Origin of the sequence: Noviherbaspirillum sp. (genome assembly GCF_035944575.1) — a bacterium.
Lineage (GTDB): Bacteria > Pseudomonadota > Gammaproteobacteria > Burkholderiales > Burkholderiaceae_D > Noviherbaspirillum.
The window spans coordinates 1-108,719 of the sequence record NZ_DASZBA010000257.1 but is presented as its reverse complement, the minus strand read 5'-3'; the positions used below and the strand labels follow the sequence as shown (position 1 = coordinate 108,719).

The 108,719-nt window shown below is 57.8% G+C and carries 99 protein-coding genes, 1 tRNA gene and 3 pseudogenes; 30 read left to right on the top strand and 73 right to left on the bottom strand.

Annotated elements, in window-relative coordinates:
• From VGU61_RS21420 to VGU61_RS21385, 8 genes and pseudogenes are all read right to left on the bottom strand, one after another.
• A pseudogene (locus tag VGU61_RS21420) lies at positions 1-152 on the bottom strand (phosphomannomutase/phosphoglucomutase); the annotation flags it as partial.
• A 132-nt stretch (positions 153-284) separates the two neighbouring features.
• Positions 285-2,534 carry a polysaccharide biosynthesis tyrosine autokinase gene (locus tag VGU61_RS21415; protein ID WP_326861336.1) on the bottom strand — a complete coding sequence of 750 codons (2,250 nt, stop codon included), beginning with the start codon at positions 2,532-2,534 and terminating at the stop codon, positions 285-287.
• Between the two features lie 137 nt (positions 2,535-2,671).
• The gene (locus tag VGU61_RS21410) at positions 2,672-3,844 is read right to left on the bottom strand and encodes a polysaccharide biosynthesis/export family protein (protein ID WP_326861335.1); all 1,173 of its coding nucleotides are present in this window, start codon (positions 3,842-3,844) and stop codon (positions 2,672-2,674) included.
• A gap of 571 nt (positions 3,845-4,415) precedes the next feature.
• Positions 4,416-6,926 (bottom strand): ABC transporter permease, encoded by a 2,511-nt coding sequence (locus tag VGU61_RS21405; protein WP_414691678.1) that lies wholly within the window; start codon positions 6,924-6,926, stop codon positions 4,416-4,418.
• 300 nt (positions 6,927-7,226) lie between these two features.
• Positions 7,227-7,808 carry a DUF4126 domain-containing protein gene (locus tag VGU61_RS21400; protein WP_326861333.1) on the bottom strand — a complete coding sequence of 194 codons (582 nt, stop codon included), beginning with the start codon at positions 7,806-7,808 and terminating at the stop codon, positions 7,227-7,229.
• A gap of 4 nt (positions 7,809-7,812) precedes the next feature.
• Entirely contained in the window at positions 7,813-8,883 is a 1,071-nt protein-coding gene (locus VGU61_RS21395; protein ID WP_414691677.1) for an adenosine deaminase, read from the bottom strand.
• 117 nt (positions 8,884-9,000) lie between these two features.
• Positions 9,001-9,408 carry a TraR/DksA family transcriptional regulator gene (locus VGU61_RS21390; protein ID WP_326861332.1) on the bottom strand — a complete coding sequence of 136 codons (408 nt, stop codon included), beginning with the start codon at positions 9,406-9,408 and terminating at the stop codon, positions 9,001-9,003.
• 63 nt (positions 9,409-9,471) lie between these two features.
• Positions 9,472-10,488, bottom strand: a complete 1,017-nt coding sequence (locus VGU61_RS21385) for an SDR family oxidoreductase (RefSeq protein WP_326861331.1) — start codon at positions 10,486-10,488, stop codon at positions 9,472-9,474.
• A 209-nt stretch (positions 10,489-10,697) separates the two neighbouring features.
• On the opposite strand from VGU61_RS21385, the gene VGU61_RS21380 reads away from it, so the two are divergent.
• A complete protein-coding gene (locus tag VGU61_RS21380; RefSeq protein WP_326861330.1) occupies positions 10,698-11,438 on the top strand; it encodes an SOS response-associated peptidase in 741 nt (246 codons plus the stop codon).
• A gap of 246 nt (positions 11,439-11,684) precedes the next feature.
• Here VGU61_RS21380 and VGU61_RS21375 read toward each other — a convergent pair whose 3' ends face one another.
• The 3 genes from VGU61_RS21375 to VGU61_RS21365 all read right to left on the bottom strand — a co-directional run bounded on the left by VGU61_RS21375 (position 11,685) and on the right by VGU61_RS21365 (position 13,842).
• Positions 11,685-12,272 carry an SDR family oxidoreductase gene (locus tag VGU61_RS21375; RefSeq protein WP_326861343.1) on the bottom strand — a complete coding sequence of 196 codons (588 nt, stop codon included), beginning with the start codon at positions 12,270-12,272 and terminating at the stop codon, positions 11,685-11,687.
• 174 nt (positions 12,273-12,446) lie between these two features.
• Entirely contained in the window at positions 12,447-13,034 is a 588-nt protein-coding gene (locus VGU61_RS21370) for a 2-hydroxychromene-2-carboxylate isomerase (protein ID WP_326861329.1), read from the bottom strand.
• A gap of 70 nt (positions 13,035-13,104) precedes the next feature.
• Positions 13,105-13,842 carry an SDR family oxidoreductase gene (locus tag VGU61_RS21365; protein WP_414691676.1) on the bottom strand — a complete coding sequence of 246 codons (738 nt, stop codon included), beginning with the start codon at positions 13,840-13,842 and terminating at the stop codon, positions 13,105-13,107.
• Between the two features lie 95 nt (positions 13,843-13,937).
• Here VGU61_RS21365 and VGU61_RS21360 point away from each other — a divergent pair, with 95 nt between their 5' ends.
• Positions 13,938-14,570, top strand: a complete 633-nt coding sequence (locus VGU61_RS21360; protein WP_326861328.1) for a TetR/AcrR family transcriptional regulator — start codon at positions 13,938-13,940, stop codon at positions 14,568-14,570.
• 198 nt (positions 14,571-14,768) lie between these two features.
• Positions 14,769-15,053: a hypothetical protein gene (locus VGU61_RS21355; RefSeq protein ID WP_326861327.1), complete on the top strand. Its 285-nt coding sequence runs from the start codon at positions 14,769-14,771 to the stop codon at positions 15,051-15,053.
• 39 nt (positions 15,054-15,092) lie between these two features.
• On the opposite strand, the gene VGU61_RS21350 is transcribed toward VGU61_RS21355, so the two are convergent.
• The 4 genes from VGU61_RS21350 to VGU61_RS21335 all read right to left on the bottom strand — a co-directional run bounded on the left by VGU61_RS21350 (position 15,093) and on the right by VGU61_RS21335 (position 20,063).
• Positions 15,093-15,878 carry a polysaccharide deacetylase family protein gene (locus VGU61_RS21350; RefSeq protein ID WP_326861326.1) on the bottom strand — a complete coding sequence of 262 codons (786 nt, stop codon included), beginning with the start codon at positions 15,876-15,878 and terminating at the stop codon, positions 15,093-15,095.
• A gap of 129 nt (positions 15,879-16,007) precedes the next feature.
• Entirely contained in the window at positions 16,008-16,994 is a 987-nt protein-coding gene (locus VGU61_RS21345) for a glycosyltransferase family 4 protein (RefSeq protein ID WP_326861325.1), read from the bottom strand.
• Between the two features lie 541 nt (positions 16,995-17,535).
• Positions 17,536-18,789, bottom strand: a complete 1,254-nt coding sequence (locus VGU61_RS21340) for a branched-chain amino acid ABC transporter substrate-binding protein (RefSeq protein ID WP_414691675.1) — start codon at positions 18,787-18,789, stop codon at positions 17,536-17,538.
• 125 nt (positions 18,790-18,914) lie between these two features.
• Positions 18,915-20,063: an ABC transporter substrate-binding protein gene (locus VGU61_RS21335; protein WP_326861324.1), complete on the bottom strand. Its 1,149-nt coding sequence runs from the start codon at positions 20,061-20,063 to the stop codon at positions 18,915-18,917.
• Positions 20,064-22,600: 2,537 nt separating this feature from the next.
• On the opposite strand from VGU61_RS21335, the gene VGU61_RS21330 reads away from it, so the two are divergent.
• On the top strand, positions 22,601-22,747 hold the full coding sequence (locus VGU61_RS21330) for a hypothetical protein (protein ID WP_326861323.1): 147 nt from the start codon (positions 22,601-22,603) through the stop codon (positions 22,745-22,747).
• 318 nt (positions 22,748-23,065) lie between these two features.
• Here the strand turns inward: VGU61_RS21330 and VGU61_RS21325 are convergent.
• The 6 genes from VGU61_RS21325 to VGU61_RS21300 form a co-directional block, all read right to left on the bottom strand.
• Positions 23,066-23,155: transfer RNA gene (locus VGU61_RS21325), tRNA-Ser, on the bottom strand.
• 60 nt (positions 23,156-23,215) lie between these two features.
• Positions 23,216-24,457: a radical SAM family heme chaperone HemW gene (hemW, locus tag VGU61_RS21320; protein WP_326861321.1), complete on the bottom strand. Its 1,242-nt coding sequence runs from the start codon at positions 24,455-24,457 to the stop codon at positions 23,216-23,218.
• Positions 24,454-25,038, bottom strand: a complete 585-nt coding sequence (gene rdgB / locus VGU61_RS21315; RefSeq protein WP_326861340.1) for an RdgB/HAM1 family non-canonical purine NTP pyrophosphatase — start codon at positions 25,036-25,038, stop codon at positions 24,454-24,456. The genes hemW and rdgB overlap by 4 nt, the downstream gene beginning before the upstream one ends.
• 47 nt (positions 25,039-25,085) lie before the next feature.
• Positions 25,086-25,817, bottom strand: coding sequence for a ribonuclease PH (gene rph / locus VGU61_RS21310; RefSeq protein WP_326861320.1), 732 nt, complete (start codon positions 25,815-25,817; stop codon positions 25,086-25,088).
• Between the two features lie 8 nt (positions 25,818-25,825).
• Entirely contained in the window at positions 25,826-26,758 is a 933-nt protein-coding gene (locus tag VGU61_RS21305; protein ID WP_326861319.1) for a PP2C family serine/threonine-protein phosphatase, read from the bottom strand.
• 12 nt (positions 26,759-26,770) lie between these two features.
• Positions 26,771-27,778 (bottom strand): serine/threonine-protein kinase, encoded by a 1,008-nt coding sequence (locus tag VGU61_RS21300; RefSeq protein WP_326861318.1) that lies wholly within the window; start codon positions 27,776-27,778, stop codon positions 26,771-26,773.
• 120 nt (positions 27,779-27,898) lie between these two features.
• Between VGU61_RS21300 and VGU61_RS21295 the strand changes: the two genes are divergently transcribed.
• The 4 genes from VGU61_RS21295 to VGU61_RS21280 are packed head-to-tail and all read left to right on the top strand — an operon-like array spanning position 27,899 to position 32,008.
• A complete protein-coding gene (locus VGU61_RS21295) occupies positions 27,899-28,798 on the top strand; it encodes a YicC/YloC family endoribonuclease (protein WP_326861317.1) in 900 nt (299 codons plus the stop codon).
• Between the two features lie 44 nt (positions 28,799-28,842).
• Positions 28,843-29,487 carry a guanylate kinase gene (gene gmk / locus VGU61_RS21290; RefSeq protein ID WP_326861316.1) on the top strand — a complete coding sequence of 215 codons (645 nt, stop codon included), beginning with the start codon at positions 28,843-28,845 and terminating at the stop codon, positions 29,485-29,487.
• Positions 29,488-29,503: 16 nt separating this feature from the next.
• Positions 29,504-29,707, top strand: a complete 204-nt coding sequence (gene rpoZ, locus VGU61_RS21285; RefSeq protein ID WP_326861315.1) for a DNA-directed RNA polymerase subunit omega — start codon at positions 29,504-29,506, stop codon at positions 29,705-29,707.
• Between the two features lie 36 nt (positions 29,708-29,743).
• Positions 29,744-32,008 (top strand): bifunctional (p)ppGpp synthetase/guanosine-3',5'-bis(diphosphate) 3'-pyrophosphohydrolase, encoded by a 2,265-nt coding sequence (locus VGU61_RS21280; RefSeq protein WP_326861314.1) that lies wholly within the window; start codon positions 29,744-29,746, stop codon positions 32,006-32,008.
• A gap of 17 nt (positions 32,009-32,025) precedes the next feature.
• Here the strand turns inward: VGU61_RS21280 and VGU61_RS21275 are convergent.
• The 5 genes and pseudogenes from VGU61_RS21275 to cadR form a co-directional block, all read right to left on the bottom strand.
• Positions 32,026-33,379, bottom strand: a pseudogene (locus tag VGU61_RS21275) (DUF3422 family protein).
• Positions 33,380-33,501: 122 nt separating this feature from the next.
• Positions 33,502-34,059: a transcription elongation factor GreB gene (gene greB / locus VGU61_RS21270; protein ID WP_326861313.1), complete on the bottom strand. Its 558-nt coding sequence runs from the start codon at positions 34,057-34,059 to the stop codon at positions 33,502-33,504.
• A 24-nt stretch (positions 34,060-34,083) separates the two neighbouring features.
• Positions 34,084-35,361, bottom strand: coding sequence for an EAL and HDOD domain-containing protein (locus tag VGU61_RS21265; protein WP_326861312.1), 1,278 nt, complete (start codon positions 35,359-35,361; stop codon positions 34,084-34,086).
• 212 nt (positions 35,362-35,573) lie between these two features.
• Positions 35,574-36,491, bottom strand: a complete 918-nt coding sequence (locus VGU61_RS21260) for a 23S rRNA (adenine(2030)-N(6))-methyltransferase RlmJ (protein WP_326861311.1) — start codon at positions 36,489-36,491, stop codon at positions 35,574-35,576.
• A 52-nt stretch (positions 36,492-36,543) separates the two neighbouring features.
• Positions 36,544-36,987 carry a Cd(II)/Pb(II)-responsive transcriptional regulator gene (gene cadR / locus VGU61_RS21255; RefSeq protein WP_326861310.1) on the bottom strand — a complete coding sequence of 148 codons (444 nt, stop codon included), beginning with the start codon at positions 36,985-36,987 and terminating at the stop codon, positions 36,544-36,546.
• 75 nt (positions 36,988-37,062) lie between these two features.
• Between cadR and VGU61_RS21250 the strand changes: the two genes are divergently transcribed.
• Positions 37,063-37,722, top strand: coding sequence for a cation transporter (locus VGU61_RS21250; RefSeq protein WP_326861308.1), 660 nt, complete (start codon positions 37,063-37,065; stop codon positions 37,720-37,722).
• A gap of 26 nt (positions 37,723-37,748) precedes the next feature.
• Positions 37,749-38,342 (top strand): isoprenylcysteine carboxylmethyltransferase family protein, encoded by a 594-nt coding sequence (locus VGU61_RS21245; protein WP_326861307.1) that lies wholly within the window; start codon positions 37,749-37,751, stop codon positions 38,340-38,342.
• Positions 38,343-38,420: 78 nt separating this feature from the next.
• On the opposite strand, the gene aceA is transcribed toward VGU61_RS21245, so the two are convergent.
• The gene (aceA, locus tag VGU61_RS21240; RefSeq protein ID WP_326861306.1) at positions 38,421-39,737 is read right to left on the bottom strand and encodes an isocitrate lyase; all 1,317 of its coding nucleotides are present in this window, start codon (positions 39,735-39,737) and stop codon (positions 38,421-38,423) included.
• A gap of 328 nt (positions 39,738-40,065) precedes the next feature.
• Between aceA and VGU61_RS21235 the strand changes: the two genes are divergently transcribed.
• The gene (locus tag VGU61_RS21235; protein ID WP_326861305.1) at positions 40,066-40,596 is read left to right on the top strand and encodes a PaaI family thioesterase; all 531 of its coding nucleotides are present in this window, start codon (positions 40,066-40,068) and stop codon (positions 40,594-40,596) included.
• Positions 40,597-40,668: 72 nt separating this feature from the next.
• On the opposite strand, the gene rraA is transcribed toward VGU61_RS21235, so the two are convergent.
• On the bottom strand, positions 40,669-41,163 hold the full coding sequence (rraA, locus tag VGU61_RS21230) for a ribonuclease E activity regulator RraA (RefSeq protein ID WP_326861304.1): 495 nt from the start codon (positions 41,161-41,163) through the stop codon (positions 40,669-40,671).
• Positions 41,164-41,240: 77 nt separating this feature from the next.
• The gene (locus VGU61_RS21225) at positions 41,241-42,488 is read right to left on the bottom strand and encodes an MFS transporter (RefSeq protein WP_326861303.1); all 1,248 of its coding nucleotides are present in this window, start codon (positions 42,486-42,488) and stop codon (positions 41,241-41,243) included.
• A gap of 106 nt (positions 42,489-42,594) precedes the next feature.
• On the opposite strand from VGU61_RS21225, the gene VGU61_RS21220 reads away from it, so the two are divergent.
• On the top strand, positions 42,595-43,389 hold the full coding sequence (locus VGU61_RS21220) for a helix-turn-helix transcriptional regulator (protein WP_326861302.1): 795 nt from the start codon (positions 42,595-42,597) through the stop codon (positions 43,387-43,389).
• An 81-nt stretch (positions 43,390-43,470) separates the two neighbouring features.
• Here the strand turns inward: VGU61_RS21220 and clpB are convergent, their stop codons facing one another.
• Positions 43,471-46,059, bottom strand: coding sequence for an ATP-dependent chaperone ClpB (gene clpB / locus VGU61_RS21215; RefSeq protein WP_326861301.1), 2,589 nt, complete (start codon positions 46,057-46,059; stop codon positions 43,471-43,473).
• A gap of 100 nt (positions 46,060-46,159) precedes the next feature.
• Between clpB and VGU61_RS21210 the strand changes: the two genes are divergently transcribed.
• Positions 46,160-46,699 (top strand): hypothetical protein, encoded by a 540-nt coding sequence (locus tag VGU61_RS21210; RefSeq protein ID WP_326861300.1) that lies wholly within the window; start codon positions 46,160-46,162, stop codon positions 46,697-46,699.
• Here VGU61_RS21210 and crcB read toward each other — a convergent pair.
• The 8 genes from crcB to kbl form a co-directional block, all read right to left on the bottom strand.
• The gene (crcB, locus tag VGU61_RS21205) at positions 46,692-47,075 is read right to left on the bottom strand and encodes a fluoride efflux transporter CrcB (protein WP_326861299.1); all 384 of its coding nucleotides are present in this window, start codon (positions 47,073-47,075) and stop codon (positions 46,692-46,694) included. The genes VGU61_RS21210 and crcB overlap by 8 nt on opposite strands.
• A complete protein-coding gene (moaE, locus tag VGU61_RS21200) occupies positions 47,072-47,560 on the bottom strand; it encodes a molybdopterin synthase catalytic subunit MoaE (RefSeq protein WP_326861297.1) in 489 nt (162 codons plus the stop codon). Before moaE ends, crcB begins: the two co-directional genes overlap by 4 nt.
• Before the next feature lie 25 nt (positions 47,561-47,585).
• Positions 47,586-47,843 carry a molybdopterin converting factor subunit 1 gene (moaD, locus tag VGU61_RS21195; RefSeq protein ID WP_326861296.1) on the bottom strand — a complete coding sequence of 86 codons (258 nt, stop codon included), beginning with the start codon at positions 47,841-47,843 and terminating at the stop codon, positions 47,586-47,588.
• Positions 47,844-47,878: 35 nt separating this feature from the next.
• Positions 47,879-49,090, bottom strand: a complete 1,212-nt coding sequence (gene glp / locus VGU61_RS21190; RefSeq protein ID WP_414691680.1) for a gephyrin-like molybdotransferase Glp — start codon at positions 49,088-49,090, stop codon at positions 47,879-47,881.
• Positions 49,091-49,138: 48 nt separating this feature from the next.
• Positions 49,139-50,602, bottom strand: coding sequence for a threonine synthase (gene thrC, locus VGU61_RS21185; protein WP_326861294.1), 1,464 nt, complete (start codon positions 50,600-50,602; stop codon positions 49,139-49,141).
• A 66-nt stretch (positions 50,603-50,668) separates the two neighbouring features.
• On the bottom strand, positions 50,669-52,042 hold the full coding sequence (locus tag VGU61_RS21180) for an L-serine ammonia-lyase (RefSeq protein ID WP_326861293.1): 1,374 nt from the start codon (positions 52,040-52,042) through the stop codon (positions 50,669-50,671).
• Between the two features lie 27 nt (positions 52,043-52,069).
• Positions 52,070-53,041, bottom strand: a complete 972-nt coding sequence (locus tag VGU61_RS21175) for an NAD-dependent epimerase/dehydratase family protein (RefSeq protein WP_326861292.1) — start codon at positions 53,039-53,041, stop codon at positions 52,070-52,072.
• A gap of 9 nt (positions 53,042-53,050) precedes the next feature.
• The gene (kbl, locus tag VGU61_RS21170) at positions 53,051-54,259 is read right to left on the bottom strand and encodes a glycine C-acetyltransferase (RefSeq protein WP_326861291.1); all 1,209 of its coding nucleotides are present in this window, start codon (positions 54,257-54,259) and stop codon (positions 53,051-53,053) included.
• A gap of 174 nt (positions 54,260-54,433) precedes the next feature.
• Between kbl and VGU61_RS21165 the strand changes: the two genes are divergently transcribed.
• On the top strand, positions 54,434-55,006 hold the full coding sequence (locus tag VGU61_RS21165) for an XRE family transcriptional regulator (RefSeq protein WP_326861290.1): 573 nt from the start codon (positions 54,434-54,436) through the stop codon (positions 55,004-55,006).
• A gap of 38 nt (positions 55,007-55,044) precedes the next feature.
• Here the strand turns inward: VGU61_RS21165 and VGU61_RS21160 are convergent, their stop codons facing one another.
• Both VGU61_RS21160 and VGU61_RS21155 read right to left on the bottom strand, forming a co-directional pair.
• A complete protein-coding gene (locus tag VGU61_RS21160; protein ID WP_326861289.1) occupies positions 55,045-56,367 on the bottom strand; it encodes a homoserine dehydrogenase in 1,323 nt (440 codons plus the stop codon).
• Positions 56,368-56,426: 59 nt separating this feature from the next.
• Positions 56,427-57,659, bottom strand: coding sequence for a pyridoxal phosphate-dependent aminotransferase (locus VGU61_RS21155; RefSeq protein WP_326861288.1), 1,233 nt, complete (start codon positions 57,657-57,659; stop codon positions 56,427-56,429).
• A 256-nt stretch (positions 57,660-57,915) separates the two neighbouring features.
• Here VGU61_RS21155 and VGU61_RS21150 point away from each other — a divergent pair, with 256 nt between their 5' ends.
• The 3 genes from VGU61_RS21150 (at position 57,916) to VGU61_RS21140 (ending at position 60,747) form a co-directional block, all read left to right on the top strand.
• Entirely contained in the window at positions 57,916-58,302 is a 387-nt protein-coding gene (locus VGU61_RS21150; protein ID WP_326861339.1) for an Mth938-like domain-containing protein, read from the top strand.
• Between the two features lie 98 nt (positions 58,303-58,400).
• Positions 58,401-58,877 (top strand): peroxiredoxin, encoded by a 477-nt coding sequence (locus tag VGU61_RS21145; protein WP_414691674.1) that lies wholly within the window; start codon positions 58,401-58,403, stop codon positions 58,875-58,877.
• A gap of 214 nt (positions 58,878-59,091) precedes the next feature.
• The gene (locus VGU61_RS21140) at positions 59,092-60,747 is read left to right on the top strand and encodes a PhoH family protein (protein ID WP_326861286.1); all 1,656 of its coding nucleotides are present in this window, start codon (positions 59,092-59,094) and stop codon (positions 60,745-60,747) included.
• Between the two features lie 95 nt (positions 60,748-60,842).
• Here VGU61_RS21140 and VGU61_RS21135 read toward each other — a convergent pair whose 3' ends face one another.
• The 7 genes from VGU61_RS21135 to rpsF all read right to left on the bottom strand — a co-directional run bounded on the left by VGU61_RS21135 (position 60,843) and on the right by rpsF (position 65,710).
• Complete coding sequence (locus VGU61_RS21135) at positions 60,843-61,850, bottom strand: inorganic phosphate transporter (RefSeq protein WP_326861285.1); 1,008 nt, start codon at positions 61,848-61,850, stop codon at positions 60,843-60,845.
• A gap of 127 nt (positions 61,851-61,977) precedes the next feature.
• Positions 61,978-62,604, bottom strand: a complete 627-nt coding sequence (locus VGU61_RS21130; protein WP_326861284.1) for a DUF47 domain-containing protein — start codon at positions 62,602-62,604, stop codon at positions 61,978-61,980.
• A gap of 90 nt (positions 62,605-62,694) precedes the next feature.
• Positions 62,695-64,080 (bottom strand): replicative DNA helicase, encoded by a 1,386-nt coding sequence (locus VGU61_RS21125; protein ID WP_326861283.1) that lies wholly within the window; start codon positions 64,078-64,080, stop codon positions 62,695-62,697.
• 153 nt (positions 64,081-64,233) lie between these two features.
• Entirely contained in the window at positions 64,234-64,686 is a 453-nt protein-coding gene (rplI, locus tag VGU61_RS21120; protein ID WP_326861282.1) for a 50S ribosomal protein L9, read from the bottom strand.
• 26 nt (positions 64,687-64,712) lie between these two features.
• Positions 64,713-64,997, bottom strand: coding sequence for a 30S ribosomal protein S18 (gene rpsR, locus VGU61_RS21115; protein WP_326861281.1), 285 nt, complete (start codon positions 64,995-64,997; stop codon positions 64,713-64,715).
• A gap of 23 nt (positions 64,998-65,020) precedes the next feature.
• A complete protein-coding gene (gene priB, locus VGU61_RS21110; RefSeq protein ID WP_326861279.1) occupies positions 65,021-65,314 on the bottom strand; it encodes a primosomal replication protein N in 294 nt (97 codons plus the stop codon).
• Positions 65,315-65,341: 27 nt separating this feature from the next.
• Entirely contained in the window at positions 65,342-65,710 is a 369-nt protein-coding gene (rpsF, locus tag VGU61_RS21105; protein ID WP_326861278.1) for a 30S ribosomal protein S6, read from the bottom strand.
• Between the two features lie 235 nt (positions 65,711-65,945).
• On the opposite strand from rpsF, the gene lexA reads away from it, so the two are divergent.
• Positions 65,946-66,608, top strand: a complete 663-nt coding sequence (gene lexA, locus VGU61_RS21100) for a transcriptional repressor LexA (protein ID WP_326861277.1) — start codon at positions 65,946-65,948, stop codon at positions 66,606-66,608.
• 19 nt (positions 66,609-66,627) lie between these two features.
• Here the strand turns inward: lexA and VGU61_RS21095 are convergent, their stop codons facing one another.
• Entirely contained in the window at positions 66,628-67,404 is a 777-nt protein-coding gene (locus VGU61_RS21095; protein ID WP_326861276.1) for an RNA methyltransferase, read from the bottom strand.
• A gap of 119 nt (positions 67,405-67,523) precedes the next feature.
• On the opposite strand from VGU61_RS21095, the gene VGU61_RS21090 reads away from it, so the two are divergent.
• The 4 genes from VGU61_RS21090 to VGU61_RS21075 all read left to right on the top strand — a co-directional run bounded on the left by VGU61_RS21090 (position 67,524) and on the right by VGU61_RS21075 (position 73,721).
• Positions 67,524-68,318, top strand: coding sequence for an inositol monophosphatase family protein (locus VGU61_RS21090; protein WP_326861275.1), 795 nt, complete (start codon positions 67,524-67,526; stop codon positions 68,316-68,318).
• A gap of 200 nt (positions 68,319-68,518) precedes the next feature.
• A complete protein-coding gene (locus VGU61_RS21085) occupies positions 68,519-69,856 on the top strand; it encodes a DEAD/DEAH box helicase (RefSeq protein WP_326861274.1) in 1,338 nt (445 codons plus the stop codon).
• Between the two features lie 285 nt (positions 69,857-70,141).
• Positions 70,142-72,784 (top strand): DNA mismatch repair protein MutS, encoded by a 2,643-nt coding sequence (gene mutS, locus VGU61_RS21080; RefSeq protein ID WP_326861338.1) that lies wholly within the window; start codon positions 70,142-70,144, stop codon positions 72,782-72,784.
• A gap of 1 nt (position 72,785) precedes the next feature.
• Complete coding sequence (locus VGU61_RS21075; protein WP_326861273.1) at positions 72,786-73,721, top strand: hypothetical protein; 936 nt, start codon at positions 72,786-72,788, stop codon at positions 73,719-73,721.
• Positions 73,722-73,760: 39 nt separating this feature from the next.
• On the opposite strand, the gene VGU61_RS21070 is transcribed toward VGU61_RS21075, so the two are convergent.
• Entirely contained in the window at positions 73,761-74,300 is a 540-nt protein-coding gene (locus VGU61_RS21070) for a peptidylprolyl isomerase (RefSeq protein WP_326861272.1), read from the bottom strand.
• A 108-nt stretch (positions 74,301-74,408) separates the two neighbouring features.
• Between VGU61_RS21070 and VGU61_RS21065 the strand changes: the two genes are divergently transcribed.
• Positions 74,409-75,530 (top strand): cupin domain-containing protein, encoded by a 1,122-nt coding sequence (locus VGU61_RS21065; RefSeq protein ID WP_326861271.1) that lies wholly within the window; start codon positions 74,409-74,411, stop codon positions 75,528-75,530.
• Between the two features lie 216 nt (positions 75,531-75,746).
• Complete coding sequence (locus VGU61_RS21060; protein WP_326861270.1) at positions 75,747-76,037, top strand: hypothetical protein; 291 nt, start codon at positions 75,747-75,749, stop codon at positions 76,035-76,037.
• Positions 76,038-76,126: 89 nt separating this feature from the next.
• On the opposite strand, the gene VGU61_RS21055 is transcribed toward VGU61_RS21060, so the two are convergent.
• From VGU61_RS21055 to VGU61_RS21010, 10 genes are all read right to left on the bottom strand, one after another.
• Positions 76,127-76,924: an MBL fold metallo-hydrolase gene (locus VGU61_RS21055; RefSeq protein WP_326861269.1), complete on the bottom strand. Its 798-nt coding sequence runs from the start codon at positions 76,922-76,924 to the stop codon at positions 76,127-76,129.
• 8 nt (positions 76,925-76,932) lie between these two features.
• Entirely contained in the window at positions 76,933-78,084 is a 1,152-nt protein-coding gene (gene bamC / locus VGU61_RS21050) for an outer membrane protein assembly factor BamC (RefSeq protein WP_326861268.1), read from the bottom strand.
• Positions 78,085-78,161: 77 nt separating this feature from the next.
• On the bottom strand, positions 78,162-79,040 hold the full coding sequence (gene dapA / locus VGU61_RS21045) for a 4-hydroxy-tetrahydrodipicolinate synthase (protein ID WP_326861267.1): 879 nt from the start codon (positions 79,038-79,040) through the stop codon (positions 78,162-78,164).
• 91 nt (positions 79,041-79,131) lie between these two features.
• Positions 79,132-79,716, bottom strand: coding sequence for a class I SAM-dependent methyltransferase (locus VGU61_RS21040; protein WP_326861266.1), 585 nt, complete (start codon positions 79,714-79,716; stop codon positions 79,132-79,134).
• 2 nt (positions 79,717-79,718) lie between these two features.
• Positions 79,719-80,921 (bottom strand): tryptophan--tRNA ligase, encoded by a 1,203-nt coding sequence (locus tag VGU61_RS21035; RefSeq protein ID WP_326861265.1) that lies wholly within the window; start codon positions 80,919-80,921, stop codon positions 79,719-79,721.
• Between the two features lie 6 nt (positions 80,922-80,927).
• Positions 80,928-81,551, bottom strand: a complete 624-nt coding sequence (locus tag VGU61_RS21030) for a site-2 protease family protein (protein ID WP_414691679.1) — start codon at positions 81,549-81,551, stop codon at positions 80,928-80,930.
• A gap of 133 nt (positions 81,552-81,684) precedes the next feature.
• The gene (locus tag VGU61_RS21025; RefSeq protein WP_326861263.1) at positions 81,685-82,308 is read right to left on the bottom strand and encodes an L-threonylcarbamoyladenylate synthase; all 624 of its coding nucleotides are present in this window, start codon (positions 82,306-82,308) and stop codon (positions 81,685-81,687) included.
• Between the two features lie 52 nt (positions 82,309-82,360).
• Positions 82,361-83,242, bottom strand: a complete 882-nt coding sequence (htpX, locus tag VGU61_RS21020) for a protease HtpX (protein WP_326861262.1) — start codon at positions 83,240-83,242, stop codon at positions 82,361-82,363.
• Between the two features lie 116 nt (positions 83,243-83,358).
• On the bottom strand, positions 83,359-84,195 hold the full coding sequence (locus tag VGU61_RS21015) for a 3',5'-nucleoside bisphosphate phosphatase (protein ID WP_326861261.1): 837 nt from the start codon (positions 84,193-84,195) through the stop codon (positions 83,359-83,361).
• A 74-nt stretch (positions 84,196-84,269) separates the two neighbouring features.
• Positions 84,270-85,145, bottom strand: coding sequence for an alpha/beta hydrolase (locus tag VGU61_RS21010; protein ID WP_326861260.1), 876 nt, complete (start codon positions 85,143-85,145; stop codon positions 84,270-84,272).
• Between the two features lie 116 nt (positions 85,146-85,261).
• On the opposite strand from VGU61_RS21010, the gene VGU61_RS21005 reads away from it, so the two are divergent.
• A complete protein-coding gene (locus tag VGU61_RS21005) occupies positions 85,262-86,944 on the top strand; it encodes an acyl-CoA synthetase (protein ID WP_326861259.1) in 1,683 nt (560 codons plus the stop codon).
• Positions 86,945-86,994: 50 nt separating this feature from the next.
• Here VGU61_RS21005 and VGU61_RS21000 read toward each other — a convergent pair whose 3' ends face one another.
• Together VGU61_RS21000 and VGU61_RS20995 are read right to left on the bottom strand one after the other, a co-directional pair.
• Positions 86,995-87,267 (bottom strand): hypothetical protein, encoded by a 273-nt coding sequence (locus VGU61_RS21000; RefSeq protein ID WP_326861257.1) that lies wholly within the window; start codon positions 87,265-87,267, stop codon positions 86,995-86,997.
• Between the two features lie 102 nt (positions 87,268-87,369).
• Positions 87,370-88,164, bottom strand: coding sequence for a ferritin-like domain-containing protein (locus VGU61_RS20995; RefSeq protein WP_326861256.1), 795 nt, complete (start codon positions 88,162-88,164; stop codon positions 87,370-87,372).
• A gap of 87 nt (positions 88,165-88,251) precedes the next feature.
• Here VGU61_RS20995 and VGU61_RS20990 point away from each other — a divergent pair, with 87 nt between their 5' ends.
• Together VGU61_RS20990 and hslO are read left to right on the top strand one after the other, a co-directional pair.
• A complete protein-coding gene (locus VGU61_RS20990; protein WP_326861255.1) occupies positions 88,252-88,776 on the top strand; it encodes a gamma carbonic anhydrase family protein in 525 nt (174 codons plus the stop codon).
• Complete coding sequence (gene hslO / locus VGU61_RS20985) at positions 88,776-89,699, top strand: Hsp33 family molecular chaperone HslO (RefSeq protein WP_326861254.1); 924 nt, start codon at positions 88,776-88,778, stop codon at positions 89,697-89,699. Before VGU61_RS20990 ends, hslO begins: the two co-directional genes overlap by 1 nt.
• A 68-nt stretch (positions 89,700-89,767) precedes the next feature.
• Here the strand turns inward: hslO and ftsB are convergent, their stop codons facing one another.
• From ftsB to VGU61_RS20925, 12 genes are all read right to left on the bottom strand, one after another.
• The gene (gene ftsB, locus VGU61_RS20980; protein WP_326861337.1) at positions 89,768-90,079 is read right to left on the bottom strand and encodes a cell division protein FtsB; all 312 of its coding nucleotides are present in this window, start codon (positions 90,077-90,079) and stop codon (positions 89,768-89,770) included.
• Between the two features lie 53 nt (positions 90,080-90,132).
• Positions 90,133-91,416 (bottom strand): phosphopyruvate hydratase, encoded by a 1,284-nt coding sequence (eno, locus tag VGU61_RS20975; RefSeq protein ID WP_326861253.1) that lies wholly within the window; start codon positions 91,414-91,416, stop codon positions 90,133-90,135.
• Between the two features lie 101 nt (positions 91,417-91,517).
• Positions 91,518-92,372, bottom strand: a complete 855-nt coding sequence (gene kdsA, locus VGU61_RS20970) for a 3-deoxy-8-phosphooctulonate synthase (protein ID WP_326861252.1) — start codon at positions 92,370-92,372, stop codon at positions 91,518-91,520.
• Entirely contained in the window at positions 92,369-94,027 is a 1,659-nt protein-coding gene (locus VGU61_RS20965) for a CTP synthase (RefSeq protein ID WP_326861250.1), read from the bottom strand. The genes kdsA and VGU61_RS20965 overlap by 4 nt, the downstream gene beginning before the upstream one ends.
• Positions 94,028-94,138: 111 nt before the next feature.
• Complete coding sequence (locus VGU61_RS20960; RefSeq protein ID WP_326861249.1) at positions 94,139-95,089, bottom strand: lipid A deacylase LpxR family protein; 951 nt, start codon at positions 95,087-95,089, stop codon at positions 94,139-94,141.
• Between the two features lie 2 nt (positions 95,090-95,091).
• Positions 95,092-95,895, bottom strand: a complete 804-nt coding sequence (locus VGU61_RS20955; RefSeq protein ID WP_326861248.1) for an alpha/beta hydrolase — start codon at positions 95,893-95,895, stop codon at positions 95,092-95,094.
• A gap of 105 nt (positions 95,896-96,000) precedes the next feature.
• Positions 96,001-98,424: a DNA internalization-related competence protein ComEC/Rec2 gene (locus VGU61_RS20950; RefSeq protein WP_326861247.1), complete on the bottom strand. Its 2,424-nt coding sequence runs from the start codon at positions 98,422-98,424 to the stop codon at positions 96,001-96,003.
• Positions 98,425-99,225, bottom strand: coding sequence for a TatD family hydrolase (locus VGU61_RS20945; RefSeq protein WP_326861246.1), 801 nt, complete (start codon positions 99,223-99,225; stop codon positions 98,425-98,427).
• Positions 99,215-99,901 carry a lipoprotein-releasing ABC transporter ATP-binding protein LolD gene (gene lolD, locus VGU61_RS20940; RefSeq protein ID WP_326861245.1) on the bottom strand — a complete coding sequence of 229 codons (687 nt, stop codon included), beginning with the start codon at positions 99,899-99,901 and terminating at the stop codon, positions 99,215-99,217. The genes VGU61_RS20945 and lolD overlap by 11 nt, the downstream gene beginning before the upstream one ends.
• Positions 99,902-99,914: 13 nt before the next feature.
• Positions 99,915-101,180: a lipoprotein-releasing ABC transporter permease subunit gene (locus VGU61_RS20935; protein ID WP_326861244.1), complete on the bottom strand. Its 1,266-nt coding sequence runs from the start codon at positions 101,178-101,180 to the stop codon at positions 99,915-99,917.
• Positions 101,181-101,471: 291 nt separating this feature from the next.
• The gene (locus tag VGU61_RS20930; protein ID WP_326861243.1) at positions 101,472-102,716 is read right to left on the bottom strand and encodes a hypothetical protein; all 1,245 of its coding nucleotides are present in this window, start codon (positions 102,714-102,716) and stop codon (positions 101,472-101,474) included.
• The gene (locus tag VGU61_RS20925) at positions 102,649-102,897 is read right to left on the bottom strand and encodes a hypothetical protein (protein WP_326861242.1); all 249 of its coding nucleotides are present in this window, start codon (positions 102,895-102,897) and stop codon (positions 102,649-102,651) included. The genes VGU61_RS20930 and VGU61_RS20925 overlap by 68 nt, the downstream gene beginning before the upstream one ends.
• A 459-nt stretch (positions 102,898-103,356) precedes the next feature.
• Between VGU61_RS20925 and VGU61_RS20920 the strand changes: the two genes are divergently transcribed.
• The 3 genes and pseudogenes from VGU61_RS20920 to VGU61_RS20910 all read left to right on the top strand — a co-directional run bounded on the left by VGU61_RS20920 (position 103,357) and on the right by VGU61_RS20910 (position 108,502).
• A complete protein-coding gene (locus VGU61_RS20920; RefSeq protein WP_326861241.1) occupies positions 103,357-104,505 on the top strand; it encodes a hypothetical protein in 1,149 nt (382 codons plus the stop codon).
• Complete coding sequence (recJ, locus tag VGU61_RS20915) at positions 104,502-106,196, top strand: single-stranded-DNA-specific exonuclease RecJ (RefSeq protein ID WP_326861240.1); 1,695 nt, start codon at positions 104,502-104,504, stop codon at positions 106,194-106,196. Before VGU61_RS20920 ends, recJ begins: the two co-directional genes overlap by 4 nt.
• A gap of 1,013 nt (positions 106,197-107,209) precedes the next feature.
• Positions 107,210-108,502, top strand: a pseudogene (locus VGU61_RS20910) (ATP citrate lyase citrate-binding domain-containing protein).
• Positions 108,503-108,719: the final 217 nt, after the last annotated feature.

Sequence of the window (108,719 nt, the reverse complement as noted above, 5' to 3'; positions counted from 1 at the left end):
TCGCGGCCGATGACGACGACCGCTTCGCCCTTGGCGCGCACGGCGCTGCCGAAAGCCTGGCCGATCTGCTGCGCCACCGACGCGTCAAGCGTCTTGCCGATGATGCCGCGGATGTCGTATGCCTTGAAGATGGTGGGAGATAGTGTCAGCACGTTATCAGTGAGAGTAAGGCGAAAAGCGTTCAATAAAACGGGCCGGTTTGTCCGGCCCCGAAATTCTTGAGGTTTGGAACATCCCTGCAGGCTCCCTCCTCCTCGCGGAGAGAAGGAGCCGTCTGAGGATGATCAGGATGCGCCGATCAGCTTGGTGGTCGGTTCGGTGCGGCCCTGGCCATAGGTATAGCCGTAGCCGTAGCGGCCCGGACGCACCTTCAGGTCGTTGAACAGCACGCCCTTGGCGGACAGGCCTGCCTGTGCCAGACGCTTCATCGACTCGTTGATCTCGCCCGGCGTGGTCACGCCTGCGCGGGTCATGATGTAGATGGCGCCGACATGAGCACCGATGATCATGGTGTCGGCCACCGCGAGAATCGGCGGCGCATCGATCAGTACCAAGTCGTAGCTGGACGAAAGTTGCTGCAGATAGCTGCCCAGGCTCGGGCGCAGCAGCAGTTCGGCCGGGCTCTGCGGCAATGTGCCGGTCGAAATGAAGTCCATGTTGTCGATCACGTTGCGATGGATGACCTGGTCGAGACGGCGGGCGCCGGCGATGGCATCCGACAAGCCGTCCTGGCGGCCGAAGCCGAAGTACAGGTGCAGCAGGCCGTTGCGCAGGTCGGCATCGACCAGCAATACCTTCTTGCCGGTGGCCGCCATGATGGCCGCCAGGTTTGCCGACACGAAGGACTTGCCCATGCCGGGTGTTGCACCGGTGATCATCACGATGTTGTTCTTGAACTGCGGCAGCGAATACTGCAGCGCCGTGCGGAAGTTGCGCAGACTTTCCACCGCGGCATCGGCCGACGACACGCTGGCGAGCAGCGGCACCTTCTGATGCTTGGCGTTGACCTGCTGATACAGCTCCTTCTGGCGCTTGCTGTGCGGGATGGTGGCGAACACCGGCAGACCAGTGACTTTCTCGAGCTGCTCAGGCGTATCGATACCACCGTAGAGCGATTTGCGGAAGAACGCGATCAGCACGCCGAGGAACAGGCCGGCCAGCAACGACATGGCGAGAATCATCGGGCGATTCGGCTTGATCGGACGCTCTGGCGTCATTGCCTGATCGATCAGACGCACGTTGCTGACCTTGCCGACCGCGGCGAGGCGCAATTGCTGGGCTGTATTGACCAGCGCGGTGTACAGCTCGGTATTGACCTTCACTTCACGCTGCAAACGCACCAGGTTTTGCTCGATCATCGGCAGCGACTTGATGTGGTCGTTCATTGCGTTGATCTGGCCGTTGGTTTCCTTGATCTGGGTATCGATGCCCTGCACCAGCGGATGATCGTTGGTGTAGCGTGTCAGCAGCTCCAGCTTCTTCTGCTGCAGTTCCATCTTGCGCAGCTTGGCGGCGGACGATTGCTGCAGGCTGAGCTTGGATTCTTCCGACAGGTCGACGGTACCGTTGGTGTTGCGGAACGCGTTGTATTTGGCTTCGGCCTGCTCCACCTGTGCCTTCAATTCAGGCAGCTGCTTGTTCAGGTAGGCGAGCGATTTTTCCGCTTCCTCGGTCTTGCGGGAGGCGTTCTGCTTCACGTACTCCTTGCCCACTTCATTGAGTACGCCGCTTGCCCAGCGCGGATCGGATCCACGCAGCGACACGCCGATCACGCCGGAGAGTTTGCCGCCCTGTTCGACGACGCTCATTGAGCGCTGCACGCCCTCGATCGTCGCCAGGCGCGAAGTACGGGTCAGGTTGAATTGCGCACCCGGACGTCCCTCGAGCTGATCGACGCGCAGTTCGAAGCTTCCCTTCGGTGTTTCGAACAGCAGCATCTCGCCGACCTTGCCGCGCAACTCGATCTGCTCTTCCTTCTGGCTCAGAAGGAACTGGCCATTACCTTGCGCGGTCACAGTGAACGGTTCGTTTTGCAGCGCCTCGGGAACGTTGAACACCCCGACGTTGATCTTTTCTTGGCCCCAGACATAGCCGCCGTAGCCGAACAGGCCCGGTGTCGACAGACCTTTGTTGTAGCCGGCAAGCCAGGAACCGATCATCGGGAAGTGCTTTGGTCCGGCGTTGATGTAAAGCCGCAGGTTATCGACCGCGCGGGATACGACGAGGCGCGACTGCAGAAGCTCCATCTCGGCCATCGCCGATGTCTTGACATCGAACATCGAATTGACGTCGCCGATGATGTTCTTCGCTTCCTTCTGTCCTTCTTCCTCGACGTGGATCAGGAGGTTCGCCTCATACACCGGCTTGGTGCTGAAGGCGTAGATTGCACCGAGCAAAGTGAGAATGAAGGCGATGCCGGCGATCAGCCAGCGACTCTCCCATATCACGTCGAAGTAGGTCGCCAGTTCGACTTCATCACCGGCCTGGCTTGGCTGGCCGGCGGGGCCGGGCAACTGGGGTATGGATTGATTCATCATAGGAATTTTTGGGTGAAGTTAATCTCTGCCTCGAAAGGCATTAGCCTGAGCGAATAGTCGCCATGTCCTTGGTGCATACCGCGCCGGCAACAGGTTGTGCGCCGGCGCGCCTGGTGCATTCCGTCAGCCCGGCATTACCTTGCCGGTCCGATGGTTCCCGCAGCACCGACGGCTGATGACAGTGCGCCTGGCAGGATCAGGCTGATGGTGCGGTGCCAGTTCGCCAGCGGCGTAGCGGCCACATACACGACATCCTTCGGATAAAGTTCGAAGCCTTCCGCCATCGCCAGTGCGCCGGGCGCCTTGCCGTCGAGCTGATAGACGATCTGGTCGGTGCCGGCGCGGCGCACGACATAGATCTGGCTGCCGTCGCCGCTCAGCGGATTGACGCCGCCGGATTCACCCAATGCCTCATTGAGCGAGAGCCGTCCGTTGTACATCGGCAGTGCCCTTGGCTGGACGACTTCGCCTGACACGAATACCTTGCTTTCATCGCGCGACCTTACGCGCACCACGTCGCCGTCGGCGAGCATGATGGACGCCGGGTTGACGCCGCGCTGAACCAGCTGCGGCAGGTTGATGTGATAATTGGTGCCGCCGCGGTTCACCACCACCTGGCTCTGATCACCCGTGGGCAACACGCCGCCCGCGCGGTTGATCGCCTCCAGCAGCGTCATCGGAATGTCGTTGATTGCCTGCAGGCCGGGTGACTTCACCTCGCCATCGACATATACCCGCTTGCTGCGGTAGGACTGGATGCGAAGCGTCACCTTCGGGTCCTTGAGATATTTACCCAGTTTGGTACGCAAGGCATTGCGCGCCTGATCCTGTGTCATGCCCTCGACCTTCAGCTCGCCGGCATACGGGAACTGGATCATGCCGTCCTGGTCGACGATAAAGCCGGCCGGCGGCGCGGTCGTGGCTGCGGTGGAGGCATCGGAACCCAGGCCGATCGGTCCGGCGCCGCCGGAGGTCGAGCTATTGGAAAGTTCGGGATGATCCCAGACGACGATGGAGAGCACGTCGCCTGCGGCGATCGTATAAGGCGCGGGTTTGCCGAGCAGCTTGCTGATATCCTGGGTCACCTGCTTTTCACGAATCTCCCGCTCCGCTTTCACAAGCTGCGGCGTGATCGGTTTCAAGGTCGCGTTGGTCAATGCGCCCTCGCCGCCTTGCGCAGAGCCTGAAGAACTGCTCCCCTGCGTATTCAAATGCATGCCGGGAGACATGGACGAGCATGCAGCGAATAGCGGCACCGCGGCCACCACGCCCCATTTTTTCAGGGATGCTTTGAAATTGAAGCCCATAAGATTACCCCATCTGATATATACACATCTGTCGTGCCGAAGCGCGACATTTGCAATGATTAATAAGCTGTCGGTCGTCACCGAACCGACGGATTTCATCGGTACATGCAACGCCATCCAGTCGGCACAACCTGCATGAGCAGCGCAAAAAAACCGTTCATCCTTGCCACTGCATCACTCGCCGAATTGCCCTTAGTCACAGCATCAAATTATCTTCCGTACAACTCTACGTAAGCGCCTCATGCCTGTTTTGACCGGTATCAACGAGCACCGAGATAGAACCGGGACATGGAACTTGGCGTTGTTCAGCTATGACAAGCATGCAAAAAGACAAGATTTGCCGCTCATGCGTGCATCGTCATCGACGTCTTTTATGCACCGCACGGAAACAAGATAGTGAGAAATGCAACGAAAGACCTTGCGCAAAAGCACGCAGAGGCAGGGTTGGGTTTGTTATTTATTAAATATGTTTCGCTGCGGCAGGCAGCGCGGATGAGGCGGGAAAGTACCGGGACTGCTCGATTATATGCAGTCCCGGTACGTCGTTATTGATGCCGTTGGAGGAGGACGTTCAACCTTCGCGCAAGGTTTGCAGCGGCGGCTTGCTGAGCACGCTGCGCAGTCCGACGGCGCCGCCGATGAAGGCGCACGTCGCGCCCACCAGCAAGCCGGTCAGCCATACCACCGGCGTAAAGCTCCATTCGAAGTTGAATACGAATTTCGCCAGGGCCCAGCCGACCGCCGCGGCACCGGATGCCGCCAGCGCTCCTGCCAACCCGCCCACCAGTGCGAACTCTATCCATTGCGACCGGGACAGCTGGCGACGTGTTGCGCCGAGTGCGCGCAACAGTCCGGCTTCACGCGTGCGTTCATCCTGCGAGCCCGCCAGCGCCGCATACAGCACGAGCACGCCTGATGCGAGCGTGAACAGGAAGAGAAACTCGACAGCGGTGACGACCTGGTCTACTACTGCCTGAACCTGCCGGATCACGCTGCCGACGTCCACGACCGTCAGGTTCGGAAAATCGCGCGCGAGTTCGTTGACGAGGCCGGCCTTTGCTTCCGGAAGGTGGAACGCGGTGATCAGCGTCTGCGGCATGCCGGCCATGGATCGGGGATCGAGGATGACGAAGAAGTTGACCCGCATCGAACCCCAATCCAGCTTGCGCAGGCTGGTAATGGTCGACTCCACCATCTGGCCGCCGATGTTGAATTGCAGCGTATCGCCCAGCTTCAGATTGAGCGTCTTCGCCAGCCCCTCTTCCACCGATGCCTCCGGCTTGCCGCCGGTCCTGGCATCGCCGAACCAGTGTCCGGCGACGATCCGGTTCTGCGTTGGAATGGTGTTCATCGCCGACAGATTGAATTCCCGGTCGACGAGGCGGCGCGCGCGATCCTCGGTGTACGAATCTTCGTTCACCGGCTTGCCATTCACCTGCGTGAGCCGCCCGCGAATCATCGGATACAGTGCCGCGCCGGTCACGCCGTTGCGCGCCAGGCGTGATTCGATTTCCGCTTTCTGATCAGGCTGGATATTGATCACGAAGCGGTTGGGCGCATCGGGCGGGGTCGAGTCGCGCCACGCATTCACCAGATCCCCGCGTATCACGGTCAGCAGCAGCAAGGCCATCAAGCCGAGCGCAAGCGCGACAACCTGGATCACGGTTGCGCCGCTGCGGCGCTGCAAGGCGGTGACCGCGAAGCGCCAGCTTGGATAAGGAAGCGTGCCGCGCAGCGAACGCAGCGCACGGACGCCGAGCCAGGCCACCAGCGCAAACAGCAGCAAGCCGCCAAGGAAGCCGGCGGCCGTCAGGAAGCCAAGCTTCGGATCGCCGGCCTGCCATAGCAGCAAGGACAGGAAGGCAAACAGGCCAAGCGCATACGTCGCCAGGGTAACCGGCTGCGGCGCATCCTGCTCGCGCCGGATGACACGGTTGTGCGGCACGTTGCGCAGTTGCAGGATAGGCGGCAATGCGAAGCCGATTAGTAGCAGCAGGCCGATCGCCACGCCCTGCACTGCCGGCAGCAGGGTCGCCGGTGGCAGGTCGGTCGCCACCAGCTTGCCTATCCATTCGAGCAGCACGAAGTGCGCGGCATAGCCGAGCAATGCCCCCAGCAGGCTGCCGACGATGCCAACGATAAGGAATTCCACCAGATAGATAAGCGTGACCTGGTTTTGCGTCAGGCCGAGGCAGCGCAGCATCGCGCAGGCATCGATATGCCGCAGCATGAACCGGCGCGCGGCCATGGCGACCGCCACCGCCGCGAGCATCGCCGACAGAAGGCCGACCAGGGAAAGGAACTGCTCGGCGCGATCGAGGGTTGCGCGCATTTCCGGTCGTCCCGACTCCAGCGATTCGACCCGCACGCCCCTGGGCTTGTCACGCTCCATCACCTGCTGCAACCAGCTGCGATATGCCGTCACCGTCTCGGGCGCTCCCGCAATCAGCAAGCGATAGGTGACCCGCGAGCCACTTTGGACAAGGCCGGTCCCGGCCAGGTCCGTCATTGACAACATCACCCGCGGCGCAAAGTTGACAAAGGCCGCGCCCCGGTCAGGCTCCACTGAAATAACTTCGGTGATGGCAAACGCCTTGTCACCGAGTTGAAGGTTGTCGCCGACGGCGATGTTGAGTGCGGTCAGGATGTTGCTGTCCACCCAGACCGTTCCGGGCGCGGGAATATCGCGGGTTTCCCTCTGGCCGCCGGACTGGGTTGCCAGTTTTAGCGAACCCCGCAATGGATAATCCGGCGTGACCGCCTTCAGTGCCGCGAGTTGCGACCGTGCCCGGTCACCTTCTCCTGCCAGCGCCATGCTGGGAAAAACGACGGTCTCAGCCAGTTTCAGGCCGCGCCGCTGAGCCTCGGCGCGCCATGCCGCGTTGACGGGCTGATCGGCATTGATGACCAAATCGGCGCCGAGCAACTGGTTCGCGTCACGATTCAGCCCGGCACGCATGCGATCGACGAAGAAGCCGACCGAGGACAATGCCGCGACCGCGATGATCAATGCCACCAGTAGAAAACGCAGCTCGCCCGCGCGCCAGTCGCGGCGGGTCATACGGAACGCCTGAAGAATCATGGTATTGCCTTGTGCCTATCGAGAATGCCTGCATGGGAATGAATGACGGAGCGGATACCGGGCGAAAGTCTGAACCTTGGCCAGCGTCTGCGTACGCACCGCCGCAAAAACAGCAGTATTGCAGACATCGGCCGCTTGTGCCCGGCGTGTCGGGCCCTGATAACCGCGGCACCATGGCAAACCATGCGTCAGGAAAGATTGTCCGGTGGTCTACCGGTGTTTACCGGGTTTCCGGATAACGACCGCCGCAGTCTTACGCCGGATGACAGCCGGCATGATGCGGCGGGCAATGTGCAAAAGTCAGATTCGCAGGCGATTGAACAGCCATTGCAGTCCGCGCCACAGCTTCGGCAACAGCCAGATTGCCATGATGAAGAAAATCGCCAGGAAGACAAACAGCACCCAGGGATAGTAGAACGCTGCCAATAATCCACCGGCGACCGCCGCGTCTTCCGAAAACGAGGCGGCCCAGTTGCTGAACGGTTCAGGTGATGTGTTGATCAAGGCGCGGCTGCCGGCCTTGGTCGCATGGGCACCGGCCGCGAAGGTTCCGCCCAGGATGGCGGCGACCGCTGTCAATGTCGGATCCATTTCCCCCAGCGCCGCCGCCCCGAGCAATGCGCCGGCAGGGATGCGGATGAACGTATGCAGGGCGTCCCATACCGAATCTACGCCGGGCACCTTGTCAGCAAGAAACTCGATCGCCGTCAGTATGCCGGTCGTGGCAACCACCCACGGCGAGGCCAGCACCTGCAGCGACTGCGGCAGTTCTATCCACCCCATCTGGCCGAACCAGCCGGCGATGAAGAGCGTCATGTACAGGCGCAGACCGCTGGCCCACGACATGCCGCCTGCCATTGCCGCTGCGGACAGTGCCTCCATGGCGTCAGGTTTCCTTTGCGAAGAATTCATCCACCTCGTCGAGGTAGCGCTGCTTTGTTGCCTCGTCGAGGAAGGATGCGGCGAAGCTGTTGCGCGTCAGTTGCTGCGCGTGGGCCGGCTGCAGCGCCAGGGCATCGAAGGTCTGGATGAAATTGTCGTTGATATAGCCGCCGAAGTAGGCCGGGTCGTCGGAGTTGACGGTAACGACCAGCCCTGCATCGAGCAGTTCGCGGATGTTGTGATCGTGGATTCGGTCGAATACCCGCAGTTTGATATTGGACAGCGGGCAAACCGTCAGCGCGATCCTGTCGCGTGCCAGCCGCTGGGTCAATGCCGGATCTTCAAGACAACGCACTCCGTGGTCGATCCGCTCCACCTTCAGCAGGTCAAGCGCGGTCTCGATGTACGCCGGCGGCCCCTCCTCGCCCGCGTGCGCCACCAGCCGCATGCCGAGCTCCTTGCAACGGGCGAATATCCGGGCGAATTTTTCAGGCGGATGGCCGCGCTCCGAGGAATCAAGCCCGACGCCGATGAACATGTCGCGATAATGCATCGCTTCTTCCAGCGTCTCGAATGCGGCTTCCTCGGACAAATGGCGCAGGAAGCACATGATCAGTGCGCCGCTCATGCCCCATTGCGCCTGCGCCTGTTCCAGCGCCCGGTGTATGCCGTGGATCACGAACGCGAACGGGACGCCGCGATCGGTATGGGTTTGCGGATCGAAGAAAATTTCCGCATGACGCACGTTATCCGCATGTGCCCGCTCCAGGTAGGCCCATGTCATGTCGAAAAAGTCCTGCTCGGTCAGCAGGACGCTTGCTCCCGCATAGTAGATGTCTAGAAAGGACTGCAGGTCGGTGAATGCGTAGGCGCGCCGCAGTTCATCCACCGATGCGTAGGCGAGTTTCACGTTATTCCGTTCGGCCAGTGCGAAAATAAGCTCCGGCTCGAGCGAACCCTCGATATGGATATGCAGTTCCGCCTTGGGCATCTTGCGCAGCAGATCATGCCGCACCGTGCTCGGGTTACCCGCGCTGCTGCTGGTATTGCTGTTGCTGCCGGTATCGCTCATCATGCTCCCTCTGCTGTCTGGTCATGTAATGCCTGGCCAGGACTGCACGCAATGGAGCAGCCGGTCCCGGGCGTTGCCATGATTGTAGGCCAGAACATCGGCGGGGGCTCCACTGCATCATTACAGGGTAGCGCCCCTGGAAGCTGAACCGCCGGCGGCATTGGCATGGGTTTTCTCATACATTTCCTGGCAGGGCATGCAGCGCTCAGCGGTCGGCTGCGCTTCCAGGCGCTCGTAGGGAATGGCCGTATCGCAATCGATGCAATCGCCGTACGTCTTATCCTCCATGCGCTGCAGGGCCGCCTCGATTGCCCGCATTTCGGTGACGTCGCGTGTCAACGCGGCATTCTGAAGATCGACTGTCAGATCGGCGAAGGAGGCATCGCCCGGATCGGCAAGTTCGCTGGCGACATCGCTGAAGCTGTCCCTGTCGCGGACCTCCTCGTGCATTTCACCCTGCAGCGCCTGGGCGCGGTCATCCAGCATCTGTTTCAGGTTGGAAATTTGCTCTTGCGTCAGCTCAGACATAGTACATCCTTGAAAAAATCGAATTCATAAAAAGTAGAGAAGAACCACGTTCGGCATTGCGCTTCAACGCACGTCGCTTTGCCGGTACCGCCATAACGCGAACAGGGCAAGGCCGGTGCCGACGAACAGGACCATCGCTGGCTTCGGGTTCATCGCGGCCTGCGTGTACAGGCTCGATTCGAAGACATGTCCCGGCTGCCCCTTGCGCTGCATGAGATCGCTGCCAGGTGCATGCAGGCTGTTACGATCGCGATCCTGCGCAGGCACATCGGTTCTTTGCTGCTGGAACATGAACCGCTTCATGATCGTATCCATCAGTCGCGGCGCGTAGTGCGCACTGGATGAAATCAGCTTGGCGGCGCCGCCGACGAAGAGATCGCGCTTCGGATGTTCGGCGGCATAAAGAATCGCATCCGCCGCAAGTTCGGGCGCATAGATCGGCGCCGGCAGGCGCGGTTCGACATCCAGGTAATTCTTCGCATGCTCGACGAACATGGTGTCGATGGCTGCCGGCTTGATCAGTGTTACCGATACCGGCGCGCCCTCGGCCTGCAATTCCATCCTCAATGAATCGGTGAACCCTTTTACTGCATGCTTGGATGCCGAATAGGCGCCTTGCAGCGGCAGTGCGCGGTCCGATACTTCGCTGCCGAGATTGATCAGGGCGCCGCCACGGTTCCGCAAATGCTCAACAGCAACCAGCGAACCATGCACCACGCCCCAGAAATTGGTCTGGAACAGGCGCCGCTGGTCTGCCAGGGATACATCTTCGTTGCGTCCGAAAATCGAGATGCCCGCATTGTTGATCCAGGTATCGAATCTGCCAAAACGTTCGATGGCGACCTGGGCGATCTTGCGCACATCCTGTTCGACGCCCACATCGGCAACCACGTGCGCAACCTGGGTACCCTGCTTGCCCAATTCTTCCACGAGACGCAGCAGGGCATCTTCGTTCCGCGCCGCCAATACCAGGGTCGCACCACGCTTGGCGGCCCGCCGTGCGGTGGTCAGGCCGATACCGCTGGTTGCGCCGGTGATAACAATCACTTGTGTCGAGAGTTTCTTTAATCGAATTTTCATTGGAACCCCTTTCAGCAGGGCTGCAGCGAAATTCGTGCCTGACAAGAAGTTGCGATTTGCTTCGTTTCTTCGCATTAAAAATAGGCCTCTCTCCCGGGCCGCTGCAATTTTTACCGTCGGCATGCGCGAATTTGCAAGCCCTTGGTCATCACGGCTTACGCACTGCACCATGCCGGCAAACCGCCTCATAACGGCCTACAATGACCGGCATGTGCGGACGATTTTCTCTTCATCATCAACCCGATGCCTTGCAGGACTGGTACAAGGCGCCCATGCCGGAGTACGTTCAGCATTTCAACATCGCGCCGACCGCCTCCATCGTGGTCGTGCGCAGCGACGCCGGCAGCCGCGCAGGAACACGCATGCGCTGGGGCTTCATCCCGTCATGGGCCAAGGACCCGGCGGCGCTGCCGATGCTGCATAACGCCCGAGGCGAGACGGTCGCTGAAAAGCCGATGTTCCGGCGGGCATTGCGCAAGCGCCGCTGCCTGATTCCCGCTTCCGGTTTTTATGAATGGAAAGCCGTACTGGGACAGAAGTCGAAACAGCCGTTTTACGTGTCGCTCAAGGATGACTCCCCCATGTCGTTTGCGGGGCTATGGGAATGCGGCAGAACGGTGGAAGGCGAACTGCTGGAAACCTGCACCATCATCACCACATCCGCCAATGACATGCTGGCACCGATCCATCATCGGATGCCTGCTCTGATCGATCCGGCGGATTGGGATCTGTGGCTTGATACCGAGATCGAGGATGTCGCCCTGCCCGCTTCCCTGCTTAGACCGTTCGATGCGGAACGCATGCAGGTATGGGGCGTTTCCCACGCGGTCAACCGCGTGGCGAATGACGAACCGAAACTGCTTCTGCCCATCGCGGAATTCGTCGAGCCGGAATACGTTCCCGGCAAGCCGGCTCCGGCCGCCCCTGTCAAAACAAGCCTCGGCTTATAGCATCCAATACCTGTTATGCCTTGCCTGTTTGCAGGCGGAACACGATTTCGTCTTCCACTTCACGCAGGCAGCCTTTCCCGAAATTTGCGTGCGTCGATCGCCGGAATGATGCGATGACTGAGGTACGCATTGGGGCTGTCGGAACCGAACATGAATTTCACGCGGACATTTGCCACGACGCACCTCCTTAATGCTGCGGCTACTGGCCTTGAGGCGTTGATCGGCAACCGGGCGCGGATCGAATGTTCAGAAACGCTCAGACCAGGGACGCAAATCCATTTCGTGCGTCCACGCGCTGCGTTGTTGCTCATGCAGCTGCCAGTAGGTATCCGCGATGGCTTCGATGGGTAGCAGCCCCTCCGGCCCTTTCTGGTTCTGCCGGCCGGGAAACGCCGACAGCAGGCGACCCCCTTCGATGCCGCAGTCGATGACGATGTGCGCAACATGAATGCCCTTCGGTCCCAGCTCCCGCGCCATGCTTTGCGCAGTCGCGCGGAGACCGGCCTTTTCGGGCGGCGGCAAAAGCCGCAAAGCACGCACTTCCGCGTAGTGAGCCGGTTGCACCGGTGAAAAGGATTGTGCCCCGGCCCCGCGGCACCATGCGCCGCGCGCTTCCCTGCCGGTCAGGAATCCGCCCAGGCAGTGTTCGCGCCACAGCATTTCGAAATCGCCGGCGTCGAGCTCCAGGAATGCATCGCGCCGGTTGCTGCCGGCATTGTGCAGCACCAGTTCGAGAAGCCCTTGCTCCTCGGTGGCGGCGACGAAGCGTGCAGCATCGGATTCATTTGCGCCGTCGCCGGTAACCGCCTGTGCCGAGCCACCCGCGGCGCGGATATCAGCTGCGACTTTCTCGACCTTTTCTGTGTACGACCCGCGACGACGACATGCAGGCCCTCCTGCGCGAATCTCCGTGCAGCGGCGGCAACCAGACCGCGCGAGGCGCCGGCGCCGACAATCAATGCCGTCTTTTTCTGTGTCACTACGATCTCCCCCGAGGATGAATGCCGGTCAGGCGAGTGCCTGTTCAACGAAATGAAGGCGATCCTGCCCCCAGTACATGTCGGATCCGACGAAGAAAGTCGGTGCGCCGAAGACACCGCGGGAAACGGCTTCTTCCGTATTCTTTTTCAACGCCTGCTTTACCTTGTCGTCGGCGATCAGTTCCATGTACAGCGCGGGCGAAATGCCGCCAGCCTCAAGGACTGCCGTCAGCTCTTCCAAGTTGCCGAGGTTGCGCGGATGCTCGAACATCGCGCTGAAGATGGTCGACAGGTAATGATGAAATTCCTCCTCGCTGCGCATCTGCATGCCTGTCGCCCCGCGCATCAATTGAAGCGTATTGATCGGGAAATGCGGATTGTTTTTGAACGGTACGTCGAAGTGTCTTGCCCATCGTTCGAGATCGATAGCCAAATAGGAGGCTTTTACCGGTATGCCTGCGGGACTGCTGTTTCCGGCGGCCTGAAAGACGGCGCCCAGAAGCATCGGGCGCCATACAATTTCCGCCCCTTTGGCACGGGTGATTTTCGGCAGTTGATGATAAGCGAGGTAGCTGTACGGGCTGCCGACATCAAAAAAGAATTCAACCTGCTTCATATGTCCTCCTATCTCAATTATCGATGCCGGAAAATTGCATGCAGGTTCGCGCGCCGGATTGCGCGAATCGTCACCAGCGCTCCATCCAGGGCCGCAGGTCGAGCTCATGCGTCCAGGCGTCACGCGGCTGCGTATGCAAATGCCAGTAATTCTCCGCGATGTGGTCCGGATTCAGGATGCCGTCCTGGTCCTTGAGTGCGTAACGCTCGGGAAATGTATCGCGGATGAATGCGGTATCGATGGCGCCGTCGACCACCACGTGCGCGACATGGATGTTCTTCGGCCCCAGCTCCCGTGCCATGCTTTGCGCCAGGGCTCTCAGGGCGTGCTTGGCGCCGGCGAAGGCGGCAAAGTTCGCCGAACCACGCAGTCCGGCGGTAGCGCCCGTAAAGATGATGGTGCCGCGTCCCCGGCTCACCATGCGCTTGGCGACTTCGCGGCCAACGAGAAAGCCGCTGAAACATGCCATTTCCCAGATCTTGAAATACTTGCGCGCCGTTTCCTCAAGTATGCTGCTCGGGACGTTAGCGCCAATGTTGAAGACCATGACTTCGATGGGCGCGATGTCGCGTTCGATGTCATCCACCAGCTTGATGACCTCGTCCTCCTTGCGGGCATCCGAGCCGAAGCCGTAGGCCTGGCCGCCGGACGCGTGGATTTCATCGATCAGAGGTTGAAGCTTTTCGGCGTCCCGTCTCGTCGCGCAGGCGATCATGCCTCCCCTTGCGAAGCGTTTTGCGATCGCACCGCCGGTCGAGTCGCCGGCGCCAATGATCAATGCAGCCTGTTTGTTAGTGTCGGTCATCATGCCTGTTGGTCTCCGCGCTTAAATAACGATCGTTACGGTAACGAACGTTATGTTAACATCCGCATGGTGTCAAGCATTTTCAAGTGAAGGTACGCATGCGGTACAAACCGGGTCATAAAGAGGAAAAGCGCAAGGAGCTGCTCAAGGCCAGCGGTGCAGTGGTCAAGGCAAACGGCTTCGCGGCGACAGGCGTGGACGCACTGATGCAAGCCGCCGGCGTGACCAGCGGCGCCTTTTACAGTCACTTCTCATCCAAAACGGAGCTGCTGAAAGCGTTGATCGAAAGCGAGCTGCTGACAAGCAGGGAAATGTGGGCCGGTAATCCTCATGAGACCGCGGAAGACTGGCTGTCGTTCGAACTCGACCGCTATCTAAGCCCCGGCCATGCCAAGCATCCCGAAGCAGGTTGCATACTGCCTTCCCTTGCAGCGGAAATCAGCCGGGCGGACGATTCGGTTCGCGAGCTGTTTGAAAAGGAATTGCTCAAAGGCCAGCAAGTGCTGGCACAACGTCTCGGCAGCGATGAACTTGCGTGGTCGTTTCTCTGCCAGCTCGTCGGCGCCATTCTCCTGGCCCGGACGATGCCGGGAGAAGCGATGCAGCGCAGCATCATTGAAGCCAGCAAGCATTTCCTGAAGGATGCGATTGCACGTCTATCCGATAAGTCCGATGAAGCATTGCCTGTGCGGCGCAAGCGAAATTTGCGCCGCACCACTGCGAGCAAATAGCGCCAGCTTGCCTCGGAGCTTAAATTTCCGAGACGCTGCTCCACGGTAGTCGATGAATTCGTTCTCCATGGACGAAACATCCTTATCCGCCTCACCAACGCAACAATGCGCAGTCAGACTTGTCGAAGCCGCACATGCTTTTCCGGCGGCTTCAACAGCCGTCGACGGATGGCGAATCTTCTTTTTCGAGGAGGAAACATGCCCTTCCAGAAAAACCAGTTTGGTGTCCCGCAATACCCGCAATCGGATGCGCGCCGGCTTTTCGTGCTGCTTTCAGCGATTGATTTGCTGGAACGTCCGACGGTGTCGGCACTGTCGGACCTGACAGGAATCGACAAGGAGTCGATCGACGACGAGGTGCTCAAACTCAGGGATCAGTTCGGCGTGGACCTGCATAAACTCGGCGAGGTCTATCGCATCGACTCCTGGGGCGACCTGCTGAAGAAGAACGCGGTCAAAAAATATCTGAAGGATGGAGGCTGACCGGACTCGCGGATTTTCCGCATCCGGTCTGGAACAAGGTCAGACCTGCTCCGACAGTCCGGGTCGCACCAGTCCGGCGGGAGTACGGCGATTGAACAGCTTCTCCGCCAGTTGGCCGTTATTGAGGCGATCCTGTACGCGGACATTGGCGGCAACATGAGCCATGAACCCATCGAGCTTTTTCCATGCATCAAGCTGATCAATGTCCTTGGAATGGGTCCAAAGATGGAATACCCGATTGTGCTTGCAAGCATGGTCGAACAGCGCATACATGCGGTCCATCCAATCGTCATGCCGCATCGCCAGCATCAGGCCGTCACGCCGCTGGGACCAGTTTCCTGATGCAATGAAATTGCGGAGATAGACGCTTCTTGAATGCGGATAGAACTGGATGGTGGTAGGGATCTGAAAGATATCGTTGCCGGCATCGAAGCGCAGGTTCATCGTTGTCCTGGCATAGTGAAAACCGCAGGCTTTCACCGCGTCCACATCCCGCTTGCCATATTTTCCGCCTGGATAACAGAAGCCGGTGATCGGTCTGCCCAATAGGTTTTCCAGGTGCCGCTTGCCTTCCACGATCTGGAAATGCGCTTCGCGATCCCCCAGGTTCTTTAGCCGGCAATGATCATAGGTATGCGCCCCTATTTCGAACTGGCTTCCGACTTCGCGCATCTGTGCGTCGGACATGACCGGAAAAGTATCGCCCTCCGAATTCCTGATCGGTATGTAAAACGTGCCGTTGATGCCATGCTTGCTCAGCAATTCCGCCATTCGCAAATCCGACGGATTGCCGTCGTCAATGGAATAGGTAAATAAAAGCCCCATCATCGAATCCTTTTAACCTGCGTGGCACGCGCCAAGTACGCACAGTCTGCGGCACCCGCATTCGGCGGCAGCCGAAACTGGCGGTCCGCCGTGTGCATGCATGGAGCGGTACGCAGCAATTGCAGTGATTTATCGCGAAACAGACACCTTGGTCCTGCCAGTCTCCACCGCCGGCACCGATGCGCGGCACGCGTCGAGCAATCCGGCTGCGGCATTCTCAAAGGAATACTCGCCGACCTGGGCAAGGCTCTTCTCGGAAAATTTCCGCCATATATCCGGTTGCTGCAACAGGATGGCGGCACGCTGCGCCCACGCTTCGGCCTCCATATTGCAGACGAAACCATTCAGGCCGTCGCGGACAAGCTCACCGGCCACCCCGGCATGCGGCGAAACGATTATCGGAAGACCGGCAGCACAGGCTTCGTTGGCCACGACGCCCCACACATCGGCGAGGGTCGGAAACAGGAAGACCTTTGCGGAACGGTACAGATCGGGCAGTTCACGCTGTGCCGCGAAACCGTGAAACACGGCTTCCACGAGCTGCAGATGCATTGCCGCGGCTTTCTTGATCGCGTCTTCCTGGCTGCCGGAACCCACGAACAGGATCTTTACCTTGCGGCCTATCTTCCTGGCAGTCGCAAGTGCGGTCTCCAGAGCGAACAATGGCCCCTTGGCGGCTTCGATGCGGCCGCAGAAAATGAAGTCGAATGTCTTCGGCTGGTTCGACTGCTGCGGTTTGAACAGTTCGTTATCAATGCACAAATGAGATATGAAGCAACGGTCGGGCGAAATACCGTAGCTTTCGTATAAACGACGGCCGCCGACACTGGCGGATATGAATGCGGTGGACTTCGCGAACACCACGCGCCGCACGATCCTGTGCACATGGCTCAGCGCCTGTTCGGAAAGATCCGTGCCGTCGGTGAGCGGTACATGGGCGATTCCACGGGCAGCGGCATAGCCGAAAGCATAGAGCTGTGTTGGATAAAACCCGTCGGTAACAATAACGTCCGGCGCCAGCCGCTTGAGAGTCGGCACGACATCGAAATTGTTGTGAATGTAGCGGCCGCGCAGCTGAATGATCCGTTCCTTAAGAAACGTGTGCTGAAAATCCATCGGTGGTAAATCCCAGTGCCGATAGGGTTCCCGTTCCGCGCAGAAAACCGCGTGAAAGTCTACGCCGGGCATTTTCCCGACACGTTCAAATACCGGTATGCGGTATGGAGGTGGATTATTGGTAACGAGGGCGATTCTTAACATTGTTGTGATCTCAGCGACTGGATGAGGACAATGAATCATGCAGCGCGGATTCGGCTCGGGTGTTGACGGTACTCAACGCGTTATGCGCTACCGCCAAATTTTTTATCAAACGAGCTTTATGACCAGGGTATGGCGATACTTTTGGACCCAGAATGCTTGGCTGGGAGGGGGTTACTCACAGATATTGTGATTAACCCTGTGAACAAGCAGAAACTTTTAATCTAGTTCTTTGATTTAAAACAGAATATTTGTTCTGCTCAAAACCAGTGCGAATGCCGGCGTGAACGCACCGGCCAAAGAAGCAAAAAAAAAAGGAGGAACGCCCGAAAGCATTCCCCCTTTTTAGTTCGTTCCCAACGTCGCCCGCGCTTGCGATTGCGCGGCACGCACGCGAAGGTTACAGATCAGCGGCGGACGGCCTCTTCATCTGGCAGGACGTCGGCTGGGAAGCCACGAAGGATTCAATCTTCTGATTGGTCTTCCAGCCGTAGCCGGTATTTTCCTGGTCATACTTCACATCCTTGCCATTCACCTTTGTCCAGGTCGTGATGTAGATCGGCTGCTGCATCTGGTGGTCAGACTTGCGCATCTCCATATCACCGCCCAGGCCTTTCATTTTCATGCCTTCCAGCGCAAACGCAACCTTCACCGGGTCGGTCGACTTGCTCTCCTTGATCGCCTTGGACAGGAAGTGCACCACCGAATGCGTCTGTGTCGTGTAAAAGTCGTCCTTGTACTTTTTCTTGAAGCCTTCGACGATTTCCTTGCCGGCAAACGTTTCGTTATTGACGTTCCAGTTACCGACCGACTTGACCCGATCGGCACCTGCCGCGCCCATTGCGGTCGGCACGCCGGTGGTTGCACCGTAATACGTATAGAAATCAGCCTTCAGATCGGAATCCCTTGCGGCCTTGATCAGCAAAGCCAAATCGCTTCCCCAGTTTCCGGTCAGCACCGTGTCTGCGCCCGAAGCCTTGATCTTTGCGACGTAAGGCGAGAAATCCTTCACGAGAGCGATTGGATGCAAATCGTCGCCCACGATTTCGATATCCGGGCGCTTGCGTGCAAGGTACTCTTTCGCCGCGCGCGTGAACTGATGGCCATGCGCATAATTCTGGCCAATGATGTACACCTTCTTGACCGACTGGTCCTTCGCCAGATAAGTGGTCAATGCTTCCATCTTCATGTCCGAATTGGCGTCGAAGCGGAAATGCCAGAAGCTGCACTTGCTGTTGGTCAGGTCAGGATCGATCGCGGAGTTGTTGAAGTACACGATCTCCTTGCCCGGATTGCGTTCGTTATGCTTGTTGATCGCATCGACCAACGCCAACGCCACGCCAGAGCCGTTGCCCTGCGCGATGTAGCGGATACCCTGGTTGATGACGTTCTTCAACTGGTTCAGCGATTCCTGCGGACTGCCCTTGTTGTCGAATGCAACGAACTCGATCGTGTGATTGCCGGCGAGTTTCTGCTTGTTCGCCAGTTCAGCATTGTATTGATAGCTGTTGAACAGGTTCTGGCCGATGGGCGCAAACGCACCCGACATGGTATCGATATAGGCCACCTTGACTACATCGGCCAGTGCGTTCGGCGCAGCAAGCGCAACAGCCAAAGGTAGTGCCGATGTCAGCATTCTGATTGTTTTGTTCATGGTGTCTCCTCCAAGTTGATTTTCAAGCGGCGTATGAATATTTCCGTAGCGCGCCGCGCCGCTTCAGTCTTTTATACGGGCGTCCGACGATATAACTTTAGAGTCGGATCGAGATAAAATTTCTCTCAGTTCATCAAGCGCCCTTGCGGCCCGATGATGCCGATCTGTACGAATGACGATCCTTCGCGCCGGCCATTCGAAAAGTCGTAGCTCAGGCCCCCAATATCGGTCTTGTGGATTTGATGAAGCGCGGCCGCCATCTCTTCCCGGGTCGGAACACCCTTGATTTTCTTCAGCGCTTCCACCACTACCCGCGCCGCAAGAAATCCTTCCAGGTGGAGATTGTTAATCCTCACTTCCGGTATCTGCTGAAGGTCCATCGCGGCACGGAAATCCTTCATGATTTGCAGTGCGCTGCTGGTGGGATATGTCACCTGGGTCAGCATGAGTCCCCGGCTTGCTTCCGCACCGAGAATATCGACGATTGCGGCATGCGAGGTGGTTGAAAAACTGGTGACGGGAAGCGCCGGGCGCAGCGTGCGGATTTCCTTGTAAAACTGCGCGACCAGCGGCGTGACGCCATAGACCAGGACCTGTTGCAACGATTGATCCGCAGCCACCTTGCGCGCGATGTCGGGAATATCCTTCAACCCGGCGGGAACGGGATAACGCGCGACGAGAGTAGCTCCGCTTTTCTCGGCAGCGCGCTCGATCTGTGCCAGCGCTTCACGGCCGGAGCCGTCGTCGGAATACACCGCGACCATCCGCTTGCGGCCAATCGTTGCGGACACATTCACGATCTTGTCAGCCTCTGCGGCGATGCCGGCAATCAGGAAGTAATGATTCTTGCTTTGCAGGCCGCGTACGGTGGACGATCCATCGCGGGGACCTACAAGCGGTATATTGGCTTTGGACAACACGCCCGATTGAATCAAAGCGGCGTTTTGCAACGTGCCTGCAGTATTGAGCAGCGCCACCGGCGAATGGGCCGCAATCAGTTCCTGTGTTTTGGCAACGGTAAGCTTGGGATCGAAGGAATCGTCCTGCACCTCGAATCGAATTCGATAACCGTTGACCCCGCCGTTTTCATTTATGTAATCAAAACAGGCGCTGGCACCTTCGGCGAGCGGTTTGCCCAGGGTGGCAAACGGGCCGTTCAGCGGCACTACCGATCCGATCACCACTTCCTTCGGGGCGGAAAACACTTGCGCAGATATGCACATGGCGAACGACATGGCCAACAAACGGCGAGGTAACGCGGACAACACACTCATGGACTGGTCTCCTCCATCCTGATATTCGAAATCTTTGACGCTTGTTGATAGCCGGCACGGCTAGCGCGTTCTTAAAAAGTGGTCAAGGCAAGCTTTCGTGATTCACGGCAGAGCGATGCGATTGATCCCGTTTTCTCGGGCCTAACGCATGTTTTGCCCTCCATGAATTGAACGACATTCAATTAAAACAATGAAGCCATCGTATGAAACTAATTTCCATGCGTCAAGACATTTTCCCGATTCTTCATCTGGAACAACACGGACAGGGCTTGGCGGAAACCACTATGCGAAACACCATAGTTTGTCTTACAACATGCGACATCCAAACCGCCAATCAAAGACAAACCTTTGCCCCACGTCAAATCTCGATGGGCATCACCGCATAAAGTGTCTACAGGCACTAAATTTGGTGCGACCAAGGAAAAGCAAATGACACGACCCGAATCGCTTTTTGAAGCAGCTAGTTACGATCTCAACAAATTTCGCGAGCGTCGGATGGCCGAACGCCGTGCCACGCCTCGAAACACGGCCGACCGGCGCGCTGCCCGAGCGCCGGCACAGGACGACAAAGCCGCAGGACAATTCAGTACTGGACAAAACCAGGGAAGCGCGCAAGACGGCCAATAAGAGCGGCAGACTTAATCCTGCCCGGGAACACATGCCGTCTCGCGCTTGGGACGGCTGATCGAACCGTTCCAGTTTTTCAGTAGCCGAAATGCGGTGAAATGAAGGCCGGTATGATCGGCGCGAAAAGGGGAACGGTATGTGGGTAGAACGATGCAACAATCAACGCTGTCGGCGCCCGTATCAGGTCAATGAATTTGATAACGAATGCAAAGGCCAACCTCAGCCTGTCGATATCATCTGTCCACATTGCGGATGCAGCGAAGTGCGCTGGAGTGAATGTGTGTTCCTGACCCATGCCCTGTCGTCTGAACAAGAGCTGGAGATCAACCAGCGCCAGGGCTATATCGGCGCATTCAAGAAGCGCGCATCGAAGTATCCGGCTGTCGCATCGCGGTAACAAACTTGGTACATATCAAGCACATCGTCAGGCCTGCTGCACATAAGTTGTCCACCTTAACCATTCTCAAGCCACAGCCGTTGTGAGACGTTACATTGAAAACTTGATTACTTGCTCGATGGTGCCTTATGAACACTGCTCAGAATCTGGCGAAATATTTGTCAGCCTTGGCGGTTATGGTTTTTTGCAGCGCCCTGATACTTTTCATTCCAGGGCCCCAGTCCCCTCTTCCCGACACAACTGCCTCCACCACGCCCCCGGAAACGCCGGAGGCCCCTAGCAAAATCGACGTGCCAGTCAAACACAAACCGGTGGAAGCCATCCCGGTAAGTGGATAGAGGCAGGGGATCCTCGTTTTTAGCAATCCAGTATTTTTGGATGTGTCCGCAGCATTCTTGCGAGGACCGCGTCACCGATCACAGGTCTTGGCACATTTTCCTAGCCCGGCACGCTGCTCCCGGGCTCGCTTTATCCATGCCGTAATGATTGTGCAGCCGGTTTGCGAATCACATTCTGACATTCATTGAATTCATGAATCGTTGCGAGTCGTCAAAGCAATTTTTCCTTGATGCATCATCCTAGGCTTTTCCAACAGGAGATGACATGGAAATTTTGTTGGCGGCATTAAATGACGACTGGGTGACGCAGTTTTACATGGTGTGCACAGCAGTTGCAACGTTCTGGTTTGTCGGCGCAACCCGGATATAAAAGCGACCTGTTTTGCTTGTCTTTGCGGAAGAACGCTGCGGGCTGAAGGCGCGCATAAAAAAACCCAGCGCAATTTGGCTGGGTTTGGAAATCTGGTGCTGGAATGTTTGCATACCGCCAGCCCCGGTACAAACAGCTATTTCTCTTGAGACAGGCTCACTCGGAAAAGCTCGAATACAGACATGTTATCGAATTTTCATCGTCTGACTTTGATGTATCACAAACCTGAGGTGCTGCCCCAGAGCTCAATAAAAAAATCCCACAGCATGGGGATGCTGTAGGACAAGCTCTGTGAAGGAAAAATATGCCGTGAGTAACAGTGATATGCGGTTACTCACGGGTAATCTTAACCGTCGAATCTTAGGCCAAACTTAAATCCTGCAAATCGGAGCAGAACCCATGAGAATCGGCATCGCGATGCCATGCAATGAACCTCTGAGTACACCAGACCTTGAAGCAAAATCGACGACAAAACAGACAATTATTGGCTGTTTCGCTGCTACATCCCTAGTCGTTGCATCGTAGGTATATGCTTCACCAGTTTCTTCAATTGATGAAATGCTGGAAGCCGTTAAAGCCCGCAACGAGAAAGCCTTCCTTCAAACCAAAGGTGCAATCGAGAGAGAAGAAAAGCCGACCAGCGGCGATGCCGAGAAAGCCAAATCACTCTACGAACAAGGCATGTCTGCGTGCAAAAGCCAGAATTTCCTGACGGCTGTTGACCTGCTAACCAAAGCCGGTGCTGCTGATCCAGCCCATAGCCGTGGAGCCACCTATCTTGGAAGGGCTCAGCTAAAGACAAACGATGACGGATGCTTACCGCATGCGTGCAGACCACCGCTTCCTCGATCCAGTCATACGACAAATGCTGGCCCAGTCGCCTCCAGTCAGGGGACTCCAGGCCATCAGCAAGGAAATGAAGGGCGTCGTCGAACATCGCGCCGGAGGTTAACAGCGATGCGGAATGTTTACAACCGAAAAATAAAAAATGCCGTTCAGGCTTAACTGAACGGCATTACAGCTAGTGGCTGCCTTTTTCGCTATTGAATTCCAGTCTGCAGGTCTGGCAATCATTGAGTTGATTACGGCCGATGGGGATTTCAAGACGCGATGTACCGGCTGGCTAAATCCCATTGCATCAATCGGCAAAACAAAAAAGCCGTTATCGGAAATGTGATAACGGCTGTCTTCGCTTCAATGCTTAAATTGTCGGCACTACTGTGGGTAGACCAGCTGCAATTCCTCTAAGCCCGCATGGCTGCCGGTTTCTTGGCGGAAGGTGTGAGATTCGAACTCACGGAGGACTCGCATCCTCGCCGGTTTTCAAGACCGGTGCATTCAACCGCTCTGCCAACCTTCCGTAGCCGGAATTATACCGAAGTCGCCCCTGATTGCCGAATGATGAATGGCAAATAAACGGTTAATCGCGTAAAAACAATTGCTGCAGGTCGTTCAGGAAGCGCCGGCCGAGTTCAGTCGGCCGAATCATCCGGTGATCACGATACAGCAATCCCTTCTGTTCGGCTTCGTCGAGTGCCTGGCCGATTGCATTGATCGTCATGCCGGTGCGCTCGGCAAACAGGTTGACTTCGAAACCGTCGTTCAGACGCAGCGCGTTTAGCATGAATTCGAATCCAAGCTCGCTTCGTTCGATTTCGAATTCTTCCTGTACCGGCGATCCCTTTGCCATATTTTCCAGATAGGCTTTTGGTTGCTTGTAGCGCATCTGCCTGATGATCCGATGCGGAAAAGACAGTTTGGAATGTGCTCCGGCACCAATACCGAGATAATCCCCGAATTGCCAGTAGTTCAGATTGTGCCGCGCCTGACGGCCGGCCTGCGCGTATGCGGAAACTTCATAGTGTGCATACCCGGCGCTGCTGGTCCGATGCTGGATCATGTCCTGCATTTCCGCGCTCATGTCGTCATCCGGTACAGCGGGAGGATACTTGGCGAAGTACGTGTTCGGCTCCAGTGTCAGGTGATAGAGCGACAGATGCGGTGGCGCAAACCCGATTGCTGTTGCGACGTCCTCCGCCGCCTCATCCAATGTTTGGGAAGGCAACGCATACATCAGGTCGAGATTGAAGTTATCAAAGGCGGCATGAGCAATGTCGACTGCCCTTCTGGCTTCATCGCCATCATGGATGCGGCCGAGTGCCTGCAAATGACGCGGATTGAAGCTCTGGATACCGATCGAAAGGCGGTTGATGCCACTGGCGCGATACGAGCGGAATTTCTCCATTTCGAACGTGCCCGGATTGGCCTCCATCGTGATTTCGGCGCGGCCGTCCAGTGGCAACAAAGTCCGTATATCGGAAAGCAAGCGGTCCACTCCGGCTGCCGACATCAGGCTAGGCGTACCGCCGCCGATAAAAATCGTGTAGATCTTTCTTCCCCAGATCAGCGGCAATGCGGCCTCAAGGTCGCTGCGTAACGCGTCCAGGTATTCCTTCTCCGGAAAACCGTCCCTGGCTTCGTGGGAATTGAAATCGCAATAAGGACATTTTCGTACGCACCAAGGAAAATGCACATACAGCGACAATGGCGGCAGCGCCGTCAGATGCAGTGTGCCTGGCCCCAGGAATGCCGTCGCGGCATCGACAGGAGCCGGTGCGGTTTTGGTAGTTGTACCGGAATTGACCGGCTTGATGGGTATCATCGCAATTTCTCCACCAGCACGCGCAGTGCCTGTCCGCGGTGCGACATTCGGTTCTTTTCCTGCGCGGATAATTCCGCCGCCGTCTTTTGCAATGAAGGAAGCCAGAAATGCGGGTCATAGCCGAAACCGCCCTGCCCGCGTGGCTCGGCGACGATGTCGCCGTCCCAGCGCCCTTCCGCAATGACAGGCTGCGGATCATCGGCATGCCGCACCAGGACAAGCACACAATAATAGTAGGCCGATTTGTCGGCCTGTGCTGCCAGTTCCTCGATCAGCTTTCGATTATTGCGCAGGTCGGACCTGGGTTCGCCGGCGAATCGCGCCGACAATACGCCGGGCGCTCCGCCAAGCGCATTGGCGCAGACACCGGAATCGTCAGCCAGCGCCGGGAGACCGGTCAACCGTGATGCGTGTCGTGCTTTCGCGAGCGCGTTCTCGACGAAGGTTGGATGCGGCTCCTCCGCCTCGGGCACATTAAACTCGCCCTGCGTACGAAGGTTGAAACCGAGCGGGCCCAGCAGTTCGCCGAACTCCTTCAGTTTGCCGGCATTATTCGATGCAAGGACGATGGTGCGGTTCATGATGTCAGTTTGCTCCGGCATGAACCGGTGCAGATATTCGCGGTGTGTCAGGACAGCCCAAGCGCCTTCTTTTGCTGCACGATCAGCTCACCGATACCTTTCTGCGCAAGGTCGAGAAGCGTGTTCATGGTAGCGCGATCGAAGGCAGCGCCTTCGGCCGTACCCTGCACTTCGACGAAGTGGCCGCCGTCGGTCATGACGACATTCATATCGGTATCGCAGTCCGAATCCTCAATATAGTCGAGATCCAGTACCGGCCTGCCGCCATGCACGCCGACCGAGACCGCGGCAACGAAATGCCTGACCGGCATTGCCGTGATGACGCCACGGTTCAGCAAGCCGGCAAACGCATCATGGGCTGCCACCATTGCACCGGTAATCGCCGCAGTGCGGGTTCCGCCGTCGGCTTGCAGGACATCGCAATCGAGTTGAAGGGTTCGTTCACCGAAGGCATCCAGATCGAACGCGGCGCGCAATGAGCGGCCGATCAATCGCTGAATTTCCTGAGTGCGCCCGGATTGCTTTCCCTTGGCTGCCTCGCGGTCCATGCGGGTGTGGGTGGACCGCGGCAGCATACCGTATTCCGCAGTCATCCACCCCTGCCCTTTTCCCTTCAGGAATCCCGGCACTTTTTCTTCGATGCTTGCTGTGCAAAGCACACGCGTGTCACCGAACTCGATCAGGACGGAGCCCTCGGCATGCTTGGTGTATTGACGGTTAATGCGGACGTTCCGCAATGCATCTGCGGCTCGTCCGCTAGGACGATTTTCAAGCGACATGGAATTGCCTAATTTTTAGATGTGAGGCGGGAAGACTTCTCGATTGCGCCACGGATTTCCTCGATCGCCTTTTCAATGTCGGAATCGTTGAATACGTCGGCTTGTTCCAGATCCGCATGACGCGGCGCCTGGATCGTCGTGGTGACGCTTCCCACCGGTAGTGTATGAGTGGTGATAGTGCTGTTTGGATCCTGCAGGTTATGCCCGCCTTCCCACATAAGGGCCAGTGCGGTGACATTGTCACTCGCCTTGCCGGCGATGCCGGTGGCGGTCGCGAGCAGTTCAGGCACAGCCCTGACCACCGTGTTGTTCTGCAGGCGCTGAGCCAGTACATGGTCAGGCAATACGGACCACAAACCGTCGGAACACAACAGTATCACGTCGCCCGCCTGCAGGCTGGAACGGCGCGACAGTTCCACGATCGGCATATTGGGCGCACCGAGACAATTAAACAGCTTGTTTCGGTCCGGATGGGTATCCCGTTCCGACGGATCGACCTTACCCTGCGCAATCAGCGTCTCGATGCGGGAATGGTCCCTTGTGCGGGCCAGTATCTGGCCCTGCCGCATCCAGTACAACCGTGAATCGCCGCAATGCGCCCAGAAAGCGTTTCCATGCTGAATCAGGCAGGCGACGATCGTTGTGCGCGGCGTCTCAGGCAGATTATTGATGGCCCGATAGCGATGAATCTCGCGATGCGCGGCGAAAAAACTGTCCTCGAGGAACCGCTCCGGTTTCTTTATGTATGGATTGGCATTCTGCTGGAACAGGGATCCTACGGTCTGCAAAGCGATGGTGGCGGCCATTTCACCCTGGATATGCCCGCCCATGCCGTCCGCAAGAAGCAGCAGCAGCGCGTCGCGCGTGAAGCTGTATCCCATGCGGTCCTGGTTGTTCTTGCGGCCACCGATATGGCTTTCCTGATATACAGAGAATCGCATGAGCGTGTCCGGTTACTTTGTATGTTCCTGGATGGTGGTGCCGATAGCTGCCGAGTTGCGGCCGAGATTGGCAAACAACCCCTTCAACCTGGTCGAGACTTTTTCCAGGATGTCCGCTTCCTTTTTTTCCGATATCGGTTCCCGCAGCGCCTTCTGCAACGCGAATACGCTCTGCGGGCGCTCCAGAGGATCGACGCGCAAACTCCATCGAATCACCTGGATCAATTCGCGCGAATACATGCTTTCCAGCTTGCGGAAGTGATCGTCCATCTTGTCATTGGTCTTGCGCTGATCCGCTGGCTGCGGCGGTGCGCCGACCATGCACGCGAACATCGACGCGCCTATGCTGTAAATATCGGTCCAGGGACCAAGATTGCCGTTCTTTACGTAGAGCTCCGGCGGCGCAAAGCCCGGCGTGTACATCGGATACAGCTTCGGCATATCCGTTTTCAGCGTCTGGCGCGCGGCCCCGAAATCCAGCAGAATCGGTGTGCCGTCCATGCGGAGGTAAATATTGGCCGGCTTCAGGTCGAGATGCAGCAGCTTGTTGGTATGCACCTCGCGCAGGCCGTTCATCACCTGATTGAACATCTTGCGAATGAAGCGCTCCGACACCAGCGGACGTTCGCCCTTGTCACGGCGGCGCAGGATATGGTCCTGCAGCGAGCGCCCCGACTCGTAGGCCATCACCATGTACACGGTGTCATTGGCACGGAAAAAGTTGATCACACTGACAACATTGGGATGTGAAATACGGGCCAGCGCTCTCCCTTCCTCGAAGAAGCACTTCAGGCCGATCCGGAATACGGGAAGATTTTCCGCGGAGATCGCCGGCACCAGCTCGCCCGGCTGGCGCAACGCCAGCGAACTCGGAAGATACTCCTTGATCGCAACGGCATTGCCGTCTTCATCATAGGCAAGGTAGACAATACTGAACCCGCCTGACGCAATCTTCTTTACAATGCGATATCCAGCTATTTCAAGCCCATCCGGTAACGGAGCGTTGTTTTGCGCGGCCATAGTGTCCTAATGATTCACATTCGGTTTCACATGCAAGTTTCACATGCAGAGATTACCTGCGATTGTGTTGACAAATCCCTGTTTTGTAAAGAAGAAGGCTGAATTTTGACTATATCGAGCATGACCGGATACGCGGTCGTCACACGCGAAACAACAGCGGGCACGCTGACAATCGAAATCAAGAGCGTCAATTCCCGCTTCCTTGATCTGCAATTCCGCATCAATGATGAGATGCGTGCCTTCGAACCAGCGTTGCGCGAAGCCATCATGGGCCGGATCGGACGCGGCAAGGTCGAGTGCCGCTTGAGCTTCGGGCGCAAGGCGGCAAGCGGGACTTCGCAGGCTCTGAACATCCCGCTGCTGCAAATACTGTCCAGGCTGCAGGACGACATTCGCGAACAATTTCATGACGCGCAGCCGCTCTCCGTGCATGAGCTGTTGCGCTGGCCTGGCATGCTCGAGGAAGCCGACTCAAACCAGGAGTCGCTGCAGAGTGACGTTGCTGCCACGATGGCCGACGCAGTCGATGCGTTCGTCGAATCACGCAACCGTGAGGGCGCGGCATTGCAGGCGATGCTGCTGTCGCGTGTCGACGACATGGACGCCATTGTCAAACGAATCACACCCATGGTGCCGCAGGCGATTTCGCAGTTCCAGCAGAAGGCGACGGAACGCATGCAGGAAGCGCTTGGACTTGCCATTCAAAACGGCGCAGCGACCACGTCCACCTTGTCGCGCGAAGAGGCGCTGGAACGCATCAGGCAGGAGGTCACGCTGTACGGCATCCGCATCGACGTCGCGGAAGAGTTGTCCCGCCTGTCCGCGCACCTGGCGGAAACCCGCCATATCCTTGCGAAAGGCGGCCCTGTCGGCAAGCGGCTGGATTTCATGATGCAGGAGCTGAACCGGGAAGCCAACACGGTTGGCTCCAAGGCAGCCCTGAAGGAACTGTCGGATGCATCGATGTCAATGAAACTGCTGATTGAGCAGATGCGGGAACAAGTTCAGAATCTTGAATAATTTCCCCATTCAATAATTGCCCAACCTCTTCGCCGAGCCTCTTCATGTCAGATTTACATTCTTCCTCCGGCAGCCTGTTCATGGTCGTTGCGCCATCCGGCGCTGGAAAGTCGACGCTGGTCAACGCCCTGCTCGCCCAGGAGCCGTCAATCAAACTATCGATTTCCTACACGACCCGCGCTCCTCGCCCGAAAGAGCAGCATGGGCGCGAGTATTACTTCACGTCCGTAAGAGATTTTCTGACAAGACGGGAATCCGGGGAATTTTTGGAATCCGCCGAAGTCCACGGTAATTACTACGGTACATCACGCCTGATGATTTCGGACCAGATGAGGGCCGGCACCGATGTGTTGCTGGAAATCGACTGGCAAGGCGCCCAGCAGGTCAAGAAGCAATTTCCCGATGCGGTCGGGATTTTCATCCTGCCGCCATCCATCGCCGTCCTGGAAGAGCGCCTGAACAAGCGCGGACAGGACGATCCGTCGGTCATCACCCGTCGAATTCTGGCTGCCGGAGGGGAGATCGCACACGCGCCCGAGTTTGAATATGTTATTATTAATCAAGAGTTTGCGACCGCTTTAGCCGAATTGACAGCCGTTGTAAAAGCCAGCCGTTGTCGGTATGCGCGGCAAGCTGCACGAAACACATCCCTGTTCGCCCAACTGGGCTTGCACGGCACATTGACTTAATCCACCAGGAGCATGAATGGCCCGCGTCACTATTGAAGATTGCTTGCAAGAAATCCCTAACCGCTTTCAGCTTACGCTCGCTGCGACTTACCGCGCCCGTCAACTGCTGCAGGGGCATACGCCGAAGCTGGAAGCCAAGGACAAGCCGACCGTCATAGCGCTGCGCGAGATCGCGGCCGGAAAAGTCGGGATTGAAATGCTGAAGAAAGTCCCGAGTTAAATTCCACAACCATGAAGCGGCTGATATCCTCAGTTTATGAACCTGACACCCACAGATTCAACCTTATCAGTTGCTCTACCTAACCGGGCGGCATCCGACCGCTCGGCCAACAGAAATACCGACCCCAACGGTGCCGATCCGAATGGTGCTGTTGCCGGCGTCGCATCCGTCACCCAACTCAATGCAAAGCTCGCCGAATACCTGACTCCTTCTGAATTGAAGAAGGTGAAGGAAGCGTATCGCTTTTCCGACGAAATGCATCTCGGCCAGATGCGTAAATCCGGAGAGCCGTACATCTCGCATCCGATTGCCGTCGCCGAAATTTGCGCGGACTGGAAACTGGATGCGCAGGCAATCATGGCTGCGCTGCTGCACGACGTGATGGAGGATCAGGACGTCAAGAAGGAAGAACTGATCGAACGTTTCGGTGCGCCGGTGGCGACACTGGTCGACGGACTGTCGAAGCTCGACAAGATCGAATTCCAGAGCCAGATCGAGATCCAGGCTGAAAACTTCCGCAAGATGCTTCTGGCTATGGCGCGGGACGTGCGCGTCATCCTGGTCAAGCTGGCCGACCGCCTGCACAACATGCGCACGCTCGGCTTCATGTCGCCGGAAAAGAAGCGGCGCATTGCGCGCGAGACGATGGAAGTGTATGTGCCGATCGCCCATCGGCTCGGCCTGAACAACATATATCGCGAACTGCAGGACCTGGCGTTTTCCCATCTGTACCCGGTGCGCTACAAGACGCTGTCCAAAGCCGTCAAGGCGGCGCGCGGAAACCGGCGCGAAGTCGTCAGCAAGATTCTTGATTCCGTAAAAAACACGCTGGCGGCAGCAGGTGTCCAGGCACAGGTCTACGGCCGCGAAAAAACTCTGTTCGGCATCTATCGCAAGATGCGCAACAAGCACTTGTCCTTTTCGCAGGTGCTGGATGTCTACGGATTCCGGGTTGTGGTCGACAGCTTTGCCAACTGCTATGTCGCATTAGGCACGCTGCATGCGCTTTACAAGCCGATGCCCGGCAAATTCAAAGACTACATCGCCATTCCGAAGCTCAATGGCTACCAGTCGCTGCACACCACACTCATCGGCCCCTACGGCACGCCGGTGGAGTTCCAGATCCGCACGCAGGAAATGCACCGCGTCGCCGAATCGGGCGTGGCGGCGCATTGGCTGTACAAAAACGAAGATGCCAGCCTTTCGGACCTGCAGCAGCGTACGCACGCGTGGCTGCAATCCCTGCTCGATATCCAGAAGCAGACCGGCGATTCGGCTGAATTCCTGGAACATGTGAAGGTCGACCTGTTTCCGGACTCGGTCTATGTGTTCACACCGAAATCCAAAATCATCGCCCTGCCCCGTGGCGCCACGGTGCTGGATTTTGCCTACACCATCCATACGGATATCGGCGACCAGTCGGTTGCAGCCAAGGTGAATCACGAGCCGGCTGCCTTGCGGACCGAACTGCGCAACGGGGACATCGTGGAGATCGTCACTGCGCCCCATTCACGCCCCAGTCCGAACTGGCTTACCTTCGTTCGTACAGGCAAGGCGCGGTCTGCGATCCGGCATCACCTGCGTACGGCAAATTTGTCCGAATCGACCGAACTTGGCCGCCGTCTTCTGGCACAGGCGTTGACCGCACTGGCAATCGAGCCGGACCTTGACCCGGGCCTGGTGGAGAGACTGCTGAACGAGTCGAGCGCCAAATCGCTCGATGAACTGCACGCCGATATCGGTGTCGGCAAGCGCATGGCGATGCTTGTGGCAAGGCATATCGCCGGATTGTTGGAAGGGGCCCATGATGGCGGGGCCGTCAACGACAATGCCGAGCGTACACCGAGACTGGATCCGGTCATCATCACCGGGACGGAAGGGGTGTCGGTGCAGCTGGCACCGTGCTGCCAACCCATTCCCGGTGATGCCATCATGGGCCAACTACGGCGCGATCAGGGTCTGATGGTGCATGCCATCGATTGCGATACCGCCAAACGCCAGCGCTCCAAGGAACCTGACCGGTGGATAGAACTTGCATGGGGAAGTGATTTGCCCCGCCGCTTCGACTGTCGCATCAAAATACTGGTGCATAACGAGAAAGGCGTTCTTGCCCGCATCGCAGCCGAAATCGGCGAATCGGATGCCAATATTACCCATGTCGGCATGGACAATGACCAGGATCACTCTCTGACCCAGCTGCGATTCACGATCCAGGTGGAAGACCGCGTACATCTTGCGCGCCTGATGCGCAATATCCGGCGCATTCCCCAGGTTGCCCGCATTCTGCGCGAACGCGGATAATGCATTGACGCGTTCGTTCAGTGTGCCTGCATTTGCTTGTGCATGCGACGCAATCCCATCCACACACCCGCAGCAATCAAGGGCAGCAAGACGCCGGTCGCCATGTCCGGATTCACCGGCCATCCGGCTGCCTTGGCGGCCTTGCCTGCATAGTTGAACAGGCCCGCCAGATAATACGAAATAGCCACGACCGATAGCCCTTCCACGGCTTGCTGCAACCGCAGCTGCTGCGCGGCACGGATGTTCATGGATTGCAGGATCTGCTTGTTCTGCTGCTCCTGAACGATGCCGACCCGGGTACGCAGCAAGTCGTTGGTATGCGCTATCCGCCCTGCCAGGGCCTCCTGCCGACGGGCGATGGAATCGCAGGTATTCATTGCCGGCGTCAGGCGGCGCTCCATGAATTCCTCCACCGTGGGGATGCCTTCGATTCGGCTTTCGCGCAATTCCTCGATGCGCGCATGCACCAGGCGTACATATGCCTGGGAAGCAGAGAAGCGGTAGCTGTTGTCGAGCGAGAGCTTTTCGATCCTCGCGGCCAGGCCGGTAATTGTTCGAAGCAGTCGTTGCTCTCCGTCGGCATCCGCCGCTGCGGTCCCGACGCCTGCGCCACCGGCCGTATCCGTATCCACCATCGCAGCGGTGAGCCTTGCCAGGTCGGCTTCGATTGCATTCAAAACCGGCGTCGCATGTTGGGCGTGCGGTAGTCCCATCAGCGCCATCATGCGATAGGTTTCGATTTCGAGAACCCGCTGGACCAACCGTCCAGCCTGTTGTTCCTGCAGTCCGACGTCACGGATGACGAAACGGCTAAATCCGTCCGACTGGATAAGAAAATCGGTCCATACTTCGCCGCCCTGAAGCACTCGGCTGCCGACCAGCAGATTCCCTTCCAATATGCGGCGCAGTTGGAGAATGAACGCTTCCGCAGGACCCGGCGTACGGTCGAGCAGAACATGGGCTGCGACCATAACCTGCCCTTTCAGCGCCAGCATCCAAGCCTCGGGCACATGAAACAACGGCGCCCTCGCGAAGCCATCGGCGAGCGACAAACCGTCATCGATACGTTCCGCAAATGTGTAGGTGGCGAACTCGGTATGGCATTCCCATTTCAGGCGGAAGCGGCCAAAGTCGTGGAAAAAGTATTTGGCATCCGCGCCGGGAAGCCGACACGCCGAAATGCATGCACAAGGCTGCCAGGGTCGCATGCTGGTCGGCTGCAGGAAGATGCTGCCCTGCGCTGTCACGGGCGTACACCGCCAGGTGACTGATGCATTCAGGAGCGTCCAGCCGCAAAAAAGGACGTGAGTGCACTTCTGCTGCCAGAGGCACCCGCAGTGGATGATTGAGACTTGAATACGTTATCGGCATGGAGTTATCGCGTTCGGAAGCAAATGCCCACGGCATTGTGTGCCGTATTTGTGACCGCGATTTTACATGACGCCGAAATCTGCCAGCCCGGAACCGGCCATGCGCCGCATGGCACGGCCGGCTCAGGGCGCGGGGTAGCGCACCTCGAGGATCGTCAATTCGTCCATGCCGGAAGGCGTCTTCAGCGGAACGGAATCGCCTTCGCGCGCCTTGGTCAGCGCGCGCGCAACCGGCGAAATCCAGCTGATCTTGCCATTCAGCGGATCCAGTTCGTCGATGCCGACGATCGTCACGGTATGCTGCTCGCCCCGCTGGTTTTCATAGGTGACCGTAGCCCCGAAAAAAACCTGGTCGCTGCCGTGATGCACGCTCGGGTCGACCACTTCTGCGATGTCGAGGCGCTTGGTGAGAAAACGGATGCGGCGGTCGATCTCGCGCAAGCGGCGTTTGCCGTAGATGTAATCGCCATTCTCGGAGCGGTCACCATTCGATGCCGCCCATGAAACGATCTTCACGACTTCCGGGCGATCGAAATCGATCAGTTGAAACAATTCATCCTTGATGCGCTTGTGACCCGCCGGCGTCATGTAATTTTTCGTGCCGGCCGGGATCGCCGGCAACCCGACATCAAGGTCATCATCGTCGTCGTTCTCGGATTCTTTGACAAATGCTTTGTTCATGGGAGATCGAAACTCTATGCAAGGCTAGCCGGCCGTGCCGGCAATGCTATCGCTCCACTCGAAAGCGGCTATCTGAAGGGCGTTGAAATCTTCAACGGGCAAATCCAGCTTCTGCAGCAATTCCGCGACCTGCGGCCCCGACTCCTTGATGTGCTCGATACACTGAACCAGTTGCAGCATGTCGCCGTAAGGCCCGGTGCGCGACAACAACGCCTGGCTTACTTCGTCCACTACCGAAATTTGCTCGAGGATTTTCTCCATCGGCAGACCAAACAAGGTGTCCATGAGGGACATGATGCCGACGGTGAACGCGGTATCGGCCTTGTTGCGGTTGCCAGGATAGAGATGTTGGGCCATCAGTTCCAGTAATTTCCCGCGGGTAGTGGCGAGCACCAGCAAGGGGGAGTTGACGCTGCCCGATTTACCCGGGTTGGCATAAAGAAGGATTTGCAGCCATCGCTGCAATTGCCGCCGACCCAATACCAGCAGCGCCTGCCCCAGGGAATCGATACGCTGGGTCACCCCTGCTGCCGGTGTGTTGACCAGCCGCAGGAGCGTCAGACCGAGAGAGGCATCCTGCTTGATCGTCCGTTCGATTTCCGCCGTATCGGCATCGGAAACGATCAATGCAATCAACTGCATGATCGCCAGTTGAGATGGCGATAATTTTTTGCCCGTAAGCACCACCGGTTTGGCGAAGTAATAGCCTTGAAAATAATCGAAGCCAAGGTCTAGACACTGCTGGAACTGCTCGACATTCTCCACTTTCTCAGCCAGCAGCTTCTTTTTCGCAGTTTTGAATTGCGTCGCCAGCCTGACCAGATCGGCGCTTTCCATGTTGACGATATCGACCTTGATGATCTCGACCAGGGGCAGCAGTTGCTGCACATCGTTTGAGTCGGCAATCACATCGTCGAGCGCGAAAACATACCCTTCCTTTGCCAGTTCGGCTACCCGGTTGATGAGGGCAGGCGTCACCTTCACGGTTTCGAGTATTTCGAGAACGATCTTGTCCTTGGGCAGGAACAGAATGATGTCGCTTAACAACACGGCGGCGTCGACATTCACAAATCCGCGTGAAGTCCCGATGACGTTTTCCATGCCCAGCTCAGACGCATGTGCAATCACCGATGCAGTAGCGGCAAGGTCGTCCGTCACGTTGGCAGGCCCCGCCGCCGCGCTTCGGAACAGCAACTCGTAGGCGGCCAGACTCTGATCACGATTCAATATCGGCTGTCGCGCAAGAAAAAATTCTTTGACACGGTGGGTGTGCAGCGAGGGGTCGAAAGCAGGTTCCGCCATCAGCAATGGATGTTCCGGTTTGTTGAGCCGCTGAACCGTCCGGATTCGGACGGCATTGTTTAAATCAATCGATGTCTGCCGGCATTAGCAAAGCCGGCACGTATTGTCCGTTCGATCACATTTCGCGGATTTGGTTGTGTACAAAATGGCATTTCGATGAGCCATATAAAAGTTGCCGTATTACAATATTTCATCTCATGCAGAGAGTCAATTCATACACGGCGCTTGCCCGTAAAAACCGCCATGGTCTCGCCGCTTTCGAGCGTAAAACCAGCGCCGTCATCCACGCCAAGGACTGATACCAGGTAAGGCATGATTTCCTTCAGCATCGGTTCCAGCGTGTAGGGTGGATTAATGATGAACATGCCGCTGCTGTGCAGCCCGAAACCATCGGGGGACGGCGTACTGATCGACAGCGTGACATTCAACCAGCCATTGGCGGGCAGTCGCTTCAACTTATCCGGAAGCTGGCGAGACTCCATGCGTTGCAATACCGGATACCACACCGCATAAGTACCGGTGCTGAAACGCGTGAGTGCATCGGCGAGCGTGTCCTTCACGCTGCGATAGTCCATCTTGTTTTCATACGGCGGATCGATGAGCACCAGGCCACGACGCGACGGCGGAGGAAGCAATGCCTTGAGCCCGGTAAAGCCGTCCCCGACCTGCACTATCACCCGCTTGCCACGCACTGTCGGACGTTGTCCCTGCGCTGCAGCATGGGCTTCCAGCTTGCGAAAGTTTTCTTCCAAGATCCTGCTGTCGCTTGGATGCAGTTCGAACAGCCTCAGCCGGTCCTGCTCGCGCAAGGTCCTGTCCGCGCAATAAGGCGAACCGGGGTAGTAACGCATCTTCCCGCTTGGATTGAGCGATTTGACCAGCTGCACATACTCCGCCACGGGTGCCGGCATATCCTTGCGGCTCCACAGGCGGGCGATGCCGGTTTCGTATTCGGCATTCTTGGCGGCATAGCCGGTATCCAGCGCATACACACCCGCGCCGGCATGGGTGTCGATATACATGCACGGCGTTTCTTTTTGCGCCAGGTAACGCATCAACTGAATGGTGACGACATGCTTGAGCACATCGGCATGATTGCCCGCATGGAAGGCGTGGCGGTAACTGAGCATGGAGGGCTAACGTGAAGAGGAATGGAAGGAAGCGCGCATTGTAACAACAGTCCTATTTTTCCATCGCCGAATGTTCGGCGTGACAAACACAATCGCTCCTGCTGGCCGCCCGCTCGAGGTTTTGCAGGATGCCGCATTGGCGTGCATCGAGATGATCCCGGCATGCATTGCGCAGCGTCTGGAGTTGCTTCTGCAACTTCTGGAGCGTCTCGATCTGGGCCTCGGTCTGCAGGAGGTGACGGTCCAGCATGGCATCGATCTGGTCGCAGGCCATTTCCGGATTCGCCTGAAAGCGTTGCAGGGTGCGCACATCGTCGAGCGACATGCCCAGGGACCGGCAATGACGGATGAACTGGAGACGCTCCGCATCGGCTTCACTGTACTGGCGATAGTTGCCGTCGGATCTCGGTGGCGTGGGAAGCAGGTGCTCCCGTTCGTAATAACGGATCGTTTCGACTTCGCAACCGGTGTGCTTTGACAATTCGCCGATTTTCATGATTCCTCCTTCAGGACGCTTGACTCTATAGTAGCTACAGGGTCTTAAATAGGCAATCATCACCAGGAGATTGCCATGTCCGACCATTGCTGCGCCAGTTCGTGCGCCCCCGCCGCCGCCCAGGATCCACGTTATCGCCGCGTACTGTGGATCGCCCTGTTCGTCAACATCGCGATGTTCGCGGTGGAATTGGTCGGGGGCGCACATTCCGGCTCCACTTCCCTGCTCGCCGATGCCGTCGATTTCTTCGGCGATGCGGCGAATTACGCACTGTCACTTGCTGTGCTCTCGATGGGCATGCTGTGGCGCAGCCGTGCCGCCCTCGTCAAGGGGCTTTGCATGGGCGGGTTCGGCATTTTCGTGCTGGCACGCACCGCCTGGAGCATTGCCGCAGGCACAACGCCCGAAGCATTCACCATGGGCGGCATCGCGCTGCTGGCGCTCGCTGCGAACCTCGGCGTCGCGCTACTGCTGTATGCATACCGCAGCGGCGATGCCAACATGCGCTCGGTGTGGCTTTGCACCCGCAACGACGCCATCGGAAACGCAGCGGTCATGCTGGCCGCGCTCGGCGTGTTCGGGACCGGCAGCGGCTGGCCCGATTGGGCGGTGGCCGCTCTCATGGGTGCGCTTGCCCTGAGCGCTTCGGTGAGCGTGGTGCGCGCTGCCCGGATGGAATTGGCTGCGGCGACGCCGGCGGTTGCCGTTCGCCGCCACGCCGGCCATGAACACTGATTACAAATCGACCTCGGGAGAAAAACATGGAACGCTGGCTGCTTCTCGGCTTCTTTATCGTCTATTTTTCATTGACCTTCGCCTGGCGCTCGTGGAGAGTCTGGCGCCAGACGGGCATCAACCCTTATGTGCTGCCCAGCGGGGACAGCCTTCAAGGTTTCTGTGCAAAGGCATTTCGTCTCGTGTTGTGCGCTACTGCGGTCTACGCGGCTGCCCAGGCCCTGATGCCGGGCATCGACGGCGTAATGGGCGAGATCAAACTGCTTGCAGCACCGCTCGCACGCCAGTTCGGCTGGGCTCTGCTGCTTATCTCACTGGTGCTGGTCAGTGTCGCACAAATACAAATGGGCACCTCATGGCGGATCGGCATCGATACGCAGCGGGATACCGGCCTGGTGTCCGGCGGGTTGTTTTCCTTTTCGCGCAATCCGATCTTCCTGGGCATGCGCATTAGCCTGCTTGGACTGTTGCTCGTCAGACCCAATGGATTGACGCTGGCACTCCTGACGACGGCCGATCTGCTGATGCAGTTGCAAGTCAGGCAGGAGGAGGAATTTCTTCTGCAACGACACGGCGCCGCATACGTCGATTACTGCGCGCGCACACCGCGATGGTTATAAAAAAAGCCGCACCTTCTGGTGCGGCTTTTTTGTTCTGCCATGTCAGTCGGGTAAACCGGTAAAGGTGCCCGCCGAATATCAGTGGAACTGCTCTTCTTCAGTCGAACCGGTCAGGGCTTTCACGGACGATGTACCGCCCTGGATCACGGTGGTCACTTCGTCGAAGTAGCCTGCGCCGACTTCCTGCTGGTGCGACACGAATGTGTAGCCCTTTTCGCGTGCTGCAAATTCCGGCTCCTGCACCATGTTGACGTAGTGCTTCATGCCTTCGCCGCGAGCGTAAGCGTGCGCGAACTGGAAGGTGTTGAACCAGTTGATGTGGATACCGGCCAGTGTGATGAACTGGTACTTGTAGCCCAGTTCGGACAGTTTTTCCTGGAATTCGGCGATCGACTTGTCGTCGAGATTCTTCTTCCAGTTGAACGACGGTGAGCAGTTGTAGGACAACAGCTTGCCTGGGCACTTAGCGTGGACTGCCTGCGCGAACTCACGGGCGAAGCCCAGGTCCGGCGTACCGGTTTCGCACCATACCAGGTCGGCGAACGGCGCATAGGCGACGCCGCGGCTGATTGCCTGCTCCAGGCCGTTCTTCACACGGTAGAAACCTTCGGCAGTACGCTCGCCGGTCAGGAACGGCTTGTCGTTTGCGTCATGGTCGGAAGTGATCAGGTTTGCAGCTTCTGCGTCGGTACGTGCCAGCACGATGGACGGAACGCCCATGACGTCGGCAGCGAAACGTGCAGCGGTCAGTTTCTCGACAGCTTCCTGTGTCGGAACCAATACCTTGCCGCCCATGTGGCCGCACTTTTTCACGGCAGCCAGCTGGTCTTCGAAGTGCACGCCGGCAGCGCCAGCAGCGATCATGTTCTTCATCAGTTCGAAAGCGTTCAATACGCCGCCGAAGCCTGCTTCCGCATCCGCCACGATCGGCAGGAAGAAGTCGACATAGCCTTCGTCGCCCGGATTGATGCCGCGGGACCACTGGATCTCGTCAGCACGCTTGAATGTGTTGTTGATGCGGCGAACCATGGTCGGCACGGAGTCGTATGCATACAGCGACTGGTCCGGGTACATGGTTTCGGAAGTGTTGCCGTCGGCGGCGACTTGCCAGCCAGACAGATAAACGGCTTCGAGGCCTGCTTTAGCCTGCTGCATTGCCTGGCCGGCTGTGATCGCGCCGAATGCGTTCACATAGCCCTTTTTCGCGCCGCCGTTGACTTTCGCCCACAGCTTCTCGGCGCCTTCCTTGGCGAGCGTGTATTCGATCTGCTTGGAGCCGCGCAGACGCACGACATCTTCCGCGGTGTAATTGCGCTTGACGCCTTTCCAGCGTGGGTTTTCGGCCCAGTCTTTTTCCAATGCCTGAATTTGCTGTTCGCGTGATGCCATGGTCATTCTCCTGTGATAACGCGGTAAAAAAAAAGAAAACTCTGTAGACGAATGATAGGCGCTTTTTTGCGGGGCAACAAGGTCTTATATAAGACATATAACTAAATATAAAGCTTTATTTTTCAAATACTTAAAAATGAATTTTTGCGATATGAAATCAAATTCCTTTCCGTGAAATAAATTCATGATGCTGTGCGTCGCGAAATTTCACAATGCAAAATATTTGATCCGGTTTATGAAAAGCCCTGGCAAAACGTCTTGAGACAATCCCCCTACAATGCGGTTCTCGTTATCAATCTGTCTGGTATGCATCAGGCATTAACAGGAGCGCAACATGAGTAATCGGGAAGAAACACTGGCTGCCTGGCAGGCACGGGAAGCAGAAGTCAGGGCATCATTGGGCGCCCCTGGCGTCGCATCCATCGACCAAATGAAGGCATCAAGCGGCATGGAATTCCTGCAGCGCATCTGGTCGGGAGAACTTCCGTCCGCCCCGATCGGACACACAATGAACTTCATACCGGTTGAAGGCGAACCCGGTCGCATCGTCTTCCAGGGCACGCCTGGACGCGAGCATTACAACCCGATCGGTTCCGTGCATGGCGGCTATTTCTGCACCCTGCTCGACTCGGCCGTGGGATGCGCGGTGCAATCAATGTTGCCGAAAGGCATGGGCTACACCACGGTTGAATTGAAAGTGAATCTGATTCGTGCAATGACCGACAAAACCGGCCCGGTCCGCGCGGAAGGAAAAGTGATCCAGGTCGGCAGCCGGGTCGGCATCGCGGAAGGCCGCATCATCGACGCGGACGGCAAGCTGTATGCGCATGCCACCACGACCTGCCTCGTTTTTCCCCTGCCCTGACGGATGGGGACAGGAAAAGGCATATCCGTCGATGCGTTTTCCTGTCGTGGTTCGAAGCCGACGCCGATCGGCTCAGCCTAATTTTTCTATCGCCACCAGCACGCCATCGGCATCCGCATAAATCCAGTTGCCCGGCCTGACGGTCACTCCTGCGATCATGATCGCGATATCACGGTCGCCGACGCCTTTCCTGATGCTGCGTTGCGGATGGGTCGCCAGTGCGCGCACGCCGATGTCGCAGGCGTCGAGCTCCTCCGAATCGCGGACACAGCCGTTGACGACGATGCCGGCCCAGCCGTTTTTCTCCGCCAGCACGCCGAGATTGCCCCCGACCAGTGCACAGCGGAGGCTGCCGCCGCCATCCACCACCAGGACCCGGCCCTCTCCGGGCGTTTCCAGGGCCGCTCGCACCAGCACGTTGTCTTCGAACACCTTGAGCGTTGCCGCAGGTCCGGAGAAGGCCTTGCGCTTGCCGAAATGCCTGAATACCGGCGGCAGTACCGCGAGCCCTCCGGACGCAAGCTTGTCTTCATTGCCGTCGCACAAATCGCAGGTCGAAAAACTCATTGAATCTCCTCGCAGTAAAGAAAAACGACATTGTATGCGAGTCGAAAACAATCAATTTCCCGCCACCGCGATCAAGCTCAAGCCGCCTGTGCTTTCACGCCCTTCTTCGCGGTGTTGGTGCCGACACTGATGGCAGTCAGGATCGCCAGTGTCTGGAATGCCCCGATGCAGATGAATACCCACGACGGATGGCCGCCGTCCATCAAAGCGCCGAAAAGCACCGGCGAGACGGCGAGACCGATGTCCAACCCCGAATACACCACGCCATAGACGCGGCCGGTGGCATTCTTTGGTGCGGCGGCGCGGATCAGCAGGTCGCGCGACGGGCCTGCGACGCCCGATCCGAAGCCGACCGCTCCCATCAGCAAAACCGCCACCAATGCCGGAACGATACCGGCCGCGATCAGGAGCGCGGTGACGCCGGAGGCGGCAAACGCGATGGCGATGGTGCGTTCATGGCGGGTGGTCTTCGACGCGATGAATCCGCCCCACACCATGCCGCCGGCCGACGCCAGCATATAGGCGGTAAAGCCGGCTGTCGCCAGGGGCAGCGACATGCCGTACAGGCTGCGCAAGCCGGCTGAGGAAAAGCTCTGGATGCCGCCGAGCGCCATGGCAGTGATGAAGAAGAATGCGAAGCACATCCACACCGCCGGTACGCGGACGAAATCGAATTGCTGTGCGCGGCCAGCATGCCTGGCCGCGGAATCCGCCACGGCGTTTGCGCCACCGGCTTTCAGCGCACTGTCCTGCAGCAGATCGCGGTGAACGTACAGCAGCGCCAGTACCGCCAGCGGCAGCAGGGACGCCGCCAGCAAGGCGGTTCGCCAGTCATATAACCCCGCGATGGTGGCCAGGAAGACCGGCGCCGCCGCCCAGCCGAGATTGCCGGATATGCCATGCACCGAGAAAGCATGACCCAGCCGCGGCTGGGAGACCCGCTGGTTGAGCAGGGTGAAATCGGCCGGGTGAAACACGCTGTTGCCTAATCCGGCAAGCATCGACCCTGCCAGCAGCATCGCATAATTGCCGGCCTGGGACAGCACGATGGCCGATAACGCAAGCAAGCCGATGCCGGCAAACAATACGGTGCGGGCGCCGATCCGGTCGACGACGAATCCTGCGAGCGCTTGCCCGATGCCGGAGACCACGAAGAACATCGTCATCAGGAAGCCGAGTTCGGCATACGACAGGCTGAATGCATCTTTCAGCCATGGGAAAAGCGGCGCCAGGATCAGGTGAAAAAAATGCGAGACGCCGTGTGCGATCCCGACCAGGGTAATCACCTGCGCATCCGAGCGAAATGACGAAGCGGCTGTCGACATGCTGTGCTTTCCGGAGAATTGATATAGGGAGTGTATGCAAGAACGAATCGTCTGTTTTAAGATAGCAGGACAACATTTATCGATTATTCGACAAGACATACGCCATATGCCGGTAAAACCCGTCACCCATACCCGTCCTTTATTGTCCGACATGGCTCCCACCCCGGCGCGCCCGGTGCGGCTGATCGCCCGCGACCTGGACGCATCGGAATTGCTGGCGGCACATTCCCATGCCTGGGGACAGGTCACCTACGCCATGGACGGCGTGGTCCGGGTCACCGTTGCCAGCAACACCTGGATCGTGCCGCCGATGCGGGCCATCTGGATTCCGCCGCGCGTCGTGCATGAAGTGGAAACGCTGGAAAAGGCCCGGCTGCGCGCACTCTATGTTCATGCCGATGTGCCGCTGTTCGAAGGCGGTGGATGCGAGGTCCTGGACGTATCGGCGTTGCTGCGGGAACTGATCGTGGCGCTGGCGCGGGTCGATCCGGGCGACAGCCGCGAAGCCAAGCTCGCCGCGCTGATCATCGATGAAGTAAGCCGGTCGGCGACCTTGCCGATCCGGGTTGCCCTGCCCGAGGACAAACGCCTCAAGGCGCTATGTGAAAAACTCATTGCCGATCCGGCCTCCCCGCTTACCCTTGATGACTGGGCGCGGCAGGCCGGCGCGTCGGGACGGACCCTGGCGCGGCTGTTTGAAAAGGAACTGGGAATGAGCTTCAGCCAGTGGCGCCAGCAGGTGCGGCTGGCGCACGCTGCGCCCCTCATCTCGCGCGGCTTGCCGCTGTCACGGGTGGCCGCCGAACTGGGTTACGCCAGTCAATCGGCGTTTTCCGCCATGTTCAAGAAGACCTTCGGACAATCGCCGTCGGCGTTTTTTGCACATAAAGAAGTCCGTTGACCGGACGCAGAAACAAAAACGCCGGCGAGGCCGCTTGTCACGGTCCCGCCGGCGCACTACTACCTTTTACCTTTTACTGCGTTACTTTTTCCGGAACACCAGCTCGCTGCCATCCACGGTTACGAGAATCTGGTCCTTCGGTCCGAAGGTGCCATCCAGGATGCGCTTCGACAGCGGGTTCTCCAGCTCCTGCTGAATGGCACGCTTCAAAGGACGCGCCCCGTACACCGGATCGAAGCCCGCCTCGGCGATCTTCTGCAATGCACGGTCGGACACTTCCATGCCGATATCCATCTTCGCCAGCCGCTGCTCCAGCACCTGAAGCTGAATCTTCGCGATCGCGCCGATGTTCTTTTCATCCAGCGCGTGGAACACCACGATCTCATCCACCCGGTTGATGAACTCCGGTCGGAAATGGTTCTTCACTTCCGCCATCACCGACAGCTTCACCAGTGCCGGATCGCTGCCCTCCATCGCCTGGATCTTGTGCGACCCGAGATTGGATGTCATCACGATCACCGTGTTCTTGAAGTCCACCGTGCGGCCCTGGCCATCGGTCATGCGGCCGTCATCCAGCACCTGCAGCAGGACGTTGAACACATCGGCATGCGCCTTCTCGATCTCGTCGAGCAGGATCACGCTGTAGGGCTTGCGCCGAACCGCTTCCGTCAGATAGCCGCCCTCCTCGTAACCGACATATCCCGGCGGCGCGCCGATCAGGCGCGCGACCGAATGCTTCTCCATGAATTCGCTCATGTCGATGCGGATCATCGATTCCTCGGTATCAAACAGGAAGGATGCCAGCGCCTTGCACAGCTCCGTCTTGCCCACGCCTGTCGGGCCGAGGAACATGAAGGAACCGTACGGCCGGTTCGGGTCGGCGAGTCCGGCACGGGAGCGGCGTATCGCATCCGACACCGCAACGATCGCTTCGTGCTGGCCGACGACCCGCTTGTGCAGCGCGTCTTCCATGTGCAGCAGCTTTTCGCGCTCGCCCTGCATCATCTTCGACACCGGGATGCCGGTCGCGCGGGACACCACTTCGGCGATCTCTTCCGCGCCTACCTGAGTCCGTAGTAGCTTCGGCCTGGCGGTAGCGGCGGCACTGTCGTCCTCCTTGTCCGCCTGCTTGAGCTGGGCTTCCAGCTGCGGCAACCTGCCGTACTGCAGTTCCGACATTTTCTGCCAGTCGCCCTTGCGCTTGGCTTCTTCCATCTGCAGCCGGACCTGCTCGATCTCTTCCTTGATCTGCTGGCTGCCCTGCACCGCCGACTTCTCGGCAGCCCAGACTTCCTCCAGATCGGCATATTCGCGTTCGAGCTTGGCGATTTCTTCCTCGATCAGGCCGAGACGCCGCTGCGACGCTTCGTCTTTTTCCTTCTTCACCGCTTCACGTTCGATCTTCAACTGGATCATGCGGCGGTCGAGCTTGTCCATCACCTCCGGCTTGGAGTCGATCTCGATCTTGATCTTCGAGGCAGCCTCGTCGATCAGGTCGATCGCCTTGTCCGGGAGGAAGCGATCGGTGATATACCGGTGCGACAACTCGGCGGCGGCGACGATGGCCGGGTCGGTGATGTCGACGCCATGGTGAACCTCGTATTTTTCCTGCAGCCCGCGCAGAATCGCGATGGTGGCTTCGACACTGGGCTCGTCCACCATGATCTTCTGGAAGCGGCGTTCGAGCGCGGCGTCCTTCTCAATGTACTTGCGGTATTCGTCGAGCGTGGTGGCGCCCAGGCAGTGCAATTCGCCGCGAGCGAGCGCGGGCTTGAGCATATTGCCCGCATCGATCGCACCTTCGGCCTTGCCGGCACCGACCATGGTATGAATTTCATCGATGAAGACAATAGTCTGGCCTTCGTCCTGCGCGATTTCCTTCAGCACGGCCTTCAGCCGTTCCTCGAACTCGCCGCGGTATTTCGCGCCTGCAAGCAAAGCGGCCATGTCGAGCGACAGGACGCGCTTCGATTTCAGACTGTCCGGCACTTCGCCGTTGATGATGCGCTGTGCAAGACCTTCGACAATGGCGGTTTTTCCGACGCCGGGTTCACCAATCAATACCGGATTGTTCTTGGTGCGCCGTTGCAACACCTGTATCGCGCGCCGGATTTCGTCGTCGCGGCCGATCACCGGGTCGAGCTTGCCCGAACGGGCGCGCTCGGTGAGGTCGAGGGTATATTTCTTGAGTGCTTCGCGCTGGCCTTCGGCGTCTTGCGACGACACGTTGCCGCCGCCGCGCACCGCGGTAATCGCTGCTTCGAGCGCTTTGCGGGTCAGCCCGTTGTCGCGAGCCAGACGGCCGGCTTCGGATTTGTCGTCGGTCAGCGCGAGCAGCACCATTTCGCTGGCGATGAACTGGTCGCCGCGCTTCTGCGCTTCCTTGTCCGCCAGGTTCAGCAATGCCACCGATTCGCGGCCGATCTGCACTTCGCCGCCGTTGCCGGTGACTTTCGGCAGCCGTTCGAGCGCATTCTTCAGCCCGCTGGAGAGTCCGCCCACATTCACGCCGGCGCGCTGCAGCAGCGAACGCGCTCCGCCGTCGTCCTGATTCAACAGGGCGATCAGGATATGCACCGGGTCGATGTATTGGTTATCATTGCCGACGGCCTGGCTCTGGGCGTCGGAAAGCGCTTCTTGTAATTTGGTTGTCAGTTTGTCGAGACGCATGGATCTATCTCCGTGTAAATCAATCTGACAACAAAATTGGGCCACAAGACCACTTTTCAAGAAAGGATTTTGATGCCGCTCATCCGGGCATCGAATTGCAATGGATTTACACCAAATTCAAGTCAGCTACCAGCCAAATGAAGATAGGCTGCTTTACCGGGCATCGTTCAAGGCTGACGACGGTGCGCTTCAAGAGATCCGCGCTTGGCTGACACGACGGATGTTGCGTGAGTTGTGGTCGGGCATCGTCACATCGCTCAAGGCCCAGATTAGATTGGACAAACCACTTGCAGCGCATGCCAGTGCCGAAATGGTGTCAATGGAACACCATGCCAGTGTTGCAGCAATGCAAGAAAACGGCAGCTTTGGCAATTCCTATGAATCAGCAGTACAGAAGTACCCTCTGGGAGAAACGCCGCTCCTTGTAACAACGGCAAGCTTCACGGCTAATCCCAACCAACCCTTGCGCATCAATCTCATTTCCGAGTCCGGCAAAGGCTTTGAGATCGCATTTTCATCGCCGATACTGCACGGCTTCTGCAAGCTTCTGATGGAGGCGGTAGAAAAGGCGGACTGGGATATGAATCTGGTTTTGCCCGGCGATGCATTGTTTCCCAAGTTGTCGGCGTCACTTAACTGATCGCGGAGGCGACAGCCCGGTACGTCGCAAAACCGGCGCAGCAAAGAGCAATGGAGCCGGCCAGATGCAGGGCGGAGTGAGCAAATGCCCATAGATAATCCCCGCGTTGCAGCAACGCCATGGACTCCGCTGAAAATGCGGAAAAAGTAGTGAGCCCACCGAGGAAACCGGTGATTGCGAAGAGCCGCCATTCGGGGGCAATACCGGGATGGGCTGCGAAAAAGCCAACCGCCAAGCCGATCAGATAGCCGCCGCCCAGATTGACGATCAGGGTGCCAACAGGAATATGGTGGTGGAGCATATTGCCCCAGATGCCAAGTCCCCATCGTACCCAGGCGCCGATCGCGGCACCGAGTCCGACCGCCAGCCAGCTCATGTACCGCTTCCGGCAACGGGCTTGCCGGTGCCGACGACGCTCCACTTTGCCATCGCCTCGTCGTCCGTGACGCGCGCATCGACCCAGCGGGCGCCTTCCGGCGTTTGTTCCTTTTTCCAGAACGGCGCGCTGGTCTTCAGATAATCCATGATGAATTCACAAGCGGCGAAGGCCTCGCCCCGATGGGCCGACGTCACCGCCACCAGAACGATCTGGTCCAGCGGCAGCAGCGGACCGATGCGGTGGATCACCAGCGCGTCGAAGATGTCCCAGCGGCTCTTCGCCAAAGTGACAATGTCTTCCAGCGCTTTTTCCGTCATGCCGGGGTAATGCTCCAGCTCCATCGCGGCGACGCTGGAGCCGTCGTTGATATCGCGCACTGTACCGGTGAAACAGACCACCGCGCCGATACGCGCGTCACCCGCGCGCAGTCGTGCGACTTCGGAACTGATATCGAAATCCTCGGTTTGGACGCGAATCGGCATCGTATTCCCCTCAATGGATCACTGCTCAGCCGCCGGTCACCGGCGGGAAGAATGCCACCTCGCAGCCGTCGGTAATGGATGTTTCCGGGCCGGTCATCTGCTGGTTGTATGCCATGCGCAGCGCACGGCCATCGGCCAGTACCTCCCGCCATGCACCGCCGCGCTCGCGCAGGAACGCCCGCACGTCACCGACTGTTTTCACCTGCTCCGGCACCACCAAGGTTTCCTGGCTGGTGCCGAGCGATTCGCGGACGCTGGCGAAGAAACGAAGTTGGATGTTCATTTTGTTGCCGGATACAAGAAAAATTGCATTATGCGTCAGGTAAGCAATGCGTCGAACGGGATGAATCGCACCATATCGCCTTGGGCAATCGCCTGGCCCGGAGGGTTATCGATCAGCCCGTCGCCCCATACGGTGGACGTCAGCACGCCCGAGCTTTGGTTGGGGAATAGGTCAAGGCCGCCATCGGCATTCATCCTGGCGCGCAGGAATTCATTGCGCCGGTCCGGCTTCGGCCAGGAGAAATCGGCGCGCATCATGAAAGTGCGCGGCGCGACCTGCTCCACGCCCTGCAAGCGCAGGATGAACGGCCGCACAAGCAAAAGAAACGTTACGAAGCTGGACACCGGATTCCCCGGAAGGCCGAGGAAATAGGCAGGTGCGGCGGCGCCGGCGCGGGGAATTTCGCCGAACGCGAGCGGCTTGCCGGGCTTGATGGCGATCTGCCACATGTTCAGCCGCCCTTCAGCCTCCACCGCCGGTTTGACATGATCCTCCTCGCCGACAGACACGCCGCCGGAAGTGACGATCAGATCATGGCCGGCGGCTGCTCGGCGCAATGTGTCGCGGGTCGCCTCGAGCGAGTCGGGAACGATGCCGTAGTCGGTAATCTCACAGCCCAGATTTTCCAGCAACGCCCGCAAGGTGAAACGATTGGAGTTGTAGATGGCGCCCGGTTTGAGGGTTTCACCCGGCATTGCAAGTTCATCGCCGGTGAAAAACACCGCGACACGCGGCCTGCGCAGAACAGGAAGTGTCGCGAGGCCGACCGAGGCAGCCAAGCCCAGTTCCTGTGAACGCAGCCGGGTGCCCGCCGGCAGGATGACGCTGCCGGCGCGAATGTCTTCGCCTGCACGACGGATCCATTCGCCCGGTTGCGGGGCGTGGTTCACGGTCACGCTGTCGCCATGGGTGACGCACACTTCCTGCATGACGACCGCATCGGCACCGTCAGGGATCATCGCGCCGGTGAAAATACGCGCTGCCGTGCCGGGCTGCAGAGGTTGGCCGACATGACCTGCGGGGATGCGCTGCGACACCGTCAGTACCGCATTACCCGCCGCGCAGTCGGCGGCGCGCACCGCGTAGCCGTCCATCTGGGTATTGTCGGCCGGCGGCACATCCAGCCGGGAGGTCTGTGCCTCGGCCAGGACGCGGCCGTTGGCGGCGAGCGTGGGAACGGTCTCGCGGTCCGCAATGATGCGCGCCGCTGGTAACAGCAAGCCGAGCGCCTCGGCAAGACTCAGCATCGGTTTCCTCTCTGTCATGCCGACTCCTTCAATGCAGCGGATGCAGCGTCACGCCAGCCCGGTGTGGGCGGCGATGAATGCCTTGACCTGGCCGACGTCCGCCGCCATGACTTCGAAGCGCTGCGGCAATGCCTCGATGTTTTCAAAGCCGGCCGGACGGTCGGCATCGCGGCCAAGGGCTTCACGGATCGTCTCGTTGAACTTCGCCGGCAAGGCGGTCTCCAGCACGATCATCGTTGTGCCGGGCGTCATATGTTCACGCGCCACCTTCACGCCGTCGGCGGTATGCGTGTCGATCGTGACGCCATATTTCTCGTGCACGTCGCGGATGGTATTCACCCGGTCCTGATGCACCGATTTGCCCGAGGCGAAACCGTATTGGGCAATCTTCCTGAATTCGTCGCCATCGCTGCCCGGTGCGCCGGACAGGTCGAACCCGCCATGCGTCTCCACCTTCCTGAACAGTGCGCGTACCCGGCCGGCGTCGCGGTCCAGCAGATCGTAGACGAAGCGCTCGAAATTCGAGGCTTTGCTGATATCCATGCTGGGGCTGGTGGTGTGATACGTCTCGGACGACTTGCGCACCCGGTAGACGCCGGTGCGGAAAAACTCGTCGAGCACATCATTCTCGTTGGTCGCCGCCACGAGCCGGTCGATCGGCACGCCCATCATGCGCGCAATGTGGCCGGCGCAGATGTTGCCGAAATTACCCGACGGAACGGTGAATGAGACCTTCTGGTCGTTGCTGGTGGTCGCGCTCAGGTAACCGCGTACGTAATAGACCACTTGCGCCACCACGCGCGCCCAGTTGATCGAATTCACCGTGCCGATTTTCTGCCGGGCCTTGAACTCCAAGTCGTTCGACACCGCCTTCACCATATCCTGGCAATCGTCGAACACGCCCTGCACCGCGATATTGAAAATATTTGGATCCTGCAGGCTGAACATTTGCGCGGTCTGGAAGGCGCTCATCTTTTTATGCGGCGACAGCATGAAAACCCGGATGCCTTTTTTGCCACGCATTGCGTATTCGGCGGCGCTGCCGGTATCGCCCGAGGTAGCGCCGAAGATATTCAGTTCCGCGTCCTGCCTGGCCAGGGTGTACTCGAACAGGTTGCCGAGCAGTTGCATCGCCATGTCCTTGAACGCCAGGGTGGGACCGTTGGACAGCGCCTGCAGCACCAGCTTGCCGCCGCCCTGCTCTTCCAGCACCCGCAGCGGCGTGATGTCGGCAGCCTTTTCGCCCTCGCGTGCATTGCAGTAGACGTCCGCGGTATAGGTCTTGTGCGCCAGTGCCCTGAGGTCCTGTTCGGGAATATCGGTGGCGAATTTCTTCAGCACTTCGAATGCAAGGTCGGCGTAGGACAGCTTGCGCCACGCATCCAGTTCGGCGCCGGAAATCTGCGGATAGACGGACGGGAGGTACAGCCCGCCATCGGGAGCAAGACCGCCGAGAAGAATCTGGGAAAACGACTGCGGTGCGGCCAGGCCGCGAGTGGACACGTATTGCATAAAAGGATCGATTGGGAATAGCGGCAAGGGCGACATTATACCCTCCGCCTGCCCGGCGGTCGCAGCTCAGCAGGCCGGGTGGTTGACGGAAATGACATGCACCGCGAGGCCGCCGAGCGAGGTTTCCTTGTACTTTTCCTGCATGTCGGCGCCAGTCTGACGCATCGTTTCGATCACCTGGTCAAGGCTGACGTGGTGCATGCCGTCGCCGCTCAGGGCCAGGGATGCGGCGGTGATCGCCTTGACGGCTCCCATTCCGTTGCGCTCGATGCAGGGAATTTGCACCAGGCCGCCGATCGGGTCGCAGGTCATCCCGAGATGATGTTCAATGCCGATTTCGGCCGCCGCTTCGATCTGGTCATTGGTGCCGCCGAGAGCGGCCGCGAGTCCGGCGGCCGCCATCGCACAGGCCACGCCGACCTCGCCCTGGCAGCCCACCTCCGCGCCGGATATGGAAGCATTGCGCTTGCAGAGCATGCCGACAGCCGATGCGGCCAGGAGAAAATCCCGGATCCCGTTGACCGGGTCAGCCGGCCGGCAATCGAGCGCGTAGTAGCGCAGCACTGCAGGGATGATTCCTGCGGCGCCATTGGTCGGGGCGGTGACGACCCGCCCACCCGCGGCGTTTTCTTCATTGACCGCCATGGCGTAAAGGCTGACCTTGTGAATCGCGTCATGCGGAAGGCCCGGCGCATCGTCCTGCGCCGTGCGCCAGAGCGCGGCTGCTCGACGCCTTACGTTCAGGCCGCCAGGGAGTTCTCCTTGCCTGCTCAGACCGCGCTCGATGCAGGCGTTCATGACCTCCCAGATGCGATCGAGACCCGCGTCCAGCGCATCGCCGGCTGCATGCGCGCATTCGTTGGCGCGCAGCATTCCGGCAATGCCGAGTCCCGTTCTCCTGCCATGGGCAAGCAGTCCGGCCATGTCGTCGAAAGGAAAAGGAAGATCGCGGGGCCCACCTGTGTCCGCGGTACCGGTTTCATCTTCCGCATGGATGAAGCCGCCGCCCGTGGAGTAAAAAACCCGTTGATGCGAGCTGCCATCCTGCCGTGTGAGGGTGAACCGCATGCCGTTGGGATGACCGGGCAGCGTCTGTTGCCGGTGCCAGATCAAGTCACGTTCAACGTCGAACGGCACCGGATAACGGCCAAGCAGGCGCACCGTCCTGCTGGCGGTGATTTCGGCCAGTTTCGGTTCGATGGTTTCCGGCTCGATCCTGTCCGGCAATTCCCCGGACATGCCAAGCAATATTGCCCTGTCCGTCGCGTGTCCGGCCCCTGTCAGCGCCAGCGAGCCGAACAACTCCGCCGTGACGGACCTGGCATCTGTGAGCGATGCGCATTCGTTCAGAAACCGCCGCGCCGCGAGCATCGGGCCAACGGTATGCGAACTGGAGGGACCAATGCCGACCTTGAACAGGTCGAATACACGCATATCCATGAACGGATCCTTGCGGTTCAGTGACGGCTACGCCACGCGATGCAGCTTTCCGGCGGCCGGGGAAAGGTTCCGCAGCATGTCGGCCACCAGGGCATCGAGGCCGGTGGCCGCATGCCAGCCCCAATCGGCGCGGGCATGGGTGTCGTCCAGGCTGTGCGGCCACGTATCGGCGATTGCCTGCCTGTCGTCAGGCGCATAATCGACCTCGAATCCCGCCACGCGCGATGTGATGGCGCGTACCAGCTCAGCCGGACTAAAGCTCAAGCCCGCGATGTTGTAGGACGACCGGACCCGGATATTTTCGGACGGCGCTTCCATCAACTCGATGGTGGCGCGGATCGCATCGGGCATGTAGATCATCGGCAAAATGGTATCCGCCCTCAGATAACAGACATAGCGCTCGCCTCGTCTGGCGGCGACCAGCATGGCAATCGCATAGTCGGTCGTACCGCCGCCCGGAGGGGATTTGTAGCTGATGATGCCGGGATAGCGGATGCTGCGTACATCGACTCCGAACTTGCTGAAGTAATACTCGCAGAGACGCTCGCCCGCCTGCTTGCTGATGCCGTAGATGGTCGTCGGGTCCATCACCGCAAGCTGCGGCGTATCGACGGCGGGTGTGTGCGGACCGAAGGCGGCGATCGATGACGGCCAGAACACCTTGAGCGGCTTGCCAGCCTGACGCCGTTCGCGGGCGATCTCCAGGATATTGAGCAAGCCGTTCATGTTCAGCGTCCACGCCTTCAATGGCGCCTGCTCGCCGGTGACCGACAGCAGCGCCGCAAGCTGATACACCTGCGTGATGTCGTACTGCTCGATGACCTGTGCGACATGTCCTGCATCCAGCACGTCGAGGCATTCGTAGGATGGCGCACCGAACAGGCTGTTCGGGCTGATGTCCGCCGCGATGACGTTGGCCTGCCCGTACCTGCCTGCAAGGGCATCGAACAATTCGCTGCCGATCTGGCCATTCGCACCGATGATGAGGATTTTTTCCATTGCCCTCTCCTATTTTGCAAGCAGGCCTAGTTCGTCACCCGCCTGCCTGAATGCCGCCAATGCGCTATCCAATTGTTCGCGGGTATGCGCGGCGGACAACTGCACACGCACGCGCGCCTGCCCCATCGGCACCACCGGATAAAAGAATCCGCTCACCAGCACGCCAAGCGCGTACAGTTTTTGCGCGAAGCGCTGGGCCAGGGGGGCGTCGAAAAGCATCACCGGAACCACCGGATGCGTGCCGGGCTTGATGGTGAAGCCGAGTTCCGTAACCGCAGCGCGGAAATAGCGGGTGTTGTCATGCAACCGGTCCCGCAGTTCGCTCGATGACGACAGGCGTTCCAGCACCGACAACGACGCGCCGGCGATCGCAGGCGCGAGTGAATTGGAAAACAGGTAGGGTCGTGATTTTTGGCGCAGGGTCTCGATCACTTCGCGGCGTGCCGCGGTAAAACCACCCATCGCACCGCCGAGCGCCTTGCCGAGCGTACCGGTGATGATGTCGATGCGCCCCATCACGCGGTGATGTTCATGCGTGCCCCGTCCGTTCGGCCCCATGAAGCCGGATGCGTGCGACTCGTCGATCATCACCAGGGCGTCGTACCGGTACGCCAGATCGCAGATCCGGTCGAGTTGGGCAATCGTTCCGTCCATCGAAAATACGCCGTCCGTCACGATCAGCCTATGACGCTTGCCGGCCGCCGCCTGCAACTGCGTTTCGAGATCGTTCATATCATTGTGCTGATAACGGTAACGGGCCGCCTTGCACAGTCGTATGCCGTCGATGATCGATGCATGGTTAAGTGCATCGGAAATGATGGCGTCTTCCTCGTCGAAGAGCGGCTCGAACAAGCCGCCATTCGCGTCGAAGGCCGCGGCGTACAGGATGCTGTCTTCCATGCCTAGAAATTCGGCAAGTGCGCGTTCGAGTTGCTTGTGAACGGTCTGGGTGCCACAGATAAACCGAACTGACGATAAGCCATAACCATACCGCTCGATTGCGCGGATTGCGGCATGCGCAAGCTGGCTGTCGCCCGACAGGCCGAGATAGTTGTTTGCACAAAGATTGATGAGCGTCCTGCCGTCGTCGGATTGCACCGTGGCGCCCTGTGGGGAAGCAATGACCCGCTCAAGCTTGAACAGCCCGTTTTCCCGCAAATTTTGCAGATCGCCGGCAAGTCGATGGTGAAACTCTGCTGCCGCATCGCGTTTTTCCATAGCAACATCCTTTTGGATTTAAGTTGAAACGGCCAACCGGGGTGGTTTCGCGTTGGCTGCTTCTGCTAGGATACGTTCAATATAATTAATCAAATCCTCAAAATTTCACTATATCGAACTTGCTTTCAATATATTGAATACTATTCGCCCCCGATCGAGTTTGCAAGGACAAAAATGAAAGCATCGCCCCCCAGTGCGCCCCCCGACGTTGGCGCGACTCTGCTGCAGATCCGTCAGAAACGTGGTTTGACACTGGAAGACTTGTCCCGTGCCGCAGGCGTGTCGAAATCCATGCTGTCCCAGATTGAACGCGAGAAAGCGAATCCGACGATTGCGGTTGCCTGGCGACTCGCCAATGCGCTTGGCATCGGCATTCAGGAATTACTTGCCGGGGAAGCCAGGGAGGAGGAGACGGTGAGAATTGTCGAGCCCCATGAGACGCCGACATTGCCGGGAACCCACTCCGGCTATGTCTTGCGCATCCTTGGGCCGATGGAACTTGCGGGGAAATATGAATGGTATGAACTGACACTGGCGCCGGACGGTGCCCTGATCTCGAATTCACATGATCCGGGCACCATGGAACACCTGACCGTCACGCACGGCAGTCTGGAACTGGAAGTGGCAGGTATCAAGAAGAAATTGAAGAGCGGCGCAACCGCGCGGTACCAGGCGGATCGCGATCATGCGATCCGCAATACTGGGAAGACAGAAGCAAAAGGCTTACTGGTGGTCATCCACCGATGATATGGATCGATGACCACCGACATGTAAAGCGGCTCTGATCAGGCCAGCTGCTCGAGGCGGATCCTGGTTACCTTGCTGACCACGGTCGACAGCGCCTCGATCTTGCCAATTGCGGCATTGACATGCTTTTCACGTGCCTGGTGCGTCAGCATGATGATGTCGGTCTGGGTTTCGCCCTCGGCCGGTTCCTTCTGCAGCATCGCGTCAATGGAAATCGACGAATCTGCGAGGATGCGGGTGATATCGGCCAACACGCCAGGCTGATCGGCCACCTGCATGCGCAGGTAATAGCTGGTCACTACTTCCGCCATCGGCACAATCGGAATATCCGTCATCGCATGTGGCTGAAATGCCAGATGCGGCACCCGGTGTTCCGGATCGGCGGTCGCCAGGCGGGTGATGTCCACCAAGTCGGCGATGACGGCGGATGCAGTCGGTTCCGAACCAGCCCCTTTGCCGTAATACAAGGTCGCACCTACTGCATCGCCCTGCACCAGCACCGCATTCATCGCCCCTTCGACATTGGCGATCAAGCGCTTGGCAGGAATCAGCGTCGGATGGACCCGCAATTCAATGCCGGCCTGGCCGTTGACTTCGGTGCGCTTGGCAATGCCAAGCAATTTGATGCGGTAGCCGAGCTGCTCGGCATACTGGATATCGGTCGACTGCAGGCTGGTGATGCCTTCCACGTGCGCCTTGTCGAACTGCACCGGAATACCGAAAGCAATCGCCGACATGATGGTCGCCTTGTGCGCCGCGTCCACGCCTTCGATGTCGAAGGTCGGATCTGCTTCCGCATAGCCGAGACGCTGCGCTTCTTTCAGGACCACGCTGAAATCCAGTCCCTTGTCCCGCATCTCGGACAGGATGAAGTTGGTGGTGCCATTGATGATGCCGGCAATCCACTGGACCCGGTTCGCAGTTAAACCTTCGCGTAACGCCTTGATGATCGGAATGCCGCCGGCGACCGCCGCTTCAAACGCCACCATGACGCCTTTTTCCTGCGCAGCCTTGAAAATTTCGTTGCCGTGGGTTGCCAGCAATGCCTTATTGGCTGTCACCACATGCTTACCGTTGGCAATCGCCTTCATCACCAGATCCTTGGCAATGCCGTAGCCGCCGATGAGCTCGATCACGATATCGACATCCGGGCTGTTCACCACCAGATTGGCGTCGTTGACCACTTCGCATTCGCCGTTCGTCAGTTCCTTGGCGCGCGCGGTGTTCAGATCGGCGACCATCGTAATGACGATGCCGCGACCGGCGCGGCGCATGATTTCCTCCTGGTTGCGTTTCAGTACGTTGAACGTGCCGGATCCGACAGTGCCGATCCCGAGTAAGCCTACTTTGATGGGTTTCATATGGTCTGGAAAGTTGATTGCTTTGATTGGCAGATGCCGCGCGTCACATAATACGGTGCCTACGCCGCCTTGCTGTAACGCCTGCGATAGCCGTCGAGGAAGCGCGCGATGCGCCCGAATGCCTCGGTAAGGTCGTCGGAATTGGGAAGGAAAACCACACGGAAGTGATCGGGCGACATCCAGTTGAATCCGGTGCCTTGCACGATCAGCACCTTTTCCTCGGCCAGCAGCTCATAAGCAAATTGCTGGTCATCCGCGATCGGATACATGTTGGGGTCAAGTTTCGGAAACATGTACAGCGCCGACTTCGGTTTGACACAGGTTACACCAGGAATGTCCGTCAGCAGCTTGTGCGCGAGATCGCGCTGTTTAAGCAACCTGCCGCCGGGCCCGACCAGATCGTTGATGCTCTGGTAGCCACCCAACGCGGTCTGGATCGCATACTGGCCTGGGGCATTCGCGCACAGCCGCATCGAGGCCAGCATGTTCAGCCCCTCGATGTAATCCTTCGCGTGCTTCTTCTCGCCCGACACCACCATCCAGCCTGCCCGATAACCACAAGAACGGTAATTTTTCGACAGGCCGTTCAACGTCAGGAAGAGCACATCGTCCGCCAATGATGCGATCGAGGTATGCGTGGCGCCGTCGTACAAGGTCTTGTCGTAGATTTCGTCGGCAAACACGATCAGCTGGTGCTTGCGAGCAAGGTCAACGATTTCCCGCAACAGTTCGACCGGATACAGTGCGCCGGTCGGGTTATTTGGATTGATGACGACGATGGCTTTGGTATTCGGGGTAATCTTCCTCTTGATGTCTTCGATATCCGGAAACCAGTCTGCCGCTTCGTCGCAGACGTAGTGCACCGGCTTGCCGCCTGACAAACTGACCGCGGCGGTCCACAGAGGATAGTCCGGTGCCGGCACCAGCACTTCGTCGCCGGTGTTGAGCAAGGCATTCATGCCCATCACGATCAGTTCGGATGCGCCGTTACCGATGTAAATGTCGTCAATCGTGACCCCGGCGATATGCTTTTCCTGGGTGTAGTGCATGATCGCCTTGCGCGGCGCAAACATGCCCTTGGAGTCCGTATAACCGGAGGCATTGGACATGTTGATGATCATGTCGTGCACGATCTCGTCCGGCGCATCGAAGCCGAAGACGGCAAGATTGCCGATATTCAGCTTGATGATCTTGTGCCCCTCTTCCTCCATCTGCTTGGCCTTTTCCAGCACCGGCCCGCGGATGTCGTAGCAGACGTCTGCCAGTTTTTTTGATTTCTGAATCGGTCGCACGTGTGCAATCCCTTATCGTCGATGGAATACTTGGGGATGCAATGCTGCACCGCCAAAAGGGGTTCATTTTGCCGAAAGCAACCCGTTTTATCAATGCATAGTGTCCTTGCAAGCCATTGAAAGCGCTACAATGCGGCATCTTTTTCGCTTCATTGCAGGAATTTCAAGCCCGTCCCCCTGTCGTATCAGACATAGAACATCGCCTTCCGGCCATGCGGCGAAACCAATCTCTTGCGTGCTCGGCACCATTTTTGCCATGAAACTGCATACCACTTCAACCCAGCATTATCAAACCGTGACGGCCTATGACCAAGGCGGCGTGGAAATCAATGCCATCCGTTTTGAATACAGCCTGCTGGTCATGCCGGAAACCGCACCGGTTGCCTGGCCACCCATGTCGTTCGAAACACTTACCATCGACGATTTCAAGCAGATCGATGCAGCCATGCCCGAGGTGGTCATACTGGGCACCGGCGATCGCCAGCGCTTCGTGCATCCTAAACTCACCGCCCCCCTTACCTCGCGCAGGGTCGGCGTGGAATGCATGGACAATCAGGCGGCATGCCGGACGTATAACATCCTGATGGCGGAAGGCCGCAAAGTCGCGCTTGCATTGATCTTTGAACGCTCTTTGGCCGCCTGAATAGCACCGTTGGAATTCGAATCCACATAGAATAGCCAAATTACTATTTGCCGCCGCGCGACAGGGCAAGAAAAACTACAATGGATCAGGAGAATAACTTGGCAGATCGTTCACTGGCACTGAATAGTGCCGTCCCGGAATTTTCGGGTCCCATGACCGGCGACCATACTTTCAAGCTTTCGGACTATCTCGGCAAAAAGTTGGTCCTGTATTTTTATCCCAAGGACAATACGCCTGGATGCACCACGGAGAGTTTGCGGTTTCGGGACTTGTATTCCGAGTTCCAATCCGCAAATACGGAGATAATCGGCATCAGCCGCGACAGCATTCGTTCCCATGACGGATTCAAGTCCAAGCTGGAATTGCCCTTCCAGCTGATTTCAGACCCCGATGAGGAGTTATGCAATTTGTTTGATGTCATGAATATGAAAAACATGTATGGCAAGCAAGTTCGCGGCGTCGAACGGTCGACATTTATCATTGACGGGTCCGGCAAATTGGTGAAAGAATGGCGTGGAGTGAAAGTGCCTGGGCATGTCGATGAAGTGCTTGAATTTGTGAAGGCTTTGCCGTAGTTGCATAACCCATTGAACATAGAAATCCATTCGTTGAAAAAAGCCGTTCGTGGAAAGGGTATAGCACCCTCCAGAACGGCTTTTTTATTTTTAAGGCCTGCCTTTCTGCGTTTCGATCCATCCCTCCTATTGTTTTCCACAACTTTTCATCCCTGTTTCACCCCGTTGGTAATCTCAAGTTGTACATCCCGAAATTTTTCATATTGAGGTCCTGATGCCACTGCCCAAAATACCGACCAAACCCGCTGTACTGCTCTCACCTAGCGAATATCCCAAGGCAGAAAAAGGCAAGTCCGTCAAACCCGTCATGAGCCTTGTCGAATCGGCTCCACAAGAAGCAGAAGTTGCGCCGAAAGCGCGCGCCAAGACAAGCGAAAAAGCCATTGCCACGAAACAGCGCGCCGCGCCGAAGTCTGTGGATAGCGTGATCAAGTCAAACACCAGCCGCGTCGCCGACAAGATGGGCGTTACCAAGCTGTTTGTGCTCGATACCAATGTGCTCATGCACGATCCCACTTCCCTGTTCCGCTTCGAAGAGCATGATGTCTATCTGCCGATGATGACGCTCGAAGAACTGGACAACCATAAAAAGGGCATGTCCGAGGTCGCACGAAATGCGCGGCAGGTTTCCCGTTCGCTCGACGCCCTGGTCGCGGACGTAGGTGAAAACGATATCGAGGACGGCATCCTGTTGTCAAAGCTCGGCAACAAGGATGCGAAAGGCCGCCTGTTTTTCCAAACCAAGCTGCAGAACACTACGTTGCCGGAAGGCCTGCCGGTCGGCAAGGCGGACAATCAGATTCTTGGCGTAGTGCGGGCACTGGGCGAGCAGTTTCCGGGACGTCCGATCGTTCTGGTGTCGAAAGACATCAATATGCGCATCAAGGCACGCGCAATGGGCCTGCCTGCCGAAGAGTATTTCAATGACCATGTCCTTGAAGACACCGACCTGCTGTATTCGGGCATTCTGCAATTGCCCGATGATTTCTGGAACCGGCACGGAAAAGGCATGGAGTCCTGGCAGGAGAACAAGAACGGTACAGGCTATACCTTCTACCGATTGACTGGACCGACAGTACCCTCGTTCCTCGTGAATCAGTTCGTTCACCTGGAACCCAATAACGGCGAAGCGCCCTTCTATGGCCAGGTCAAGCAGATCAACGGCAAGACAGCAGTCTTGCAAACGCTGCGCGACTATACGCATGCCAAGAATAGCGTTTGGGGAATCACCGCACGTAACCGCGAGCAAAATTTTGCGCTGAACCTGTTGATGAATCCTGAATGCGATTTCGTCACATTGCTGGGGCAGGCAGGCACTGGCAAGACATTGCTTGCCTTGGCCGCGGGCCTGGCGCAGGTCTTGGAAACCAAGCTGTATAACGAAATCATCGTTACACGCGTGACCGTACCTGTCGGCGAGGACATCGGCTTCCTGCCCGGCACTGAAGAGGAGAAGATGTCTCCGTGGATGGGCGCCTTCGACGACAATCTGGAAGTACTCAATAAATCCGATACCGACGGTGGCGAATGGGGACGTGCGGCGACGCAGGACCTGATCCGCTCCCGCATCAAGATCAAGTCGCTCAACTTCATGCGCGGCCGGACCTTCGTCAACAAGTTTCTGATCATCGACGAGGCGCAAAACCTGACGCCGAAACAGATCAAAACACTGGTGACGCGTGCAGGCCCCGGAACGAAGATCATCTGTCTCGGCAATATTGCCCAGATCGATACGCCCTATCTGACAGAAGGCTCGAGCGGCCTGACTTATGTGGTCGACCGATTCAAAGGCTGGTCACATAGCGGACATGTCACGTTGGCACGCGGTGAACGCTCACGTTTGGCCGATCATGCCAGCGAAGTGCTTTGACGGGAAAGAAACCGCTTCAAGCCGGTAAAACAAAAAAGCCTGCATCGCAATGCAGGCTTTTTTATTGGTTGCTTGTAGCGTCGGCCGGTAGTTTCCTAGAACAACTGCGTACCGATCCACCAGGATACCGCCGCGATGAACGCTGATGCAGGAATGGTCAATACCCATGCCCAGACAATATTGCCTGCAACTCCCCACCGCACTGCCGACATTTTCTTGGAGGATCCGACACCGACAATAGCACCGGTGATCGTATGCGTCGTTGATACTGGAATACCCAACCCGGTTGCAAGAAACAAGGTGATAGCGCCACCTGTCTCCGCACAAAATCCACCAACCGGCTTGAGCTTCGTGATCTTTTGCCCCATCGTCTTCACGATGCGCCAGCCTCCGAACAAGGTGCCGAGTCCGATCGCAGCATAGCAGCTGATAATCACCCACCAGGGCAAAGCCGAGTCGGCCGTGCTATATCCGGCGGCAATCAGCAGCATCCAGATGATGCCCATGGTCTTTTGCGCATCATTGCCGCCATGGCCAAGGCTGTACATCGAAGCCGACACCAGCTGCATGCGCCGGAACCACTTGTCCACCCTGCGCGGTGTAGATCTGACAAAGATCCATGACACCAGCACCATCATGATCGAGCCGAAAATAAAGCCAAGCAGCGGGGAGAGCACGATGAAGGAAATGGTTTTGAGCAACCCGGACGCGATCAGTGCGCCAGTGCCAGCCTTTGCGACTGCGGCTCCAACCAGGCCACCGATCAGCGCATGGGACGATGATGAAGGAATGCCGTAGTACCACGTCAACACGTTCCAGAATATTGCGCCCACCAGCGCGCCGAACACGACGTAGTGATCGACGAACGCCGGATCGATTGTTCCTTTTCCGACGGTTGTTGCCACCTTGAGCTGAAAAAAGAAAATTGCAATGACATTGAAGAATGCCGCCATTGCCACCGCAGTCTGAGGCTTGAGAACCCCCGTGGAAACAACAGTTGCAATCGCGTTGGCTGCGTCATGAAAACCATTCATGAAGTCGAAAACCAGGGCCAATGCAATCAGAAAAGCAAGCGTGTAGATACTGATCTCGAGGGTATTCATGAGTAATGTCTTATTCTGATTTGAATCTTACGAATTCATAATGTGCGGACCTCCCGGCGAACGACCTGGATGGAAATAAAGGTCTCTGGCCGCTCCGCGACATGTGTGCGTTACCAGTCGAGACTCTTCACGCGTTTTCCACGATGATGCCTTCGATGATATTGGCAACGTCTTCGCAGCGGTCGGTGACCGTTTCCAGAATTTCGTAAATCGCTTTCAGCTTGATCAAATTGCGCACGTCCGGCTCATCACGAAACAGCTTGGACATGGCCGCGCGCATTACATGATCGGCATCGGATTCCAGCCGGTCGATTTCTTCGCAGATAAGCAGGATCTGGCTGGAGTTGTCCATGTTGCTCAGGAGCGACACCGCTGCCTTCACCTTTTCCGTGCAACCCAGGCAGAGTTCGGCCAGGCGCTTGGCTTCCGGAGTGATCGCCTTGATGTCGTACAGAGAAATGGTCTGGGCTGCGTCTTCAAGTAAATCGAGGATGTCATCCATCCGCGTAATCAATTGATGGATGTCATCGCGGTCGAGCGGAGTAATGAACGTCTTGTGCAACAAGTCGAGCGTATGGTGGGTCACCTTGTCGGCTTGCTTCTCAATGCCTTCGATTGCATGCACACGATTTTCCAGGTCGTCGAAGTTCGTCATCAACGCCACCATTTCCTTGGCGCCCTTTACGCAAAGGTCGGCGTGCTGAACAAACAGGTCAAAGAATTTGCCCTCGGTGGGCATCAATCGTCCAAACATGGAAGCACTCTCTCAAGTTGATATATTTGTCTGCCGCGCGGTTGCTGTCCGCTCAAACCAGGCCGTTGCCGGAGAGCCGGTTACCGATCGCTATTCGCCGCCGAAAATCGCCTGGCCGCCGGTGTAATTGTCGAACTTCGTGTATTGGCCAAGGAATGTCAGCCGCACAGTGCCAATCGGGCCGTTACGCTGCTTACCGATGATAATCTCAGCCGTACCCTTGTCCTGCGAATCCGGGTTGTACACTTCGTCACGGTAAATGAACAGAATCACGTCGGCGTCCTGTTCGATAGCGCCGGACTCACGCAAGTCCGACATCACCGGGCGCTTGTTGGGCCGCTGTTCGAGCGAGCGGTTCAGCTGTGATAACGCGATGACCGGGCAATTCAGCTCCTTTGCCAAGCCTTTCAGGTTTCGTGAAATTTCTGAAATCTCAGTCGCCCGGTTTTCGCCGGCCGAATTGGCGGACATCAACTGCAGGTAGTCGATGATGATCAACCCAAGCTTGCCACATTGACGTGACAGGCGACGCGAGCGGGCGCGCAATTCAATTGAACTCAGCGCGGGGGTTTCATCAATATACAACTGCGCATCGTTCATTTTCTGAATCGCATGTGTCAGCCGCGGCCAGTCCTCGTCGACCAATCGTCCGGTGCGCAGCCGATGCTGATCGAGACGTCCAACCGAACCGAGCATACGCATGGCTAGCTGGGTACCACCCATCTCCATGGAGAACACGGCTACCGGCAATCCACTTTCGATCGCGACATTTTCGCCGATGTTGATGGAAAAGGCTGTCTTGCCCATCGAAGGACGGCCCGCGACGATAACCAAATCGCCCGGTTGCAGGCCGGAGGTCATGCGGTCCAGGTCAGCAAAGCCGGTTGGCACACCGGTGATCTCGTTTTGGTTATCCCGGTTGTAAAGCTCGTCAATGCGTTCGACGACTTGGGTTAACAGCGGCTGGATCTCCTGGAATCCTTGCGCACCTCGCGCGCCCTCTTCCGCAATAGCAAAAATCTTCGACTCTGCTTCATCCAGCAACTGTTTGACTTCTTTGCCCTGCGGGTTGAAAGCTTGGCCGGAAATCTCATCGGAAACGGTAATGAGCTTGCGCAAGACGCCGCGATCTCGAACGATTTCTGCATAGCGGCGAATGTTGGCTGCGGATGGCGTATTCTGGGCCAGCGCATTCAGGTAAGACAAGCCGCCGACTTCTTCTGCCTTGCCAGAACTGGACAGGGCTTCGAACACGGTAATGACATCCGCTGGCTTAGTGTTATTGATCAGCTTGACGATATGCTGAAAGATGATCCGATGATCGTAGCGGTAAAAATCATCATCGCGCACGAAGTCGGCGATGCGGTCCCACGCCGCGTTATCCAGTAGGAGTCCGCCGAGAACGGACTGTTCTGCCTCGATGGAATGTGGCGGTACACGTAGTGATTCGAGTTGCGGGTCGGCGCGGTTGTTCATGGCGCGAATTATACCTGCTCACCCTGCCGCCAAGAGTTGGAAAGGGCGGAATATTGAAGACATTTTTCCGTGCTGCAACATTGGAAATATTTTACAGGTTGTCAACAAAAAAGCCGGGAATTCCCGGCTTTTTTGCTTCTGACTTTCGATTGCTTAAGCTTGTTCGCCAACTACCGACACAGTCACATCAACAACTACGTCCGTGTGAAGAGCAACCGATACGCCATGATCGCCCACGACCTTCAATGGACCTTGCGGCATGCGGATCTGCGCCTTTTCAACCGGAAAGCCTTGCTTGGTCAACGCTTCCGCGATGTCGTAGTTAGTCACCGAACCGAACAGACGTCCATCAACGCCTGCTTTCTGCGAGACTTTGACTGACAACCCATTCAGCTTTTCACCTTGAGCTTGCGCGGCTGCAAGCTTTTCACCTGCCAGCTTCTCAAGTTCGGCGCGTTTTGCTTCGAATTCCGCAACTGCGGATGCTGTAGCACGACGAGCCATGCGCTTCGGAATAAGAAAGTTGCGAGCGTAGCCATCCTTGACACGGACGACTTCACCCAGATTGCCGAGATTAACGACTTTTTCCAACAGAATGACTTGCATGTTTTTCTCCTAGTTCAAGCCGTTAATTACGCGTTGTGCAGATCGGTGTACGGCAGCAGCGCAAGGTAACGAGCGCGCTTGATGGCCGTATCGACTTGACGCTGATAATGTGCCTTGGTGCCAGTCAGACGTGCCGGCATGATTTTGCCGTTTTCTTGGACGAAGTCCTTCAGCGTGTCTACATCCTTGTAATCCACTTGTTCCACATGCGCAGCGGTGAAACGGCAGAATTTTTTGCGCTTGAACAGCGGGTTTTGCTGTTGGCGCTTATGCTTGAGCTTGCTTTTATCGAATTTTTTACCGAATGCCATGATTGGCTCCTGTATCAAGTGATCTATGTAATGGTCTCGAAATCGACGATGTGGAATACGAGACTTTTGCTGTTGCGGTTTTTACGTGCAAGAAAGCCGGTGAACAGAAAGGGTTTGCCCAATTCCGCCTGGTTAAACCGTCTAGAAATTTCACCTGCGGCGAGCGCAGTAATCTCAAACGTTACCGAGCGGGGTACACCCGCCTCAACCTGTTCCGAATCATGCAGCAGTTTTGCCGACACGATCGGGATGCCTGCCGGGGTGTAACGCAATACGTCGCGTTCGGCAATATTGGCAATCAGGCAAAGCTGATTCACGCTCCCCAAGCCGTAATACGTCGCGAATTAAGCAGCAGGCGCCTCGGCTCGCTGAGTCTTGACTGCATCTTCCTTCTGGACAGCCTTCATCATCGGTGAAGGTGCTGTTTCAGCCTTCTTCATCTTGACTGTCAGATGACGCAGAACGGCGTCATTGAATTTGAAGCCGGTTTCGATTTCAGTCAGCGTTTCGCTGTCGCATTCGATATTGAGGCAGACATAGTGAGCCTTGGCCAACTTCTGGATCATGTAAGCCATCTGGCGACGACCCCAGTCTTCAACACGGTGTACTTTGCCGCCGCGTGTTGTGACAATGCCTTTGTAGCGTTCGATCATTGCGGGCACCTGTTCGCTCTGATCAGGATGCACGATAAATACGATTTCATAATGACGCATGTAATCTCCTTAGGACGGATTGAATAATCGCCCACCCCGGCGTCAAGACGAGTGTGGGAAGAGGAAAGCCGGCGATAATAACCCGAAATGCGTTAAATTTCAATGCATTCAATGCCTTATATCAAGTGCAAAAGGTAATTATTAATGAAATTGCGAAGTTGCTTGCAAACCCGCGCGTACTGTATAAAAATACAGGCTGTTATTACAAACAGCGCTTACCGGAAGCTATACGGCCATGCTTAAACTTACTGCACGCCAAGAACAAATCCTGAATCTGATCAAGGAAGCCATTAACAATACGGGCTTCCCGCCTACCCGGGCAGAAATTGCCGCTGAACTCGGCTTTCGTTCTGCCAATGCAGCAGAAGAACATCTGCAGGCACTCGCACGAAAAGGAGCCATCGAAATCTCCCCTGGCACTTCTCGTGGAATCCGTTTGCTCGACATGACGGCAAGCGAGACGCCAAACCGCACCGGTCAGCAGCTGCCGCTTCCTCATGCTTCCATAATGCAACTCACCCTTCCACTGATCGGTCGTGTTGCGGCAGGTTCGCCAATTCTGGCGCAGGAACACGTCGAGGCAACATATGCAGTCGACTCCTCCCTATTTCCTGCCAAGCCGGATTATCTGCTCAAGGTACGCGGCCTATCGATGCGCGACATCGGAATCATGGATGGTGACTTGTTGGCGGTCAAAAAAGCGGATTCGGCCAAAAACGGTCAAATCGTCGTGGCGCGACTCGGAGATGAGGTTACGGTCAAACGCTACAAGAAAACTGGCTCACTCATCGAGTTACTGCCGGAAAATCCCGACTTCAAACCGATTCGGGTTGCGTCTGGCCAGGACGACTTCGCACTAGAAGGCTTGGCGGTTGGTTTGCTTCGGGCTTGGGGCTAGGAAACTATTTAAACTAGCATCATCGCGGCCGCTTGCGCAGGATCTGTGTAGCAATGCCGCGGAGGATGTTGACCTCCTCAGTTTCCAATTGTGTTCGCGAAAATAAGCGCTTCAATCTTGGCATCAGTTTTTTCGGATTCTCCGGATCCAGGAAATCAATAGCAATAAGCGCCTCTTCTAAATGCGCGAACATGCCATCAATCTGAGCAAGTTCAGCCGCTTGACCATGAAAGCCGATTGGTGACACTGATGCAACGGGGAACTCCCCCGTATCTGATTTAGTGCTGGCCATGCGGCATTCATACGCCAAGACCTGTACCGCCTGTGCCAGATTCAAGGAAGAATATGCCGGATTAGCCGGGATGTTGATTAAAGCATTGCATTTTTCCACGACGCCATTTGGCAATCCGTAGCGCTCATTACCGAACACGAGAGCGGCCTGCAGTCCCGATTCGGACGTGATTTGTCCCGCAAACGTACGCGGCGTAAGCACCGGTGGCGAAAACTCCCGCAGCCTGGCGCTCAATGCCGCCGCGAAATTGCATCCATCCAAAGCCTCTTCGATAGACCCAACGACTTTTGATGCACGCAGCACATCCAATGCGCCACTTGCAAAGGCAATCGCTTCCTCCTGCTCCGCGACATCGGCAAATCGTGGATTGACCAGCACAAGGCGAGAAAACCCCATCGTCTTCATCGCCCTGGCGGCCGCGCCGATATTGCCTGGATGACTGGTTTCAACCAGTACGAAACGCAACCGGGCGGACAGATCGTTACTAGTTTCAGTCAGGTTCATTTAAAATAGCGTCATCTGCGGTCTAGGGCTCAAACCTTCGTTGCCGCTTCGCTCATTAATCAATCCACGCGGTTCCGTGCGGCAGAAGGCTGCGGTGCCGCCATTTTAACGGAACCTCTATGCATCCCATGCTCAATACGGCGGTCAAGGCTGCCCGCCGTGCCGCTTCGATCATCAATCGCGCCTCTTTCGACATCGACCGTATCAAGGTGACCCAGAAAGGGCACAATGATTTCGTGACGGAAGTGGATCAGGCGGCTGAGCAGGCGATCATTGATGTCCTTAAGACTGCATACCCGGATCATGCAATTCTTGCTGAAGAGACCGGGGCGTCAAGCAATTTACATGATGACAACGACAATGTCTGGATCATCGATCCGCTTGATGGCACCACAAATTTCATCCATGGCTTCCCGCAATACTGTGTATCAATTGCCCTTCAGCAGCGAGGCATTATTACCCAGGCAGTGATCTTCGATCCCACCCGCAACGACCTGTTTACAGCTACAAAAGGCAGCGGAGCCTACTTGAATGAAAAGCGGATTCGCGTTGGCCGCCGCGACAAGTTGGCCGATGCGTTGATCGGAACGGGATTTCCATTCCGGAGTGGCGACGGGCTGGAGGAATACATCAAGATGTTTCGCATCATGACGGAAAAATGTGCAGGACTGCGCCGTCCTGGCGCTGCCGCCTTGGATCTTGCTTACGTTGCAGCGGGACGGCTGGATGGTTTCTTCGAGCGCGGCCTTCAACCCTGGGACATGGCGGCAGGTTCCCTGCTCGTTACCGAAGCGGGAGGTATCGTTGGAACCTTCGCCGGCGAATCCGACTACCTGTATAAGAATGAAGCCATCGCAGCGTCGCCGAAGGTATTTTCTCAAATGGTGAACGTGCTGTCGCAATTCAAGAAGTAATAGACACGCTACTTTTGCGCCCGGACTTGCTGCACTTGTTATCCAAAGCGGTTAGTGCCGGGTGCTGTTATACTTCCTGCACGCGGCATTGCGTACCAGTCCCCCTGCCGCTGTCTATCCGACCTTTCCGCATCCTAATCTGTTTGCCTGCGACTGGCGCCTATATTGGCGACAGGCCGATATTTCCTGATTGAGTTTTCATGTCCTTTACCCAGCTCGGCTTGTCCGACGATATCGTTCGTGCTGTCATCGAACAAGGCTACACCACTCCCACCCCGATTCAAACCCAGGCCATTCCCGCAGTTCTGGCGGGTGGCGACCTGCTTGCCGGCGCACAGACCGGGACCGGCAAAACAGCGGGATTTACCCTGCCCATCCTCCAGCGTCTGGCATCAAAGTCGGTCAATCCGGCAGCGGGGCGCCGGCCGATACGCGCACTGATTCTCACACCGACACGCGAGCTTGCCGCGCAAGTCGAAGAAAGCGTCAAGGTTTATGGCAAGTATTTGAAATTGAACTCCGCCGTCATTTTCGGCGGAGTCGGGATCAATCCCCAAATAACGCTCTTGAAACGCGGTGTTGACATTCTTGTCGCCACACCAGGCCGCCTGCTGGATCACATGCAGCAAGGCACCGTAGACCTGTCCGAGATCCAGATTCTTGTGCTCGATGAAGCCGATCGCATGCTCGACATGGGATTCATCCGCGACATCAAGAAGGTACTCGCCGCTTTGCCGAAGCAGCGCCAGAATCTGCTGTTCTCCGCCACATTCTCCGACGAGATCAAGGCGCTAGCGGATGGACTGCTAAATGCGCCGGCGATGATCGAAGTGGCGCGCCGCAACTCAACCGTAGAAGTGATTGCACAAAAGGTCCACCCGGTGGACCGCAACCGCAAGCATCCGCTGCTCAGTCACCTGATCAAGACGCAGCAATGGTCACAGGTGTTAGTCTTCACCCGCACCAAACATGGCGCGAACAAGCTGGTGGAGCAACTCGGCAAAGAAAGCATTTCGGCGCTGGCTATCCACGGCAACAAGAGCCAGGCTGCCCGTACGCGCGCATTGACGGAGTTCAAGGACGGTAGTCTGCAAGTGCTTGTCGCCACCGATATTGCAGCACGCGGCATCGATATTGACCAGCTGCCCCATGTCGTCAATTACGATTTGCCGAATGTACCCGAGGATTATGTACACCGTATCGGCCGCACCGGACGTGCCGGAGCGACTGGCGAAGCGGTTTCTCTGGTGTGCGTCGATGAACACGGCTTATTGAAGGATATCGAGAAGCTGATCAAGCGGACGCTGCCACAGGAAGTCGTGGCAGGATTCGAACCGGATCCGAATGCAACGCCACAACCGATCCAGCTGCGCAGCGGCAATGCTGGCGGCGGCAGGCGGCCACAGCAGAAGGCTCCCGCAAACACGTCCCGCAATGGCAGCGGCGCGAAGCCGAACGTACCGTCGAAGAGCGGTGCGAATACCAGAGCACCTGTAAAGTCATCTGCGGCACATCGATCAGGCGGACGCGGACGCTGATACCCTTCGCTTTTCAAGGAGCATCAGGGACGCTGACAAAGTCCTGATGCGCCTGGCACCAAGGCAATGAAAACGGCAAGCGTCGAAATCGCACGGTTTCATTGCCTTTCCCGTTCTAGTCCCCACCTGACCGCCTCGGTGATCGCGACATAACACATGTTCCATGCCCGATCGCGCCGGTTAAAATGATGGATTATTCAATACGCCGTCAAAAGGGTTGGAATGGCTTCAAAACCAGTGCTCCTGCCGGATCAGACCGACATTGCAAGCGAGACCAAGCCGCGCATGCAAGAAGCAATCGAAAAGCATACGCCGATGATGCAGCAATACCTCCGCATCAAGGCAGATCACCCGTCGACCCTGTTGTTTTATCGCATGGGCGATTTCTATGAACTGTTTTTCGAGGATGCCGAAAAAGCGGCGCGCCTGCTCGGCATTACACTGACCCAGCGCGGCGCATCCAACGGGTCCCCGGTCAAAATGGCAGGTGTGCCGTTTCATTCAGCCGAACAATATCTTGCGAAGCTGGTTCGGCATGGCGAATCGGTAGCGATTTGTGAACAAATCGGCGACCCGGCAACGAGCAAAGGTCCGGTCGAGCGGAAAGTCATACGAGTCATCACCCCGGGCACGTTGACGGACGCAGATCTATTGCCGGAAAAGTCGGAACGCCCGCTCTTGGCAATCCATGCTGCTCCGAACCGAAAGACACTGACGCTTGGCCTCGCATGGCTGTCCATGGCCAGCGGCGCCCTCAAGCTGATGGAAATCTCAGGCGATGCCAAATCGCTAAACGAACGCTTAAAGCAGGAACTGGAGCGCATCGTCCCGGCAGAAGTGCTGACCGCCGATGATGCGCAATCCGTGCAGCAGCAGATCCTGACGGGCAAAATCACCACTGTTCCTGCCTGGCATTTCGATATGCGCAGCGGCGAAAAGGCTCTATGCGAACAGCTTTCCACCGCTGGCCTGTCCGGTTTCGGCGCGGATCAGATGAGTGCAGCAATTTGTGCCGGCGGCGCCCTGCTTCGTTATGCGCAATCGACTCAGGGAAAAGGACTTCAGCATGTCCGGACGCTCACTGTCGAATCGGAAAATGAATTCATCGGCCTCGATGCGAGCACACGGCGCAATCTGGAACTTACTGAAACCATACGTGGCCAGGACGGTTCCCAGGCGTCCCCGACCCTGTTTTCCCAGCTCGATCACTGCCGCACTGCCATGGGCTCACGCTTGCTGCGCAACTGGCTGCATCACGCACGCCGCGACCAATCGGTTGCAAAGGCGCGTCAGGCGGCGATCAACGCGCTTATGCGCGCGGATGCGTCCGACAGCTTGTCGGCTACGCTGGCGGAAGTGCCGGATATTGAACGCATCACCACCCGCGTTGCCCTGCTTTCCGCCAGACCGCGCGACCTGGCGGGCTTGCGCGGCGGACTGCAGCAACTGCCGTCGCTGCGCGCCTGCGTGGAAGCCTGCAATAAGGATGCTGATGCCGCATTGCTGGCGTTTTTGCACCAGGCATTGGCGACACCGGATGACTGCCTGGACCTGATCGAACGGGCGATTGCACCGGAACCTGCCGCGATGGTGCGCGACGGCGGCGTGATTGCCCGTGGCTTCGATACGGAGTTGGATGAACTGCGCGGCCTGTCGGAAAACGCAGGACAGTTCCTGGTCGAGCTGGAAGGCCGCGAGCGTGCAAGAACAGGCATTGCCAATCTTCGGGTGGAGTACAACAAGGTTCACGGCTTCTACATTGAGGTTACCCACGGCCAGACCGCAAAGGTTCCTGACGACTATCGCCGGCGACAGACACTGAAGAATGCGGAAAGATACATCACACCCGAATTGAAGGCATTCGAGGACAAGGCATTATCGGCCCAGGAGCGTGCGTTGGCGCGTGAGAAGTATTTGTACGACAAGCTTCTCAACGACCTGGCGCCGCATATCGGCGGGCTGCAGCAAATAGCTGCGGCAATTGCACAGCTCGATACGCTGGTGGCGTTTGCCAAGCATGCGATGCGCAATAACTGGTGCGCCCCCAATCTGGTCGCCGACCCCGCACTCATCATCGAACAAGGTCGCCATCCGGTGGTGGAAAATCAGATCGAGCGCTTCATTGCCAATGATTGCCGGCTCGACCAGGAACGCAAGCTGCTGCTGATCACCGGCCCGAACATGGGCGGCAAATCGACCTATATGCGGCAGGTGGCGTTGATCACCTTGCTGGCCTATGTCGGAAGTTTCGTGCCTGCCGCCAGCGCAACCATCGGCCCGATTGATCGCATCTTTACCCGGATCGGTGCCGCCGACGACCTTGCCGGAGGGCGGTCCACCTTCATGGTTGAAATGACCGAATCCGCAGCGATCCTCAATGGCGCCACGGCGCAATCGCTCGTGCTGATGGATGAAGTCGGGCGCGGCACGTCAACGTTCGACGGCCTTGCGTTGGCTTGGGCGATTGCCCGGCATTTGATCGATCACACCCGCAGCTACACACTCTTCGCGACCCACTATTTCGAGCTGACCCAACTTCCCGAAACGCATCCGACCGCTGCCAATGTGCATCTGTCGGCGGTCGAACACAAAGACAAGATCGTGTTTTTGCACGCGGTCCAGCCTGGCCCGGCGTCACAGAGTTACGGGCTGCAGGTGGCGCAGCTCGCCGGCGTACCGCAATCGGTCATCCGGGCAGCACGAAAGCATCTTGCCGCCCTGGAGGCGCACTCGGTGCAAGCCACGCCGCAGTTCGACTTGTTCGCCAGCAGCGTGCCCCCTATCGAACTCGAGGAAGACGAACCGCCGATGGGCCGCGAGGTCTCGGAACTTGAGCAGGCCCTGTCGGACATTGATCCCGATACCTTATCGCCACGGGAAGCGCTGGATGCACTCTATCGGCTTAAAAGCCTCACTAAAAATCAATAAGATGAAAGTGCACATTATTCTCAGGTTATTTGTATGCAGTGCATGTCTTTGGGGCAGTCCGGCGGTTGCAACGGACACATTCAGCTTCGGCGTCATCGCGCACCCCTACCGGACGATGAATGATGAGAGCGGTTTGCGTGAAGCGGTCAATGAATCTGACGCCGACAATCTCGCCTTCGTGGTCGCCAATGGCATCAAGGCAGGGGAAGAGCCTTGCAGCGATGAACTTTATCAGCGTCGCAAAGCGCTTCTCGATAGTGCAAAAAACGGGGTGATCGTATCGCTTGCGGGGAGCGACTGGACGGCATGCAGGCATGCAAACGGCCGGTCGGCGGCCATAGGCAGATTGAACCGGCTGCGCGAATTATTTTTTACTGATGAGTTCTCGCTTGGAGGATCGCGGCTCCCCTTGGTCCGGCAATCTTCAACTGCGAAATTCCGCAACTATGGCGAAAACGCACGCTGGGAAGTTGGCGGCATTGTCTTTGCCACACTAAATGCTCCCGAAAACAACAACCACTACTTGCTTGATGCAGGGCGCAATAGCGAGTTTGAGGACCGCATCATCGCAAATCGCGAATGGCTGCACCGAGTCTTCACTTATGCCTCGCTTCGGAAAATGGACGGCGTGGTGTTGTTCAGCAGCGGAAATCCTTTTGCGCCCGTTAATCGCGGGCCGGCCAAACAGGATGGCTTCGCGGAATTGCGCAAGCAGATTCTCGCGCAGGCAGCCAAATTCAAAGGCAAGACACTGCTCATTCACGGTCATGGCGGCATGCCAAAAAGGACTAAGCCCAGTATCCGCTGGCGTGGTGATTTTGGCGTACTGGAAGCCGGGGTGCCGTGGACCAAAGTGAACATCGATCCGGCGGAGGCGACGCTTTTCATCGTCAGCAAACAAACAAGTCGAACGAAAAACGCCACACCTGCAAATTAATAGCAAAATCGACAGTGCGCGGCCTCCATTCGCCCGGCTTCAATGAATCGGGCGGCTCCGATAGTGATCGCCGCTGTCGTCATCCTGGCTATCGTGATGGTGGCCGTGTGCACCATGCACATGCTCATGAGCGATTTCTTCTTCACTCGCCGCACGCACTTCAGCCACATTCAAATTAAATCGTAATGCCATGCCGGCAAGCGGATGATTGCCATCCAACACCACCTTGTCGTCCGCAATATCCGTCACTGTAAAAATCAAGGAGCCTTCTGCTGAATCGGCACCATCCGGGGTCCCTTCGAATTGCATCCCGAGTTCCAAAGGTTCCGGCAAGCGGTTGCGGGGTTCGATCTTTACCAGCGAAGCATCGTATTCACCGAACGCGTCGTCAGGCTCGACCTGGATGGTCGTTTCATAACCGACGTCCTTACCCTCCAGCGCTTCCTCAATCTTGGGTAACGTGTTCTCGTATCCACCGTGCAGGTAAACCATCGGCTCGCGGCTCTCCTCAATCAGATTGCCCTGCGCATCTGAGAGTTTGTAGTGGAGCGTCACTACGGTGTTCTTGGCAATCTTCATATTGATTCCTTTCCATGATGTTCAAAAGATTATACCGTCTGATACGAAGAGCGAAGGTAGAGGTCCAGCACAGCGGGTGTTGTGCCAGCCGGCCTATATAATGCGCACATGAAAAAAAGCACACTACTCGGTGGCCTGTCTCCACAACGTTTTCTGCGAGACTATTGGCAAAAGCGGCCTCTCCTGATACGTCAAGCCTTTCCGGCATTCAAACCACTTGTCGAGCGGGATGCGCTATTCGACATGGCATCGGAAGACGATGTCGAATCACGATTGATCGCCATTGTCGAGGGACAATGGCAATTGAAAAGCGGCCCGTTCGATCGCCTGCCCCCATTGCGGCAAAAGGCCTGGACACTTCTTGTACAAGGAGTCAACCTGCATTCGGATTCAGCAAACGCCCTGCTCAATCAATTCCGCTTTATCCCCGATGCACGACTGGACGATTTAATGGTCAGTTATGCGACCGATGGGGGCGGTGTGGGGCCTCATTTCGACTCGTACGATGTATTTTTGTTGCAAGCCCATGGTCAGCGGCAATGGAAAATCAGCGCCCAGGATGATCTGACCTTGATTGGTGGACTGCCACTCAAGATCTTGAAAAATTTCCAGCCTGAACAGGAGTTCATCCTGGAACCAGGCGACATGCTGTACTTGCCGCCACAATACGCGCACGACGGAGTTGCAATCGGCGAATGCATGACCTATTCAATTGGATTCCGAGCGCCCTCTTACCAGGAGCTTGGGGAAGCATTCATGCAATTCATGGCCGACTCCATCGATTTGCCGGGTCGTTACACGGATCCTGACCTTCGGACCACAACACGTCCGGCGGAAATCGGCAGTCAGATGCTGGACAGGGTCGCTACCGAACTCTCAAAAGTCGAATTCACCGATGAAGACGTTCGCATTTTCCTCGGCGAATATTTATCCGAGCCAAAGGCGAATGTATTTTTTGATCCTCCGGCTCAATCGATGTCACTTGCGGCATTCAAGAAAGCCAGCGGCAAAACAGGCGTAATGCTGTCGCGAAAAACCCGTATGCTTTACCGCGGCAAGCTCATCTTCATCAATGGCGAGTCGCTGGTTGCCGAAGGAAGCGATAAGACTGTACTCACAATGTTGGCCAATGAACGCCGACTGGAGGGCGCCGCGATTCGTACTTTATCGCCTGACGCAATCGAGACACTGCTTGCATGGTATGAAGACGGTTGGTTATTGCTAGCATGAATAAAACCAAACGCGACAGAGTTACAATCCCTTACCAAACCACAACTCCCGCCTGTCTTGCAGGAAAAAAATCGTTATAATTGCGAGTTGGGAAGTTTTCAAACTACCGCAATGCAGCATTACCGCCCGGCAAGTTATTGAAACACCCTATAGAGCGATAATTACCGGTAATTATTCATCGCAATATTTTTTATAAAAAATCTCTGAAGGAAAATCATGAAAAAGACTCTGTTGATCGCATCCCTGATGGCTGCTGTTGCACTCGCTGCTTGCAGCAAGAAAGAAGAAGCCGCTGCTCCAGCACCTGCTGAAACCGCACCTGCTGCTGCTGCACCGGCAGCTCCTGCTGCTGAAGCGCCAGCCGCTGCTGCACCAGCAGCTCCTGCCGCTGACGCCGCTGCACCTGCAGCAGCCGCTCCTGCAGCTCCTGCTGCTGACACAACTGCAGCCGCTCCGGCCGCAGCAGCTCCTGCAGCACCTGCCGCTGACGCAACGACATCCAAGTAATTTCGGATCTCGGAATCAAAAAGCCGACCTTCGGGTCGGCTTTTTATTTGGCTCTACTGCCAATGCTCACCTACTTTGGAAATCCGCCATTACGTTTGCTCCGACAGCTCGATCCAGTCAAAGCCCTCTTCCTGGCATGCGATACGCACTTCTGCCGGCACGGCCATGGCGTTTGTTTGCAATGCGGCGCGAAGCGCCTCATGTGCGAGTTCCGGCGTATTGTTTTGCCGACTAAGATGGGCGCCAACCACAATTCTCAAACGCGAGATGTCGAGCGCCGCCAAGATTTCAGCCGCAGTCTCATTCGACAAATGGCCATAAGCACCCCCGATACGCTGCTTGAGTGACCATGGATAGCTGGAATTGGCTAGCATGCCCTTGTCGTGGTTACACTCCAGCATTAGCGCATCACAGCCACCTAGTGCATTGATCAGATGCGGTGTCGATTGACCGGCATCAGTCAGCACGCCAAGCCGGAACCGCTTGTCATCGATGACGTACTGCACCGGCTCGCGTGCATCGTGCGGCACGGTGTAGGGGATGACTTCGATGCTGCCGATTGCCAGTCGCTCTCCGTCCCGGCAAAACCGTACATCAACACCGTCACTATCTTTTTTCACCGCCTGATATGTGCCGTAGGTAAGCCACACGGGAACATGATGACGGCGCGCGAATTTGAAGACACCGCCTACATGGTCCTGGTGTTCATGAGTCACGAGAATTCCGGCAAGATCGCCGGGCGTCATGCCTCGCTTCGCCAGTCGTCGCTCCGTTTCGCGAATTGCGAAACCACAGTCGAGCATGACGGTGGTGCGGGAAGAAGGGGATGAAGCGGAGATAAGCAGCGAATTGCCTTCGCTGCCACTCCCTAAACTGGCGAATTTCAAAGAAAAATTTACTTGAGTTGCTCGTTTAACAGGGAAAGAATGCGATTCGCGGTCTGGGATGATTCCGGCCGGCCTTCGTTATTGAGCACCGCAACCTGGGTCACTCCGCCATTGCCTTTCACCGCGACCTGATAGCGTTGCGCGGCTTTTGCCTTGTCGTCGCCTCCGAAGGAAAACAGCTTGGAGAAGAAGCCCTTTTCAGAAGCGCGCCGTGTCGCGTCATCCGCTTGGTCAACATAACGGACAAAATACAGACCTTGTGCCCGGTCCCGATCCTCCACCGTAAAACCTACCCGGTCGAGCGCGAGTCCAACGCGGCGCCATGCACGATCAAATCCTTCATCAACTTCCACATAACCGGGGCCATTACCGTTGACCAGTTTGGCACGGACTGGTTGCGCTCCCGCATTTGCAACCACTGCCTTGGCGCGTGTGCCGTCCGTGCCCAGGCGCGCCATCAGACGCGCCAGAAACTCGGCTTCGAGTTCCGGATCGGCTGGACGTGGAGTCCACACCGTGGACTCCTTTTCCTGCCCCACGAGCACCTCTTGCGCGCCACGATGGCTGATGTAGATTTCCGTGGCGCCGTTGGGCGAGCGCTCAAGACGTGTACGGAATTTGTCCCGTTCGCCAGTGGAATACAGGGCATCAAGTGCTTTGCCGATGGTGTTGCGGATGAAATCCTGAGGGATCTTGGCACGGTTTTCCGCCCAATCGGTTTCCATCAATCCTGCTTGTGGCGCTTCGAGATTGATCAGGAAACCGGAGTCCTGCCAGAAGTCCTTGATTTGTGGCCATAGCACTTCCGGCGACTGCTGTACGACCAGCCAGCGCTGGTTGCCGGCACGCTCGATCCGCATGTCTGGCGTCGCGGCGGGAGACACCGATGTTGTTGCAGCCGGGCGTGCTGTTTGCTGCATGTTGTAACCGGAGGCGGTGGCCGTGCCACGGTTTGCTTCCGGAATGGCATAGCGATTTTCGCGCTCGAGTTGCGTCAAGTCGGGTGGAATCTCCAGCGACGGCGCCTTGCCGGCGCTTTTGTAGTCGATACGGTCGGGTTCCAGCAACGAACCGATGGAACTGCAACCGGCCAGGCCGGCAAAAGCCAATGCGCAGACCAGACCACGTTGAGCCAGATGAAGTTGCTTACGAATAATCATGTCGATGCTGTTGTGGAGAAGTTCGAGGAGACGCTGCAGCGGCCTGTTTTAATAATATGTGCCGTTCGTTGCGGCGCCTATTGTAATACACCCGATTCGCGCAAAGCTTGTCGCACAGTCTGGTGGTATTCGGCTGCCAGTGGTGCAAGCGGCAAGCGCATGCCGGAGGAGATCAGTCCCAATTCGTTCATCGCCCACTTGAGCGGTACCGGATTTGGCTCGACGAACAATTTGTTGTGCAAAGGGAGAAGCCGGTTGTTGATCTCCACTGCTTCGGACACACGCCCGGCCATCGCGGCGGCACAGAGCAGATGCATACCGCGCGGCGCGATATTGGCAGTCACGGAGATGTTGCCTTTCGCACCACAGAACATGAGTGCCATGGCTGTCGGATCGTCGCCGGAATAGACTGCGAAAGACTCGGAAGCCAGTCGGATCAGGTCACTGCCGCGACCGATATTGCCGGTCGCATCCTTGATGCCGACGATGCCCGGAATTTGCGCGAGGCGCAGGACCGTTTCATTCGACATGTCAGCCACCGTACGCCCCGGTACATTATAAAGAATCAAAGGCAAATCGACCGATTCCGCGATCTTTCGGAAGTGAAGGTACATGCCTTCCTGGGTAGGCCGGTTGTAGTAGGGAACGACCTGGAGCGATGCGTCCGCGCCGACCTGCTTGGCATAGCGGGTAAGTTCGATGGCTTCGGTCGTTGAATTCCCGCCAGTGCCGGCAATGACCGGAATGCGTTTTGCCGTATGCTGGACGGCGACCTTGATCAGCTCGCAATGCTCGTCCACCGACACGGTCGGCGACTCACCGGTGGTACCGACGATGACGATGCCGTCCGTGCCTTCGGCGATATGCCAGTCGATTAATTTGCGCAGACCCGGCAGATCGAGACTACCGTCCTCATGCATGGGGGTGACGATTGCGACTATGCTGCCCTGAATCATGATGATGTTATTGCAGAAAGATGGAAAAAGTCGATTGTAGCGGATAGACCGCTTTCATGGGCATTTCTGGCGGCAAGAGGGAAATTGCCAGTCAATTCAGCCGTAATAACGTCAGGTCCCGATCGTCGGATGGCATCACGGCGCAGATTCGCTGCACCATCGCCGGCGCTGGCTGGCTGATATACCCGTGCTCATAGGCTACAACTTCAAGGGAATGCGGTTGAGCGTTCTGTACGGCGTGAAGCAATTCGCCGGGACGCAGCAAAAAATCCGGATTGGACGGCTTGCCGAACCGTTGGTTGCCTTCCGCAAAGGTTTCATAAATCACTACGCCGCCAGGCATGAGACTTGACATGATTTCGTCTAATAGCGGGCGGTGCAGGTAGTTTGTCACGACTATGCCGGCGTAGCGGCCAGGGGCGAATGGCCAGGATATAGGTCGTTCGCCATCCTGCTCAAGGTCGATCCGGAGAGTTTGTATCCCCGGTCCGGCGGCGGAGGCGAGCGCTGCGCCGTCGCGGTCGACCGCGAGCACCGGATGTCCGAGAGCCGCGAGCATTTTCGTGTGTCGACCGGTGCCACAGGCAAGATCCAGCACCTCACCCTCCGGCATCAGCGACGCAAACCGGCTTACCCATTGCGAAGGCTGGCCTATGGCGGCATGGGAATGCGCCATGGTCAGCGGTAATTCAATCCCATGGCGTCGCGCACTTCGCGCATCGTTTCCTGAGCCAGCGCACGTGCCTTCGCGCAGCCGTCGGCGACGATGGCGCGCACCAGCGACGGATCGTCGACATACTTTTGGGCTCGTTCGCGCATGGGTTCCTGCTCCTTCAAGATGCCGTCGATGACCGGCTGCTTGCACTCCAGGCAACCGATGCCGGCTGAGCGGCATCCCTTTTGCACCCACTCTTTTGTGTCGCTGTCCGAGTACACCTTATGCAGCTGCCATACCGGGCATTTTTCCGGCTCACCGGGGTCCGTGCGACGTACGCGTGCAGGGTCGGTCGGCATGGTGCGGACCTTCTTGATGATCGAATCCTTGTCCTCTCGTAACGCAATCGCATTGCCATAACTTTTTGACATCTTTTGGCCGTCCAGGCCCGGCAGCTTCGATGCCTCGGTCAGGCGCGCCTGTGGTTCAACCAGGATGCGCTTGCGGCTGCCTTCGAGGTAGCCGGACAGACGCTCGCGATCGACGCTGGATAGCGATTGGGCGCTTTCAATCATCGCCTTGCCTTGCTCTAGCGCTTCCTGTTTGCCCTGTTCCTGATAGGCAATGCGCAGTTCGCCGTACAGTTTCGACTGCTTGCCGCCCAATTTCTTGACCGCCTCAAGCGCCTTTTCCTCGAATCCCTTTTCCTTGCCGTACAGGTGATTGAAGCGGCGTGCAAGCTCGCGCATCATTTCGATATGCGGCACCTGGTCTTCACCGACTGGTACATGACCGGCGCGATAGATCAGGACGTCGGCCGCCTGCAGCAATGGATAGCCGAGAAAACCATAGGTGGCGAGATCGCGATCGGCAAGCTTTTCCTGCTGATCCTTATAGGTCGGCACCCGTTCCAGCCAGCCGAGCGGGGTCGCCATGGAGAGCAGCAAATGCAGCTCGGCATGCTCGGGCACCTGCGACTGGATGAACAGGGTCGCCTTGGACGGATCGATGCCCGCTGCCAGCCAGTCGATCAGCATGTCCCAGGTACTCGTTTCGATAATGCTCGGATCATCGTAGTGTGTCGTCAGTGCATGCCAATCGGCGACGAAGAACAGGCACTCCTGTTCCGCTTGCATTTTTACCCAGTTTTTGAGCGCCCCATGATAATGGCCGAGGTGCATGGCGCCCGTCGGGCGCATGCCGGAGACAACGCGTTCAGAAGACATAATCGTTCAGCTTAAAAAAAGTGTCAGGGGAGTGGTAATCAGTTGCAGGGCAATATTGGCGATCGCCATGACCGGAATGACCCAGTAATGCAGCAGTTTCAGGAACAGCAAGCCGAGGACAATGAAAAAACCATAGGGCTCGATCTGCGCGAATTTGTATGCGTACTGATGCGGCAACATGCTGGTCAGCACACGGCCCCCGTCGAGAGGCGGGATCGGCAACAGGTTGAATGCGAATATCAGAAGGTTGATCCACACGCCTGCTTCGGCCACCTGCATGAAGAACGCTTCTTCGATACCGGCGCCACGCAGGACGATCGACAGGATCATCCACATCAGCGCCATGATCAGGTTGGCGCCAGGTCCGGCAAGCGCCACCCAGGCCATGTCGCGTTTCGGCTTGCGAAGGTTGCCCCACTCCACCGGCACCGGCTTTGCATACCCGAAGAGAAAAGAGCCGGCGGTAGCAACGTACATTACGACCGGGATCAGGATGGTGCCGATCGGGTCGATATGCTTGACTGGATTCAGGCTCATGCGGCCTTGCATGTAGGCCGTCGCGTCGCCGAAATACTTTGCAGCGTAGGCATGTGCCGCTTCGTGCAGTGTGATGGCGAAGATGACCGGCAATGCGAATACGGCGATCTTTTGAATGATGTCTTCCATGGGGCGAATTTTATCAGAGGGGGTACTGCGGCCCGCGAGGGATGGATAAACCGGTGCGCATGGTGAACATGCCGCTCATGCGCTAGCGGCGAGAACGTCAGAGGCCGAACATCCGGGCGTCGCCGCGCCCTTGCCGCAGCAGAACCGGCTCGTCGGCGGTCAGATCGATCACCGTGGTCGGTTCGAGGCTGCAGGCGCCGCCGTCGATCACGAGTTCCACCTGCCGTTCCAGGCGATCACGGATTTCTTCGGGATCGGTCAGAGGATCCTCTTCACCCGGGAGAATCAGGGTCGATCCCAGCAAGGGCTGACCGAGTTCCTCCAGCAGCGCATGGGCGATCGGGTTCTCGGGCACACGCAGGCCGATCGTCTTTCGTGCCGGATGGCTCAGTCGACGCGGCACTTCCTTGGTTGCTTCGAGGATGAAGGTGTATGGCCCCGGAGTAGCCGCCTTGAGCATCCGGTACTGCCGGTTGTCGACACGGGCATACTGGGAGATTTCACTCAAGTCACGGCAGAGCAAGGTCAGATGATGCTTGTCATCCACGTCGCGAATCCGCCGCAGGCGCTCCACCGCGTCCTTGTCGTCGAGATGGCAAACCAATGCATAACAGGAATCGGTCGGCAACGCGATGATGCCGCCGGCGTGAAGAATTTGCGCCGACTGCTTGATCAATCTGAGTTGCGGGTTTTCGGGGTGAATCTGAAAAAACTGGCTCATAAAAAAGAACGGCGGTAGTTGGGTAACCGCCGCCGTTGCATTGAAACTTCGATTAGTGTGCGCCGCGCAAGGCTTCGATACGTTCCTCGATCGGCGGATGGGTGGCAAACAGCGCCAGGAATCCGGACCGGCCGCCATTGATGCCAAGCGATCGGAAATTCGACGGCAGCGGCTCCTGCGATTCCAGTCCACCCAGTCGCGCAAGCGCCTTGACCATCGGTTGCGGACTACCAAGCAGCTTTGCGGATCCGGCATCGGCGCGGAACTCACGATACCGCGAGAACCAGGCGACGATAATCGAGGCCAGGATGCCGAACAGGATTTCGCAAACGAACACGGTGATCATGTAACCAATGCCAGGCCCGCGATCATCGCCGTTGCGGAATATTGTCTTGTCGACAAAATAGCCGACGACACGCGCCAGGAACACCACGAAAGTATTCACCACGCCCTGGATCAAAGTAAGCGTGACCATGTCACCGTTGGCAATGTGAGCAACTTCATGGCCCAGCACGGCCTCGACCTCGTCCTTGGTCATGTTCTGCAACAGGCCTGTCGAAACCGCGACCAGCGCGGAATTCTTGAACGCGCCTGTGGCGAATGCGTTTGGCTCGCCTTCGTACAGGGCAACTTCCGGCATGCCGATTCCGGCCCGGTCAGCGAGCTTCTTTACAGTGTCCACCAGCCAGAGTTCGGTAGATGTGGATGGCGAATCAATGACACGCGCGCCGGTAGACCATTTAGCCATCTGCTTGCTGATGAGCAGGGAGAAAATGGCACCGGTAAAGCCGACCACCAGGGAAAACACCATCAGCGTGCCGAGATTGAGTCCGTTGGCCGTCAAGAAGCGGTTTACGCCCAGCAGCGACAACACAACCGACATGACCAGCATCACGGCCAGGTTGGTTGCAATAAATAGCACGATTCGTTTCATTCAAAGCCTCCTGAGTTGAAAGCGCTACTTAAATGTGACTGAACAGGCAAATTTCAAGCCCATGCCAGAAACCCGGAGGAAATCTCCGTATGGCAAGTAGTGGGGTGACAGCGAAATTAAAGTTGCCAATTGTGCCAGACGGGCACGACGGTCGCCGGCAAGGGAGGAAGTTTGCCCAGATCGACGTTGGACTCTCCTGGCGCATGGAAGTCGGATCCACGCGAAGCCAGCAGGCCGTAATTACGCGCCACTTTCGCAAACTGGTCATATTCGTCGACGGTATGGCTGCCGGTTACAACCTCCACGCCAACGCCGCCGAGTTGCTTGAATTCATTCAGCAAGGCATCCAGCTGAAGATCGGTGAAGCCATAGCGCCCGGGATGGGCGACGATTGCGATACCGCCCGCTCCGCGAATCCAGCTTACGGCTTCTTTCAGGGTTGCCCAGCGATGGGGTACATATCCGGGCTTGCCTTCGGTCAGGTAATTGCGGAACACTCCACCGATGTCATCCTGAATGCCGAGTTCGATGATGTAGCGGGCAAAATGCGTACGCGAAATCAAGTCCGGATTGCCGACGAATTTGAGCGCGCCTTCGAAGGCATCAGGTATGCCGGCGTTGGCGAGCTGCTGCGCCATCTCGCGCGCCCGGCGCTCCCGCCCCGACCGTGTCAGCGCCAAGCCCTTGACCAGGTCCTCATTGGTTTCGTCGATCCGCAGGCCCACGATATGAACCGTCACGCCAGCCCAGGTGATGGAAATCTCCACTCCCGGAATGTGCTTCATGCCAAGCGCCGCTGCGGCTTCACGTGCTTCCGCCAGGCCGCTGACCTCGTCATGGTCGGTCAATGCCCAAACCTGAACACCGTTGGCGCTTGCGCGCGCGGCGACCTCGGCAGGCCTCAACAGGCCGTCGGAGACGGTGGAATGGGAATGCAGATCGGCGTTAAGCATGTGCAATGAAACTCGGGACTTATGAAGAACGAACATTGTACGCTGACTTATGCCCGGGGATGCGACGCCCGCCTTCAGGCCAGAAAGCGCTCGATCACCTCCGCCAGTGCTTCCGGCTGGTCATGATGCAGCATATGTCCGGCATCGCGGATCACCGCGGTCTCAACGTTGGAAATGAAGCCGATACGGCGATCGATCTCGACACGCGCTTTTTCCTTGGGTCCCATCCAGCGCCAGACATCGGTATCATCGGCTTCCACCCAGAGAACGGGTGCGGCAATCTGCTTCCAGCAGGCCATGACTTCCTCGACGTGGTACAGGATCGGGCTGATCAGCTTATGCGCCGGATCACCCAGGATTTCCCATTCGCCGGTGGCATTCTGCGCAGACCAATGCAAGGAAAGGAATTCCGCCCGGTCATCACGCAACCGGGGATTGGTTTTCTGCAACCGTGCGGCCACATCGGAACGTGACGCATAGGTTCGCATGCGCGGCGGCTGGCGCAGTTCGTCGAGCCATTCGGCATAGCGCTTCGGCGCCTGGTCCGGTTGAGTGACAGCTAATCCGAAGCCCTCCAGGTTGACCAGTTTGCTGATCCGGTCCGGACGCACACCTGCGTAGATGGTGACGACATTACCGCCCATGCTGTGGCCGAGAAGATTGACCGGCTGCTCTGGCGAATAATGATCGAGAATTGCATCCAGATCGCCCAGATAATCCGGAAACCAGTAACAGTCCGCATCCGGCTTGTCCGTCATGCCGAAGCCGCGCCAATCCGGTGCGATCACATGCCAGTCGCGCTGCAGGCAGTCGACGACAAACTGGAAGGACGCAGACACATCCATCCAGCCGTGCACCATGAACAGTTTGGGTGCATTGTCCGCCCCCCAATGACGGATGTGGTAATTGAGGCCGCGGACCTTGATGAATTCCGAGCGAGAAGATTTCATTGCTGTTTCCTGAATACCGACTTGGGCAAGGCGGCTTAAAATTGTCAGAGAGTTTGCCGCCACGGCGAAACAATCATTTAATAGAACGATCGTTCGATAATTATACTGGAGACCGCATGACTTCCGCCGCCAATACCCTGTCGGGCGACAATTATCAATCGCTGTACCAGGACTTCCGTTGGCATGTACCGGCCACGTTCAATATCGCCGAGGTGTGCTGTTCGCGCTGGGCCGACGACCCGTCCCGGATCGCGATTCATTACGAGGACGAGTCGGGCCATGCCTCCACGTTGACGTATGCGGCCTTGCATGCGCAGGCCAATCGGCTGGCCAACGTGCTTTCAGGACTGGGCGTTCAACGTGGAGACCGCGTTGCCATCATCCTGCCGCAACGTCCCGAAACCGCCATTGCTCATATCGCCTGCTACCGGCTTGGCGCTGTCGCCATGCCGCTGTCCATTTTGTTCGGGCCGGAAGCGCTTGAATATCGTTTGCAGAACAGCGAGGCCGGGGTCGCGATCGTGGATGGCGCGGGCTACGCGAACCTTGCGTCGGTTAGGGCAACCTGCCCTGCCCTTCGCAAGGTGATTGCCGTTCACGCGGATGCCGGCGAAGCGCTGGACTGGCATGCCGAAATCGCGCGAGCGGATGACCAATTCACGCCGGTAGGTACGGCAGCGAGCGATCCCGCAGTACTGATTTACACCAGCGGCACGACAGGTGCGCCCAAGGGCGCGCTGATTCCCCATTCCGCGATCATCGGCAACCTGACCGGATTCGTCGCGTCGCAAAACTGGTTTCCGCTGCCCGGAGATGTGTTCTGGTCGCCGGCCGACTGGGCCTGGACCGGCGGGCTGATGGACGCCTTGCTGCCCACTTTGTACTTCGGCATGCCGATCGTCGGCTATCGGGGACGCTTCTCGGCGGACACCGCGTTTTATCTCCTGGAAAAATACGGCGTCACCAACACCTTCCTGTTCCCGACCGCGCTCAAGATGATGATGAAAGCCTATCCGTCGCCGCGCGAACGGTATTCCCTCAAATTGAGAGCCATCATGAGCGCGGGCGAGGCGGTGGGTGACGCGGTCTTCAACTGGTGCCGGACGGCGCTGGACGTCGTTCCGAATGAAATGTTTGGCCAGACCGAGATGAACTACATCGTCGGCAACAGCGCACAGAAATGGCCTGCCAAACCCGGCAGCATGGGACGTCCGTATCCGGGACATCGCGTTGCCGTGATTGACGATGACGGCAACCCGGTAGCGCCGGGTGAAGTAGGCGAAGTCGCCCTGCATCGCACCGACATTCACGGCACGCCCGACCCGATCTTCTTTATTGGCTACTGGAAGAACCCGGAAGCGACGCGAAACAAGTTCACCGGCGACTGGTGCCGTACTGGGGATCTGGCCTTGATGGATGAGGACGGATACCTGTGGTACCAGGGACGCGCGGACGACATGTTCAAGGCTGCCGGCTACCGCATCGGCCCGTCGGAAATCGAGAACTGCCTCGTCAAGCATCCTGCGGTGGCAAACGTCGCGGTCGTTCCGAAGCCGGATGCGGAGCGTGGAAACATCGTCAAGGCGTTCGTGGTGCTGACGGCGGATACGCCACGCAATGCGGAGCGTGATACCGCGTTGATCGCGGAATTGCAGGCGCACGTGCGCGGCAAGCTGGCGCCCTATGAGTATCCGAAGGAAATCGAATTTATTGACGAACTACCGATGACGACAACCGGAAAGATTCAGCGGCGGGTGTTACGGCTCATGGAGGAGGACAAAGCAAAGAAATCCGGCTGACGCCGGCAGACGCCCTTGGCGGATGCGGCATGCATGGCAAGCCATACCGCCTATTTTTCCTCCGGCTCGTTTTTCTGCGCCTCCTTGGCGGCGCTCTGCAGTTTCTCGCCCGCCTTCTCCAGCCCTTTTCCGGCCTGCTCGGCGAGTTTGTTCAAATGCTCGCCGGCCTTGACCGCAGCCTTATCGATCTGGGCGCCTGCGGCCTCGGCCGGCCCCTTACTGTCGACGGTCGCGTCGGTTTTCTCGCACCCGGCCATTGCCGCCACGAGAAACGTGAGCGAAAGCAATTTCGCAATGCTTTGGAAAGAATTCGTTGTATTCATTTTTTCTCCCGCGAATGCAAGTCATGATTTCATTGAGAGAGACTGCGTATCGGCGATTTAGTTTCCGTTCAGGCAACGAAAAAGCGTCTTGTTTGCATCAAGTCAGACGGCCAGCGCCGCCAGTTCTGCATCGGTAAAACCGGCAGCGCGGCGTGCGTCGAGATTGAACGGGCCGCGAAGCGGCGGCGCCTTGTGCTGCTGCGCGAGCATCGCATAGGTTGCGACAGGATCTAGACCCCGCTCAAGGCAAAGCCAGTTATACCAGCGGTTGCCGACGGCAACATGGCCGATCTCGTCGCGCAGGATGATGTCGAGAATTTCCGCCGCGCGAGAGTCACCCGCCTGCGCAAGTTTTGCACGCACCGCCGGCGATGCATCCAGGCCCCGCGCTTCCAGAGTTCGAGGGACCAAAGCGATGCGTGCCAGCACGTCGCCCCCCGTTTTCTCGGCCATTTCCCACAAACTTCCATGCCCGGGAAAATCACCGTATTGGAATCCGAGCGACTGCAGATGTGCCGACAGCAATGAGAAATGCAAGGCCTCTTCGTCCGCAACATGGAGCCAGTCCGCATAGTAATCGGGCGGCATGCCGGCAAAGCGCCAGATCGCATCGAGCGCGAGATTGATGGCGTTAAATTCGATATGCGCCAGGGCATGGATCAGGGCGGCGCGCCCTTCCTGGGTGCGCATCGAGCGCTGCTTCACCTCCAGCGGCGGCACAAGAAGCGGCCGGTCCGGTCGGCCGGGAATGTTGATTGTCGCTTTGATGTCCCGATGCGGATCAAGCGCTATCGCACCGGCACTCCACGCGGAGCGCATTGCCGATACCTGCCCGGTTTTTCGCTTTGTATCCCGTTCGCACAGGCACGCCAATGCTGCCGCACGAAGCTCTTTCATGGCGGAAACAGTGTCAATCAATGGCGATGGATTCATGCAGGCAGCGGTAAAATGACGTTTTAAGAGTTCGACATTCTACGATCATCCATGGCCATCTACCAATTGGGCGAACATGCGCCCGACATCGACCCTTCCGCCTATATTGCCGACTCGGCCAACATCATCGGAAAAGCACGTATCGAAGCCAACGCAAGCGTTTGGTATGAAGCAACGATTCGTGGCGACAACGAACTCATCACCATCGGCGAAAACAGCAATGTGCAGGAAGGCAGCGTGCTGCATACCGATCCCGGTTTTCCGCTGACGGTGGGAAAGAATGTCACGATCGGACATCAGGCGATGCTGCATGGGTGCGTGATTGGAGACGGTTCTCTCGTCGGCATTCAGGCAGTAATTCTGAACGGCGCAAAAATCGGCCGCAACTGTCTGGTGGGCGCCGGCGCACTGGTTACCGAAGGCAAAGAATTCCCGGATAACTCGCTGATCATCGGCTCACCCGCAAAAGCGGTGCGCACGCTGGGTGACGAAGACGTGGCGCGGCTTGGAAGAAATGCCGAGAGCTATGTTAAACGTGGCCAGCTATTCAAACAGCAACTCAAGCGGATCGGATAATGGACACGCTGCAAAAATTCATGTTCGACAACGGCGCGGTGCGCGGCGAATTGGTGGACGTTTCGGACACATGGAAACAGGTGCTCGCACGCCAGCAACATCCCACGCCGGTCAATGCCCTGCTCGGCGAAATGCTGGCAGCCGCGGCGCTCCTGTCCGCCAATCTGAAATTCAACGGTGCAATCGTCATGCAGATCCATGGCGATGGGCCGGTACGCCTGCTGGTGGTGGAATGCGACTCGAGCCTGCGGTTGCGTGCCACGGCGAAGCTATCCGCTGAGGCGAATATTGATGCTGACGCCACCCTGAAACAGTTGCTGAACCAGAATGGCCATGGCCGCTTCGTGATCACGCTCGACCCGCAGGACAAATTACCGGGCCAGCAACCTTATCAAGGCATTGTTCCACTGGATGGCGACTCGATTGCAGAGGTCATCGAAAATTACATGCTCCGGTCGGAGCAATTGGATACCAGGCTATGGCTTGCAGCCAATGACAGCGTTTCACATGGATTGCTGCTGCAGAAAATGCCCAAGGAAGGTGGCGTGGACGTTTCCGGCTCGTCTGATATCGAGATCTGGAACCGGACCGTCATGCTGGCATCGACGCTGGGGAAAGAAGAACTGCTGGCCACCGACATCAAGACGCTGATGCATCGCCTGTTCTGGGAAGAAACGATCCGCCTGTTTGAAGCGCAGCATCCTACTTTTCATTGCTCCTGCTCGCGCGAGAAAGTAGGCAATATGCTGAAGATGCTTGGCAAGCCGGAAGTTGATTCGGCCCTGGACGAGCTTGGCAAGCTGGGCATCAACTGCGACTTCTGCGGCCAGCACTATGAATTCGACAGGGTCGATTGTGCGCAGCTTTTCGCCACCGAAACGTCGAGCGATGGTTTGCAGGCGCCGGGAAAATTCAAACATTAGGAGATGCACCGGAATTATGGTGCAGTTGGGGCATGCCGGCGGGTGGATAAAACCGGCCGGATGCAGGATCACTTCTTCACATTGTCCGAAGCGACAGGCGGCGCGCTATTCGGCTCCAGAACCTGGATAAAGAGTTCGCCTTGCTTGATCATGCCGAGTTCGTAGCGGGCGCGCTCTTCTACCGCGCCGGTGCCTTCCCTCAGGTCGCGCACCTCGGAGTTCAGCTTGGCATTGCGCGCTTTCAAATCGTCGTTTTTCTTTTGCGCGGCCACCACTTGATTGTCGAGGTCCCAGACACGCAGCCATCCGCCCTTGCCAAGCCACAGCGGGTACTGGATGAGAAGCAGCAAAGCCGCAAGGCTAAGGGTGATCAGGCGCATCAAATTAGTCATTTTTGCTACCCGCCATTCGGCGGGTAGCAAAACCCTCGTACTTATCTCAAGTTATAAAACGCGCCGCGACCGGGATAGCTGGCGATATCGCCCAGGTCTTCCTCGATGCGCAGCAACTGGTTGTATTTTGCAATACGGTCCGAACGCGACATCGAGCCGGTCTTGATCTGCAATGCATTCATACCTACTGCGATATCGGCAATGGTGGCGTCTTCGGTTTCGCCGGAACGATGCGAAATCACCGCCGTATAGCCGGCCCGTTTGGCCATTTCGATGGCAGCAAAGGTTTCCGTCAGCGTACCAATCTGGTTGATCTTGATCAAGATCGAATTGGCAATGTTCTTCTGAATCCCTTCACGCAGGATACGGGTGTTGGTCACAAACAGGTCGTCGCCCACCAGCTGCACTTTCTTGCCCAACGCCTGTGTCAGGGTCGCCCAGCCTTCCCAGTCGTTTTCCGCCATGCCGTCCTCGATCGAGATGATCGGGTACTTGTCGCACCAGGTCGCCAGCAGGTTGGTGAAGTCGCCCGACGACAGGCTCAGGCCTTCGCCGTCGAGACGGTATTTGCCATCCTTGTAGAACTCCGATGCCGCACAATCCAGGCCCAATGCGATCTGGGTGCCGGGCTCATAGCCGGCCTGCTCGATGGCTTGCAAGATGAGTTTGATTGCCGCTTCGTGATTGTCGACGGATGGCGCGAAACCACCCTCGTCGCCGACCGCCGTCGTCAGGCCCTTGTCGTGCAGGATCTTCTTCAGGGTATGGAACACTTCGGCGCCGTAGCGAATCGCTTCCCGGAAGCTTGGTGCACCGACCGGGATGATCATGAATTCCTGCAGATCGAGATTATTGTCGGCATGAGCGCCGCCGTTGATGACGTTCATCATCGGTACCGGCATCTGCATCGCGCCGGAGCCGCCGAAATAACGGTACAGCGGCAGACCGGATTCTTCGGCAGCGGCCTTGGCTACTGCCATCGACACTGCCAGCGTGGCATTGGCGCCGAGGCGGGCCTTGTTGTCGGTGCCGTCGAGGTCGATCAGCGTGCGGTCGAGGAATGCCTGTTCATTGGCGTCCAGGCCCATGATGGCCTCGGAGATTTCCGTGTTGATGTTTTCGCAGGCTTTCAGGACGCCCTTGCCGAGGTAACGGCTCTTGTCGCCGTCGCGCAGCTCGATGGCTTCGCGTGAACCGGTGGATGCGCCCGATGGCACGGCGGCACGCCCCATCACGCCGGATTCAAGCAGAACGTCGCATTCGACGGTCGGATTGCCGCGCGAGTCGATCACCTCGCGGCCAATGATATCTACGATGGCACTCATTCAAAACTCCCTAGTCAAAAGAATTCGGTCGTGCAGGCCTTGATGCCTGCTTCAGTGCATGGCTGGAACGCCCGCGGCATGCCGGTCTTGGAATCGAAAGCTCAGGAAAAATCGGCTTCAAGGAAGCCGGCTTCCTTCACGGACCGGTCGAGTTTAACCAGCGTCGCCAGCAGTTCCTTGATACGGAGCAATGGCACCGCATTCGGGCCGTCCGATTTCGCCTCGGCCGGATTTGGGTGGGTCTCCATGAAGAGACCGGCAATGCCGACCGCTACCGCGGCGCGCGCCAGTACCGGCACGAATTCCCGCTGTCCGCCCGACGACGTCCCCTGCCCGCCTGGCAACTGTACGGAATGCGTGGCATCAAACACCACCGGGCATCCGGTGTCGCGCATGATGGCGAGCGATCGCATATCGGAAACGAGATTGTTGTAGCCGAACGAAACGCCGCGTTCGCAGGCCATGAAATTATCTTCCGGCAGACCCGCTTCCCGGGCCGCATCCCGTGCCTTGTCGATCACGTTTTTCATGTCGTGCGGCGCCAGGAACTGGCCTTTCTTGATATTGACCGGCTTGCCGGACTGGGCGCAGGCGCGGATGAAATCGGTCTGACGGCACAGGAAGGCAGGCGTCTGCAATACGTCGACGACTGCAGCAACCGGTTTGACTTCATCGATTTCGTGAATGTCGGTCAGCACCGGCACGCCGATCTCGCGCTTCACCGCGGCAAGTATCTCCAGGCCCTTATCCATGCCCAGCCCGCGAAACGATGTACCGGAGGAACGGTTTGCCTTGTCGAACGAAGATTTATAAATGAAGGGAATACCGAGTTCGGAAGTGATTTCCTTCAGACGGCCGGCGGTGTCCAGCGCCATCTGCTGGGATTCGATCACGCACGGACCGGCGATGAGAAAAAACGGCTTGTCGAGGCCGACGTCGAAACCGCAAAGCTTCATGCTGCCTTCCTTTCGGACGATGCCTGCTTGCGGGCGAGCGCCGCCTTGATGAATGAGATGAACAACGGATGTCCGTCGCGCGGCGTCGATTTGAACTCAGGGTGATATTGCACGCCGACATACCACGGATGCGCATTCTCGCCGGTACGCGGCAATTCCATGATTTCACACAATTCCTCGGTCGGCGTCCGGGCCGACACAATCAAGCCAGCCTCTTCCACGCGGCTGAGGTAATGGTTGTTGGCTTCGTAGCGATGGCGATGGCGTTCCGTGACGACCGGACCATAGATTTCCGCAGCGAGCGTACCCGGCTTGACGGCGCAGGTCTGCGCGCCGAGCCGCATCGTGCCGCCGAGGTCGGAATCCGCATCACGCCTTTCCACCTTGCCGTCATGGTTTTGCCATTCGGTAATCAGGGCAACCACCGGCTGTTCGGTATCCGGATCAAATTCGGTAGAATTCGACTTGGTCAATCCGGCCTTGTGACGCGCGAACTCGATCAGCGCAACCTGCATGCCGAGGCAGATGCCGAGGTATGGCACCTTGTTCTCACGTGCATATCTCGCGGCCGCGATCTTGCCTTCCACGCCACGCTTGCCGAAGCCGCCCGGTACCAGGATGGCATCGTACTTCGCCAGGCCGCCGGTGCCGTTGGCTTCGATCTCTTCCGAGTCGATGTACTCGATGTTGACCCGGCTCTCGGTATGGATGCCGGCATGCCGCAACGCTTCAGTCAGCGATTTATACGACTCCGTGAGGTCGACATATTTACCGACCATACCGATGGTGACGTGCTGCTTCGGATTTTCGAGAGCGTGGACCAGCCGGGTCCAGACTGACAGGTCGGCCGGCTTAGGCGACAGGCCGAGCTTCTCGCATACGATCGCGTCCAGACCCTGATCGTGCAGCATCTGCGGAATCTTGTAGATCGTGTCCGCGTCCCAGACGGAGATTACGGCATCTTCCTGCACGTTCGAGAACAGGGAAATCTTTGCCCGCTCGTCATCGGGAATCGGACGGTCGGCGCGGCACAGCAGCGCATCAGGAGAAATACCGATTTCACGCAACTTCTGTACGCTATGCTGCGTCGGCTTGGTCTTGAGTTCGCCGGCCGAAGCAATGAACGGCACCAGCGTCAGATGCACGAACGCCGCCGCATTGCGGCCTGCGCGCAGGCTGAGCTGACGGGCCGCTTCGAGGAACGGCAGCGATTCGATATCGCCTACGGTGCCGCCGATTTCGACCATTGCAACATCGAAACCTTCGGAGCCGCGGTAAATGTAGTCCTGGATCTCATTGGTGATGTGCGGAATCACCTGCACCGTCTTGCCGAGATACTCGCCGCGACGTTCCTTGCGGATCACCGATTCATAGATCTGGCCGGTAGTGAAATTATTTACCTTCCTCATCTTCGCGGTAATGAACCGCTCGTAGTGGCCGAGGTCGAGGTCGGTTTCCGCACCGTCATCGGTGACGAATACCTCGCCATGCTGGAAAGGGCTCATGGTGCCCGGGTCCACATTGATGTATGGATCGAGTTTGAGGAGGGTGACTTTGAGGCCGCGCGATTCGAGGATCGCGGCCAGAGACGCGGCGGCAATTCCCTTACCGAGGGAAGACACGACGCCGCCTGTGACGAATACAAACTTGGTCATTGCTGAATGTGCCGGACGGCACGTGCGGGAAATTCAAATTATAACGCAAACCGTTTGCGGGATTCCCGGCTTTAGCGTCCGTCTTGCCCTTCGCATGGTAGTTTTACGCGGTCAAGGAGTGTAGGAAAATTGCAGCCGAACAAAGTTCTGCGAACCGGCGGAATCAGACAACTCCCTGATTTCATTGCCTCTTCTCACAATGGACAATAGCAGGCCGTAGGAATTTTCCATCCAGGCGATGCCGGCTTCGATTTCGCCTACCGCGCGTTTCGGCTTTACCGTATGCGGGTCGCCGCTGGAAAAATAGCCGCCTTGCAAAGTGGCGTTATGGGCAACTGCCCTTCCGTCCAGCCGGAGAAAACCGTGCAGCGTGGCGGCGCCCGGCAACGCCGACAACCGGCCTGCCCGTACCAGAAGACCAGCGCCGGCATCCGTATGGATATTGCCGAAGCGGCCATGAAAACTCGGTGTGATATCCAGCATCGGCGAGAACGCCCATCGCACCGGCGCGATCTCGCCGTAAAAAATGACGCCGAACTCGTTCCGCACCTGGCGGCTCCATCCCTGAGGCAGGGGCTGGTTCAACAGACGGTGCAGGTTTTTCTGTGTCCATTCGCCGCCGGCACAAGGACCAAGGCAGCCAACGTCGATCCCCGCCTGCACATGACTGCCATTGGCACGGTGGGTTTCCTTGAAAACGCCGCCGAACAGCCACGCCGCGTAAGGATGGTCCGGCGCACGCACCCGGGCCGGAGGCAGGTTGATGTCGGAAGCAGTATAGAGCTGCTGCCCGATCCGCCAGCCGAAACTGGTGACCGAAGATGGCCCGGCTATGGTCGCGCGCTGCGAATACCGCAATCCGCTGGAGTAAAACCCGTCGTCCCGGTTCAGCAACAGGCTGTCATTATCGATATGCAGCGCATGACTGGTCCTGCCCTCCTTGACATGACGCTGGAAATCGGCAGCGAAATCACTCACGACGTTGGCGGCCTGCAGCGGAGCGCATAAGGCTGCAAGGAGGACAAGGACGCCGACGGCGTGCGGAGATGGAGGAGTTGTCATGATCAGTGCCGTGAAGGAAGCATGGATTGAATCATTTGGTGCACCGCCTGTGCCGCCGGTGCGGGGGACTCCATCGGGAAAAGATGGCCGCCCGGAATCTGCGTGAAATGCCTGCCGACCAGCCGACGGGTGGCCGTCAGGCCGGCCTGACGGCATTCGACCGAGTTCGCGCCGCCGACGAAGCCTACCGGCACGGGGAAGGGCCGACGCACGATCCGGCCGAGATGATGAGGCAGGCTGCGGTATACCGCCGTCTCGGTTTCGCGGGTAAAACGCAGCGTAACGCCTTCCGGATGCGGCGCCAGTCCGTGTTCGATGTAGTCACGCAGGACTTCCGGAGGCCATACGGCGAACATTTTCTTGGCCGCATAATGCTGATAGGCGCTTTCGGCATCGGGCCACAGGTTGCGGCGCTTGACCGAAAATTGCGCCGGCGAGAAACGGTCGTCGATGCCGATATGTTTCGCGATGCGCAGCATTCCGGCACGCCACCCCGCCACGACCGGCGCATCCAGCAGGACCACGCAGCTTGCCGCATCCGGCCGCGCTCTGGCTGCCATCAGGCTCAGCATTCCTCCCATGGAATGTCCGACCAGAATGACCGGTTGATCATAACGGGCCTTCAGTTCGTCCAGCAGTTCGCGCTTCAGGGCGGACCAGCCGTTGCGCACTGGATAGTTCGGGTTATGGGCATGCATGTCGAGCGCTTGCACGTCGTAGTGGCGGTTGAGATGTTTAAAGAACTGGCGATATGTACCGGCGGGGTAGCTGTTCGCGTGTACGAAGTGGAGAATCGGTAGTGTCATCGGTGGCACCGGCCTGCGAGGCCGGAAAATCGGTCTTCATCAAGTAGCCAAGATTGTAAAGGCAACGCCGCCGGACTGTTGCCGGCTTTCCGTGTCAACATGGTTTCAACGCCCATGCCAGTAGCGGGCGTGCTCCGCCCGGAATTCGATCGTTTCGACGCGTTGACCGAAGCGGAAGCTGACCGCGCCGGACTGATCGCTGCGGAGGCGGCGGATATCCATTTCGCCATAGCGATCGAACACCTCCTGCTTCGGATGACGATAACGGTTGCGATAACCAACCTGGAACACCGCGACGGCAGGCTTCACAGCCGCCAGGAACGGCACGGTGGAAGACGTGCCGCTGCCATGATGGGGCGCCAGCAGAACCGTGGAACGCAGGCTACCAGCGGCATCGCTGACCAAAGCTGCCTCCTGTGCCGCCTCGATATCCCCGGGGAGAAGAATCGAATGATCGCCCATGGTGATTTTCAGTGTGCAGCTGCGCGCGTTCGGTTTCCATTTCGGGGTGCGGTAACTTGCCGGGGATGGATGGAGCATCTCGAACCGGGCGCCGTCCCAGGTCCATGCCTGGCCCGCTTCGCAACGTCGATGCAGGGCCGCGGCCTGGACGATCGCATGCTCGTCGGGAAGCGACGATGCAATCCAGCCCACGTTCACCTCGTCGAGGATGGACCGGGCGCCGCCTGCGTGGTCGACGTCGCTGTGCGAGACCACCATGCCGTCGAGCGCACCGATGCCTCGACCGCGCAGGTATGGCAGGATGACGCGGTTGCCGCCGTCGGCTTCCAGCGAGTAAGCCGGACCGGTGTCGTACAGCAGGCGATGATGCGATGTCTCTACCAGGACCGCCGTGCCTTGCCCCACGTCGAAGGCGGTGACCCACATCTGCCCTGCTTCGGGGCGGGTCGGCTGGTTGACAAGCAACGGTATCCAGGCCGCCAAGCCAAGCCAGCGCAGCGGCCAGCCGGGTGGCGCCAGCAGCCAGAGCGCACCGATCAGGGCACACGCAAACATCCACCAGGGAGGCGACGGCGCGGTCCAGACGGCTGACGGTAATTCACTTATCCAGCCGAGGGCCTGCGCGAGCCACTCGATCAGCAGATGCGCCGCGCCGAGCACCCAGTCGGACAAGGGCGCGGGCAATATGCTGCCGATGAGAGCCATCGGCGTCACAAGAAAGCTGATAACGGGAATGGCCACGGCGTTGGCAATCGGGCTTACCAGCGAGACTTGACCAAACAGCAGCAAGGTTAGCGGGACCAACCCCAGCGTGACGACATATTGCGTATGGCCGGCCGACCGCATTAAGGCAAGAAGCCGCTCCTTCCCCGATGGCGTCTCGCCTGCATGAAACGGTATCCTGCCGACAGTCGCGAAAAGGATGATCGCCACGGCAGCGAAGGACAGCCAGAATCCCGGACCGAGTACTGCCCAGGGGTCCAGCAGCAACACGACGAACAAGGCGCAGCACAACACATGCGATACGCTGGCGACGCGTCCGCACCATAGCGCCAGGGCCACGACCGACAACATGTACAGCGTGCGCTGGGCCGGCACGCCGAATCCGGCGAGCAGCACGTAGATCACTGCGATGGCAACGCCGGCAATTGCCGCAGCCTTTTGTGCGGGAAGCAGCAATGGCAGGCCTGCGGAGGTAAAAAAGGATCGTCGCCAGAGCTGGAACACGAGGCCGGCAAACATGCCGGCGATCATGGTGATGTGCAGGCCTGAAATGGAGATCAGGTGGCCGACCCCGGTCCGGTTGAAAATCCTCCAGTCCGACTGACTGACCGCTCGTTGTTCGCCAATTACCAAGGCCACCATCACGCCTGCATACTGCCCTGCCGGCAGCGCTTCATGGATGCGTTCCCTTAGCAGGCCGCGCGCACGTTCCACCACGTTGCCGAAGCGCCAGACAAAGTCATCCAGGCGCTGATTCTTGATCACGGAACGCTGGTCCGGCCGGACATAGCCTGTGGCGCGCAATCCCTGCTGGAGCAGCCACGCCTCATAGTCGAATCCATGCGGATTGGCATTGCCATGTGGACGTTTCAGGCGGACAGTGAACTGCCATCGTTCGCCCGGACGCACATCACCGACCGCCTGCATCTCGTCGGCGTGGAATGCGGAATACCAGGAAAGCGCAAGCCGGCGCGGAATCACGGTCAACTCTGCGCCCTCTGCCGTCGCCTTTTCCACAAGCAGGTTGAAACGCACTCCCCGTTCAAAATGCAACGGCAGACTATCGATGGTGCCGATGACGGACACGTCCCGCCCTTCCCACTCCGGTGGCAGTTCCTCCGCCAGAGCGTGCTGCGCGACCGAGGCTGCCCACGCAAAACCAGCCAGCACGCCGCAGACGACGAACAAGGATAGTTTCAAGAAAGGTTTTGTTGACAGTACCCCGGGTATGGCGAATACGACCGCAAGTCCGGATAAAAGCCCGATTACGCTCCACGCAGGCAGGACGGCCTGCATTTGCAGAAGCCAGGCACCGATGACGAAACCGATGATCCCGCTGCGCATCTATGGGAAAAGCGGTCCGAGTCTCGGCATTGCGGCCAGTGCATTCCGTGTCGTAATTCTTGCGACTTCCTCTGCTGGCACACTCCGCAAATCCGCCAACGCTTCGCCGATACGCGGCAGCTGTTCCGGACTGTTGCGCTTTGGATGGTGCCAGGCAGGCGATATGTCGGGTGCATCGGTTTCCAGCACCATGGCGTCCAGTGGCAACGTGGTTGCCAGGCGGCGAATCTGCAGCGCGCGCGGAAAGGTCATCGCGCCGCCGAAGCCCAGCTTGAAGCCGAGATCAATAAATATTTGCGCCTGCTGGAAGCTGCCATTAAACGCATGCGCAATGCCGCCCGTAACATTGATGCGACGAAGATGCTTGAGAACGGTATCCTGAGAGCGCCTTACATGCAGCAGCACGGGCAGGTTGAAGTCGCGGGCGATCTTCAACTGCTCGGCATAGAATAGTTCCTGTTTCTCGCGCAGGGCATCCTCTTTCAACTGCGGAATGAAAAAATCCAGTCCGATTTCACCGATGGCGACGAAGCGTGGATCATCGACGGCCGCCTTTACTGCTTCCCGCAGAAGTACAAGGTCCTGCTCTGTTGCCTGCGGGACGAAGATGGGATGAATGCCTAATGCATAGCTGCAGTTCGGGTTGTCTGCAGCAAGTGATGCCACGATTTGAAAGTTGCCCTCTTCCACCGCCGGAATGACGATCATTGCTACGCCTTCCGCACCGGCGCGTTTCGCCACAGCACCTGACGCGCCGTCGAACTCGGCTGCGTCAAGGTGGCAATGGGTGTCAATCCACATAGGGCAACAGTCCGTCTTCCGACAGGCGCAGCACCCGGTCGCAGTGACGCGCGAGTTCGATATCGTGGGTGACGATGACGAAGGCGGTGCCGAGGGTGCGCGATAATTCGAGCATCAGGTCGAAGGTTTTCTGTGCCGTGGCGCGATCCAGGTTGCCGGTAGGTTCGTCAGCCAGCACGCAGGCCGGTTGTGTCACCAGGGCCCGCGCCAATGCCACGCGCTGGCGCTCTCCACCGGACAATTCGCCGGGTACGTGCGATACCCGGTTGGCAAGGCCGACTCGCGACAGCACCTGTGATGCCGTCGCATGTGCTTCATCACGATGCACACGCTTGATCATGAGCGGCATGCCGACATTATCCAGCGCGGAAAACTCCGGCAGCAAATGGTGGAACTGGTACACAAAGCCCAGCGACGTATTGCGAAGATCACCCCGCGCCTTTTCACCGAGACTGGCGAAATCCTTGCCGAGCAGGGTTACGCTGCCGGCGGTAGGCGTATCCAGACCACCGAGCAGGTGGAGCAGCGTCGATTTCCCCGATCCCGATGCGCCGACGATGGCCACCCGCTCGCCGCGCGCCACATCGAAGTTGATGTTGCTGAGCACCTTGACCGAGTACTTCCCCTGGGTGAAGGTTTTGCCAAGGCCGCGGCACGACAATACGATAGGTTCCATGCTCTGTTCCGGCTTATTCATAACGCAGCGCCTCCGCCGGCCTCACGGCGGCAGCCCGCCAGCTTGGGTAGAGGGTGGCGAGGAAAGCAAGGATCACCGCCACGCCGCCGATGGTGTAGACATCCGGCCAGCGCAGATCGGATGGCAGCGTGCTGATCAGGTAGATGTCCTTGGACAGGAATTGCACGCCAAACATGCGCTCGATGAAGGGCACGATGACGTCGATATTCAGCGCCACCAGTATGCCGAGCCCCACGCCGATCGCCGTACCAAGCAATCCCACCAGGGCGCCCTGGATCATGAAGATCTTCATGATCGATGGCGGCGATGCGCCCAGCGTGCGCAGGATCGCGATATCCGCCTGCTTGTCGGTTACCGTCATCACAAGCGTTGAAACGAGATTGAAAGCCGCCACCGCGATGATCAGTGTCAGGATGATGAACATCATCCGCTTCTCGGTTTGAACGGCTGCGAACCATGTCCGGTTCTGTTTCGACCAGTCGAGAATCAGCACATTGCCTGTCAGGATGCGCGAAAGGTCGAGCGCCACCTCGGGCGCGCGTTGCATGTCTTCGATTTTCAGCCGCAGGCCAGAAGGCGCATCCATCTTGAACATCCGCATTGCGTCATCGAGATGGATGAAGGCAAGCCCGGAGTCATATTCATGGTGGCCGGCTTCAAAGATACCGACTACCGTGTATTGCTTCAGCCGTGGCAGGACGCCGGCAGGCGTGACCTGCCCCTGCGGCGCGATCATCGTGACCTTATCGCCGACCTCGGCGCGCAGGCCGAACGCCAACTCCTTGCCAAGCACGATATTGAATTCGCCCGGCACAAGATCGTTGAAACTACCCGTGCGCACCTGCGATGCGACATCGGACACTTTCGGTTCCTCGGACGGCAACACGCCGCGCACGATTACGCCGCGCACAGTATCGTCGCGGGTCATCATCGCCTGCCCCGCCACATACGGCGCGGCACCGCGCACTTCCTTCTGCAGGAAGGCTTCCTTGGCAGTGGCCTGCCAGTCGGGCATGGTGCCGGACGCATCGAACACCTCGATATGGGCCAGCACCGACAACATGCGGTCCCGCACTTCCTTTTGAAAGCCGTTCATCACCGACAGCACGACGATCAGCGCGGCTACGCCGAGTGCGATGCCCGCCATGGAGATCAGCGAGATGAAGGAAATAAAGCTGTTGCGCCCTCCGCGCCGGCCTGCTCGCGTGTAACGCATGCCGACCAGCCACTCGAATGGCAGGTTCTTGAATATACCCAATGGAAAAACTCCTGATGGAGACCATCGAAACCGGATGGCTTTGATGAGCGACTGCGGCACGTCGTTGCAACGGCGGCTCCGCACGAAGCCCGCAGTTTGCCACACAACTACATTCATGAACAGCGGCCAGGGTATCGGGAGCAGGCCCGGAACACCCACCGGTACATGGCTGGCGTACAAAAGCGAATCGGGCGACATCGATGGAATGTCGCCCGATTGCAGTGACCGCTATGGAACCATATCAGGCGTCGTTAATGGCTCATAGCGCCACTTTGACTGACTGCCGAATTCTTATTGCTTCTTCGCAATGAATCCGCCGATCAGCGCAGCGCCTGCGGCATTCGACAAGGACATCGCGCCCGCAACCTCTGCCGGGCCCGCACCGGCTCCGCCCGTAACTACCGGACCGAAGTAGCGCCCGCTCAATCCACCGGTCAGTCCGCCGCTGCTCAGCGCGCCTGTCATGTAGTTGGCGACGCTGATACCTGCCGCCCCCATATTGACAGTCGTGGTGAACGAAAATGGCAGCGCGGCATTATTATCACGATTAACGACGTTGCGCAGCGCGACCGTGACCTGGCGGGTTGCGAAGTTCGCGGTGATGGTTGCCTGTCCGCGAACCGGAACCGGGTCGTTGGCGCCGTTTGCCGCATACCAGCCGGTCACGAATCCGTCATAGCTGGCAGTGCCGGTCGTCGGAACCACTGCAGGATCGGTCACTGCACCGAAGGCAACGGCACCACGGCGGTTCTTGTTGTGCTCAAGCGCGCCGGGGCCGCCGGTCCACTCGACGATCTGCACCGTGTCCTGGCTGAACCATGTCGAGAGATTGCCGTATTGGAGCCCTTCGTTGGAGTACTGCCGATAGCCTTTCGATCCCGGGAATGGCACGCCCGGTCCGGTGCCGCCGGATACGCCGTCGCCAGCGTGGATGTCGCCGTCACTGTGGAGGCGCATGCCGAATGCGAGATCCGGAGAACCGCCGCCGGTACGCCAGTCGCCGACGACGAATTGCAGGCCGGATGTCTCGATTGTCTGGCAGCCTCCGCTGGTGCAGCGTGGCGGCGCCGTGCGTGGGAAATAGCGGTTATTCGCGTAGTTTGCCTGCGTACCGGCCGTGCCGCGGGTGGCGACGTCGAAAAAGCCGAGGTCCGTGTTGGGCGGCAGGGGCGCAGCGGAGACAACGCCGTTAGCACCCAAAACGCTGCGACCCGACGTCGGGTCGAACGTTTCGATAGTTACAGGGCGCTCTGTCCGGCCATCCCACGACAATCCCAGATTGCTGAGAATCAGACGCTGTGCAGTCAGGCGTCCGTCCGCACCCTTGGCGATACGGATGTCTGCCAGTCCGCCGGAACCTGTCGCCAGTGCGAGACCGGTGGCGGTGGTAGTGTCGGGATTCGGGTTTCGTAAATCGCTTGTCGAACGGCCATATACCTGAACGCCGGAACTCGTCAGCGCAACACCATTATCCACGCGGATGATGCTGCTGCCGGTGCACTGATACGTGGCGCCGTCCGCGCAAGTCATGGTCATGGGCGCAGTCACGGGAGCCGGCGAGTTTGGCGAGGGTGTAGGTGCGGGAGCCGGGGATGGCGATGGCGATGGCGACGGTGAAGGCGACGGTGATGGAGATGGAGACGGTGAAGGTGCCGGCGCTGGCGCAGGTGTCCCTCCCGGGTTCGTTGTCGTATCCGATCCTCCGCCTCCGCCGCACGCGGTTAACACGCTTGCCGCAAGTAAAGCGCCTGCCACAGGTTTTATATCTACGGAGAAAATCTTCATGGTTATACCTTTAAGTGAAATGCCCTTACACTCCGGCCTCATCTTGGGAAGCCCGATGTGTTTGCATGCAAATTAAAAAATTTTTCGTCCCGGTTCGCCGCCTGAAAATTTCTCTCTCCCTTCCTGGCTCACATCCTGATATCCAATCAGCTTCGATCAGAGGAACAACAAGGAACACAGCAGCAAACTTCAAGAAATTTTCAGGGAATCGGGCATCGAATCACCGCACATCCGGCTTGAAGTCCATTCTGAAATCTTGCTGGTCTTGAACATTGACGCTTGTTAAGTCAATTGCCAGTTGAACTAGAGATGCGTCAGATCACCGGGTGTTTTTGTGAGGTCGATACAACATTTTTATTGGATTCGCGAATGCGCGCCCCGACTGCGCTGCATGCAGATCGTTACGAGATGTAACCGTCACAATGCATTCCAAGCCTTTGCAGTTTGTCGAGGAAAACCAAGTTTGCCCTACAATCGCGGCATGAATCATCTCGACATCCTTATCCCATTCGCGCTGCCGCCAGCAGAACTGGCAGCGGATCTAATTCGCGAATTAAAAGCGCCTTCCCTTGCATTGCTTATAGCCCGTTCGAAAGCAACCACCATTGATTGCGGTGAACAGATACGCGAGCTGCTTCCCCATGAGGCTTGGCTTTCTCGACAGCTCGGACTTGCAGATGGTGACCGTTCCGACATATCGAACAGCCCTCAAGTCGCAATTGCCGCCATGCAATCGTTCGGTGTCGGGCAGAACGATGGCTATTGGTTCGTCCTGAATCCGGTACACATCCATATCGCCCGCGACCATCTTGTGTTGACGGATCAACGCCAGCTGCATTTGTCAGACGAGCAATCGCGCGAGCTGTTCGATATCGCGCAGCCATTGTTCCAAGAGAGCGGAAAATCCCTGGTATTTGGAAACAGTTCCAACTGGTTCATGCGCGCCGACGACTGGAGGGAATTGCGCACTTGCACGCCCGATGCAGCCTGTGGCCACAACATCGATCTCTGGATGCCGAAAGGAAAGAACGAAAGGGAATGGCGCAAGCTGCAGAACGAAGTACAGATGCATTGGCACGGACATGCAATCAACGAAGAGCGCGAGTCACGGGGAATGAAACCGGTCAATTCGATTTGGCTGTGGGGCGGCGCGTCCGCTGCAAGGGACAGCGCCAAGCACCAGCATGCCGCCTGTTTCAATGCGGGTGGGTGGATGGATGCATTCGGGATGTTGAGCGGGACGCGCATACACCATCAATCCGTATCCAAGGTCATTGCCGCACCCGGCGAGCGCGGGTTACTCTGTCTCGACACGCTCATCGAACCAGTGCTTGCCCACGACTGGAGCAACTGGCTCCAGCGCATGCAGGAATACGATGCCGATTGGTTCGCACCGCTGCATGAGGCATTGAAGTCCGGCAAAATCGGCACCATCTCAATCATTGCAAGCCGCCATGCCAAAATGGCGATTTACAACATCAGCCGGCACTCGCTACGCAAGTTCTGGGTCAAATCCTCACTCATGCCACTTTGCTCATGACCCGTATCGCCACACGCTCCTACCCCTTTCGCACCGCCGAAATGCTTCGCCAGCAAGGCGTTCACCCGGTACTCGCACGACTCTATGCAGCGCGCGGCCTGTCCGATGCACGAGAACTCGCCAGCGAACTCAATGCCCTGATCGCCCCCTCCGGAATGCTGCACGTCGACGCCGCAGCAGTCTTCCTGGCCGATGCCATCGCTGCAGGCAAGAAGATGACTATCGTGGCGGACTATGACTGCGACGGCGCAACCGCCTGCGCGGTTGGATTGCGCGGCCTGCGGGCGCTGGGGGCACGTGTCGACTACATCGTGCCGAACCGTTTCGAGTACGGCTATGGACTCACCCCTGAGATCGTCGAACTCACTGCACGGGAGAAATCGCCCGACATCATCGTGACGGTCGACAACGGCATCGCCAGCATTGATGGCGTGGCGGAAGCCAACCGGCGGGGCATCGAAGTCGTCGTCACCGACCACCATCTGCCTGCTGCCACCCTCCCTGACGCCAGGGTAATCGTCAATCCCAATCAACCCGAATGCGGATTTCCCAGCAAAAATCTCGCTGGTGTGGGCGTCATGTTTTATGTCCTTCTGGCATTGCGGGCCGAACTGCGCCGCCGCGGCGTCTTCAACGCACAAAACCAGCCGAAGCTGGACGCACTGCTTGATCTGGTTGCGCTCGGCACAGTCGCCGATGTAGTCAAGCTCGATGCCAACAACCGCATTCTGGTTACGCACGGATTGAAGCGTATGCGCGCCGGCCGCATGCATGCCGGCATCGCCGCGCTTTTCCGCGCCGCCGGGCGCGAAGCACGCAAGGCCACCCCCTTTGATCTCGGCTTCGGTGTCGGTCCGCGCCTGAATGCGGCGGGAAGACTGTCCGACATGTCGCTCGGCATCGAATGCCTGACCACCGACGATGAAGGCCGTGCCTGGGCCATCGCCCAGCAGCTCGACGGCATTAATCGCGAGCGGCGTGATATCGAAGCCGGCATGCAGGACACGGCGCTTGCACTGCTCGAGAGCTTCAACCCGGCGGACAACACCACCATCGCCGTATTCGATGCGTCCTGGCATCAGGGGGTGATCGGGATCGTCGCATCGCGGCTGAAGGATAAGTTCTATCGTCCGACCATCACTTTCGCGCCGGCCGGAGACGGAATGATCAAGGGATCGGGACGCTCGATCACCGGCTTTCACCTGCGCGATGCACTTGACCTGGTATCCAAGCAGGCGCCGAGTCTGATCGAAAAGTTCGGCGGGCATTCGATGGCTGCAGGCCTGTCGATCCGCGGAGATATGTTCAAAGGCTTCCAGGCTGCATTCGAAGCCGTGGGCCGGAATCAACTAAGCAAGAATCAGCTCGAACGCGTGCTGGAAACCGATGGTCCGCTCGAAGATGCCTATTTCTCGCCCCAATTCATCGAGTTGCTCGACAGCCAGGTATGGGGCCAGGGTTTTGCACCGCCGGTGTTCTGCGATGAATTCCGGGTTTTGAGCCAGCGCATATTGAAAGAAAAGCACCTGAAACTGCTGCTGGAAAAGAATGGCAGGCAATACGATGCCATCTGGTTCGGGCATGTGGACAGCTTGCCGGAACGCGCGACGGTGGCTTATCGGCTGGATGCAAATGAGTTCAATGGAATGACGCGGGTGCAATTGATGGTTGAATTTGCGGAAGGAATTTGATTGCTCTTCAAAGGGCCGGTTTCGTGTATTCGAAACCGATTGCGACACAGGGCATGGATCCGAAGGAACATCAAGAGCAATCCTTGTACGGCGCATTGATATGTCAAGTCAACCTCACACCTATGACGCTTTCAACGTAGGCAGCATTATTTGAATAGCAGACGCTGGCCGCCACCATTCCTCCCCAACGATGGCATGCGGGCGACGTTTAATCCACTTAAACCACTTCGTGCAGGCCCGGCCATGGAATCGAAGCAGGATTAAGCAACACTGCCCGCGGCTCTAGGGACACCCACGTCTTAAAAACCCAGTTGGTCATTTTGGCCGGCATCGAATCTCCTACGCCCTTTAGCTCGCGTGAATCACTGGCAAATGGCTTGTCAATGGCTTTGCTTCGCGCACGGGCGACATACTTTTTGAGCCCCCTTTACGCATGCGCTGGAATGTGCAAGTCCACCCGCACTCCCGTATGGATTCATGACAAGTTCAAAAGCACACGGCGCAATCTTCAAAAGCTCCTTGACATCATCAAACGGGGACATTTACATTGTAACGTTCACAGATACGTCGTTTCATTCGGTGATACGCACTAGGCATAATGCCGTGGCTGCAAAGATATGGGTTTCCGGCATCCAACTGCGACGCCGCCATTTATTTGGAGGCTGTTGGCAAACGGTAGGCAAGTGTCCAGTGCGTAACAAAACGGGGTGCCGAACTAGGTTTCGACTCGCTAGATAACCGGACCAGAAACGTATGGGTACAAAAACTTATTTTGACGTTGTTCGCTGGAAGCTAAACCGCAGATTGCAGGGCAGTTCTTCAACAGCTCGTTCGAATGCCCAACGCAATCGATAAAACGCCAACCTATCGGCTCCGCTTCGTCACATTGCAGCAAGCAGGCGATGCACATTGGCAGGGCAAAACGGTACGGCGCTGCCTGGAAAAGTAAGTCTCCCTGAAGCAACGCGCATTATGTGCGCTTCCTATAACGAATGAAAATTTGAGGCACGGATATGCAAATTACAGGCATGTTGTACGGTTCAAAACTGTTGGACTTTGTCGGTTTTCCAACCGCCGAAGTTCTCGGCCCAGATGCCAGCGAGGATCAGATAAAAACGCTTATCGACCGCTATGGTTCAGTCTTCGTGAAGCCCCTGTTCAAGGGTGGCATAGGCAAATAGGGCAAGGCCGGTCTACTTGGACGCGCATACGATCTGAAAACCGCATTGACGGAGAAAGAGCGCTTGTATTTCGCGGAGCATCAGCATGGGAGTCAGGTCGCAAAAGCGAACGGCGTCTCGTTTGAGGGTGCGGTGCCTGCCGAGCATGAAGTGTACTTCGCCATCACCGATTCCACCCGATATCGCGCGCCAACCATGGCGTTATCCCATTACGGCGGCATCGACATCGAGGAAGCCGACGAAAGCAAAGTGGTACAAATTCCATTCGAATCATTAACCGGCTTAAAAGCTTTTGTAGTCGCCAACGCCCTTTCCGAACTGAAGGCGCCCAAGGAAATCATTTCGCCGCTGGTACAGCAACTGCCCAAGCTCTGGGACCTATATCACAACTTCGGGATGACGACTCTTGAACTCAACCCGATCCGCATGCGCCCTGACGAAAAGGGCAGGCTGACGCCAGTTGCATGCGACTTCAAATGCGGATTCGATCGCGACGATCTGCGCTGGCAGCGTCTTGGACTGCCAGCACATCTATTCGCAGTCGATTACTCGAACTTCGAGCAGGAAATCAACCAATTGCGGACCTATCAAGGGCAAAGCGATGTCTATGTGATCAACCCGCAAGGTACCATTCTGGCACCAACCTTCGGTGGCGGCGCGAATTCACTGGTCACCGAGATGCTGGGTGATGATGCCATCATTTCCTCAGATTTTGGCGGCAATCCGCCTTACGCCAAAATGAAAGAAGTGGCGCGCATCTGCTTCAAACACTGGCTCAAACAGTCAAACGTCCTGTTTATCATCGGCGGCAAGTCAAACAATACCGACATATTCGAAACCTTCCGGGCAATGGCAGATGCCCTGCGCGAGCACATCAGTGAACACGGCCCTACCCCGTTCCATCTCGTAATCGGCCGAGGCGGCCCGAATGTCATACGCGGCATGGGCGCCATGCGCGACACCATGGATTCTCTCAGTATCCCGTACCGCATATTCGGCTTCGACTCCGACATCAGCGAAGTCGTCAACTATGCCAAGCGGGTAAACGACTGGATGAAGGCAGGAGGCCGCGAGCTGATCGCGAGCAAACAGCGGAAGGGTCAATCGATCTCAGCGGTTGTCTAGATATCCGCGTAACCGAAGCGACAGCATTACCGGAAAATTAGGAGAAAAACGTGTACAAGCAAGGCCTGGAACAGTTCAGATACTACGTCGGCATTAACTCACTAGATCAAATCGCTACACGTGAAGATCGGGTTTGCGTACTCAATATTCTGGGAGGCGAATCCAGCGAGGTCACGCCGATAGGCCATGACTACTCCGGCGCCAATGTCGTATTCGG

What these genes read in the sequence shown, in the direction of transcription:
- VGU61_RS21025 (WP_326861263.1), bottom strand. Translation starts at nt 82,308, where the DNA reads ATGAGCCAGTTTTTTCAGATTCACCCCGAAAACCCGCAACTCAGATTG.
- rdgB (WP_326861340.1), bottom strand. Translation starts at nt 25,038, where the DNA reads ATGAACCGCACCATCGTCCTTGCATCGAATAATGCCGGCAAACTGAAG.
- VGU61_RS20930 (WP_326861243.1), bottom strand. Translation starts at nt 102,716, where the DNA reads ATGACCATGACTTGCGCGGACGGCGCCACGTATCAGTGCACCGGCAGC.
- cadR (WP_326861310.1), bottom strand. Translation starts at nt 36,987, where the DNA reads ATGAAAATCGGCGAATTGTCAAAGCACACCGGTTGCGAAGTCGAAACG.
- rpsF (WP_326861278.1), bottom strand. Translation starts at nt 65,710, where the DNA reads ATGCGTCATTATGAAATCGTATTTATCGTGCATCCTGATCAGAGCGAA.
- VGU61_RS21010 (WP_326861260.1), bottom strand. Translation starts at nt 85,145, where the DNA reads ATGAAATCTTCTCGCTCGGAATTCATCAAGGTCCGCGGCCTCAATTAC.
- VGU61_RS21005 (WP_326861259.1), top strand. Translation starts at nt 85,262, where the DNA reads ATGACTTCCGCCGCCAATACCCTGTCGGGCGACAATTATCAATCGCTG.
- VGU61_RS21330 (WP_326861323.1), top strand. Translation starts at nt 22,601, where the DNA reads ATGACGGATGCTTACCGCATGCGTGCAGACCACCGCTTCCTCGATCCA.
- VGU61_RS21355 (WP_326861327.1), top strand. Translation starts at nt 14,769, where the DNA reads ATGCCCTTCCAGAAAAACCAGTTTGGTGTCCCGCAATACCCGCAATCG.
- rph (WP_326861320.1), bottom strand. Translation starts at nt 25,817, where the DNA reads ATGTCGCTTGAAAATCGTCCTAGCGGACGAGCCGCAGATGCATTGCGG.
- VGU61_RS21405 (WP_414691678.1), bottom strand. Translation starts at nt 6,926, where the DNA reads ATGATTCTTCAGGCGTTCCGTATGACCCGCCGCGACTGGCGCGCGGGC.
- VGU61_RS21085 (WP_326861274.1), top strand. Translation starts at nt 68,519, where the DNA reads ATGTCCTTTACCCAGCTCGGCTTGTCCGACGATATCGTTCGTGCTGTC.
- VGU61_RS20990 (WP_326861255.1), top strand. Translation starts at nt 88,252, where the DNA reads ATGGCCATCTACCAATTGGGCGAACATGCGCCCGACATCGACCCTTCC.
- VGU61_RS21260 (WP_326861311.1), bottom strand. Translation starts at nt 36,491, where the DNA reads ATGCTCAGTTACCGCCACGCCTTCCATGCGGGCAATCATGCCGATGTG.
- VGU61_RS20965 (WP_326861250.1), bottom strand. Translation starts at nt 94,027, where the DNA reads ATGACCAAGTTTGTATTCGTCACAGGCGGCGTCGTGTCTTCCCTCGGT.
- VGU61_RS21060 (WP_326861270.1), top strand. Translation starts at nt 75,747, where the DNA reads ATGAAAAAGACTCTGTTGATCGCATCCCTGATGGCTGCTGTTGCACTC.
- VGU61_RS21040 (WP_326861266.1), bottom strand. Translation starts at nt 79,716, where the DNA reads ATGGCGCATTCCCATGCCGCCATAGGCCAGCCTTCGCAATGGGTAAGC.
- VGU61_RS21295 (WP_326861317.1), top strand. Translation starts at nt 27,899, where the DNA reads ATGACCGGATACGCGGTCGTCACACGCGAAACAACAGCGGGCACGCTG.
- VGU61_RS21000 (WP_326861257.1), bottom strand. Translation starts at nt 87,267, where the DNA reads ATGAATACAACGAATTCTTTCCAAAGCATTGCGAAATTGCTTTCGCTC.
- VGU61_RS21400 (WP_326861333.1), bottom strand. Translation starts at nt 7,808, where the DNA reads ATGGAGGCACTGTCCGCAGCGGCAATGGCAGGCGGCATGTCGTGGGCC.
- VGU61_RS21370 (WP_326861329.1), bottom strand. Translation starts at nt 13,034, where the DNA reads ATGAAGCAGGTTGAATTCTTTTTTGATGTCGGCAGCCCGTACAGCTAC.
- VGU61_RS21095 (WP_326861276.1), bottom strand. Translation starts at nt 67,404, where the DNA reads ATGAACCTGACTGAAACTAGTAACGATCTGTCCGCCCGGTTGCGTTTC.
- VGU61_RS21235 (WP_326861305.1), top strand. Translation starts at nt 40,066, where the DNA reads ATGAGTAATCGGGAAGAAACACTGGCTGCCTGGCAGGCACGGGAAGCA.
- hemW (WP_326861321.1), bottom strand. Translation starts at nt 24,457, where the DNA reads ATGATACCCATCAAGCCGGTCAATTCCGGTACAACTACCAAAACCGCA.
- VGU61_RS20960 (WP_326861249.1), bottom strand. Translation starts at nt 95,089, where the DNA reads ATGACAACTCCTCCATCTCCGCACGCCGTCGGCGTCCTTGTCCTCCTT.
- mutS (WP_326861338.1), top strand. Translation starts at nt 70,142, where the DNA reads ATGCAAGAAGCAATCGAAAAGCATACGCCGATGATGCAGCAATACCTC.
- VGU61_RS21410 (WP_326861335.1), bottom strand. Translation starts at nt 3,844, where the DNA reads ATGGGCTTCAATTTCAAAGCATCCCTGAAAAAATGGGGCGTGGTGGCC.
- VGU61_RS20995 (WP_326861256.1), bottom strand. Translation starts at nt 88,164, where the DNA reads ATGAAAGAGCTTCGTGCGGCAGCATTGGCGTGCCTGTGCGAACGGGAT.
- VGU61_RS21140 (WP_326861286.1), top strand. Translation starts at nt 59,092, where the DNA reads ATGCCACTGCCCAAAATACCGACCAAACCCGCTGTACTGCTCTCACCT.
- thrC (WP_326861294.1), bottom strand. Translation starts at nt 50,602, where the DNA reads ATGCAATACGTGTCCACTCGCGGCCTGGCCGCACCGCAGTCGTTTTCC.
- kdsA (WP_326861252.1), bottom strand. Translation starts at nt 92,372, where the DNA reads ATGAAGCTTTGCGGTTTCGACGTCGGCCTCGACAAGCCGTTTTTTCTC.
- VGU61_RS21265 (WP_326861312.1), bottom strand. Translation starts at nt 35,361, where the DNA reads ATGGCGGAACCTGCTTTCGACCCCTCGCTGCACACCCACCGTGTCAAA.
- VGU61_RS21345 (WP_326861325.1), bottom strand. Translation starts at nt 16,994, where the DNA reads ATGGATTTTCAGCACACGTTTCTTAAGGAACGGATCATTCAGCTGCGC.
- VGU61_RS21125 (WP_326861283.1), bottom strand. Translation starts at nt 64,080, where the DNA reads ATGAACAACCGCGCCGACCCGCAACTCGAATCACTACGTGTACCGCCA.
- rpoZ (WP_326861315.1), top strand. Translation starts at nt 29,504, where the DNA reads ATGGCCCGCGTCACTATTGAAGATTGCTTGCAAGAAATCCCTAACCGC.
- VGU61_RS21280 (WP_326861314.1), top strand. Translation starts at nt 29,744, where the DNA reads ATGAACCTGACACCCACAGATTCAACCTTATCAGTTGCTCTACCTAAC.
- VGU61_RS20945 (WP_326861246.1), bottom strand. Translation starts at nt 99,225, where the DNA reads ATGTGGATTGACACCCATTGCCACCTTGACGCAGCCGAGTTCGACGGC.
- VGU61_RS21395 (WP_414691677.1), bottom strand. Translation starts at nt 8,883, where the DNA reads ATGATGAGCGATACCGGCAGCAACAGCAATACCAGCAGCAGCGCGGGT.
- VGU61_RS21350 (WP_326861326.1), bottom strand. Translation starts at nt 15,878, where the DNA reads ATGGGGCTTTTATTTACCTATTCCATTGACGACGGCAATCCGTCGGAT.
- VGU61_RS21090 (WP_326861275.1), top strand. Translation starts at nt 67,524, where the DNA reads ATGCATCCCATGCTCAATACGGCGGTCAAGGCTGCCCGCCGTGCCGCT.
- htpX (WP_326861262.1), bottom strand. Translation starts at nt 83,242, where the DNA reads ATGAAACGAATCGTGCTATTTATTGCAACCAACCTGGCCGTGATGCTG.
- lolD (WP_326861245.1), bottom strand. Translation starts at nt 99,901, where the DNA reads ATGGAACCTATCGTATTGTCGTGCCGCGGCCTTGGCAAAACCTTCACC.
- VGU61_RS21070 (WP_326861272.1), bottom strand. Translation starts at nt 74,300, where the DNA reads ATGAAGATTGCCAAGAACACCGTAGTGACGCTCCACTACAAACTCTCA.
- VGU61_RS21150 (WP_326861339.1), top strand. Translation starts at nt 57,916, where the DNA reads ATGAAACTGCATACCACTTCAACCCAGCATTATCAAACCGTGACGGCC.
- recJ (WP_326861240.1), top strand. Translation starts at nt 104,502, where the DNA reads ATGACCCGTATCGCCACACGCTCCTACCCCTTTCGCACCGCCGAAATG.
- dapA (WP_326861267.1), bottom strand. Translation starts at nt 79,040, where the DNA reads ATGATTCAGGGCAGCATAGTCGCAATCGTCACCCCCATGCATGAGGAC.
- moaE (WP_326861297.1), bottom strand. Translation starts at nt 47,560, where the DNA reads ATGCCGATTCGCGTCCAAACCGAGGATTTCGATATCAGTTCCGAAGTC.
- VGU61_RS21335 (WP_326861324.1), bottom strand. Translation starts at nt 20,063, where the DNA reads ATGAGTGTGTTGTCCGCGTTACCTCGCCGTTTGTTGGCCATGTCGTTC.
- VGU61_RS21160 (WP_326861289.1), bottom strand. Translation starts at nt 56,367, where the DNA reads ATGAAACCCATCAAAGTAGGCTTACTCGGGATCGGCACTGTCGGATCC.
- VGU61_RS21220 (WP_326861302.1), top strand. Translation starts at nt 42,595, where the DNA reads ATGCCGGTAAAACCCGTCACCCATACCCGTCCTTTATTGTCCGACATG.
- VGU61_RS21225 (WP_326861303.1), bottom strand. Translation starts at nt 42,488, where the DNA reads ATGTCGACAGCCGCTTCGTCATTTCGCTCGGATGCGCAGGTGATTACC.
- VGU61_RS21365 (WP_414691676.1), bottom strand. Translation starts at nt 13,842, where the DNA reads ATGATGACCGACACTAACAAACAGGCTGCATTGATCATTGGCGCCGGC.
- crcB (WP_326861299.1), bottom strand. Translation starts at nt 47,075, where the DNA reads ATGAGCTGGCTGGCGGTCGGACTCGGTGCCGCGATCGGCGCCTGGGTA.
- moaD (WP_326861296.1), bottom strand. Translation starts at nt 47,843, where the DNA reads ATGAACATCCAACTTCGTTTCTTCGCCAGCGTCCGCGAATCGCTCGGC.
- VGU61_RS21300 (WP_326861318.1), bottom strand. Translation starts at nt 27,778, where the DNA reads ATGGCCGCGCAAAACAACGCTCCGTTACCGGATGGGCTTGAAATAGCT.
- clpB (WP_326861301.1), bottom strand. Translation starts at nt 46,059, where the DNA reads ATGCGTCTCGACAAACTGACAACCAAATTACAAGAAGCGCTTTCCGAC.
- VGU61_RS21305 (WP_326861319.1), bottom strand. Translation starts at nt 26,758, where the DNA reads ATGCGATTCTCTGTATATCAGGAAAGCCATATCGGTGGCCGCAAGAAC.
- rpsR (WP_326861281.1), bottom strand. Translation starts at nt 64,997, where the DNA reads ATGGCATTCGGTAAAAAATTCGATAAAAGCAAGCTCAAGCATAAGCGC.
- kbl (WP_326861291.1), bottom strand. Translation starts at nt 54,259, where the DNA reads ATGGAAAAACGCGATGCGGCAGCAGAGTTTCACCATCGACTTGCCGGC.
- bamC (WP_326861268.1), bottom strand. Translation starts at nt 78,084, where the DNA reads ATGATTATTCGTAAGCAACTTCATCTGGCTCAACGTGGTCTGGTCTGC.
- VGU61_RS21390 (WP_326861332.1), bottom strand. Translation starts at nt 9,408, where the DNA reads ATGTCTGAGCTGACGCAAGAGCAAATTTCCAACCTGAAACAGATGCTG.
- ftsB (WP_326861337.1), bottom strand. Translation starts at nt 90,079, where the DNA reads ATGCGCCTGATCACCCTTAGCCTTGCGGCTTTGCTGCTTCTCATCCAG.
- VGU61_RS21360 (WP_326861328.1), top strand. Translation starts at nt 13,938, where the DNA reads ATGCGGTACAAACCGGGTCATAAAGAGGAAAAGCGCAAGGAGCTGCTC.
- hslO (WP_326861254.1), top strand. Translation starts at nt 88,776, where the DNA reads ATGGACACGCTGCAAAAATTCATGTTCGACAACGGCGCGGTGCGCGGC.
- glp (WP_414691680.1), bottom strand. Translation starts at nt 49,090, where the DNA reads ATGCTGAGTCTTGCCGAGGCGCTCGGCTTGCTGTTACCAGCGGCGCGC.
- VGU61_RS21130 (WP_326861284.1), bottom strand. Translation starts at nt 62,604, where the DNA reads ATGTTTGGACGATTGATGCCCACCGAGGGCAAATTCTTTGACCTGTTT.
- VGU61_RS21065 (WP_326861271.1), top strand. Translation starts at nt 74,409, where the DNA reads ATGAAAAAAAGCACACTACTCGGTGGCCTGTCTCCACAACGTTTTCTG.
- VGU61_RS20955 (WP_326861248.1), bottom strand. Translation starts at nt 95,895, where the DNA reads ATGACACTACCGATTCTCCACTTCGTACACGCGAACAGCTACCCCGCC.
- VGU61_RS21075 (WP_326861273.1), top strand. Translation starts at nt 72,786, where the DNA reads ATGAAAGTGCACATTATTCTCAGGTTATTTGTATGCAGTGCATGTCTT.
- VGU61_RS21340 (WP_414691675.1), bottom strand. Translation starts at nt 18,789, where the DNA reads ATGAACAAAACAATCAGAATGCTGACATCGGCACTACCTTTGGCTGTT.
- VGU61_RS21250 (WP_326861308.1), top strand. Translation starts at nt 37,063, where the DNA reads ATGTCCGACCATTGCTGCGCCAGTTCGTGCGCCCCCGCCGCCGCCCAG.
- VGU61_RS21135 (WP_326861285.1), bottom strand. Translation starts at nt 61,850, where the DNA reads ATGAATACCCTCGAGATCAGTATCTACACGCTTGCTTTTCTGATTGCA.
- VGU61_RS21165 (WP_326861290.1), top strand. Translation starts at nt 54,434, where the DNA reads ATGAAAGCATCGCCCCCCAGTGCGCCCCCCGACGTTGGCGCGACTCTG.
- VGU61_RS20950 (WP_326861247.1), bottom strand. Translation starts at nt 98,424, where the DNA reads ATGCGCAGCGGGATCATCGGTTTCGTCATCGGTGCCTGGCTTCTGCAA.
- VGU61_RS21180 (WP_326861293.1), bottom strand. Translation starts at nt 52,042, where the DNA reads ATGGATATGCGTGTATTCGACCTGTTCAAGGTCGGCATTGGTCCCTCC.
- aceA (WP_326861306.1), bottom strand. Translation starts at nt 39,737, where the DNA reads ATGACCATGGCATCACGCGAACAGCAAATTCAGGCATTGGAAAAAGAC.
- greB (WP_326861313.1), bottom strand. Translation starts at nt 34,059, where the DNA reads ATGAACAAAGCATTTGTCAAAGAATCCGAGAACGACGACGATGATGAC.
- gmk (WP_326861316.1), top strand. Translation starts at nt 28,843, where the DNA reads ATGTCAGATTTACATTCTTCCTCCGGCAGCCTGTTCATGGTCGTTGCG.
- VGU61_RS21175 (WP_326861292.1), bottom strand. Translation starts at nt 53,041, where the DNA reads ATGGAAAAAATCCTCATCATCGGTGCGAATGGCCAGATCGGCAGCGAA.
- VGU61_RS20920 (WP_326861241.1), top strand. Translation starts at nt 103,357, where the DNA reads ATGCAGATCGTTACGAGATGTAACCGTCACAATGCATTCCAAGCCTTT.
- VGU61_RS21245 (WP_326861307.1), top strand. Translation starts at nt 37,749, where the DNA reads ATGGAACGCTGGCTGCTTCTCGGCTTCTTTATCGTCTATTTTTCATTG.
- rraA (WP_326861304.1), bottom strand. Translation starts at nt 41,163, where the DNA reads ATGAGTTTTTCGACCTGCGATTTGTGCGACGGCAATGAAGACAAGCTT.
- VGU61_RS21385 (WP_326861331.1), bottom strand. Translation starts at nt 10,488, where the DNA reads ATGAAAATTCGATTAAAGAAACTCTCGACACAAGTGATTGTTATCACC.
- rplI (WP_326861282.1), bottom strand. Translation starts at nt 64,686, where the DNA reads ATGCAAGTCATTCTGTTGGAAAAAGTCGTTAATCTCGGCAATCTGGGT.
- VGU61_RS21015 (WP_326861261.1), bottom strand. Translation starts at nt 84,195, where the DNA reads ATGCTTAACGCCGATCTGCATTCCCATTCCACCGTCTCCGACGGCCTG.
- eno (WP_326861253.1), bottom strand. Translation starts at nt 91,416, where the DNA reads ATGAGTGCCATCGTAGATATCATTGGCCGCGAGGTGATCGACTCGCGC.
- VGU61_RS21380 (WP_326861330.1), top strand. Translation starts at nt 10,698, where the DNA reads ATGTGCGGACGATTTTCTCTTCATCATCAACCCGATGCCTTGCAGGAC.
- lexA (WP_326861277.1), top strand. Translation starts at nt 65,946, where the DNA reads ATGCTTAAACTTACTGCACGCCAAGAACAAATCCTGAATCTGATCAAG.
- VGU61_RS21035 (WP_326861265.1), bottom strand. Translation starts at nt 80,921, where the DNA reads ATGTCTTCTGAACGCGTTGTCTCCGGCATGCGCCCGACGGGCGCCATG.
- VGU61_RS21415 (WP_326861336.1), bottom strand. Translation starts at nt 2,534, where the DNA reads ATGAATCAATCCATACCCCAGTTGCCCGGCCCCGCCGGCCAGCCAAGC.
- VGU61_RS21210 (WP_326861300.1), top strand. Translation starts at nt 46,160, where the DNA reads ATGGATTTACACCAAATTCAAGTCAGCTACCAGCCAAATGAAGATAGG.